This is a genomic window from Streptomyces johnsoniae (assembly GCF_031845565.1).
GTDB classification, from domain to species: domain Bacteria; phylum Actinomycetota; class Actinomycetes; order Streptomycetales; family Streptomycetaceae; genus Streptomyces; species Streptomyces johnsoniae.
Genome location: NZ_JAVREV010000006.1, coordinates 169653 through 282778 on the forward strand (window position 1 = coordinate 169653; position 113126 = coordinate 282778).

Genomic DNA, 113126 nt, shown 5'->3' on the forward strand with positions numbered 1-113126 from the left:
GGTGACGTCCTCGATCGCCGCCAGCATGTTCTCGCCCAGCGTCGGCGGTGCGTCGATCGCGACCACACCGCGCTCGGTCACCACGAACGCGGCGTCGTAGCCGGCGCTGGTGACCCAGTAGAAGCCGTCACGCAGTTCTTCGACGTGGTAGCCGTACTTCTGGAAGTGCTCACTCTGGAAATACGGGGGGTAGTACCCCTCGGGGTCCGCCGGGTCGTCCGCCCCCGCCTTCGGGAACCCGTAGTGGTCGATCCCGTAGAAGCCCGGGGTGTTGTCGACGCTGATGGGTTTCTGGCCGCTCTGGCACATCGGCGAGATGCCTCTCTGTTCTGTGGGAGATGCTGTCGAACGGGGTGGGCTGTTCCGGTCACGGAAAGCGAAGGATCGCCTTGGTGGTGCGGCCCGAGCCCGCGTCCTCGAACGCGGCATTGATATCGGAGAAGTCGTAGAAGGACAGCAGCCGGTCGATCGGGAACCGACCCGCTCGATAGAGCTGGGCGAGATCGTTGATAAACAGCGACGAGACCGCGTCTCCCTGGATGATGCCCTGCAGCGACTGGCCGAGCATGAGCCGGCCGGCGTCGATCACGGCGCCCGTGCCTTCGTGGAACGCCACGAAGCCGAATCGGCCCAGCGGTGCCAGGGCGCCGACCCCGGCGTCGAGGTTCTCCGCGCGGCCGCTCGTGTCGAGGACGTACTCCAGACCGCGCTCCGCTATGGCGCGGAGCGCGCCGGTCAGATCCTCGACCCGGCCGGGGTCGACGAGGTGCGTCGCCCCGAGATCCCGGGCGAGCTGGAGCCGGCCGGCGTCGACATCGACGGCGACGACCGTGGCAGCACCCGCGACGCGCGCCGCCATGACCGCTGCCAAGCCCACCGCGCCCACGCCGAACACGGCGAAGGACGCCCCCGCGGGAACGGCGAGGGCCTTGAGCACGGCCCCCGCGCCGGTCTGGAGCCCGCACCCCAACGGGGCCATGACGTCGAGGGGCAGGTCACGGGGAACCTTGACCGTGTTCCGTTGGTGGGCCAGCGCGTGGGTGGAGAACGAGGACTGGCCGAAGAAGTGGCCGTGGGGCTCGGCACCGCTGGCGACGTGCAGGCCGTTCGAGCCGTCCAGGCGGGCACCCGCGAAGTTGGCTGCCCAGACGTCGTCACAGTAGGCCGCGTGAGCGGACACGCACGGCTTGCAGCGGCCACACGAGTGGTAGGACAGGACGACGTGGTCACCGGGCTCGACGGTGGTGACGGCGGCCCCCACACGTTCGACGACTCCCGCGCCCTCGTGTCCCAGTACCACCGGTAGCGGCGTCGCCATTCGTCGCGCCCGCACGTGGGCGTCGGTCGCGCATATTCCGGTCGCGACCATGCGGACGAGTACCTCGTCGGGGCGCGGGTCCTCGATCTCGATGTCACGGAACTCGAACGGCCCGTTCTGGCTTTCGAGAACGGCGGCGCGTGCGGACGTGGTCATACGTCGTGAGCCTCCCGCGGAGCGCCGCCGGCGTCGTGGCGACAGAAGACAGAAATCATCACCGACTCCAAGATCGGGGTGGTGGGCCTCGGGGGGCCTTCAGAGTGACCGACACTAGGCCGACTGTCCGCGCTCGCGGATCGGTCGCCGTATCGGTCACGGCCTGGTGCTCTCGACGACTGCCGCGATCGTCCTGGCGTCCGTGACCTCGATCGCGGACACCAGGACCGCCGGGGTGGGTGGGGTGGAGGGCGGCCGTCGGCTGTCCGTGCATCGCCGGCTGTGGTGCGAGGCGGCGAGCAGGGTGTGGTGCGACACCTTCACTGCCGGCGACCGGTGCGCGAGGCCTGTTCGACTCGGGCGACCAGGCGGCTGTTGTGGACGGCGTGGGCGAATCCCGGGGTGTGGTGGGTCCCGTTCGTGATGTCGCGCGCCAGGCCGGCGTACACCTCGCCCACGTTGATGGACGCACCGGTCCATATCTCGGTGGCGGTCGGGCCGGTACCGGTGGCCACGGGGCGGTCGGGCTCGGTGAAGGCCACGCTCGAGGACAGCGCGAGGTCGCCGACCTGAACGCCGGCGGGGTGATCGCCGGTCAGCCTCAGCCAGCCGTCCGATCCGCGGACCTCCAGGCCGAAGTGGGCGTCGGGCGCGGGTACGCCCGCCAGGATCTGCACCCCGACCGGGGCGCCCGACGCGGTCTTGACGATGGCGTCGAGGTGATCCGGCACCTCCCGGACGGAGAGCGTGCCGGTGTCCACCAGCTTCACTCGCGGCCAGAGGAGTTCGGTGCGCGCGTCGATCTCGGTGATGTCACCGAGAACCGCCTCGACCACATCCAGCACGTGGCCCGCGGCGATCGGCAGGAAGCCGGCTCCTACCGCCGCCTTGTCGAAGTACTCGTACGCGCTCACCGACTCCGGGCCGTTGCCGAACGTCGCTCCGTTCATCAGTCTCCGACCGCGGTACGACCATGTCGTACCGCCCATCTGATTGCTTGCTTCGAACGTGGGCCGCGTGCGCCCAGCCCGGCCGGCACTCCCGGCCAGCGCACCGTGGGCGCCTCTCTCATCGGTTCTCATCGGTTCTCATTGGTCGATGGCGGCCATGTCGGGCTCGGCATGACGTTCGCCGGACGCCGGCGGCAGGTCGTTCAGACGGGCGATCTGGTCGGGGGAGAGCCGGATTCCGTCGGCGGCGCAGTTCTCCTGGAGCCGGTCGACCCGCCTGGTCCCCGGAATGGGCGCGATGCCGTCGCCCTGTGCGAGCAGCCAGGCCAGAGCGACCTGCGCGGGCGTGGCCCCCGCCTCGTCGGCGATCTCGCTCACCTCGTCGAGGATGCGCAGGTTGCGCGTGAGGTTGCCGCCGGTGAACCGCGGGTTGGTACGACGCCAGTCGGTGGCGTCCAGGCCGTCCAGGGTGCGGATACCACCGGTGAAAAAGCCGTGCCCCAGCGGCGAGTAGGGAACCAGACCGATGCCGAGCGCCCGCAACGTGGGCAGCACCTCGGCCTCGGGGTCGCGAGTCCACAGCGAGTACTCGGCCTGGACGGCGGCCACGGGATGAACCGCATGAGCCCGACGGATCGTCGTCGCGGCCGCCTCCGACAGCCCGATGTGGCGTACCTTGCCCGCCGCCACCAAGTCGCTCAACGCCCCCACTGTCTCCTCGATGGGAACGCCCGGGTCGACCCGGTGCTGGTAGTACAAGTCGATGCGGTCGGTCCCGAGCCGCCGCAGCGACCCGTCGACAGCAGCGCGAACGTTGGCGGGGGTGCTGTCCGGCCCCGGTCGTCCGGTGTGGGAGACGAGGCCGAACTTGGTGGCGACAACGACCTCGTCCCGGCGGCCCCTGACGGCGCGACCCACCAGTTCCTCGTTGACGTAGGGCCCGTATACCTCGGCGGTGTCCAGGTGCGTGATGCCGAGATCGAGAGCGCGACGAAGGGTGCGGATCGACTCGGCGTCGTCACGACCGGCGCCCGTGTCCGAGCAGCCGGCTCACACGTTGCAGATGAGCGATCTGGCCGCGCGGACATCGGCGTCGCTGTCGAGGCTGTCGCATGTCGTGGGCCGGCTGGAGAAGCGCGGACTGCTCGCCCGAGCCCGCATCCCCGGCTCCGGCAGACGCACCAACGCGACACTGACCGAGGCCGGTTACGAGGAGGTCGTGGCGGCGGCGCCGGGACACGTCGCGGCGGTCCGCGAGTACCTGATCGACGGGCTTGAGCCCCACGAGTTGGCGGCCCTGCGCCGTATCGGCACCGCGGTCGATGCCGCCATCAAGCGCGGGCAACCCGACGCGGGCTCGGCGGCGTCGGCCCCGGCCGGGACGCCGACCTCCTAGCGCGCCGACAACGGGTCTGGTGTGAGGCGCCGCCGCCCCCGCGATGCGGCGGGCGGCTGTGTTGGCGCGAGCGGGGTCTGGTCCGTGGCGTCTGTGGGGTATGTGTGGGGTGGTGGGCGCCAGAAGGTGGGAAGTGCCTGGCCACAGGCTTGTGTTGGGCAGAGTGTCGAACTGCCGGCTCAGCCTTCCCACGTTCGCATCCTGGCGCCGCCGCTCCGACGATTCGGCCTCGGGCCTGCGGAAACGCGGGCCCCGGGTTCTGCCGTTGTGGTTCCGCGGCGAGGGCGAGGGGCGCCGCGGGACCGGGCGTGCGGTCAGGCGTGCTGGCGGTCCGCCGCGTCGGCGAACGCGGCCATGGAGGGGAACTCGGCGTCGTAGTGCCACTCCTCCGCCGGTGGCGGAGTGGCACCCCAGCCGGGCCGGTCGTGGCGCCGGTTGATCCACACCGAGGCGAGTCCGCGGCGGCGGGCCGGGACGTGGTCGTGGAAGAGGCTCTGTGCCACGTGCAGCAGTTGCCCGCGTCCGTGACCGAGGCTTTCGAGTGCCGCGTCCAGCTCCTCGAAGTGCGGGTCCGCCGGCTTGTAGGCACCGACGTCCTCCGCGGTGATGATCCGGGTGAAGTCGCCGCGCAGACGCGCGTTGCTGCCCGCGAACCCGTCGCGGTGCACGTTGCTCACGATCACCAGGTCGTAGTGGCGGCGCAGCCGTGCCAACGCGTCCGCGGAGTCCGGGAAGGCGGGCCAGTCGGGGACCGAGCCGCCCAGGCGCTCGGCCCACTCACGGCCGACCTCGGTACCGAGTGACGAGCCGGTCCGGGTGAACGCTTCCGCCAGCACCTCGGGGTAGCGCCACGTCGGGTACTCGCGCATCACCGCCGCCTCGTGGCCCGCGTATGTCTCCAGCAGCGTCTCCGGGCCTTGGCCGAGGCCCTGCTCGCGGGCCCAGGCCGCCAGAACGGCGCTGATGCCCTGTTCCCAGTCGATGAGCGTGCCGTAGCAGTCGAAGCTGAGTACGCGGAAGGCGGTGAGGTCCAGGGACATGTCACTCCTTGGTCGGTGCGGGGGCGGCGTCGGTGGCCGCGTCGGCGGGGCGTGTCCCGCGGTCGGGCACCGCGAGGCTGACGAGGACCAGCGTGACCAGCGAGACCGGCAGGGAGATCAGCACCGCGTTCAGATCGTAGGGCTGGTCCAGCTGTTCCCAGACGATGGTCACGACGGTGCTCAGCACCATCGCGCTCATCGCGCCCCATTTGCTGGCCCGCTTCCACAGGAAGATCGCCAGGACCGGCGGCGCGATGGCGACGCCATAGACGGTGTAGGAGTACATCTGCAGCTCCAGCACCGCCGGGAAGAACCGGCCGAGAACGTAGGCCACGGTGACGATGCCCAGCACGGACAGGCGGTGGACCGCCAGTCGCTTCCGGTCGCTCAGCTGCACGCCGAACAACCGCTCCGTCACGTCGTAGGTCAGGTTGCCCGCTCCGGAGAGCAGGAACGAGGAGCCGGTGGTGACGATGAAGGCCAGCGCTCCGGCCAGCAGCAGGCCGCCGAGTACGGCCGGCAGGTAGCCCTCGCTGCCCAGTGCCAGGACCGCCGAATCCGGCGCGATGTCGGGCATGAGCAGGAACGCGGCCGAGCCCAGCAGGGCCACGGGCACCGTGACCAGGAAGCTGGAGAGGAAGAAGCCCCCGGTCGACTTGCGCGCCTCGGACTCGTTGCGCGTGGCACCGAGCCGTTGGTAGATGTTCTGGTCCGCCAGGAGGAGCAGGAACAACGGCAGGAAGTATCCCAGTAGCTGCAGCGGCGTGAGACCGCTGCTGAGCGAGGACCGGTCGTCGGGGAGGTCCTGCCAGTACTGGCCCAGACCGCCGAGTTCCACCTGAAGCACCAGGGGCAGCGCGACGAGCAGGCTTCCCACGATGATCAGGGCCGAGATGAAGTCGCTCCAGGCGACGGACTTCAGGCCGCCGCCCACCGCGAGGAAGCCGACCAGCACCGCCACCACGATGGAGCCCTGCTCCGGCGAGAGCGTCGTGATCAGGCTGACGATCTGGCCGCCGCCGGTGAACTGGTAGGCGGTGATGCCGGTGTAGGCCAGCACGGTGATGACGGCCGCGATCATGCGGACGGTCACCCCGTAGCGGCGCTCCAGCAGCTCGGGAACGGTATAGGTCGTCTGCCGGCGGATGCGCCGCGCCAGGAAGTACAGGACCACGATGCCCACCGGCGTGCCCGCGAGGAAGAAGATCGAGGCCAGCGGACCGTAGCTGTAGGCGAAGCTGCCGCCGCCGATGATCGTTCCCGACCCGACCCAGGTGACCAGCAGGGTGCCGATCATCACGGGGCGGGGCAGGCTGCGGCCGGCGAAAAGGTAGTCGTCGCTGGTCGCGACCTTTTTGGAGCGGCTGAACCAGATACCGATGCCCACCATGAGCAGCAGGTACAGCACGAGTGTGAGGACGTGAGTCGTCTGCATGGACGCCTCCGGGAATCGACGGTCGGCCGTGCGGGCGCGTGGGACCCGGCAGGCCACCCGGTAGGCCGGCGGATCACCCGACGGTGCGGGTGTCCCCTATGAGACAGGTTTCGGCCACCGAATCGCAATAGTCATTGCAAATTCTCGGGATCGGGGAAGAGGCCGAAGCGCGACCAGAGCCGCTCGACCCCGTCGCTCCACTCCGCGGCGGCGGCCGGATCGCACGCCACGAGCGAGGCGACGACCGCCTGCACGATCGTGGTCGCGGCCACGAGTGAGGGGAACATGCTGGCCCCCTCGCTGGGCATCGGCACCAGCTCGGCGGCCAGCTCCCTGACCTCCTCCCTGGCCTGGTCGCTGACCAGCACGATCGGCGTGCCGGCCGCGGCAGCCACCTGCATGGCGTGCAGGATCTCGCGCGGGGTGCGCCACACCTGGAAGACCACGAGGCAGTCCTCCGGCCCCAGCAGCCGGACCGCGTTGAACAGGGCGGTGCCGCCCACCCGGTGCAGCCGCACGTCGTGGCCGATGGTCTGCGCCAGGTGCGAGAGCTGAAGGCCGGGGGCGGCGAAGCTGCCGGAGGCCAGAACGAGTGTCGTGCCCGCCCCGTGGATGGTCCGGGCCACCCGTTCCACCTGCGCTTCGTCCAGCAGGCTGGCCAGGTCCTTGAGGTTGTGGAGGTCACGGCGGAGGGTGGCCCACGCGGGCCCCTGACCGGCGTCCTCGTGGTGCTCGCTGAGCACCTCGGAGGCCGAAAGGCCGGACAGGTAGCGGGAGCGGATCTCCGCCCGCAGGGCCGGCCAGCCGCTGAAGCCCAGCTGCTGGGCCGTGCGCACCACGGTCGCGACGTTGACTCCGGCCGTGGCCGCCACCGAGGAGGTGCTGGCGTAGGACATCTGCTGCGGCTGGGCGGCGATCGCCGACAGCACCCGACGTGCGCCGGCGCCCGGCCGCCGGCGCCCCAGCCGGGACCTGATCCACTCCGGCAGCGTCTGCTCGTGGGCCGCCCCGGCCCCTGTCTCGTCTGTCTCGTCGGCGTTCGTGCCGGTGTTCGTGCCGGTGTTCATGCCGGTGTTCATGCCCATCTGAACGCAATGATTGTTGCATCTGCGGTGTCTTGTTGACACCATATGGCGTGCCAGGAGCCTGGCTCTGCTACGGGAAGGGAGCTCATGACCTCGAACACTCTCATCCTCCGTGGCGGCGTGGTATGTGACGCTGCTACCGGCGAAGCGCGGACGGCCGACGTGCTCGTGCACGACGGCCGTATCCAGGAAGTGGGGGCCACCCTACGGGCGCCGGAGTCGGCCGAGGAGATCAACGCCACCGGCCGCCATCTCGTACCCGGCCTCGTCGACGCGCATGTGCACGTCAGCGCCGCGAGCGCCGATCTCGGACATGTCGCCGAGCAGTCGCCCACCTACGTGGCCGCCCACACCAGCAGAATTCTGCGGGACATGCTGCACCGCGGCTTCACCACCGTGCGCGACGTCGGTGGTGCCGATTACGGCGTGGCCGCGGCCGTGGCCGAAGGGCTCTGGCCCGGCCCCCGGGTGGTCTTCGGCGGCAAGGCGCTGTCGCCGACCGGAGGCCACGCCGACTTGCGCGGCGCCGGCCGGCACGTGTTGGACGACCATGCCTGCTGTCCCAGCATCGGCGTGGTCTGCGACGGCGTCGCCGAGGTGCGCCGCAGCGCACGGCACCAGCTGCGCACCGGCGCCCACCACATCAAGCTGATGCTCTCCGGCGGAGTGGCCTCGCCCACCGACCGGGTGGACTCGTTGCAGTTCTCCGACGAGGAGGTCCTGGCGGCCGTGGAGGAGGCACGCAACGCCAATCGCTACGTGACGGGACACGCGTACACCGCCCGCGCGGTGAACCGGGGCCTGGGGCTCGGGGTGCGCTGCATCGAGCACGGCAACCTCATCGACGACTCCAGCGTGCGGCTCTTCGTCGAGCACCAGGCGTTCCTCGTACCGACGCTGGTCACCTATGAGTACCTGCACCGGGAGGGGGCCGCCGCCGGCCTGCCCCCGGCCAGCCAGGCCAAGGTGGCGGACGTCCTCGAAGCCGGTCTGCACGCCCTGCACCTGGCCTACCGGGGAGGCGTCCGGATCGCCTTCGGCACCGACCTGCTCGGCAGCATGCACGTCCACCAGAGCGAGGAGTTCCGCATACGCGGCCGGGTGCAGCCCGCGAACGAGGTACTGCGCGCGGCCACGGTGACCGCCGCCGCGCTGCTCGGCCGCGAGGGCGAGCTGGGCACCCTCGCTCCCGGCGCGGTCGCCGACATCCTGCTCGTCGACGGCGACCCGACCACCGACACCGAGATCCTCGCGCAGCCGGAACAGCACCTGCGTGCCGTGATCCAGGGCGGAACCGTCGTCGCGGGACGGCCCTGATATGGCGCCCGCGCTGATACTCCGCGACGGACGCGTCTGGGACGGCCTGGCCACGGAGCCACGCCCCGCGGATGTCGTCTGCGAGGACGGCGTCGTCCGGGAGGTGACCGCCCCCCGCTCGGCCCGCTCCGGCCCCGAGGACCTGGAGGTCGACCTCGCCGGGTGCACCGTGCTTCCGGGACTCATCGACTGCCACGTCCACCTGGTGTGGGACGGCAGCCCCGACCCCGCCACCCACGTCGACCAGGACGGCGAACAGCTCACCACCGTACGCGCCGCCGAACACGCCCGCGCCTACCTGCCCGCGGGGATCACCACCGTCCGCGATCTCGGCGGTAACTGGGACATCGCCGTCACCCTGGCCAGGGCGGTGGACCGGGGACACCTCGACGGGCCGACGATCGTCGCCGCGGGACAGACCGTGATCATGACCGGCGGCCACGACCCCTTCTGGGGCATCCCCTGCGACGGGCCCGACGAGGTGGTACGCGGCGTCCGCGGACAGGTCGCCAAGGGCGCCGGAGTGATCAAGACCGCGGCCACCGGCGGCGTCTACGGCCAGACCCACGGCGAAGAGGTCGGGGCGAGCGAGCTGACCTACGAGGAACTCGCCGCGCTCGCGCACGAAGCACACCGCCGCGGGCGGCGCGTGGCCGCACACGCGCTCGGTGAGGAGGGCGTACGCAACGCCGTCAGGGCCGGGATCGACACCATCGAGCACGGCGTCTTCCTCGCCGACGACGTCATCGAGGACATGGTGCGGCGGGGGACCGTTCTGTGCCCCACCGCCGAGGTGTACCGGCGGATCGCGGACGGGCAGGCCCCCGAGTACGCGGTGCGAAAGGCCCGCGACGTGGTCGAGGCGCACCGGCGCAGCGTCGCCCGGGCGATCGAGGCGGGCGTCCCGGTCATCGCCGGAACCGACGCCGGCGCCCCGGGTATGGCCCACCCCAGCCTGGTCGACGAGATCACCACGCTCAGGGACTACGGCCTCTCCACGCTCCAGGCGCTCCGGGCGGCGACCTCCACGGCGGCGGACGCCCTCGGCAGACCGGCCGCCGGGCGCGTGCGTCCCGGCGCCCCGGCCGACCTGCTCCTCGTCGACGGCGACCCGTTCACCGACCTCACGTTGCTGCGCCGCCCCTGGGGCGTGGTCCGCCATCAGAGGCTGCGCAGGCCGTAGCGCGCTCGTCCCGCCACCCCCGCTTTGAACGGTGGGACGCGCTCAGACGCGGACCACGATCTTTCCCCGCGTGTGTCCGCGCTCGGCGTATGCGTGCGCTTCCGCGATCCGTTCGATGGGGTAGGTCCGTTCGATGCGCGGTGTGTAGCGGCCCCGCCGGCCGAGTTCGCCCGCTTCGGCGAGGAGCGCGGAGTCGTTCTGCGCGTTGGCCAGATGCACGCCGAGGCGCTCCGCGTTGGTGTGGTCGGCGATGGTCGATACGCGGGCGGGGCCGCCCGCGATCGCGATGAGGTCGGGCAGGGAGCCGGAGGCCGCGGTGTCGAGCACGATGTCGACACCGTTCGGGGCCAGGGTGGCCAGGCGCTCCGCGAGGCCGGTGCCGTAGGTGGTGGGAACGGCTCCGAGGGAGGTGAGGAACGCGTGGTTGCGCTCGCGGGCCGTCCCGATCACGGTGGCGCCCCGCGCCACCGCGACCTCGACCGCGGCACTGCCCACGCCTCCGGCGGCGCCCTCGACGAGCAGGGTGCGCCCGTGCAGGGGACCGAGCGCCTTCAGCCCGCCCAGCGCGGTCACCGATGCCAGGGCGGCGCCGGCGGCCTCCTCGTCGGTCCAGGTGGTGGGCGCGTGCGCCCAGGCCGAGAGCACGGCCAGTTCCGCTGTCGCGCCGGTGACGCCGCCCAGCCCGAAGACGCGGTCGCCGATGCTCACCCCCTGCACGCCCGCGCCGGTCTCGTCGACCACGCCGACGGCTTCGCGCCCGGGGATCGCGGGCAGGTCCACGGGCAGCACCTCGCGCACCGCACCGGAACGCACCTTCCAGTCGACGGGATTGACGCCGGCCGCCGCGACGCGGACGCGGATCTCGCCCGGCCCGGGACGCGGGTCCGGCACCTGCTCGACCACGAGGGTCCCCACACCGCCGTAACGGTGGTAACGGACTGCGCGCATGACGTTCTGCCTTTCCACGCGGCCTGAACCGGCCGTTCGTGAGATCAGTGGGGTGAAGGTTCGGCGAGCGCCGACGCCCACCACGCTAAAACCTGACGTCAGCGTCAGGGGCAAGTCGGACGGACCGAAATGGCGGGAGTGAACGTCCGGGCGGTCGGTGTCATCACCCCGACACCGCTGCCGGCGGCGTACGCCGTATGGCGTTCGACGATGATCGAGAAGCAGGGCGAAGAAGCGTGCGTCACACGCGCTTCAGAACGCGATCGAGTGCCGCCCGGCCCGCGGGCCCCCAGTTCGGCTTGCCGCCGGGCAGGCCCCGGTCCCCGGCCTGGCCCATCGCCATGAGGAAGAGGCCCTTCATCGCGGCCAGCCCGCGGGCGCGCCGGATCGCCGCCTCGTCCGCATGCGCGTACGTGTCGAAGAACCGTGAGGCCATGCCCGGGGGCAGCAGCACCCAGGCGGCGGCCAGGTCCCACGCCGGATCGCCGGCGAACATGTCACCGAAGTCGACGATGCCCGACAGCGTTCCGTCCGAGACGACGACGTTCGCCGGATGCAGGTCGCCGTGCACCCACACCGGCGGGCCCTCCCACCCGCCGGCCGCAACGGCGTCGTCCCAGACGGCCCGGACGTCGGCAGCGATGTCGTCGGGGGCAACGGCCCGGAAGAATTCCTCGAAGCCGTCCGTGCAGTCCCTGGGATGGGCACCGCGACGGTCCGCAGCGATCGGCGCCTCGGCGGGCGCCTCCACATGGAGCGCCCGGAGGAAGCCCGCCAGGGTGTCGGCCGCGTGGGGGCCGCGGCTGATCGAGCCGTGGTCCAGCGGCTCGCCGGGAACCCACGTCATCACGGTCCAGTGTTTGGGGAAGCGCTCGGACGGTTCGCCGAACCGCACCGGGGTCGGCACCGGGAGCGGCAGGCGCGGGGCCAGCACGGGCAGCCACCGCCGCTCCTTGAGCTGAAGCTCCGGGGTGGGGTCCATGCGCTGCATGCGCACGGCCAACTCGTCCCCGAGGCGCCACATCTGGTTGCCCCAGCCACCCGCCACCTCGCGGATGGCCAGTCCCGCGAGGTCTGGATGTTGCTCCCGCAGCAGGTCGCGGACCAGGTCCGCGGTGATCTCGGTCTCGGTCTCGGTCTCGGTCTCGATGTCGGTCTCGATGTCGGTCATGCGAAGTCACAGTACCGAGGGCTCTGGCAGCACCGATTCGGTCGCAGAGAGCCGCAGATCAGCGGCCGCGGAACGGACCGGCCGCAAGGCCCGGGGAAACCTGTCCGCGCATCGTCGAGGTCCGCGGTCACGCTCCGGTCGCATCTCCCGGTCGTTGCCGCCACAACGACCCCAGATCCTCCACGGAAACCACTACTGTGTGCTGATGCAGGCGATCATGTGGTTACATGACTCCGGCGCCACCAATACGCCGGGCTTGCCGGCCCGCCGGATTCGGACGGCCGCGGGCCTGAGTCCCGAGCAGCGGCGGGATGCCGAGACGTTCGCCTATCCTGATGCGCTCATGCCGCCCGGCATATCAGCGGAACAGGCCCGGCAGGCACAGCGGCAGGGCGCGCGGGCCTTCACTCTGTGGCGGGACGCGAAGCGGGGCGAGGCGCTGGCCCATGTGGTCACACTGACTGCCGTCCGCGGGCGCGGCGCCACCTACGAGGTGCTCGACGCGGCCGGCGGCCGGCTGGCCCTGATCACCCGCACCCCGGCAGGATTGTTCCGACGCACCCGGTGGGCCGTCACCACCTCCGCTCAGGCCGGTGAGGCGGTCGGCATGAAGGGGCCCGTGCGGCTGTGGATTCCGTGGTGGATCTGCGCGCTGACTCCCACGGGGGGTGTCCTTCTGCTGTGGGTGCTGGCCATGCTCATGGACACCTCCCTGACCCCGCGCCGCATCCGCTGGCGTATGGGCTCCCGCACCGTTCTGGACTACGCGGACGGACCGGCCCTGTACGAACTGCGGGTCCCGGCGGACGAGCCATGGGATCTGCGGGTGGCAGCCGGTCTCCTCGCACTGCTGGACAGCCACCCCGGCTGGCTCGCCGGCCGCTAGCGGACCAGAGAGCGCGTGACCGACCACCATGCGCTCGGGGCGGGCGGGTCACGGGGGTGGCGTCGGTCGCTGGGTGTCCGGCAGCGTCGTCCACACCGCCGCCGCCGCGACGACGGCCGCCGGGCCCGGGACCAGCAGCAGGACCGACGCGCTCCAGTGCACCGCCGCCCACACCCCCAGGACCGCGAGCGCCGGGCCGGCCAGGAACCGGTGCGGCCACCGCGCCACCAGGTACAGGCCGCACGTCCACAGCCGCCGGCCGCGCAGGTCGCCGCGCGCCGCACCGAGCGGCAGCACCGCCGCCAGGGCCGGCAGCGCGAGCACGCCGACCGCACCGCTCACCGCCAGCGACGGCAGCACCCACGCCCCGCCGCCGTTCCGCCATACCGCGAGCGCGGCCAGGAAGGCGGCCACGGGCACCGCGACCACCAGGCCCTGTACGGTGCCGAAGCGCCACAGCCGGCGCAGCCCGCGCCACCACCCGGTGACGGTGGCCTCCCGCCCGGCCGCCAGCGCGTTGCCCACGTCCGCGAGCGCCGCCGCGCAGGGGGTGACCAACAGCCCTGCCAGCAACGTCGAGACGGGGGTGATTCCGGGCGCCAGCAGCACCGTCAGCACACTGGCGAGACATACCGCCACGCTGCCGAACAGCAGGGCGGGCAGGGCGGGCCAGACGTTCCGCAGGGTGCGCAGCAGGGTCTCGTCCGCCGTCGGCGCGCCGCTCCCGGCCATCGGCTCAACCCCTCAGCCCGGCCGAGGCGATGCTGGCGACGAAGCTGCGCTGGAAGCAGAGGAAGACCACCAGCACCGGCACCACCACCGCGGTGATCGCGGCGAAGACGACCACGGAGGAGCCGCTCTGCCCGCTCTGGAGCGTCACCAGGCCGATCGGCAACGTCATGTTCTCCGGGGTGCTGAGGAAGATCAGCGGCCCGAAGTAGTTGTTCCAGGACAGTTCGAAGGTGAGGATCGTCATCGCCGCCAGGGCCGGTCCTGACAGGGGCACGATCATCCGGAAGAGTATCCACAGGTGGCCGGCGCCGTCGATGCGGGCCGCCTCGTCCAACTCCCGCGGAATGGTGTTGAAGTACTGCCGCAGGAAGAAGATCGAGAAGACGTTGATCAGCGCCGGCAGCCAGAGCGCCGCCAGGGTGTCGACGAGCCCGAGGTTGCGCATCAGCACGAAGACCGGGATCACCGTCATCTGGGTCGGCACCATCAGCGCGCTCAGCATGATCATGAAGATGCCGTCGCGGCCGCGGAAGCTCAGCCGGGAGAACGCGTACGCCGCCAGCACGCTGACCAGCAGCGATCCCGCCGTTGAAAGGACCGCGACCTGGAGGCTGTTGAGCGCCATCCGCCCGAACGGGATGAGCCCCGGGATCGCCTGGAAGTTGTCGAGGGTGAACGGGTCGGGCACCCAGCCCGGCGGCAGCGCGAACGCCGCCTCCTCGGCGGTCAGGCTCTGCACCACGAGCCAGATCAGCGGGGCCACCATCACCAGGCCGACCGCCCAGAGTGCCAGGTCGGCGAGGAGCCTTCCGGTTCTTCTTCTTCCGGTCGTGCCCGCGTTCGGTCGCATGGTCGCTCTCACTGGTGGTGCACCCACTTCCTGGCTCCCCAGAACTGCACCAGCGTGACCACCAGCATCACGGCGAACACCAGGAGCGAGACCGCCGAGGCGTAGCCGGCCTGGAACGTCTGGAAGCCCTTCTGGTACAGGTACATCACGACCGTGAGGGTGGAGTTGTCCGGTCCGCCCTGCGGGGTGATGATCTGCACCGGGTCGAATATCTGGAACGCCCCGATAAAGGTGATCACGACGGCGAAGAAGATCGTCGGTGACATCGCGGGGAGCGTCACGTACCACAGGATCTGCCGCCGGCTCGCCCCGTCACAGCGCGCCGCCTCGATCAACTGCGAGGGGACCGTCTGGAGGCCGGCGAGCATGATGATGAAGGTGAACCCGATGGTGTGCCAGAGGTCGATGCCGATGATCGCCGGCAGCGCCCAGTCGGGGTCGGTGAACCAGTCCGGGGTGGAAAGGCCGACCTCCCCGGCGTAGTGCGTGACGACGCCGAAGGTCGGGTCGAGCACGTATTTCCACAGCAGTGCGACCGCGGCCCAGGAGATCACGAACGGGAAGAACAGCGCGGTGCGCACGAAGTACGAGAGCACCCGGCTCATGGTCCGGTTCACCGCCAGCGCCAGCAGGAGGCCGCCGACCACGTGGGTCACCACGGAGGCGAGGGCGAACAGGAAGGTGTTCGCCAGGGCCTGGTAGAGCAGCGGGTCGCCGACCATCTCGGTGAAGTTCCCGAATCCGTTGAACTCGGCCGGGGTGAGCAGGTCCCAGGAGTAGAAGCTCAGGACCACGGCCGCCGCGAACGGGCCGGCGACGAAGACGAGGAAGAGCAGCACCGCCGGGGTGACGAACAGGTACCCGGCCCGCTGGCCGCGGGACCGGCCGGCGGGGGTGGCGGGCGTGGCGGGGCGGGGGCCGGCGCGTTCCGGGGCGGGTGTGTTCACAGCGGTCACAGCAGCCCTCCCAGTCTTTCGTTGGCCGATTCAAGGGCCTCGCGCACGGGTTTCGTCCCGGTGATGGCGGCCTGCCAGCCCTGGTTGATGGCGTCCTGCACCTCGCTGCCGCGTTCGGGGGAGGGGATGGGGGTGCCGTAGGTGATGGCCTCGGGCAGGGCTTCGGTGCCCGGCGGTGCCTGGTCGAGGAACGGGGCGCCGGTGGCGACCGAGTTGCGGGCGGGGACCGTCGAGCCGCCGTTCCTCGCGTAGAAGACGGACGCCTCCTCCGACATCAGCCAGGTGAGGAAAGTCCAGGCCTTCTCCTTCTTCTGGGAAGCCTTCAGGATGGGCCAGCCGTCCCAGCCGACCGGGGAACCGTGGCCGGCGTTGACCGGCCAGCTCACGATCCGCACCCGGTCGAGCATGTCGAGGCGGCGCACGTCGAGGGTGGGCCACCGGCCGCCGCCGAGGGTGGCCAGCGCGTTGTTGCGGAGCTGCCCCACCGCGTCGAACGTTCCGCCCGGCCGAGGTGAGAGACCGTCGTCGATGAGCCCCTTGACGAAAGCCGCGGCCTCCACGGCTCCCTCGCTGTCGAAAGTGCCCTCGTCCCAAGTGCTGTTGAGAGTGCTCGCGCCATTGGTGAGCAGCCACGGCATGATGTCGATGAACGGGAAGCCGAAGCCGAGCGGGATCAGGAAGGCCCCGGTCCGCTCCTTGATCAGGACACCCGCCCGGCGGAACTCCTCCCAGGTCCACTCCCGGGCCGGAAGGTCCACCCCGGCCGCTTCGAAGACCTCGGTGTTGCAGTAGAGCACCGCGGTGTTGTAGCCGCCGGGTATGTAGTACGTCCTCCCGTCGGTCGAGCTGTACGTTTCGGTCCAGTCCCGCAACCGCGGATCGACGTCCGCGAAGTACGCGTCGACCAGCGCGCGGTCGTTGGCGATGTAGTCGTCCAGCGGTTCCATCAGGCCCTTGGAGGCGAAGAGGCGCTGGCCCTCGGTCGCCACCTGGACCACGTCGGGCACCTTTCCCCCGGCGATCTGGGTGGCGACCGTGTTGGCGAACGTGCCCCAGTTCGGGGCCGCGATGCCGCGGGCCTCCAGCTCGATGTCCGGATGCGCCTCCCTGAAGGCGTCGAAAAGCTGGTTGAACGACTGCTGCTGGGTGGCGTCGCCCAGGTAGAGCACGTCCAGCGGCCCGTGCGGCGAGCCCTCGACGCCCAGATTGAGACAGGAGGTCAGGGCGGAGACCAGCGGAAGGGAGCCGGCGGCCGCGGCCGTGGCGCGCAGCACCCGGCGCCGCGGAAGGTGAGCGGGCCCGTGCGGGTCCATGAGGTCGCTTCCTCTCATGATCAGCCTCTCGTGATCGGCCTCTCCTGGTCAGCCCGGGCGCAGCACCACGGTGAACGGCTCGGGCCCGTCGGCGCCGACGAGGCGCGCGGCCGGTCCGTCCGCCCGCGCGGTCACCTCGACCACGCCGAGCCGCGCCCCGGCGATCACCGGCCAGCGGCCCGGCAGCGGGTCGAGTTCGATGGTCCGGGCGGTCGCGTCGACCACCGTGCGGGACCAGGCGTGGGCCAGACCGAAGGAGGCCATGGAACGGACGTAGTGGTGCCCGCACTCGACCTCGTCGAACGGGTTGCGGGTGCGGCCGGAGTAGCGGGCGCGAACGTCGGCCACCACGTGCTCGGCGCGTTCCCGCTCACCGTGTGCGGCCAGCGCGACGGCCGCGGTGTACTCCACGCCGGTCCACACCTCGTTGCAGTACGGGAAGGGGCGTTCCGGACGACCGCCGTGCGGATAGGTGCAGTTGAGCAGCCCGTGTTCATCACCGAGGGCGTAGGTGCGCAGGTGGTTGAAGTGGCCGTGGAACCCCGCGCGGTGGTTGTGCCGGACGATGCTGTCCAGGGCGGTCGCGGTGTGGGCGCGGTCCAGCCGGTCGTCAAGACCGCAGGAGAGGGCCAGGGCGTGGCCGGCGAGCTGGTCGGCCATGCAGCCGGGGCCGATCTGGAGGTCGGGGTCCATCAGGTCGTCGGAGCCGACGTCCGGATTGTCACCGTCGGCATAGCGGATGCGCAGGCCCTCGGCGATGCGGTCGGCCGAGCCGGCGGGCAGCACCCGGTGTTCGTAGTACTCGCCGTTGAACAGTTCGGCGTCGGTCTTCGCGGCCCCGCTGCGCAGGACCCGCAGGCAGGTGGCGGCGAAGCCGGTGTCGCCCACCGCCTCGGCCATCCGCGCGCAGGCGGCGAGCGCCGCCAGGTACCAGGACTGGTTGACGCCGCTTGGCCCGTAGTACTCCACGTCCGAGGTGCTGTGCTGGCAGCCTTCCATGAGGCCGTCGCGGTCGGCGTCCCAGCCGAGCGGAATCCACGCGAACTCCAGCGCCCGGCGCGCGGCCGGCCAGTGCCGGGCCAGCAGGTCGTTCCGGCCGGTGAGCTGCCAGGTTCGGTACAGCCGGACGAGCGCGCCCATCTGTCCGTCGGCGGCCGCCGTCCGCCAGCCGGTGCCCTCGGTGGCCAGCGGCAGTCCGGCGCGGAAACTCATCATGCCGCGCTCGTCCAGCGAGTGGACGAACTCGACCTCCCGCATCGTCCACGCCAGGTCGGGGAAGAGCTGTTCCAGCGCGTACTGGTAGTTCCACACGTGGGTGCAGCTGCCGTGACAGCTTCCGTGGTTCTCGTTGGTGCCCTCCCAGGCCAGGAACGTGCCGTCGGCGATCCGGAAGCAGGTCGGCGACTTCAGCACGGCGGCGTTCGACAGCACCGCGTCCTGCACGGACACCGGCAGATCGGAGCCGGTGACGGTCTCCACATAGGCGCGGGTGCGGCGTTCGTAGGCGGCCAGCTCCGGGACGGCCCGACGCACCACCTCGGCGGCGTCGGCGAACCGCAGGGCGTAGTGGTTGCCGACCACGGGACCGCCGTGCCCGTGGACCGGGGCGGGGGCGGGGCGATGGGTCCAGGCCCGCCGGTTGGGGAAGTGCCAGGCGATCAGGAAGGTGAACTCCGCCTCGCCGCCCGGCGGCAGGGACGCGCCCACGACCAGCGAACCGGTCGGCACCCGGGCGCCCTCGTCCGGAGCGGCGGGCTCGTCGAGCCGGCCGTCGTCGCCGAAGTCGTCCCAGAACTCCAGCAGCGAGTCGCCCCAGGAACGATCCGCCCAGGTGCGCCGGTGACTGGTGACCGGGGTGCCGACGGCGGCCAGGGCGAGGCTGCCCCACGCCTCGTCATCCTCGGCCACCGCCTCCCCGCAACCGCCGGCGAGCATGGTGACGTCGCCCTCGCGGGACAGTTCGAACCGATTGCCCGCCGGCACTTCGCCGGTGGGGCGGCGGCCGGCGACGTGCTGGAGGCTGCCGCAGAGGCTCACCTCCAGCGGCGCGCCACCGGTGTTGCGCACCCGGACGCGGTAGACGAGCAGCGGCAGGCCGCTGGCGTCCGCGTCCCCGGGGATCAGCGGGTTGTACGCGGACACCACCGCCTCCACGGGCAGCTCCGGGTCGGTCAGGCGGACCTGCCCGAAGGGGTAGGCGGCGGCGAACTCGCCGTGCCGGAAGCGTGGCAGCCCGTGCAGGGCGGACCGGCTGCCGTGCCCACCGGCGTACTCCTCCGCCAGCAGGGCCGCCTCCAGCACCCGGGTGGTGCCGGGTGTGCCGGGGGTGCCGGGTGCGGAGTCGGAGACGTGCAACGCGAAGAAGGTGTCGGGCGTGAAGCCCTTGGCGGGGCGGTTGAACAGTTCCCAGTCGCGGAGCTGTCCACGTCCGCCCAGGCTGATGCAACCGGTGCCGACGCCGCCGACCGGCATGGCGATGTGGGCCAGGTCCCGGCCGCGGTAGCGGCGGACGACCGGCCAGGTCTCGGCGACGGTGCGGGGGTCGTGGGGGTTCGTTCCGGACGCGGGACGCATCTCCATGGGCGAACTCCTAGAAGGACGTGCACGAGGGAAGGACGAGGTCGCGAAAAATCGATTTCACTCATCTCGCTGCGAGTTCTAGGAGGGAAGGATGCACAGGGGTGGAATCGATTTCAATGCCTTGGGACAAAATGCCTCGTCGAACGCCCGGCCCGGGCGCGGGCGCGGGGAGCCGTCGCCGGGGTCACCTCACGCCCCCGTTCACTCGTCAGCCCCTCCCGTGACGCGTGCGCCGCGTGCGGCGCGGGCGTAGCGGGCGGCGAGGTCGGCGAACGCGGTGGCCAGTTGGGGTGGGCCGATGACTTCGACTTCGGTGTCGAAGCGGCCGATGGCGGCGGCGAGTCCGGTCCATGACCAGGAGCCGAGGGTGAGCCGGCAGTGGTGGGGGCCGCGTTCCTCGACGATTCCGTCCTGGACGAAGGGCGCGACGTCGGCGGCCGGCAGGTGGAGGACGACTTCGCCCTGGCAGGGCCAGTCGGTGGTGGTGCCGTCGTTGCCGCGGAATCGGCTGATGACGAAGGCGGAGACGTCGCCGCCGGGGAGTGCGCGTGGGGCGAAGCGGGGACCGGTGGGTGTGCGGGGCCTGATGCGGTCGGCGCGGAAGGTACGCCAGTCCTCGCGGTCGAGGTCCCAGGCCACGAGGTACCAGCGACCGCGCCAGGTGACCAGGGAGTGCGGTTGTACGCGGCGGGGGTTGTCGGCCGCGGTGGCCGGGCCGGGCGCGTAGTCGAAGCGCAGTTCCTCGCGGGCGTGGATGACGCGACCGAGATCCGTCAGGAGCTGCGCGTCGACCCGGGGATCGGCGCCGGCCGCGGGCGGTTGGACGGCGACGGTGGTGAGGCGCAGCAGGTCTATGCGGTGGCGCAGGCGGGGCGGCATGACCTGGCGGAGGGTGACCAGGGCGCGGATGGCGTCTTCGGCGACGGTGGTGCCGGCTGTGCCGGTGGCCGCGGTCTGGAGTGCGACCGCCAGGGCGACGGCCTGGTCGTCGTCGAACAGCATGGGTGGCAGGTGAGCGCCGGCCGCCAGGCGGTAGCCGCCGGCCGGTCCCTTGACGGTCGTGATCAGGTAGCCCAGCTCACGCAGGCGGTCGATGTCACGGCGCACGGTGCGCGAGGTGATGGCGAGCCGCTCGGCCAGGTCCTCGCCGGACCAGTCACGGTGCGTCTGAAGCAGCGAGAGCAGCGCGAGCAGCCGGGAGGACGTCTTGTGCATGGCAGCCATTCTTTCCGCGGTAGCGGACGCAACCTGTCCGCTACCTGCGCCATGGTGGCATACGAGCCGTTCGGGGCGGGAGCGCCCGCGGCGTACGCGTCAGTCATATCGAGCACATCGAGGCAAGGAGCAGGCAATGTCCGTCACGACCACCACTCACCTGAACTTCCGGGGCACCGCACGTGAGGCGCTGGACTTCTACCAGTCCGTCTTCGGCGGACGTACTGTCGTGGTCACCTACAAGGACGCGGGTGCCGTGCGGGACGAGAGCGAGGCGGACTGGGTGACGTGGGGCGAGGTGGCCGGCGACAACGGCTTCCACGTCATGGCCTACGACGTGCCCTCGGAACTGCCATGGCACCAGGGCGAGAACCCGTTCTTCGTCTCCGTGCGCGGTGACGACGCCGAGGAGATCAGTGCCCTGTGGGGCAGGCTCGCCGAGGGCTCGACCGTCGTGCAACCGCTGGAGCCTGCCCAGTGGGCGCCGCTGTACGGCATGCTCACCGACCGGTTCGGCGTCACCTGGGTCCTGGACGTCACCGCCCCGTACAACGGCTGATCCGGCCGGACCTGACAGGCCTGCGCCGTCCGGGCGGCCGCGGCGGCCCGGACGGCACAGGCACCGAGCACGTGAAGCAGGGAAAGGAAGCGCGCCAACGTGCGGATACGGAAACCGGGAAGGACCGGCATCGAAGTCAGCGCTCGCTGCCCGGGAACGCCATGACCGTCCTTGACAGCCGAGCTCTCAACCGCGCCACCCTCGCCCGCCAGCACCTGCTGGAGCGCGGCGGCGCATCCGTACCCGAGGCGGTGGCCCACCTGTGCGGCCTGCAGGCGCAGGAACCACAGGAACCGTTCATCGGGCTGTGGTCCCGCCTGGCCGACTTCGAGCCCGGGCAGCTGGACGACGCGCTGACCGGCCGCACGGTGGTGCGCACGCACCTGATGCGCCGCACCGTCCACCTCGTCACCGCCGACGACGCGCTCGCCTGGCGGGCCCGCCACGACACCATGCTGCGCCAGCGAGTGCTGGGCACCTACCGCCGTGAACTGGCCGGTATCGACGTGGACGAGCTTGCCGCCGCGGGCCGCGCGGTCCTGGCCGACCAGCGGCCCCGCACCATGCGCGAACTCGTCCAAGCCATCGAAGACCGCTGGCCCGGCCCACCGCGCCGCGCCCTGGGCGAACTGCTCGTCTCGGCCCTCATCCCCATGGTCCAGCTCCCGCCCCGCGGCCTGTGGCACCGGACCGCCGGCGTCCGCAACCTGCCGTTGGCCACCTGGCTGGGACGGGACGTCGCCCCCCTGCCCGCCGAGGACAGCGATCCCGTCGGGCAGCAGCTGCTGCGCCGCTATCTCGCCGCCCACGGGCCCGCCGCCAGCGCGGACCTACGCGCCTGGTGCGGCCTCGCCGGCCTGCCCGCCGCCGTCAGAGCCGTCCGGGAAGAACTCGTCGCCTTCCGCGACGAACGCGGCCGCGAACTGCTCGATCTCCCCGACGCGCCCCGCCCCCACCCCGACACCCCGGCCCCCGTCCGGTTCCTGCCGGCCTTCGACAATGCCATCCTCGGCTACCACGACCGCAGCCGCATCATCGACGCCCCCCACCTCGGGCTGTCCGTCGCGGGCCACCGCGCGGTCCTTGTCGACGGACGCGTCGCCGCTACCTGGGCCGTGCGCAACGACCAACTCCACATCAGCCCTCTCCGCCGCCTCACCGACCCGGAACGAGAAGCCGTCCGCGCCGAAGCCCAGGACCTGACCGTTTTCCTGGACGAAGGCATCGAGCACGTCCACCTCGACGGCGAGAACTGACCCCCGCGGCCCGTTCCCGCCGTCGCCGTGCGGCTCAGCGACTGACCACGTGCCGTTCGTCGGGAACGCAGTGCGTCATCGTGAGTCCGGCCACGTCGCGCGGCGGGTTGTCCCCGAGCCGCGCCAGACGCCGCTCGTCCTCCTCCGTGAGGGTCTGCGAGGCCAGCGGCGGCAGCCGACGAACCGCGTCCGCCGGGATACCGAGCCCTTCGCCGACGCGCAGCCCCAGCTCGTTCTCCACCAGCAGGAAGTGCCACACCATCCGCTCCTGGACCGGCCGGTCGCACTGGGAGAGGAGGGTCACCATGTTGTGCACCAGATCGTCCCGCTCCCACTGCTCCATCAGCAGGTAGCGCTGGCCGGCCTGCTGGTAATCGTTCGTCCGGGGGATGCGCTTGCGCGTGACGCGGCCGTGGATCTCCGGGCCCTGGTCGTCGGTCGTACGGTATTCGGCCTCGCGAAGCCCTCCGGTGATGGACGGCTCGTAGTTGACCTCCGGGTTCGCCCCGGAATCGTCGACACCGATCGCCATTTGGCCGTCGCGTTGGTTGGTGCGCACCGCGGCACCCTTCGCGGCGTTCACGGGCAATTGCAGGTAGTTGGCACCGACGCGGTAGCGCTGGGTATCGCTGTAGGAGAAGGTGCGGCCCACGAGCATTTTGTCGTCGGAGAAATCCAGGCCGTCGACCAGGACACCGGTACCGAAGGCGATCTGCTCGTTTTCGGCGAAGTAGTTGTCCACCGTCCGGTCGAGCACCATGCGGCCCACCGGCCTGGGCGGGAACTCCTGCTCCGGCCACGTCTTGGTGTCGTCCAGCGGATCGAAGTGCAGCTCCGGGTGCTCGTGGTCGTCCATCATCTGGACGAGAAGCTCCCACTCGGGGTGGTCGCCGCGGCGAATCGCCTCGTACAGGTCCTTCGTCGCGTGCCCCAGCTCGTTCGCCTGAATGGCCGCCGCGTCCGCCTCGGTCATGGACCGCACACCCTGCTTGGGCATCCAGTGGTACTTGACGAGTTTCGTCTCGCCCTGCTCGTTGACCCATTTGTAGGTGTTGACACCGAAGCCCTGCATATGGCGGTAGTCGGCGGGAATTCCGCGCGGACTGAACAGATTGACCAGCATGTGCATGCTTTCCGGTGTCTGCGACATGAAGTCGAAGATGCGGGCCGGCTTCTGCTCGTGCGATACGGGATCGGGTTTGAGCGCATGGATGACGTCGGGGAACTTGATGGCGTCGCGGATGAAGAAGACACCGAGATTGTTTCCGACGAGATCCCAGTTGCCCTCCTCGGTGTAGAACTTGACCGCGAACCCCCGCGGGTCCCGGGTCGTCTCCGCGGAATCGCGGCCCCCGATGACGGTCGAGAACCGGACGGCGACGTCGGTGCGCTTGCCCCGTTCCTGGAACAGCTTCGCCCGCGTGTGCCGAGCGATGGGCTCCTCGCCCCAGGCGCCGTAGGACTCGAAGTAGCCGTAGGCGGTGACGCCGCGTGCGTGGACCACCCGCTCGGGCACGCGCTCCCTGTCGAAGTGGCTGATCTTCTCCAGGAATTGATAGTTCTCCAGCGTCGCCGGGCCCCGGGCCCCCACCGTGCGCTGATTCTGATTGTCGTAGACCGGATGGCCCTGCCGGTTGGTCAGCACCTTCCGCTCGTCACTCGGCTCAGGTCCCTTGCTGGACACATCGGTCATGCCGCGGCTCCTCGCCTCACCACACTCGCGAACGCCCCCTCCCATGGCTACCGGACCCGCCGCACTCCCGCCACCGGAGCGCCCCCGGCCGTGCGCGGTGCCTTCCACGGCCTCCACGTACGCGCGGGCCACCTCGGCGACGGGAGATCCACCCCGGGCTGATGAGGGCCCCCAGCGACCCGCCGGCTCAGCGGACGACGCGCAGCCAGATGGTCGTCGGGTGCGGCATTTCGCTCTGGGAGAGGCGTTCGAGCGGAACGGGGGCGCCGCCCTGGCGGTCGAAAAGCCGGACTCCGTCGCCGAGCATGACCGGCGCGACGGAGACCAGAACCTCGTCGAGCACATCCGCTTCGACGCACTGCCGGGCGATGTCGGCCCCGAGCACGTTGACGTATTTGTCGCGGGCCGCCTCCCTGGCCAGCGCGACGGCCTCGTCGAAGCCGGTCACGAAGGTGACGCCCGGCACCGGGGTCGCGGGCGGGTTGTGGGTGAGGACGAACTCCGGCCCGCTCCAGCCACCACCGAACGCCTCGCCCTCCCCTTCCATGCCCTCGTACGGATCACTGCCCCGGAAGGTGCGGTTCCCGACGAGCAAGGCGCCCACCTCGCCGATCAGCTCGTCGATCACCGGATTGGGGGCGAGGTGTTCCGCCAGCCATGACATGTCTCCGCCGGGCCCCGCGATGAAGCCGTCCAGCGACATGGCGACCGAATACAGCAGCTTGCCCATGATTGATCCCGCCTATTGAAGTCGTTCCCTCACCTCTCTCCGACTCCGGGCCCCCCGCGAACTCATCGGCGTCCCGCCCCCCGGACCGCGCCGCACGGTACCGACCCGGCCCGTTCGGGCGGGAGGGTCTGAGAGTGCCTCCCACCCGGGTGCCTCGTCGTGGTTCGCTGGAGGACCTGGGGCCGGAGCTGCCCCGTTTCTCTCGCTGCGAGCTCGCGCCGGTGTGCGCCGCTCGGTCAGCGATCACCCGATTACACGATTGGCTGAGTGAAGAATTCTGATGACTGCCGTACGCGCCTTTGCCGCTACCTCCGCGACGGACCCGCTGGCCCCCGGGACGTTTCAGCGGCGCGAGGTGGGCCCGAAGGACGTGCTCATCGAGATCGCCTGGGCCGGGATATGCCATTCCGACATCCACACCGTCCGCGGCGACTGGGGGCAGGTGCAGTACCCGCTCACGGTGGGGCACGAGATCGCCGGAATCGTCGCCCAGGTCGGCCCGGAGGTCACCGGGCACAAGGTCGGGGACCGGGTGGGCGTGGGCTGCATGGTCGACTCCTGCCGTGAGTGCGCGAACTGCGCGGCCGGTCACGAGCAGTACTGCCACAACGGGTTCACCGACACCTACAACGGCGTCGACCGGGACGGCCGTATCACCCAGGGTGGCTATTCGACACACATAGTCGTCGACGAGCACTTCGTGCTCCGCGTCCCCGAGGCGATCCCGTTCGAGAAAGCCGCTCCGCTGCTGTGCGCGGGCATCACCACCTACTCGCCGCTGCGGCACTGGAACGCGGGGCCCGGCAAGAAGGTCGCTGTCGTCGGCCTGGGCGGCCTCGGCCATATGGCCGTCAAGCTCGCCCACGCCCTGGGCGCCGAGGTCACCGTGCTGTCCCAGAGCCTGCGCAAGCGTGACGACGGCCTGCGCCTGGGCGCGGACCACTACTACGCCACCAGCGACCCGGCGACGTTCACGGAGCTGGCGAACACGTTCGACCTGATCGTGAACACGGTCAGTGCCCCGATCGACATGGACGCCTACCTGGGGCTGCTGGCCCTGCACGGCACGATTGTGAGTGTCGGGGCGCCGCCTGAGCCGGTTCCGGTGACGTTGTTCACGCTCTTCGAGAACCGCCGCTCCTTCGCGGGATCGAAGATCGGTGGCATCGCCGAGACCCAGGAGATGCTCGACTTCTGCGCCGAGCACGGCATCGCCCCCGAGGTCGAGGTCATCCGCGCCGACCAGATCAACGCGGCATGGGAGCGCGTGCTCGCCTCCGACGTCCGCTACCGGTTCGTCATCGACATCTCCACGCTTCCCGCATAAGCGGCGCCCCGAGCGGACGCGCCCCGTGTGAGCGGCAGCACCGGCCAGGGCGGTGGGGGGTACCGGAAGGGCCCCCCACCGCACCCTGTGACGGCTCTACCGTTGCAGACATGAGCACGAAGGACGAGGTGCGGGACTTCCTGATCTCCCGCCGCGCGAACGTCACGCCCGAGCAGGCGGGCATTCCCGACTTCGGCGGGGAGCGGCGCGTGCCCGGCCTTCGTCGCGAAGAGGTCGCCATGCTCGCCGGCGTCAGCCTCGACTACTACACCAGGCTGGAGCGCGGCAATGTCCGCGGGGCGTCGGAAAGTGTGCTCAACGCGATCGCCCGGGCACTGCGGCTGAACGATGTTGAGCGCGAGTACCTGTTCGATCTGGCGCGCACCGCCCCGGCCACGGCGTCGGCACGCACCAGGCAACCGGCCGCCCAGTCGGTGCGCACCTCGGTGCAGCGGGTCCTGGACCACATGACCGTGCCGGCGCTCGTCCACACCGCCGACCAGGACATCATCGCGGCCAACCTCATGGGCCGGGCCCTGTACGCGCCGCACTTCGACACCGAGGGAACGCCGAACATCGCCAGGTTCATCTTTCTCGACCCCCGCGCCCGGGACTACTACGTCGACTGGGCCCTGGCGCGCCGCACCACGGCGGCGATCATGCGGCTGGAAGCCGGCCGCGACCCGCTCAACACCCGGCTCACCGCCCTCATCGGCGAGCTTTCCACGCGCAGCCCTCGGTTCCGCGAGGACTGGGCCGGCCACGACGTCCACGAGCACCGCACCGGCGTGAAGTCCTTCTGCCACCCCGAGGTCGGCCTGATCGAGGTCGCGTTCGACGTGTTCGAGATGCCCGGAGAGGCCGGGCGCCAGATCGTGACCTACAGCGTCCCGCCGGGAACGGACTCCGCCGGCAAGCTCGCCCTGCTGGCCAGCTGGGCCGCCACCCGGGACGAGGCCGGCGCGCGGGATGTCACCAGGTGAGCGCGTCGTTCAGGGACGATTGCCAGTACGAGACCTGCGCCGAGTCGTCGACGTAGACGTCGCCGCCGGGCAGCGGAACGTCCGCCATCCCCTCGATGGCCGCGTCCTCGGCGTCGGCGAACTGCACGCCGAGACTCGTCGCGGTGTAGCCGCCCGCCGCCTCCATGGCGGCGGAGGAGGTGAGGACCGCGGCGTAGGCGGTCTGGCCGGGGGCCAGCGTGATGACGGACTGCGGCTTGCTGTCCTCGTTGCGCGGGACGGCGGCCTGGGCGTCGTCGCCCAGGCGCAGGAAGGGGGCGTGGTAGGCGACGCAGGTCGCGTCGCCGGTGTTGGTCGCCGTGAGCAGCATGTGGTTGATCGGCCGTTCGACCGGGGCGGCGGTCAGCTCGGTCGTGTCGGGCGTGCAGGCGCTGGCCTCCTGCCCGGACTCCCCGGCGCCGTCCTCGGGCGTTCCGCCGCCCGTCGCCGGCGGGGCGGTGCCCTCCGCCACGTCCCCGTGCTCCCCGGCCGTTCCGTCGCCGCCCGCCTCCTGGGGCGACTCCGTGCCGGGCGACTGGGACGCGGACCCGCCGGAGGCGTCCGCCTCCTCGTCCTGGCAGGCGGTGAGCGTCAGCGCGAGCGTCGCGCCGAGCGCGGCGGCGGCCAGGAGACGGGTGCGGCGGTGCGGTGCGTTGGTGGTCATCGTGGTCCTGCTCTCTCGTCGTTCTCGTCGTTCTCGTCGGATCGGTGAATCCGCCGGACCCGGTGGCCCGGACGACCGCAGCATGTGACGCCCTTCGTCCCACCTGCCACCGGGCGCCGCGATTTCGGGGGGGTGGGACGGTTCCACCCCGGGTGACCTGCCAGGATGATTCCGGCTTCGAATGCCGGGACGGGACGGGACAGGACGCGAGGAACGGGGGACGGCGGTGGCGGGTGCGGAGACGGCGGACCTCGCCGCGTTGCTCATCGAGTTGAAGAACCGTTCGGGGCTGAGCTACGGCGTGCTGGCGAAGCGGCTGCACATGAGTGCGTCCACGCTGCACCGCTACTGCCGGGGAGAGGCGCTGCCGCCCGAGTTCGCGACCGTGGAACGGTTCGCCCGGCTGTGCCGGGCCACGCCCGAGGAGCACGCCGAGCTGCACCGGCGGTGGATCGCCGCCGACACGGCGCGGCAGCGGGACAGGAAGGGCCCGAGGCCGGCCCCGGAGGGGGCCCCGGGCCCGCCCGAGCCGTCGTCGGCGCCCGCCCCTCGCGGGTCGGGCCCGCGGTTCGCGCTGGCCGCGGCGGGCGTCCTCGCCGCCGCCCTGGCGATCGCCCTGCTCGCCGGCCTCCTCGTCGGTGGTGACGGTGGTGACGGCGGAGACGGCGAGGACGCCGCGACCGGCGCCTCGGAACAGGCCACCGAGCCGGCGCCGCTGGCCGTGGTCACACGCCCGTACTCGCTTGAGGAGTGCGCGGGCCGTTACCTCGTGGACCGGCCGCCGTCCCAGGTGCCGCCGCCCCCGTTCGAGACGGACGCCCCCGGCTGGGTTCGCGCCCTGGGCGCCGTCCCGGCCGGGGAGCAGCTCGTGGAACTCACCATCCAGGGCACGGAGACGGAGACGGTCGTCCTGCGCGAGCTGCGCGTGCGCGTCACGGCCAGTGGCGAGCCGCTGCCCTGGCACCTTTACGGCGGCTATTCCGGATGCGGCGGCGGCCCGGTGCGGACCACGGCGTTCGATGTCGACCTGGACGCCACCGCGCCGCGGCCGACGGCGGTGGCCGGACAGGACGACCTCCCGCTGTGGGTCGACGAGAAGGAACCTCTGGTCTTCTACGTCGACGCGCGCGCCGACGCCAAGGACGTCAGCTGGTACCTCGAACTCGACTGGTCCAGCGGCGACCGCGCCGGCACCCTCCGCGTCGACGACGACGGGGAGCCGTTCCGCACCAGCGCCATCAGCGGCCAGACCGAGTGGGGTTACATGATCGGCGGCACCGAATGGATCGACGCCGCCACCGGTCGGCCCGCCGGCTCCTGACCCGCCGTCGGCCCCACGGCCCCACGGCCCCACGGCCCCACGGCCCCATGGCCCCATGGCCCCATCGGTATCGTTGTCCGCGCCCGTGGCCCGTGCTGATCAAGCCGCCTCGAACACAACAGCCGGGCATCATTCACCATCAGCCGGCCGACGACGGCGGACCGCTCATGTTCCAAGAGCCCAGAAGGGAACGACGATGCCAGCATCGCACCTGTCCGGCAACGATCCGCAGCACACCGACGCACTGGTGCTGTCGATCGTGGACGAGGTGACAGGCCGCGGGCCGCTCCGTCCGACGGACAGCTTCTACGACATCGGCGGCACGTCGCTCGAAGCCATACGGATATGCCTGCGCGTCGGCCGGGAAGCGGGAGTCGAGGTCGGTCCGGAGGACCTGCTCGGCTGCGACGACCTCGCGGCTTTCATCGCGCTCGTCTCCGCGGCCAGGACAGACCGGTGAGCACCGGCGCGGCCGGTTCCCCGCTCATTCACACGGCCGTCGAGTACCACGCCGCGCGAACGCCCGACGCCGTCGCGCTCGTCCGCGGCAGCGTACGCGTCACCTACGCCGAGCTGGACGCGGCGGCCAGCGCCTGCGCCACGGCCCTTGAGGAACGGGGGGCGGGGCCCGGCGGCTTCGTGCCGGTGGTGATGCCCCGTTCACCCGCTCTCGTGGCGGTCCTCCTGGGGGTGCTCAAGTCCGGCGCGGCCTACGCGGTTCTGGACCCCGGATGGCCCCTCCCGCGGTTGCGGGCCCTGCTCGGGCTGCTGCGACCCCGGGTGGCCGTGGCGCCGGGAGCCGCGGACGCGGCGGACGCGCCGGGAGCACTGGGAGCACTGGGAGCACTGGGCGACTGGGCGGGCGCGGTGTGGTCGCCGCCGCCGGAGGGGGAGTTCGGGCGCCTGGCCGAGCGGGCCACCCGGCGGCCGGGACGGCCGGTGGACGGATCGAGCCCCGCCACCGTCTTCTTCACCTCGGGAACCACCGGCCGCCCGAAGGCCGTGGTGTCCGGACACCGGGCCACCACCAGTCTGTTCTGCGGGGGCTTCGCCCCCTTCGCGTCCCGCCCGACGATGATCCAGGCCGCGCCACCGACGTGGGACGGGTTCACGCTGGAGACCTGGGGGCCGCTGCTGAACGGCGGGACCTGCGTGCTCCCGGACGGCGCGTACCTGCTGCCCGGCACTCTGCGCGGCCTCGCCGACGAGCACGGGGTGGACACGGTCTGGCTCACGGCCTCGCTGTTCCACCTCTTCCTCGACGAGGACCCCGGTTGCTTCCAGGGGCTCAGCCAGGTGCTCACCGGCGCGGAACGGCTGTCGGTGCCCAGGGTCGGGGCGTTCCTCGAACGCCATTCCGCCACCGCGCTGACCAACGGCTACGGGCCCGTGGAGACCTGCGTCTTCGCCACCGCCCGCCGGGTGCGGCCGGCGGACTGCGCGACGACCACCGGTATCCCGATCGGGGTTCCGGTGCCGGGACGGCGCGTTCACCTCCTGACGGACGGCCGGGAGGCGGCCGCCCCGGGCACCACCGGCGAGATCTGCGTCTCGGGCGAGGGACTCGCCGTCGGCTACCTCGGCGATCCCCGGCTCACCGCCGAGCGGTTCCCCGTGCTGCCCCTCGGCGGCGTCCCGACGCGCGTGTACCGCACGGGCGATCTGGGCTTCCTGGACGGCGACGGCGTCCTGCACTTCCTGGGGCGCGGCGACCGGCAGGTGAAGATCAGAGGGCACCGCGTGGAGCCGGAGGAGGTGGAGGCCGCCGCGCGCGACGTGTCCGGGGTGCGCGAGTGCGCGGTGGTCCCGGTGCCGGGGGAGGACGAGAGCCACGAAGGGCTCGCCCTCTTCTACACCCAGGAGAAGGACGCCGACGGCTCGGACCGCCTGGACGCGAGGACGCTGCGCCGCACGCTCGCCGCGGCGCTGCCGCGTCACCTGGTGCCCGAACGCGTGTACAGCCGGGAACGCCTCCCGCTCACCGCGAGCGGGAAGCTGGACCGCGTTGCCCTCACCAACTCGCTGAGACGTCCCGACCACCCGGAGGGCGACCTGTGACCGAGCGTCCCGCCACCACCTTTCCCATGTCCTTCGAGCAGGAGTCGATCTGGCTCAACGACCAGCTCAGGTCGGGGCCGAGTCTTTACCGCGAGTCCTGGGTCCACCGCATCCGGGGCGACCTCGACGCCGCGGCCGTCGAGACGGCGCTGACCGCCCTCGTCGCCCGCCACGAACCGCTGCGCACCGCGCTCGTCATGGAAGGCGGCCGGGCGGTCCAGGTCGTGGCGCCGCAGGCCCCGGTGCCGCTCGCGGTCCGGTCCGTCCCCGAGGAGGGGCTGGCCGAGGCGCTTTACGCCGCCGTCTCAGGTCCGCTGCCCCTGGACCGGCCGCCCCTGCTGAGGGCCACGCTGCTGCGCGTGGCCCCGCGGGACGCCGTGCTCGCGGTGGGGGTGCACCATGCGGCCATCGACGGATGGTCCCTGCGGCTGTTCGACCAGGAGTTCAGCCGGCTGTACCGGATGGCCCTCGACAGCCGTGCGCCCGCGCTGCCCGAACTGCCCATGTCGTTCGGCTCGTACGCCAGGGCCCAGCGTGCGGCGGCGGACGGCGCGGTGGACGAGGCCGCGGACGAGGCCGCGGACGGCGCCATGGAGTACTGGCGGCGGACGCTCGCGGGGGCTCCGGAGGAGTCGGCCTTTCCGCTGGACCGTCCGCGGCCGGCGGCGCCGGAACATGGCGGCGGACAACACGAGTTCGTGATCGGCCCGGAGCTGGGTGCCGCGCTGCGGCGGAGCTGCCGCGAGCTGCGCACGACGCCCTTCGTGCTGCTCACGGCGGCGCTGACCGCGTTGCTCGTCAGGCTCGGCGGCCAGGAGGACGTCGTGCTGGGCACGCCCGTCACCCGGCGCGACACGCTGGAACTGGAACCGCTGATCGCCTGCCTGTCCGATGTGATGCCCCTGCGTCAGCGCACCCGCCGGGGGCAGACGTTCCGTGAACTGGTGGCCGATACGCGGAGCGCGGTGCGGGGCGCCATGGCACACACCCGCGTACCGCACAGCAGGCTGGTGCGCGAGCTGGTCCCGGAACGGACCCCGGCCCGGTTCCCGCTCTTCCAGGTCGTGGTGACCGTCGACGACGCCGACGCGCCAGGACTTGACCTGCCCGGCGCGACCGCCGAGCGGCTGTACTGCCACGGCGGCACCGCCAAGTTCGACGTGTTCCTCAACCTGGTGCCGCGGGACGGCGGGTATCTGGGGCTGCTGGAGTACGCGACCGAGATCCTCGATCCCGCGACCGCGCGGCGCATCGGCGAACGCTTCGTCGCCCTGCTGACCGACGCCACGTCCGACGAGGACCTGTGCCTGGACGACTTGCGGGTCATGTCCGAGGACGAGCGGACGTTCGTCGAGGAGACGCTGAGCCGTGGCCCGGCCGCCGCGGCGGCGGGGGACGGGCCACCGGCCGCCCATGAACGCGTCGACAGAGTCGCCAGGTCGCGGCCGGACGCCATCGCCGTCGTCCACGGCGAGCACCGGATGACCTATGGGGAACTGACGGCCTCCGCCGCGGCCCTGGCCGGGGTGCTCACCGCGCGCGGGCTCGCCCGGCAGCGCATCGGCATCATGCTCGACCGGTCGGTCGACGCCCTGGTGGCCGTACTCGGCGTGCTGTACGCCGGCGGGGCATGCGTCCCGCTCGACCCCGCCCTGCCGGCGGACCGCCTCTCCTTCCTCCTGCGCGACAGCGAACCGGCCGCCGTGCTGACCCGGCGGGCCGGCGGTGGTCTGCCCGGGGTGGAGACGCTCTGCGTCGAGGACGTGCCCGCGCCCGCTCCCGGCGGCGCGCCGCGTCCGCCGCTGCCGGCGGTGGGCCGGGACGATCCCGCCTACCTCGTGTACACCTCGGGGTCGACCGGGCGGCCGAAGGGCGTGGTCATGCCCCACCGGTCGCTCGCGGCGCTCGTCGACTGGCAGTGCGGCGAGCCGTCCGCGGAAGCGGGCCCGCCCACCGCGCAGTTCGCGCCGCTCGGGTTCGATGTCGCGTTCCAGGAGATGTTCTGCACCTGGGCCGTCGGCGGCGCCCTCGTCCTCGTGGACGACCACGTGCGGAGTGACCCGCACCGGCTGCTCGACCTCGTCGAGCACCACGCGGTCGACCGGATCTTCCTGCCCTACGTGGCCCTCCAGGTGATCGCCGAGTACGCGGTGAGCGCCGGGCGCCGCCCGGCGAGCCTGCGCGAGGTGATCACCGCGGGGGAGGAGCTGCACGTCACGCCGGCCATCAGGGAGTTGTTCACCACCTGTCCCCTGGCGCGGCTGGAAAACCAGTACGGCCCGTCGGAGACCCACGTGGTCACCAGGCACCGGCTCACAGGTCCGCCCGTTTCCTGGCCTGACCGGCCGCCGATCGGGCGGCCCGTTCCCGGCAGCCGGGTGTACGTCCTGGACGGGCGGCTGCGCCCGCGGCCGGTCGGTGCGGTCGGCGAGATCTGCGTCGCGGGCGACAGCGTGGCCCTGGGCTACCGGTCGGAAGGCGACGCGAACGACCGGCGTTTCGTCACCGATCCGTTCGGGCCGGGCGGCGGACTGCTCTACCGCACCGGCGACCTGGGGGCGTTCCTGCCGGACGGCAGCCTCAGGTTCCTCGGCCGCGGCGACGACCAGACCAAGGTCCGCGGCTACCGTGTCGAACCGGGCGAGGTCGAGGCCGCGCTGAAGACGGTCCCCGGGATCACCGACGCCGTCGTCGTCGCAGAGGGTGGCCACGCCACGGAACGGCGGCTCGTGGCCTACTACACCGCGGCCGAGCCCGACCGGCCCGCGCCGGGGCAGGTGCGTCAGGCGCTGGCCGGGAAGCTGCCCGCCTACCTGGTGCCGTCCGTCGCCACCCGGGTCCCCGGCTTCCCGCGGACCCACAGCGGCAAGACGGACCGGGCGGCCGTTCACCGGCGTTACGCGCCGACCGCGCGGACGCCGCGGCCCGCGGTCGGCGGCGGACCCGGCGGTGGATCTGGCGGCGGGCGCCTCCCCGCCGGGACGCTCGAACGGGAGCTGGCCGCGCTCTGGGCTGAGGTCCTGCGCGTCGAAGCGGTCGAGCCGGACCGGACGTTCTTCTCCTACGGCGGCGACTCCCTGCTCGCCGTGCGGCTGGCCGTCCGGGTCCGTGCGGAGCTGGGGCTGCCCGCCCACCCCTCCGACATCCTCGCGGCGCGGACGCTTTCCGCGCTGGCCCGCACGCTCGGCGAACGCGGCCAGGCTCCCGAGGCGCACGACGAGGCGCACGACGAAGTGCCCGACCTCGGCGAGGAGACCGCGCTCGATCCCGGCATCGTGCCCGCGCCCGGACCGGCCGCCGCGCCCGGTCCGCCAGGCCACGTCCTGCTGACCGGGGCCACCGGATTCCTGGGCGCGTTCCTGCTCCACGACCTCCTGGAGCGCACGCCCGCGACGGTGCACTGCCTCGTTCGCGCGCCCGACCCGGCGGCCGCGTTCCAGCGGCTGCGGCACACCCTCATGCGTTACCACCTGTGGAACCCCGCCCACGCGGGCCGGATCGAGGCCGTGCCGGGCGATCTGGCACGCGGGCGGCTCGGCCTCGGGCAGCGGGCCTTCGACCGGTTGGCGCGCCGCGTCGACGCGGTGTTCCACACCGGCGCCGAGGTCAACCTGACGTATCCGTACGCCCGGTTGAAGGCGGCCAACGTCGACGGCACCGCGGAGATACTCAGACTGGCCGCCGCCCACCGGGCGGTGCCGGTCCACCACGTCTCCACCGTCGGCGTCTTCCCCGCCCACGGCCGCCACCCCGCCGGACGCGTCCTCCCCGACCATCCGCTCGGCGACGGCGCGCTGCTGCGGCACGGCTACGCCAGAACCAAGTGGGTGGCCGAAGCGCTCGTGGCCGAGGCCGGCAAACGGGGCCTCCCGGTGACGGTGTACCGGCCGACCCGGATCAGCGGTCATACCGGCACCGGGGTCTGCCAGACCTCCGACTTCCTCTGGCTGCTGGTCAAGGGCTGCCTCCAGGCCGGTCTCGCGCCCCGCGACTACGCCGGGGACTTCGACCTCGTCCCCGTGGACTACGTCAGCGCCGCCATCGGCGCGCTCGCCGCCGACCCGTCGAACACCGGCGGCATCTTCCACCTGTCCAGTGAACGCCGGCTGCCGTTCACCGAGATCGTGAGCCGGCTGCGGGCCCTCGGCCACCGCATCGGCGAGGTCCCGCTGGAACAGTGGCACCGCCACCTGGAACAGCAGCCGGAAAACGCGGCCTTCCCGCTGCTCGGCCTCCTCCCCGCGCGAGGCGCACGGCCCGGCGAGGAACCCCCGCTCCCCTCCCTCCTCTTCGACTCCTCATCGACCCGCCGCGCCCTGCGGGGGAGCGAGGTGACCTGCCCCCCGATCGACGACGCGCTGTTCGCCCGCTACATCTCCTCCTTCGTCACCGATGGCTTCCTGCCTCCTCCGTAGGCCCCGCCCGGGTCCAGGTCCAGGCCGCCGGCGAACGGCATGGTCCGCCAGCGTTCGATCGACGGTTTCACCGCCTCCACGAGCATCGGCAACTGCGGCGCGAGCGCGAGGCAGGCCACCGTTCTGGACATGCCCACGGCGTTGACGAAGCGCAGGGCGCGCTCGTCCAGCCCGCGCAGGCCGTGGCGCCGCGCGGCGGAGTCGTACGCGGCCTCGCACTCGGGCCACAGGCCCGCCAGGTCCCACTCGACGGGTCCGAGCGCGACCAGCTCGAAGTCGGAGTACAGCTCGCCGTTCGCTGTGGCGAGCACGTTGACCGCCGGGGCGTCTCCGTGGATCGGCTGGAGCCCGACGCCGGGGAACGCCGCCTCGAACGCCGCGCGCGAGCGGACCACCGGTTCGAGGATCTCCCACTCCCGTCGCGCCCGGTCGAGATCGGTCGGCTCGATGAGGTCGGGACGCGCGCGGAGCGCGGCAAGGCTCTCCGTGGTGAACCGCGGCTCGTCCGCCGACAGGAACGGCAGCTCACCCGGGTACGTGCGCAGCGCGGCGTGCAGGCCGGCCACCAGCCCGGAGTTGTGCACGTAGTCGGGCTCGGCACTCCTGTCCTCCTCGACGAACTGCCAGAACGTCATCGAGAAACCGTCGCGCCGCACCGGCTCCCGCGGGACGAGCGGACTCGGCGGGACCACCGGAACGCCCTGTTCCGCGAGCCGGCTCACCAGGTCGAGTTCCCTCTGCTGCTGCGCCGCCTGCGCGTCGGGGTCGGTGGACGGCGGCAGGACGGCGGGCACCCGGACCACCACGGGCGACGGAGCGAGATGCACCACGACGGAGAACACGTCGTGGAGCACGGCCGCTTCGGTCACCGCGAGTCCGAGGGCGCGGCCGGCGGCGACGGCCGCGTCGAGAGCCCGTGCCGTGCGGGCGGCGAGCTGGTCGGGTGTCATGAATCCTGGCATGCGGACGATGCTGCCATGCGGGGCGCCCGGGCCGGCTGCCCGCTCAGGTGGGGTCCGGCGCGGAGGTGCGCGCGCTGTCCGACAGGACCTGGCGGATGCCCGCGAAGTGGTGGTGCATCGCGGCCGTGGCGCGGGGGCCGTCGGTGGATTCCAGGGCCGCGACGATGTCCTGGTGGCGGGAGCAGATGACGCGGGGGTCCTGGGCGTCCTCCTTCAGCTCCTCCCGCACCCGGTGGAACGCGGCCCAGAACGCGTCGAGCACCTCGCTCAGCAGGTGGTTGCCGAGGGAGCGGTAGAGGGCCAGGTGGAACGCCCGGTCGGTGGCCGCGGTGACGCGGCCGGCGGCGGCCTCCCGTTCCATCGTGCGGACCAGGTCCCGCAGCGCGGCCAGGTCGTCCGGCGGGAGTTTGCCCGCGACGCTGCCGATCAGGCCGGCCTCCAGCGCCTCGCGGACTTCCAGCAGTTCGTCCAGGCTGGCCTCGCCCCTGCGGTGGCGCACCGCGGCGCGGAAGACCATGCCCTCGACGAACGAGTCCAGGCTGAGCGAGCCGACGTACGTGCCGAATCCGTGCCTGATGTCGACGATGCTGACCGCCTGGAGGGCCTTGAGCGCTTCCCTGACGGAGTTCCGGCTGACGCCGAACAGGCTCATCATCTCGCTCTCCGTGGGCAGGGGGTCTCCCGGCGCCAGGCGGCGGCTCAGGATCAGCTTCTTGATCTGGCCCTGCACCTCCTCGGACATCATGCGGCGGGCTGCCATGGCTGCCTCTTTCTCCCCGGTGCGGTCTCACGTTCGAACATGACCACCGACTCTTGACCTTGAGTTCACATTCTGCCATCGGAGATAGGACATGGGATGTCCGGTCGGCGTCCAGTGTTCGCACAGGTCTTGACCTCTCTTGCGGCGCACTCCTACGTTCACCTAGGACGTAGAACGTAGGACCTCCTCTCTTTACGCGCTGGAGGCGCCGTGAACAACAGGTTCGACCGCAGGGCCTTCCTCAAGCTGACCGGCGCACTCGGCGCGGCGGGAGCCGTCACCGCGAGCCTCGGCGCCTGCACGGGGCCGCCCTCCACGATCGGGACGGGCGGCGGCGGTGGCGGCGGCACGGGACTTGGCGACCTGACCGTGGTCATCGGCTACGGGAACGACCAGAGCTGGGACCCGACGCAGACCGCGTCCGCGTTCTCGATGGCCGCCATCCAGCACATCTACGAGGGCCTGCTGGACACCGACCCCGTCACGCGCGAGCCCTACCCGTCGCTCGCCCTGGCGCTGCCCGCCGACCGGAACGCCACCACCTGGGAGTTCACCCTCCGCGGCGGCGCGACCTGGCACGACGGCGAGCCGGTGACCGCGGACGACGTCGTCTTCACCTTCGACCGGATACTCGACCCCGAAGTGCGCCCGCTGGCCCGCTCGTTCTTCGTCACCTGGCTGCGCGAGGTGCGCAAGACCGGCGACCTGTCCGTCGAGCTGGACTTCCACTACCCCTTCCCCGACGCCGCCGCCCGGCTCGGCATCGCCAAGATCATGCCGCGGCACGTCTTCGGCCGCGAGGGCGCCTGGGACGAGGCCACCGGCGGGCTCGCCGTCGGCTCCGGGCCGTACACGCTGACCTCCCACCAGCCCAAGTCCAATTCGACCTTCGAGGCGTACGACGGCTACAACGGACCCCGCCCGCCCATGTTCGCGCGCATGAACTGGCTGACGATCGTCGATGCCGCCCCCCGCGTAGCGATGGTCTCCGGGGACAGCGCCGACGCCCAGATCGCCGAGAACATCCCGTACGCCAACGTCGAGCAGCTGCGCGGCGACGGTCTGGAAGTACAGGGCGGCGCCGGCATGAACCACGCGTTCCTGATGTTCAACACGGCCAATCCGCCGTTCGACGACATCCGCGTGCGCCAGGCCCTGCTCTACGCGATCGACACCGAGCAGCTGATCGAGGTCGGACTGAAGGGGTACGGCCGAGCGCCCACCTCGTTCCTCAACGAGGACAACCCGTCGCACGCCCCCGCCGCCACCGTCTACGCCTACGACCCGGAACGCGCCCGCGCGCTGCTGGCGGAAGCCGGGGTGTCCGGGCTCGACGTCAACCTGATGTCGGTCAACGTCAGTTGGTTCGTGGACTGTCTGCCCACCATCAAGGCGTCCTGGGACGCCATCGGCGTCTCGACCACCCTGGAGCCGCAGGAGACCTCCGCCCTGTTCACCAAGATGGACCAGAACCAGGACTACCAGGTCGTCGCCGCCGTCTCCAACCCGAACCAGTTCGGCCTCGACGCCGACCTGATCATGCGCTACAACTACACGGCCGACGGCCTGTGGATGTCCTACGCGCGCTGGCAGGACAGCGAGGACGCGCAGGCCCTGTTCGAGCTGATGGACCGCGCCAGCCGCGAGCCGGACCCGCAGCGCAAGCTGGCGCTGACCCACCAGTACCTCGACGTCATCGCCGAACAGGCCGTCCTCTACCCCGTCGTGCACAACGAGCTGCTCACGGCCTGGGACCCGGACCGCGTCGTCGGCGTGCGCGCGCTGGCCTATCCGGGCGTCAACGTGCTCCAGGCAAGGGCAGCGTCGTCGTGATGATCATCGCCAGGATGCTGCTGCGGCGCGTCCTCCTCCTCGTTCCGCTGATGCTCGGCATCGTGCTGTTCGTCTTCATCGTCATGCGGTTCGCCGACATGGACCCGGCGTCCGCCTACTACCAGGGCGCCAACCCGACGGCGGAGCAACTCCACCAGTTCCGCGAGGAGAACGGCCTGCTCGACCCGCTGGCCGTCCGCTACGCCGACTTCGTCGGTGACCTGATCACCGGCGACATGGGCATCAGCGTGCTCACCCGCGCCCCCGTCATCGACCAGGTGAGCACGGCGCTGCCGCTCACCATGCAGCTGACGTTCCTCGGCCTCGGCGTCGGCGTCGTCCTGTCGCTGATCCTCGGGGTGACCGCGGCCATCTACCGCGACCGGCTGCCCGACCAGATCATCCGCGTCGTCTCCCTCACCGGCGTCGCCGCCCCCAGCTTCTGGCTGGCGCTGCTGATGATCCAGTACGGGGCGGTCGAGCTGGGCTGGTTCCCCACCGGGGGCTACATCAACCCGAACGACTCGTTCACCGGCTGGCTGGAGACCATGACCCTGCCCGCCCTCGCGCTCTCGCTGCCGGTCGCGGCCCAGCTGACGCGCATCGTGCGCACCGCGGTCGTCGAGGAACTCGACCGGGACTACGTGCGCACCGCGGTCGGCAGCGGCCTGCCGCCGGTCGTGGTGGTCGGCAGGAACGTGCTGCGCAACGCGCTCGTCAACCCGCTCACCGTGCTCGGGCTGCGCGTCGGCTACCTGCTCGGGGGCGCGGTTGTCATCGAAACGATCTTCGGCCTGCCGGGCATGGGGAAGCTCATGATCGACGCCGTGCGCAACGGCGATCCCGCCGTCGTCCAAGGCGTCGTCCTCACCACGGCGGCCGGCTTCGTCGTCATCAACCTCGTCATCGACATCCTCTATCTCCTGGTCAACCCGCGGCTGAGGAGCGCAGCGTGAAGTGGTTCACCCGCCTGCCCGTGCTGTCCAGGGCCGCGCTCGCGGTCCTCGCCGTCGTCGTCCTGGCCGCGCTGTTCGCGCCGCTGATCGCACCGCACGACCCGTACGCCCAGGCCGGTACGGCCGAAGGGCCCTCGGGCGAGCACTGGATGGGGCAGGACAGCCTCGGCCGTGACATCCTCAGCCGCCTGATGCACGGCGCCCGCTGGTCGCTGGCCATCGGGCTCGGGGCGACGCTGCTCGCGCTCGCGGCCGGCGCGCTGCTCGGCGCGGTGGCCGCGACCTCGCGCAAGGCGGTCGACGAGACGCTGATGCGCACGCTCGACATCGTCATGGCCTTCCCCGGCGTGGCGCTCGCCGCCGTGCTGATCTCCGTGTTCGGCGGCGGGATTCCCGTGCTGATCTGCGCCATCGCCTTCCTCTACACCCCGCCCATCGCGCGCGTGGTCCGCGCGAACGTGATGGACCAGTACGGCGAGGACTACGTCACCGCGGAACGCGTCATCGGCGCCCGCACCCCGCACATCCTGATCCGGCACGTCGCCGTCAACTGCGCCGCGCCGATCCTGGTGTTCTGCACGGTGATGGTCGCCGACGCGATCGTCTTCGAGGCGTCGCTGTCGTTCATCGGCGCGGGCGTCCGGCCGCCGGAGCCGTCGTGGGGCAGCGTCATCGCCGACGGCAAGAACATGGTGCTCCTGGGCGGCTGGTGGGCCACGGTCTTCCCCGGCCTGCTGATGCTGCTGACCGTCCTGGCGCTCAACGTCCTGTCCGAGGGCGTCTCCGACGCCTGGGCCGCGCCCCGCGCCCGCGGCCCGCGCCGCACCCCCGCGCCGGGCGCCGAGCCCGAACTGACGCCCGGCGTCGGCCCGGCCGTCCCGCCGCAGGCGACGGCGGAACGGCCCGCGGCGGAACGGCCCGCGGCCGAGGCCGACGCCGACGCCGCCGAGAACGCGGCGGCCGGCGGCGGAGGCGTGCTGCCGCTGCCCGGGCTCACGGAGGCGGGCCGCAGACTGCGCGCCAGGGCCAGGCCGCCGGCCGACGGCGAACCGGTGCTGTCCGTCCGCGACCTGGCCATCGGCTTCGACGGGCAGCACGGCGGCAAGGACGTCGTGGACGGCATCGGCTTCGACATCCGCCCCGGCGAAGTCCTGGGCCTCGTCGGCGAGTCCGGCTGCGGCAAGTCGCTGACCGCACTCACCCTCATGGGCCTCCAGCCGCGCGGCGCCCGCGTCTCCGGCAGCGTCACGTTTCGGGGCCGCGAGCTGCTCGGCCTGCCCGCCCGCGCGCGGCGGCCGCTGCTCGGCCACGAGATGGCGATGGTCTACCAGGACGCCCTGTCCTCCCTCAACCCGGCCATGACCATCCGCAGCCAGCTGAAGCAGCTCGTCCGCCGCGGCGGCCGGCGCAGCCCGGCCGAGCTGCTGCGCCTGGTCGGACTCGACCCCGAGCGCACCCTGCGCAGCTACCCGCACGAGATCTCCGGCGGCCAGCGGCAGCGCGTGCTGATCGCGATGGCGCTCTCGCGCGACCCCAGGCTGATCGTGGCCGACGAGCCGACGACCGCCCTGGATGTGACCGTTCAGGCGCAGATCATCGAACTCCTGCTGCGGCTGCGGGCGGAGCTGGGCTTCGCGCTGATCCTCGTCTCGCACGACCTCGCGCTCGTCGCGGACGTCACCGACCGCATCGTCGTCATGTACGGCGGCCAGCTCGTCGAGTCGGGCATCACCGCCGACCTCGTCGGGGCGCCCGCGCACCACTACACGCGCGGGCTGCTCGGCTCGGTGCTCTCGCTCGAGTCCGCGGCCGAGCGCATGACGCAGATCCGCGGCGTCGTCCCGTCCCCCGCGGACTTCCCGCCCGGCTGCCGGTTCGCCGACCGCTGCCCGCTGGCGAGCGAGGTCTGCGCCACCGCCGTGCCCAGCGTTCCGGCGCCAGGACGGCAGCACCTCGTGTCCTGCCACCACCCGGCCACCGGGGACGCGGCGGGCACGGCAGGCGGGGCGGGTGCGGCAGACGGGCCGGACAGCCAAGGACCCACCGGAAGCACGGAGAGCGAGGCCGCACGGTGACCCTCATGACCGTCACGGACGCGCACATGGTCTACTCGGCCCGCACCGGCGGCCTGTTCCGCCCGGACCGGGTGTACGCGCTCACCGGCGCCGACCTGACCGTCGCGCCCGGCGAAACCCTCGGCGTGGTCGGGGAGTCCGGCTGCGGCAAGTCCACGCTCGCCCGGGTCCTGGTGGGCGTGGAACGCCCCACCCGCGGCACCGTCGCCTTCCGCGGCCGCGACCTGTGGGCCATGCGGCCCGCCGAGCGCCGCGAGACCATCGGCACCGGCATCGGGATGATCTTCCAGGACCCGTCGACGGCACTCAACCGCCGCCTGTCCGTGCGCCGCGTGCTGCGCGACCCCCTCGACGTGCACCGCCGGGGCACCCCGGCCGCCAGAGAGGAGCGTGTGCGGGAGCTGATGGCCCTGGTCGGGCTGCCCGCGCAGCTGGCCGGCGCCCTGCCCGGACAGCTGTCCGGCGGCCAGCGGCAGCGCGTCGCCATCGCCCGCGCGCTGGCCCTCGAACCCGATCTCGTCATCGCCGACGAGCCCACCAGCGCGCTGGACGTCTCCGTGCGCGCCCAGATCCTCAACCTGCTCCTCGACCTCAAGGAACGGCTCGGCCTCGCGCTGGTCTTCGTCTCCCACGACATCCAGACCGTGCGCCGGATGAGCGACCGCGTCGTCACCATGTACCTCGGCCGGATCGTCGAGGAGGCGCCCGCGGGGGACATCACCACCCGCGCCAGACACCCGTACACCCGCGCCCTCTTCTCCGCGACGCCCGGCCTGCTCGACCCCATCGACCCGATACCGCTGGCGGGTCCCGTTCCCTCGGCGGTCAGCCCGCCGAGCGGCTGCCCGTTCCGCACCCGGTGCTGGAAGGCCGACGAGGCGTGCGCCGCGTCGATGCCGGACTTCACCGCGAGTGACCGGGAAACTCCCGGCATGCACCGATTCCGCTGCCATCACCCCGTCGGGGAGTCCGAGTCCACCCACGACCTCGTCGTCCAGGCCACGAGCGCCGGGGAGCGTTCATGAGCATGCCCGCACGCCTCACCGGCGTCATCCCGCCCGTCTGCACCCCCCTGACCCCCGAGGGCGAGGTGGACACCCACTCGCTGCTCAAGCTCGTCGACCACCTGGCCGGGGCCGGGGTCGACGCCCTGTTCGTGCTCGGCTCCACCTCGGAGGTCGCGTTCCTGACCGACACCAGGCGGCGCACGGTCGTCGAGACCGTGACCGCCCACCTCGACGGCTCCCTGCCCGTGCTCGCCGGGGCCATCGACACCACCACGCCGCGCGTCCTCGCGCACGCGCGCACCGCGCTCGCGGCCGGCGCGGACGCGGTCGTCGCCACCGTGCCGTTCTACACGCGCACCCATCCGGCCGAGATCGACCGGCACTACCGGCTGCTCGCGGAGCACACCGGGGCGCCGGTCGTCGCCTACGACCTGCCGGTCGCCGTGCAGACCAAGCTCGACCCGGACGTCGTCCTCTCGCTCGCCGCCGACGGCGTGCTCACCGGGCTGAAGGACTCCAGCGGCGACCAGGCCGCGCTGCGCGAGGTGATCACCGCGGCCATCCCCGGCTTCTCGGTCCTCACCGGTTCCGAACTCCTCGTCGACACCGCCCTGCTGATGGGCGCCGACGGCGTCGTCCCCGGCCTCGGCAACGTCGACCCGCACGGCTACGTCCGGCTCTTCCGGCTCTGCGCGGCGGGCGACTGGGACCGCGCCAGGACGGAGCAGGAACGCCTGTGCAACCTGTTCGCCATGGTCGACGTGGGCTCGGCCGACCGGATGGGCCGCGGCTCCTCCGGCATCGGCGCGTTCAAGGCGGCCCTGCGGCTGCGCGGCGTCATCGACCACGCCACGACCGCGGAGCCGCAGATCCCGCTGTCGGACGGCGAGGTCGAACGGGTCGCCAAGTACCTGGCCGCCGCCGGGCTGCTCTGAAGGCACCCGACCCCGGCCCGCCCACCGGCGGCCGGGGTCAGGGCCCGGGGCCGGGTGGCGCGTCAGGGACCGGTCAGGCCGGTCAGGCCGGTCAGGCCGGTCAGGCCGGTCAGGCGGCGGAACTCGATCGTCTCGTACGGCCCGTCCGCACCCGTCTCGTACAGCACCCCCACCGTGTCCCGGTCGACCTGCACCAGGTCGGAGTACGCGGCGGGCAGCTCCGACAGGGTCGTCACGCGGCGGAACGAGCCGCCCGCGTCGTCGCTGCGCCACACGGCGAGCGCCTCGCGGGCCGACGGGTTGGAAGGACCGGCGAACAGCAGCGGCGCGTCGGACCCGCCGTCCACCTGGAGCACGGTGGCCTGGACCACCGGCACGTCGTTCAGCGTGGGCTGCACGGCCCAGGGCCGCTCCAGCGTCGTGCCGCCATCGCCCGAATACGAGTCCAGCCGGTTGCCCGCGGCCGTCCCGTTCTGGTCGCGTGAGGTGAAGTACACGCGTCCGTCCGGCAGCTCGGCGGCCAGTGACTCGTTGGCGTTGAGGGCGCCCTCGTAGGAGTCGTCCACGTACCCGAGCTCCCACGTCTGTCCGCCGTCATCGCTGAACAGCGCGTGCGCCCCGTAGTACTTCGCCTCCTGCCCGGTGTCCGCCGAGCCCTCGGGCGGCGCGGCCGAGTGGTTGGCGGGGACGAGGAGACGGCCCGCGTGCGCGCCGTGCGTGAGCGCGATCGCGTGCCCCGGGCCCGTCGCGTACCAGCGCCAGTGCGGCAGCTTGGCCGTGTCGGTGATCTCGCGCGGCTCGCCGAACGTGCGGCCGTCGTCGTCGCTGGTCTGCACGAAGACGCGGCGGCTCTCCTCGGGGCCGACCTCGCCCCGCATGATCTCCGCCTCGGTCGCCTGCCCGCCGTTGAAGCAGGTGACCAGGACGACCCGGCCGGTGGCCGGATCGACGACGGGCGCCGGGTTCCCCCGGGTGTCGCCGCCGCCCGCCGCGACGACGGACAGCGGCCCCCAGGTGCAGCCGCCGTCGGTCGAACGGCGCACCACCACGTCGATGTTGCCGGTGTCGCCCGCGCCGCCCACCCGGCCCTCGGCGAAGGCGAGGAGGGCACCCTCGGCCGTGGTGACCACGGCCGGGATGCGGTAGGTGTCGTAGCCGCCCTCGCCCGAGGCATACGGCACGGACGAGGTGCATCCGGCGGCCCCGGGGTCCGCGCCAGGACCCGGGGCGGCGAGGGCGCCGGCGGTGGTGGCGAGCACGCCGAGTGCCGCCGTCGTCGTCAGGAAAAGCACGCGCAGGGCAGGAGTCGAGGAATGCATCGCTTCATGGGCTCCTTCGCTCGGGGACGCGGCCGGAGGTGGGACGTCCGATCTCCCGCAAGGACCATACGGCGATGAACGGCCCCCGACAAGAAGGGCGCTGTTCCGCCGAGGGCCGCTCACCCGCGCGGAGCGCGTCGACGAGCGGGACACACGCAGGCGGCCGGGTACTTCTCGCGCCCCGCGCCGGGTACGGCGGCCGGGGTCGTTCCGTCCCCGCGCGCGGCGTGCCACTCCTCGGCGGTCAGGCGCGGCAGGCGGCTCGCAGATCGTAGAACCAGGACAGATAGGTGTCGTGGACCTCTCGTCCCATGATGCGCAGTTGCGAGTCGTCGGAGTTTTCCAGGTGCGTGAAGTTGGCGCTGCCGGTGTAGACCCGCGGGACGATGTCGTCGTCGTAGTGGCCGTCGGTCATCATCACCTTCGCGTGCGGACGCACCTCGTGTCCGGCGGCCACGTCGTGGGTGCACGGGGTGAGCTGGAGCGTTTTGCCGTTGGCCGCGGTGTTGTCCAGCGTGCTCAGCACGGTCGGTTCGATGCCGTTCGTCGCGTAGACGACATCGATCCAGCAGTTCTCGCCGCGCAGCCGGATCAGCTCCTCGGCGATGGCCCTGCGGTGCTGGGTGAAGGCGGAGACGACCAGCCGGATGTCGGTCTGCCGGGCGACGCCCGCCTCATCCCGATAGGAGCACTCGACGTTCCGCAGGACGTTCACCATCGGGTCGCCCGTGCCCTGGGCACGCGGGTAGAAGTGCGCCCGGTACGTCGAGCCGGTCGGGGTGGTCCAGAAGTAGTCGGGGGCAACGTCCCGCTTCCGGCCGGCGTTCAGATCGGCGAAGTGCCTTCGGTAGCCGTCGTAGACGGTGGCGTCGCTCAGTGTGAAGGCTTCGTTGTAGGAGTTGAAGAGGTACCAGTCCGTCAGGTTGGACGAGCTCTGGAAGACGACGTCCCGGTGGGTCGCACCGTTGGCGAGGACCACCCGGGAGAAGAGAGCGAATTTCTCGTGCGAGTAGTTCCGCCCGATGCAGCCGCGGTCGGTGCCGCACTGCACGACCCAGGAACCGGCGGAGTCGCTGTGCCCGAGGGCGCTGTCCAGCCGCTCGTGCACCGGGTCGTTCTTGTCCGTGCTGTCCAGGATGATCCGTACGTCGACGCCTCGGTCGTGCGCGGCGAGCAGGCTGTCCACCACCTGCCGCGGGACGCCGCTCGCCCCGTCGGTGAACTCGAACATGGCGAACTCGATCCGTTCGTTGGCCGGAGTCGCCCGGATCAGGCCGATCAGCTGATCGAAGACGGCCCGCTGGGCCGCGGTCGGTGTGCCGGACGAGGGGCCCGCGGCCGGGTCGTTGAATACCGCCCCGTTCATCACCGGCTCGGCCGCGGCCGGACGGGGTTCGGCCGCGGCGGCGGGCGCCCACGGCAGCAGCAGCACGGCCAGGCAAGCGCCCACCACGCGTAACGGCGAGCGGAGCGAACGAGAGTGTGACGGACGCATGGTTCCTCCCCGGGGCCGACAATGCCGCCGGGAAAGTACTGCGAACACCCACCACGCGCAATGCCGTGCGTCGGCTCCGGACTGTCAGCTGCCGCGTGGGCACCTGGAACGACGACCTCGTGCGCTGGGCGAAGACGCGCCGGCGCGTCGAGCACGACTACCGCGAACTCCAACACGGCCTGGGCCTGGACCACTTCGAAGGCCGCACCTGGCGCGGCTGGCACCACCACGTCACCCTCGTCACCGCCGCCCAGGCCTTCCTCACCCTGCGACGGCTCCACCCAAAAGCACCCACGCTGGCCTGACCCTCGACCAGATCCTGGACACACTCCAAGTCCTGAAGTGCCGGACCGGTACCTGCACCACCTGCGGCCGACCCCTACCCCGCAACAGAACCAGACACAGAACCTAACGAAGCACTACTAGGGCGTTTCCTTCGGATCATCTCGCTGACCAGATGAAGATGGCGGCGAGGTGGAGTCCGGCGAGGTAGACGGTGGCGGTCTTGTCGTAGCGGGTGGCTGGACCGCGCCATTGCTTGAGCTTGTTGATGCACCGCTCGACGCTGGTCAGCCCGCCGCGGGAGCGTCCGAGGGCATGGTCGTCCGGCTCGCCGGCCGGGCCCCTTTTGATGGGCTCCGGCGGCGTGCTGGCGGGCCCGGACGATGGTGGAGTCGACCGCGACGACCCAGTCGAGGTCGCCTTCCGCGTCGGCCTGGGCGAGCAGGGCGGTGAAGACCTTTTCCCACGTGCCGTCGGCGGCCCACTTCCGCAGCCGGTTGTGAGCCCCCTTCCACGACCCGAAGCGCTCGGACAGGTCCACGGCGTCCCGGTACGGTACTTGAACGCGATCGCGTCGATCACCTGCCGATGATCGCGCCACCGCCCTCCCCGCTTCGGAGTTCGGTCCGGCAGCAACGGCTCAATCCGCGCCCACTGGACATCAGTCAACGACACACCCAGACCAACGATCAGATGATCCGAAGAAAACGCCCTGGTGCGGGCCGACTCAACTACAGGCGTTCGGCGGAACGGTGACCCGGGTGGCTTCGGCCGGGATGAAGGTGTTGCCGAGGCTGTCGTCGGCGACGTCCGCGCTGCTGACCTTGATGGGCGAGTTGTCGGTGAAGCCGGCGGGCAGCTCCGGCGCCTGCAAACTCGCCGGCCCGTAACGGCTCACGTACTCCGCCGAACCGACCACAGGCAGAGCCTCGTTCGCCGCCGCCCGGAAACCCGCCACGTCCGAGGAATGCGCGGTGAGCTGCACCAGATAGTCCGCACTCACCACCCCGTTCGTATTCAACAGATGCCCCTCCAGATCCTCCCCCACCGGCTCCTTCGACGACGCGGCGACATGATGGAAACCCGCCAGGTAGTCACCGATATGCACCCCCTTCACCGCCACCGGCTCCCCCTCCGGAGACACCAGGAAATCCTCCGTCGTCAGCCGGTCCGCCCGCTTCAGTACCCGCTCCTCACCAGCCAGCAGAAACAGATGATCACTCGTGACCGCGATCGCGGTATCCGCATACCGCACCAGCACCGTGTACTTCTGACGCGAAACCCCCGTCGTCCCACCACTGAACACCACCGGCCGCGGCCGCCACCGCAAAGCCGTCCCCGCCGCCATCACCGCGTCGCCCCTCACGAACGTCTCGATCGCCTTGAACGAACCCCCGCCCTCCTGCACCATCGTCCCGAACGCCAGACACGAACAGGAGCAATAACAGACGCCGTGCGCATCACGGGTGAGGATGGGGTGATTCACCGGCCACGAGATGTCGATGCACACCTGATAGATCTCTTCGTCGTAGAGCCTGCAATGCGCCTGCTCGCATTCCCGCAACGCCATGCCGATGCCCGCCTCTCCTCAGATTCCGTTGGTGGTGGTGTCCCGGATCAGGAAGCGCCGCCCGCTCGTGCGCGCCTGCGGGCCGGCGTCGTACTCGCTGACGACACCCGTCGCCCGCAGGCCCTCCACGGTCAGGCGCGCGACCGCCTCGAAATCGGCAAGACCGGCCTGTGGCCAGGCGACCCCGGACACCGTGGCGACGAGGATGCCGGAACGGTCGTGAAGGTCGAAACAAAAGGTCGGGGGAAGGAAACTCCGGACGCCGTTGTCCGTCACGCTGACCGGCTGCTCCACCGCCTCGTCGGTCATTCCGCCGCTTCCCATCGGCCGTCCGGACACCGCTCGGCCGGGAGCCACGCCTTGCGGCGGACGTCGCAACCGCACTGCCCGCAGACACTTTTCTCCTGCGCCGATCCGGCAAGCCGATAAATCCCCTTCCTGGGCGGGTAGGACAGGTGGACGCAGCTTCGGCAGGCGGCCGTCCTGGATTGGTAGACCTCCTCGGAGACCCGGCGGAAACCGGAGGCCGCCCAGCGCGCCACGGCGGCACCCGCCCGGGACAGCAGCTCCGGCGTGCCGATGTCCCGGACGACCGGCCGGGCGGAACGGTCGGCGGACGCCAGCAGGACATCCAGCAACTCCGGGTCATCCCGGCAGAGTTCGAGGTGGTGCAGAAAGAGGGGGTCCTCCGCGACGTTCGCCAGCAGCCGGGGCGTGACCCGCTCCGGGGGAATGCCCAGCGTGCTGGCGATGTCCTTCGGGTCCGCCGCGTGCGCCGGCTCCGGTGTCTCGGTCTGGGGTACTGACATGAACGGATTCCTTGGCCGGTGAGAAGTGGTCGAGTAGCGCGGCCGACGAGCGCTGTCGCCCGATCGTGGCGCCCGGCACGGCGCGGTCGGCGGGGGCCGCGGCGACGCCGTGCCGGGGCGGGTTCGCGTCGGTCAGGACGCGCAGGCCGGTTTGCCGGCGAGGCTCACCGCGGCGTGGTAAGTCGCGATGCGGCATGCGCCCTGCGGGTGGGCGCAGCCCGCCGAACCGCCGGGCGCGGTCGGGCTGTTCGGTACGCCGAAGAAAGCCGCCATTTGCGCGATACCCGGCTCGACCATCGTGAAGTAGAAATCACCGAACCAGGCTTGCCGCATGATGTTGCGGACGCCGCGGTAGTCCGCCTGCCCTTCGCAGGACAGACCGCTGGAGCCCGTCGGCTCGCCGCCGTAGTGATGTGCCAACTCGTGGGCGAGGACCACGGCGATGCCCTGGAGTTCCAGGGTGGCGTCCCGCACCAGACCGCCCTTGAGGTCGACGTGCCGGACCCCGTTCTCGACCCAGGCATAGGCGTTGACCTCGTCGCTCGCCCAGTCGAGGTGGTAGGTGACGGCCGGGTAGAACGCCCGGTGATGCTTGATGAGTGCTTCGACCCACTCCCGCGCCATGGGGTCGTTGAACCGCCGCTTCGGGGTGGCCTTCTTGGCTTCCGCCAGGTCGGGCGGCAGGAAACTGCAGGCGTGTTCGGGGATGGTGACCCGGGTGGCTTCGGCCGGGATGAAGGTGTTGCCGAGGCTGTCGTCGGCGACGTCCGCGCTGCTGACCTTGATGGGCGAGTTGTCGGTGAAGCCGGCGGGCAGCTCCGGCGCCTGCAAACTCGCCGGCCCGTAACGGCTCACGTACTCCGCCGAACCGACCACAGGCAGAGCCTCGTTCGCCGCCGCCCGGAAACCCGCCACGTCCGAGGAATGCGCGGTGAGCTGCACCAGATAGTCCGCACTCACCACCCCGTTCGTATTCAACAGATGCCCCTCCAGATCCTCCCCCACCGGCTCCTTCGACGACGCGGCGACATGATGGAAACCCGCCAGGTAGTCACCGATATGCACCCCCTTCACCGCCACCGGCTCCCCCTCCGGAGACACCAGGAAATCCTCCGTCGTCAGCCGGTCCGCCCGCTTCAGTACCCGCTCCTCACCAGCCAGCAGAAACAGATGATCACTCGTGACCGCGATCGCGGTATCCGCATACCGCACCAGCACCGTGTACTTCTGACGCGAAACCCCCGTCGTCCCACCACTGAACACCACCGGCCGCGGCCGCCACCGCAAAGCTGTCCCCGCCGCCATCACCGCGTCGCCCCTCACGAACGTCTCGATCGCCTTGAACGAACCCCCGCCCTCCTGCACCATCGTCCCGAACGCCAGACACGAACACGAGCAATAGCAAGGCCCGGTCGCGTCCCGCGTCAGCACGGGGTGATTGACCTGCCAATCCTCCATCTTGCACAGTTCGTTGATCTCCGCGTCCACCGCGCCGCAGTGGGCGGAATCGCACTGTCTCGCCACTTTCCCTCCATGGGTTTCCCGACGAATGGAACCCGAGTGTGCATCAACCACCGAAACAGGGCGGCTCGATAGGCCGGAGCAGCCGCGCCATATCAGCCCCTTGCTCCGAGAAAATGCCCCGAATGCAGTAACACCGACCGGCCCGGCGCGATCACTCCCGGCGCTCTTTCCGGATCGCCGGAAAAAGAGCGATGCAATAAGCTGATTCCATGGTCGAAAGATGCGAACCGCCGCTGTGCCTGCTCGCGGACCCGGAAGTCCAGGACGCGTGCGAACTGGAGGACTGGCCGCTGATGCTTCCGTTGCTCACACTCGACGAGCACGGTAAGCCCTGCTTCTGCCTCTGTGCGGGGCACACGGGGCTCTACGCCCTGGCCTTCGGGACTCCCGTGGCGGGGAGCGACGGGTCGTATCGACCGATCGAGTCCTGTGCGGAGGGCGAGAGCGTTCTGGGGGCGGATCAGGACCTCCGGTGGTCCCAGGCGCGGGTCGGCTACAGCAGGGGAAGTTCCGACGCGGCCCAGGAACGGCCCGCGGTCGTCATCCGCTATGGGGAAAGATCCATCACCGCCGTGGCGGAGTTCCTGTTCCTGACGTCACGCGACGGCGGGAGCAGGCGCCTGACCTGGGCCACGGAGCTGACGCCCGAGGATCAACTCGTGTCCCCGGACGGAGAAGCGGTCGCCATCGGCGGACTCCACAGCGGTACGTACCGGGGCCGCGTACATCGCATCGCCGCGACCGCCGAAAGCCCGGGGGCCACCGGGACCGGCCCCGGCACCAGGACGCTGCTCGACGTCAACGGCGTGGTCGGAGCGTCCTTCCGACCCCACGCCGCGATGCGCCGCTTCGCGCCCGCGCGCCGGCCCGACGCGCTGATCGTCGGCTCCCCCGAGTACGTCGAGCGCTACGGCCCGGCCTGCCTGCGCGCCCCCGACCTGCCCGCGCCCGCCGCGGACGGGACGCGGGTACGCGTCGCGCCGTTCACCGTCCCCGATATCCCGGCCGGGAACGACGGCGTATTCATTCCCGCCGAAGCCGCCACGACCCGGGTCCCCGACGACTCCTGCGCCTGACCCCGGGCGCCGCCTCGCCGAGCGGGTCTGTCAAACGAGCGGCTCTGTCACGTAATCGGTGGTGACGAGGGGTGGTTGGGATCGTTGACATCGCATGCAGGACGTCAACCCCCTTGTCGAGGCCGTGTTTTCCGGGCTGTCGGCGCTGGTCGTTGAGGACGTGACGGACGGCGGTGAGGTGATCCGTCTGTCGGCGCGGACTCGGGAGGAGCCGGTTCCATGTCCGGGGTGCGGGACGCCGACCGCGAGGGTGCATGGTTTCCACGGGCGCACGGTGGCGGACGTACCGGTGGACGGCCGGCGGGTGGAGGTGTCGGTGCGGGTGCGGCGGCTGGTCTGCCCGCTCCTGGGGTGCCCGCGGCAGACCCTCCGTGAGCAAGTGCCCGGCCTGCTGGAGCGCTATCAGCGCCGTACGACCCGGCTGGCCAGCCAACTTGGGGCTATCGTGAAGGAGCCAGCGGGCCGGGCGGGCGCCCGCCTCTCCTGCGTCCTCGCCCCGGCGATCTCCCGCTCGACCGCCCTGCGGATACTGACGAGGCTGCCGCTGCCCCGACTGCGGGTGCCGCGGGTGCTCGGCGTCGACGACTTCGCCCTGAAGCGGCGGCACCGCTACGCCACCATCCTCATCGATGCCGAGACCGGCGAGCGGATCGACGTCCTGCCCGGCCGCGGTGCCCACGCGCTGGAGCGATGGCTGCGCGAGCATCCCGGCGTCGAGGTCGTGTGCCGCGATGGCTCCACGTCTTACGGTGAGGCCACCCGCCGGGCCTTGCCTGACGCGCCGCAGGTCAGCGACCGCTGGCACATCTGGAAGAACCTCTGCGACAAGACCCTGGCCACCGTCCGTTCCCACAGTTCCTGCTGGGCCACGGTCAACCCCTCCCGCCCCGGCGGAGCGCACGAGCAGACCACCCGCGAACGCTGGCACGCCGTCCACGACCTGCTCGGCAAGGGCGTCGGCCTGCTCGAATGCGCCCGCCGCCTCAACCTGGCCCTCAATACCGTCAAGCGCTACGCCCGTATCCCCGAGCCCGAGGCCCTGCGCCAAGCCCCGTGCTACCGGCCCACCCTGGTCGACCCCTACCGCGACCACCTGCGCGCCCGCCGCGCCGGCGACCCGGCTGTCCCCGTCAAGCAACTGTTCCGCGAGATCAAGGAACTGGGCTACACCGGCAGCCTCAACCTCCTCTACCGCTACATCACCCAGGGCCGGGCCGGGCCGGGGGCGACCGGCCCGTGATCACCCCGCGCCGTCTCGCCCGCCTTCTCCTCACCCGCCCCGGCAACCTGCGTGAAAAGGACGCCACGCTACTGAGAGAGCTCAGCGCCGCCTGCCCGGAGATGACCACGCTCGTCCACCTGGTCCAGGAGTTCGCCAAGCTCCTCAGCCCCGCCGCCGGCAACGACACCAGGCTCACCGAGTGGAGCACAGCCGTCCGAACCGCCGGCCTTTCCCACCTGCGCGCCTTCACGAACGGCCTCGAACCCGACCGCGCCGCCGTCGACGCCGGACTCACCCTTCCCCACCACAACGGCCGCACCGAAGGCGTCAACACACGCACCAGGCGGATCATGAGACAGATGCACGGTCGAGCCGGATTCGCCCTCCTCCGCCACCGCATCCTCCTCCAGTGACCCACACACAGCGCTACCACCGATTACGTGACAGAGCCGCTCGTTTGACAGACCCGGCCGCGGACGAGGACGGCGTGCTCGTCCATCAGCAGGGGTTCCGGGGGGAGCCCGGGCAGGTGGTCCGCATCTCCGCGGACGGGCAGCGGCTCGAACCGCTCTTCAGGACGGAGCAGAACGCCTACGTGACGGCCGACAGCTTCCGGTCCTTCCACGGCGTGCAGCTCGTCCTCAGCCCGAGGGACTACTCCCTTGAGGAGGACATCGCGGCGTACGGCCCGGAGGGCGGCACGCCGGCGGACGCCTCGGAATCCTCCGGCTCCGCCGATTCCCCGGACGCCGAGGACTCGGCATAGGGAAGAGACGACGTGAGCCGGCACGCGGCCCGGCGCCGAGCGCTTCGTCCGCCGATGCCCGGCCGGGGGTTACCGGGTCGCGCGGGGCACCTTCCAGCCCCGGAGGGGCTGGGAGGTGCGACGGGGCAAACCTTGGCGGCCTCGCCCCTGCGGTGGCGCACCGGCGTCAGGCCGCGACGCGGTCGACCGCCGTGCCCACCGGGGTGTCCCCGCCGATCAGGTCCAGCGTCAGCCCGGCCGAGCCCGGCCGGTCGAGCAGCGCGGCCAGCACGGCCGCCACGTCGTCCCGGCTGATCTGCCCGCGCGGTGTCCGCTCGGCCAGGTGCACCAGACCGGTCCCCGGATCGTCGGTGAGACTCCCCGGCCGCAGAATCGTCCAGAACAGGCCCGTGCGGGCCCTGATGTCGGCGTCCGCCGCGGCTTTGGCCCGCAGGTAGGCCGCGAACACCGGGTCGGTGCCGGGCGGCGGCTCCTCGTCCGCGCCGATCGCGGAGACGACGAGGAAGCGGCGCACCCCGACCCGCTGGGCCGCGTCCGCGAAGAGCGTGGCCGCGGCCCGGTCGACCGTCTCCTTGCGGGCGGCCCCGCTGCCCGGGCCGGCGCCCGCCGCGAAGACGGCCGCGTCCGCGCCCGCGAGGTGCCGGCCGACCTCCTCGGCGGTCGCCGACTCCAGATCGCAGACGACCGGCTCGGCCCCCGCGGCGAGCAACGCCCCGGCCTGCGCCGGATTTCTGATCAGCCCGGCCACCTGGTCCCCGCGGCCCGCGAGGAGCCGTTCGAGCCGGCGGGCGATCTTGCCGTGTCCTCCTGCAATGACAGTACGCATGCCCCGACCGTACGCCCCGGCCCCGCCGCGGACGCGTGCGGCGGGGCCGGGGCGAGGGGCTCAGGCGCCGCCCGCGCCGCCCGCGCCGATCTCGTCGAGGGGGAGCCGGGTGACGGCGTTCCCGCCCCCGGGCTCCGCGTTCGACTCCCGGAGCGCGGCCAGTTCCGCGGCGGTCAGCGCCCGGTCGTACACCCGCACCTCGTCCAGCGCGCCGACCAGCCGCAGCCGGTCGTCGGGGCGCTGCCCGAGGTGCACGCCGAACGTCGAGGTCCGGCTCACGGTGCCGGGCGCCTCCGGCACGGACACCGCGGCGCCGCCGTCGACGGACAGGGACAGCCGCCCGCCCGCGCGCGTCAGCGCCAGGTGGTGCCACTCCCCGTCGTTGAACGCGCCGTCCGTCACCACCTCCGCGCCGGCCGGCGCGGCAGCGCCCTCGACCGCGGTCATCAAGGCCCGGACCCGGCCGTTCCCCGGCTCCCCGCGCACCCACACCTGCGGGGCCCGGCCGCCGACGCCGCCCATCCACAGGAACGGGTGCTCGCCCGTGCCTGCGGAGTACCGGAACCACAGGCTGACGGTGAAGTCCCCGGCGCCGAGCCGCAGTTCCTCGCGGAACGGCAGCCGCACCCCGTCGCCGCCGCCGTCGAACGCCGCCCCCGAGCCGAACCGCCCCGCCACCGTTCCCACCGAGCCGGTCACCGCCGCCGGTTCCGCGCCGGGAGCCAGATCGGGCGTCGAGGGGCCGGGGCCTGCCCGCGGGCCGAGCCAGTCCTCGGTGAAGCGGGCGAATCTGATCTCGTCGCGCGCGTCCACGGGCCCCGCCTCGTACATCAGGCCCACCGTGCCGGTGCCGCCCGGGATCAGGACCATGTCGGAGTAGCCGGACCAGTCGGTGGTCACCACGGCGCCGCGGTCCGCGGCGTCGAACGTGACGCCGCCGTCCCACGAGGAGCGGATCATCAGGGTGCGCCGCCGGTCCGGGTCGGCGGGCGCGGCCAGCAGCAGCCGGTCGTCACCGAGGCGCAGCAGCGAACCCTGCACCTGCGGCGTGTAGAGGTCGGGCTGGGTAACGAACGGCGCCGCGAAGCTCTCGCCGCCGTCGTGGCTGACCGCGTAGTTGCGGTGGCCGAGGTCCGTGCCGTCCTGCTCGCGGCTGTTGACGTACACCGTGCCGCCGGGCAGTTCCGCCAGGGCCATCTCGGACGGCTTCTGGCGGAACGTGCCGTCCGCCGCGATCGGCCAGGTGTCCACGGCGCCCAGCTGCCAGTTCTCGCCGCCGTCGTCGCTGTAGGCGAGGGCCCCGTGGTTGTGGGTGACGCGGCCGCCCGCGTAGGTCTCCGCGTTGACCGAGATCACCAGCCGCCCGCGGTGCCGGCCCTCGACCAGCTGAATGCCGTGCAGCGGCCCCGTCGCGTACCAGGAGTTCCAGTCGTCGGGGCGCAGCTGCTCGCGGATGTCCCGCGGCTCTGACCAGGTGGCGCCGTCGTCGTCGCTGTACTGGAGGTGGGGGATGCGTTCGCACGGGGCCGGGCAGTTGCCGCCGCCCTGGCCCGGGTTGCGGGTGGTGGCGAGGAGGATGCGGCCGGTCGTGGCGTCGACGACGGGCGCCGGGTTGCCGTGGGTGTCGCCGCCGCCCTCGGCGACGAGCTGGAGCGGCTCCCAGGAACGGCCGTTGTCGAAGGAGCGCTTGAGCACGACGTCGATGTCGCCGGCGTCGTCGCAGTTGTCCCTGCGGCCCTCGGCGAACGCGAGCAGCGTGCCCTCCGTCGTGCTGACCACCGCGGGGATGCGGAAGCAGGCGTAGCCCTCCTCCAGGTCGGCCCGGAAGATCACCTCCTCCTCGAACGCGGCGGCCCCCTGCGGCGGTCCGGCCGCCGCGGCGGGCTCGTCCGCGGCGGCGGCGCCGTGCGGGAGCAGGGGCACGAGCAGGAACAGCGCACAGGCCGCGGCGGCACCGGCCGCGCGGTGGCGCCACGTTCCGCCCCGGATGCTGCGCCGTCGTCGGGTCCGTTGCTGGCATGGCGGTGGGGCCATCGTCGGCACGCCTTTCGGTGGGGGTGGGACGTCGTACGTCCCATATCCTCGGCAGTGTCCCGGAGATGCGCATTACATGACAAGAACGCGCGCGGCCCGGCGCGCCGGTGACGCCCCGTCGGCCGCCGCCGCGTCAGCCCGTTGCCTGGCGCGGCAGTTCGAGCCCGCCGGCCGGCGCCCCGCAGAACTCGCGCACCGCGCTGGTGCGCGCCACGATCCGGCCGCGGTGGATCACCAGCCGCGTGTACCCCTGCGACAGCACACCGGCCACCGAATCCCCGCGCACCGCGAGCAGTTCGGCGGGAAACCCGGCCTCGATGCGCACCTCGGGCAGCCCGAGTGCCGCCCTCGCCCGGCGGCTGACCGCGCCGTAGGCGTCGTCCGCGCCGCACTCGCGGCGCGCGGCCAGCAGGAACGCGGCCTCCAGCGGATCGCCGCGGCCGACCGGGTTGGCCGCGTCCCGCAGCGCCCCGCCGCCCGCCGCCACGGGCACCCCGGCCGCGGTGAGCAGCGCCACCGGCGTCGCCGCCGCCCCGGCGGGGCGCGCGGTGTGGGCGCAGGCGCCCTGCGGGACGCAGACGACGGCGACCCCCGCGGCGGCCAGCCGCTCGGCGGCCCGCGCCGCGAGCGGCCCGGGCAGGCGGGACAGGCCCGTGCAGGGGCCGATGGTCACGGCGGAACGGCAGGCCGCGGCCGCGGAGGCCAGCCGCGCGAGACGCGCCGGGTCCTCGCCCTCGGTGTGCAGGTCCACCGGGCGCCCGAAGGCGTCGGCCAGGCCGAGCACCGTGTCGAGATGGCCGGCCGGGTCGGGGTCGAGGTCGGGGCAGCCGCCCAGGACGTGCGCGCCCATCTCGGCGGCCTCGCGCAACCGCGCGCGGTTGTCCGCCCCCGCACGCCCGGTGAGCACCCGCGGCACGGCCACGGTGGTGAGGTCCACCAGGCCGCGCAGCGCCCGGCGCGTGCCGAGCGCCGCGTCGAGCGCCGTCAGGCCGCCCGCGCCGTCGACGCGGACGTGCGTGCGCTGCGCCGTCGCGCCGTGCCCGAGCTGGATCAGTGCGGCCTCGGTGATGCGGCGGTGCAGCGGGTGCGGGTCCTGCTCGGGCGGGGCGGTGGCATCGCCGGTGAGGGCGGTGTCGTGGTGGGCGTGCGGTTCGGCGGGCGCGGGGAGCAGCAGGTGGCCGGACAGGTCGACGTGGCCGTCGGCCGCGGACCCGGAGGCGGACCCGGCCGCGGACCCGGAGGCGGAAAGGCTGCCGGGGGTGCCGACGGCCTCGATGCGGCCGTGGCGGAGCCGGACGTCGACGGTCCGCCCGTCCGCGAGCCGCGGTCCGCTGAGTACGAGGCGCTCTGGCATCGGAAGCGAGCGTAAGGGGCGGGTGGGGCGGGGGAGGGGAAGGGTGGAATAGTCGTACCGCTGTGGCCCTGCTCGGGGCGCTCCGGCCGGTTGTCCCTGCCTATTCGGATTTCGCCTTGCGGGCCTGAGCGTGTAATCTCTTGAGCGCTCGCCCCAATAGCTCAGTCGGCAGAGCGTCTCCATGGTAAGGAGAAGGTCAACGGTTCGATTCCGTTTTGGGGCTCTGAGGTGTGTGGTCCCCTGCTGTGACAGGGGGGCGCGCATCTCATGGCGGCGTAGCTCAGTCGGTAGAGCAAACGGCTCATAATCGTTGTGTCACCGGTTCAAGTCCGGTCGCCGCTACGCACAGTAGCCGATTGCGGGGTCGGTCCTCCGATCGGCTACTCTCTCTGTGTTTGACCGTGTTTGACCCGTCCATCCGTCAAGGAGCACTCACGTGGCTGCCACCGACGTCCGCCCGAAGATCACGCTGGCCTGCGTGGAGTGCAAGGAGCGGAACTACATCACCAGGAAGAACCGGCGGAATGACCCGGACCGTCTGGAGATGAAGAAGCACTGCCCGCGCTGCAACGCGCACACCGCACACCGCGAGACCCGCTGACCGCGAGGGACCATCCTGATTGCCGAGTGAGGCCGCTCCCGTGCCGGGGGCGGCCTTCTCGCGTCATGCCGGCCCTCCCACCGCCGTTCCCGAGGAAGTCTGACGATGGCACTCGACCAGTCGTTCGCCGGGCGGAGCTACCCGCCGACCGAGCCCTACGAGGTGGGGCGGGAGAAGATCCGCGAGTTCGCCGAGGCGATCGGCGACGCCAATCCCGCCTACACCGACCCGGCGGCGGCCCGGCGGCTCGGCCACCCGGACGTGATCGCGCCGCCCACGTTCGTCTTCGCGATCACCTACCGGGCGGCCGAGCAGGTCATCCGCGATCCCGGCCTCGGCCTCGACTACAGCCGGGTGGTGCACGGCGACCAGCGTTTCGCCTACACGCGCCCGGTGCACGCCGGTGACCGCCTGGCGGTGACCTCCACCATCGAGTCGGTGCGGTCGATGGCGGGGAACGAGATCGTCGACGTGCGCGGCGAGGTGCACGACGAGAAGGGCGAGCACGTGGTGACGGCGTTCACCAAGCTGGTCGCGCGCAAGCAGGAGCCCGCCACGGGCAGCGAGGGGGACGCACGGTGACCGCGGGAATCGCCTATGCGGACGTCGAGGTGGGCACCGAGTTGCCCGCCGCCTCCTTTCCGGTCACCCGCGCGACGCTGGTGCGGTACGCGGGCGCCTCGGGCGACTTCAACCCGATCCACTGGAACGAGCGGTTCGCCAGGGAGGTCGGCCTGCCGGACGTCATCGCGCACGGCATGTTCACGATGGCCGAGGCGGTCCGGGTGGTCACCGACTGGGCGGGGGACCCGGCCGCGGTGGTGGAGTACGGGGTCAGGTTCACCAAGCCGGTCGTCGTGCCGGACGACGACACCGGCGCGCTGATCGAGGTCACCGGCAAGGTGGCCGCCAGGCTCGACGACGAGGCCCGCACGGTCCGGGTCGACCTCACGGCGCGCAGCGCCGGGCAGAAGGTTCTGGGCATGGCGCGCGCAATCGTCCGGCTGGCCTGAGACCCGGGCTTGACGTTGGTAGTGATTGACCACTAACTTTTACGCGTGGCCAGGGAAAGCAGCCGGATGTCCGCCGACGAGCGGCGCGAGAGCGTCATTCGTGCGGCCATCACCGAGTTCGCCCGCGGCGGGTACGCGGGCACGTCGACGGCCGCTATCGCCCGCCGCGTCGGGGTGTCGCAGCCGTATCTCTTCCGGCTGTTCCCCGACAAGCGGGAGATCTTCCTGGCCGCGGCCCGCCGGGGAACCGACGAGATCCGCCTGACCTTCGAGCGGGTGGCCGAGGGCCTCGACCCCACGGCCGCGCGGCACGAGATGAGCGCCGCCTACACGGAGCTGATCGCCGACCGCGACAAGCTGCTCTTCCAACTCCAGATGTACGTCGCCGTGGAGAACGCGGAGGCCGAGGGCGACACCGAGTTCGGCGAGCGCGTCCGCGCGGCCTGGGTCGACCTGTGGGATTCCGTGCGCCTGCTCCTGGGCGCGGACGACGATGACGCCGGGGAGTTCGTCGGTACCGGCATGCTCATCAACGTCCTGCTGGCCATGGGGTTCCCCTCGGGGCACCGGGTCTGGGCGGCCTGCGACATCTTCGCCAAGGACGACCCCCACGCCAAGGGCGGCGTCTCCGTCGAGGACGCCCTCCACGCCAAGGGCGGCTGAGCGCCGCCGCGTCCGTTCTCCGTGCCCTTCGGGGCATCCGTGTGACCCAAAAAGTTATTGATCAATCACTATCTTCCCGGGAGGGGCCATGCAGGACACCGCATCACCGCCCACCAAGGCCGGGCGCGGGCCCGTCGTCTGGACACTGCTCGTCACCAGCCTCGCCACCTTCATGGCGGCCCTGGACAACCTCGTCGTCACCACCGCACTGCCCGTCATCCGCGACGATCTCGGCGGCGGCCTCGCCGACCTGGAATGGATCGTCAACGGCTACACCCTGCCGTTCGCCTGCCTGCTGCTCCTCGGCGCCGCACTCGGCGACCGCTTCGGCCGCCGCCGCGTCTTCGGCTGGGGCGTGCTGCTGTTCACCCTCGCCTCGGCCGCCGCCGCCGTGGCCGGCAGCACCGGCGCGCTGATCGCCGCCCGGGCTGCCCAGGGCGCGGGCGCCGCCGTCCTGCTGCCGCTCAGCCTCACCCTGATCTCCGCCGCCGTCCCGCCGGAACGGCGCGGCACCGCGTTCGGCATCTGGGGCGCCGTCAACGGCCTTGCCGTCGCCAGCGGCCCGCTCGTCGGCGGCGCCATCACCGAACACATCTCCTGGCAATGGATCTTCTGGCTGAACGTGCCGATCGGCCTCGCGCTGCTGCCGCTGGTCCGCTACCGCCTCGCCGAGAGCCGCGGGGCCAACGACCGCCTCGACCTCGTCGGCACCGCGCTCGCCAGCGCCGGCCTCTTCGGCGTCGTCCTGTCGATCGTCCGCGGCCACGAGCACGGCTGGACCTCGGGCCCGGTACTCGCCGGATTCATCCTCGGCGGCCTGCTGCTCATCGCGTTCGTCCGGTGGGAAATGCACACGGATCACCCCATGCTGCCCATGCGCTTCTTCCGCTCCCGCACCTTCGCCGCCGTCAACGCGGCGAGCCTGCTGATGTACGCGGGCATGTTCGGGTCGATCTTCCTGCTCACCCAGTTCTTCCAGCTCATCCAGGGCTACTCGCCGCTGGACGCGGGCCTGCGGATGCTGCCCTGGACCGCCATGCCCATGCTCGTCGCGCCGATCGCGGGCGCCCTGACCGACCGCATAGGCGGCCGTTCCATCGTCGCCTCAGGACTCGCGCTCATGGCCGCGGGCATCGCCTGGCTCGCGCTCCTCGCCGACCCTGGCGTCGACTACACCAGCCAGATCCCCGCGTTCATCCTGTGCGGCATCGGCATGGCCATGTTCTTCGCGCCGACCGGTGCCATGGTCATGGGCGCCGTGCCGCCCACCGAACAGGGCATCGCCTCCGGCGTCAACAACGCGCTGCGCGAGGTCGGCGGCGCCCTCGGCATCGCCCTGCTCGCCTCCGTCTTCGCCGCCAGGGGCGGCTACGCCTCCCCGCAGGCGTTCACCGACGGGCTCGTCCCCGCGCTGTGGGTGGCCGTCGCCGCCCTGCTCGCCGCGACCGCCGCCGTGCTGTTCGTCCCCACCCGCGCCAGGCCCGCCGCCCCGGCCGCGCCGCCCGCCGCGCCGCGGGACCGCGCGCCCGAGGCGGCGCCGGCCGGGCGGTGAGCCGGACGCCACGCGGAACGCTCCCGGGCGGACGCCACCCGCGCCCGCCCGGGAACGTTCGTGCCCCGGCCGCGCCCCGGCCTATCCTGGCGAGGTGCACGTGATCGAGAACGCCCCGCTCGCCCCGTTGACCACGCTGCGGCTCGGCGGCCCCGCGGAGCGGCTGGTCACCGCGGCCACCGACGAAGAGGTGATCGCGGCCGTCCGCGAGGCGGACGACGCGGGCACCCCGCTGCTGATCGTCGGCGGCGGCAGCAATCTGGTCGTCGCCGACGACGGATTCCCCGGCACCGCGCTGCGCATCGCCACCACCGGCTTCCGCCTGGACGGCCCCCTGCTCGAACTGGCCGCGGGCGAGACCTGGTCGGACGCCGTCACCCGCACCGTCGACGCCGGGCTCGCGGGCATCGAGTGCCTGGCCGGCATCCCCGGCTCCGCGGGCGCCACCCCCATCCAGAACGTCGGCGCCTACGGCCAGGAGGTCTCCTCGGTCCTCACCGAGGTCGTCGCCTGGGACCGCGCCGACCGCACCGTGTGCACCATCCCGGCCGGGGAGTGCGGTTTCGCCTACCGGCACAGCCGGTTCAAGGCCGACCCCGGCCGCTTCGTCGTACTGCGCGTCCGCTTCCGCCTCCAGGACGCCGCCGGCCTCTCCGCCCCCCTCGGATACGCCGAGGTCGCCCGGCTGCTCGGCGCCGAGCCGGGCGGCCGCGTCCCCGTCGCCGCCGCCCGCGACGCCGTCCTGAAGCTGCGCACCGGCAAGGGCATGGTCCTCGACCCGGAGGACCACGACACCTGGTCCGCCGGATCGTTCTTCACCAACCCCGTGCTCGACGACGCCGAGTTCGCCGCCTTCCTGGCAGCCGTCGCCCGTCGGCTCGGCCCCGGGGTCGTGCCGCCCTCCTACCCCGCGGGCGAGGGCCGCACCAAGACCTCCGCCGCCTGGCTCATCGACCGCGCCGGATTCACCAAGGGCTACGGCAGCGGCCCGGCGCGCATCTCCGGCAAGCACACCCTGGCCCTCACCAACCGCGGCCACGCCCGCACCGCCGACCTGCTGACCCTGGCCCGCGAGGTGCGCGACGGCGTGCGCGAGGCGTTCGGCGTGACCCTCGTCAACGAGCCGGTCACCGTGAACGTCACTCTGTAGCGGGACTGGCCGCGGTCACAGCGCCAGCCACGCGTCGATGTCCGCCAGGATCTTTTCCCGCACGTCCCGCGGCGCCGCCGAGGCCAGCACCGACTGGCGCGCGAGCCCGGCCAGCTCCGCGTCGGTGAACCCGTGGTGCTCGCGGGCGATCTCGTACTGCGCCGCCAGCCGCGAGCCGAACAGCAGCGGGTCGTCCGCGCCGAGCGCCATCGGCACCCCCGCCGACCACAGCGCGCGCAGCGGCACATCCGCGAACGAGTCGTAGACGCCGAGCGCCACGTTCGACGCCGGGCACACCTCGCACGTCACCTGCGCCTCGGCCAGCCGCGCCAGCAGCCGCGGGTCCTCGGCGGCCCGCACGCCGTGGCCGATCCTGGCCGCCCGCAGATCGTCCAGGCAGTCCCGCACGCTCGAAGGACCGGACAACTCCCCGCCGTGCGGCACCGCCAGCAGCCCGCCCTCCCGGGCGATCGCGAACGCCCGGTCGAAGTCCCGCGCGAATCCGCGGCGTTCGTCATTGGACAGGCCGAAGCCCACGATGCCGCGGTCCCGGTGGCGGACGGCGAGGCGGGCCAGCGTCCTGGCGTCGAGCGGGTGCCTGATCCGGCTCGCCGCGACCAGCAGCCGCATGCCGAGGCCGGTCTCGCGCGACGTCGTCTCCACGGCGTCCAGGATGATTTCGAGCGCGGGCGTCAACCCGCCGAGCCGCGGCGCGTAGGAGGTCGGGTCCACCTGGATCTCCAACCAGCGGGAGCCGTCCCGCACATCCTCCTCCGCGGCCTCGCGCACCAGCCGCTGAATGTCCTCGGGCGTGCGCAGGCAGGAGCGGGCGATGTCGTACAGCCGCTGGAAGCGGAACCATCCACGTTCGTCCGTCGCCCGCAGCTGCGGCGGCAGCCCGCTGCTCAGCGCCTCCGGCAGGCGGACGCCGTGCCGGTCCGCGAGTTCGAGCAGCGTCGACGGCCGCATCGAGCCGGTGAAGTGCAGGTGGAGATGGGCTTTCGGCAACGCGCGGACGTCACGGACAGGGGCAACACGATCCATTCCAAGATCTTGCCGCAAACCGGCGCGTGGCCGGTAGTCGTGTACCCCGGACGTGCGCCCGCCCGAACAACCGGCGCGGGGGCCGGCCGCCGCGCCGGCCCTCGCGCCCCGGTCAGTCCGCCGCCTCGCCGAGCAGCTTCTGCAGCCGCGAGACGCCCTCCACCAGGTCGTCGTCCCCCAGCGCGTAGGACAGCCGCAGGTAGCCCGGCGTGCCGAACGCCTCGCCCGGCACGACCGCGACCTCGGCCTCCTCCAGCAGCACCCCGGCCAGCTCCAGGCTGTTGGCCGGGCGCCGGCCGCGGATCTCCTTGCCCAGCAGGCCCTTCACCGACGGGTAGGCGTAGAACGCGCCCTCCGGCTCCGGGCACTCGACGCCCTCGATGTCGTTCAGCATGCGCACGATCGTGCGACGCCGCCGGTCGAACGCCTCGCGCATCCGCTCCACGGCCGTCAGGTCCCCCGAAACCGCGGCGAGCGCCGCGGCCTGCGCCACGTTGCTCACGTTGGAGGTGGCGTGCGACTGGAGGTTGGTCGCCGCCTTGATCACGTCCTTGGGGCCGATCAGCCAGCCCACCCGCCAGCCGGTCATCGCGTACGTCTTCGCGACGCCGTTCACGACCACGCACCGGTCGGCCAGCTCCGGCACCGCCACCGGCAGCGACGTCGCGCTCGCCCCGCCGTAGACCAGGTGCTCGTAGATCTCGTCGGTCAGCACCCAAAGACCGTGCTCCGCGGCCCACCGGCCGATCTCCTCGGTCTGCTCCCGCGAGTACACCGCGCCCGTCGGGTTGGACGGCGAGACGAAGAGGAGCACCTTCGTGCGCTCGGTGCGCGCGGCCTCCAACTGGGCCACGGAGGCGCGGTAGCCGGTCGTCTCGTCCGTGACCACCTCGACGGGAACGCCGCCGGCCAGCCGGATCGACTCGGGGTAAGTGGTCCAGTACGGAGCGGGCACGATGACCTCGTCGCCCGGGTCGAGGAGCGCGGCGAACGCCTCGTAGATCGCCTGCTTCCCGCCGTTGGTCACCAGGATCTGCGCCGGGTCCGCCGCGTACCCGGAGTCGCGCAGCGTCTTGGCCGCCAGTGCCTCCTTCAGCTCCGGCAGGCCGCCGGGCGGGGTGTAGCGGTGGAAACGGGGGGTGCGGCAGGCCGCGACGGCCGCCTCGACGATGTACTCGGGAGTGGGGAAGTCGGGCTCGCCCGCGCCGAAGCCGATCACCGGTCGCCCGGCGGCCTTCAGCGCCTTGGCCTTGGCGTCGACCGCCAACGTCGCGGACTCGGAGATGGCGCCGATCCGGGCCGAGACCCGGCGGCCGACGGGGGAGGATGATGCGGCAGTCATAGGGGCATCGTCGCAGACGGCACCCGGACGCGGCACGCGGGTTGCCGCCGGGCCGCCGCGCCGCTTGTCCCCTCCTGTCCCACTCGTCCCACCCCCCGCGGCCCCTTCCCGGCCACCGACCGTTCGACGACTGGCGTTTCAGCACGTACACTCCTCACCGATGGTGCTTGATGCGGTACGTTGTCGGGCACCACGCGGCAAAGGGTCGTAGCTCAATTGGTAGAGCACTGGTCTCCAAAACCAGCGGTTGGGGGTTCAAGTCCCTCCGGCCCTGCTACACAAAATGACAGCCGTCCGGGTGGCCGGGCGGCTTATGACCATGACCGGGATCAGGTGAGGACGAGTGGCTGGGATCACGGACTCCGTGGAGACGCCAGAGCCCCGAGAGCCCCGGGGCGAGGGCACCGGCCGTCGTGGCCGGCGCGCCAAGAGGGGGCCCCTGGGCCGCCTCGCCCTCTTCTACCGGCAGGTGATCGCGGAGCTGCGCAAGGTCGTCTGGCCTTCGCGCCGCCAGCTCACGACCTACACCACGGCGGTGATCGTTTTTGTGGTCGTCGTCATCTGCATCCTGAGCGTGCTTGACTGGGGTTTCAGCCGCGTCGTCGAGTACGTCTTCGGCTGATCTCACCACCCTCGTCCGAAAGTCAGGAAGAAGCAGCTACCGTGTCTGACCCGAATCCGTACGACGCCGCGCCCGACGCCGAGGGCGAGGACACCGCGCGCGACACCGACGGGACGGCCACCGCCGTCGACCGTCCCGAGGCCGAAGAGGCCGAGGCAGAGGCCGCTGCGGAGTCCGTTACGGAGGAGCCGGAGCAGCAGGAGGAGCCGGAGGAGCGGGAGCAGCCGGAGCCGGTCGACCCCGTCGCCCAGCTCCGCGAGGAGCTTCGGGTCCTGCCGGGCGAGTGGTATGTCGTGCACACCTACGCGGGCTACGAGAACCGTGTGAAGACCAACCTTGAGCAGCGCGCCGTCTCGCTCAACGTCGAGGACTACATCTTCCAGGTCGAGGTGCCGCAGGAAGAGGTCGTCCAGATCAAGAACGGCGACCGGCGCACCATCAAGCAGAACAAGCTGCCCAGCTACGTGCTCGTGCGCATGGACCTGACGAACGAGTCCTGGGGCGTCGTGCGCAACACCCCGGGCGTCACCGGCTTCGTGGGCAATGCCTACGACCCGTACCCGCTGACGCTGGACGAGATCGTGAAGATGCTGGCTCCCGAGGCCGAGCAGAAGGCGGCCGACCAGGCCGCGGCCGAGGGCGGCGCCCCCTCGGGCGGGCGGAAGGTCGAGGTCCAGGTCCTGGACTTCGAGGTGGGCGACTCGGTCACGGTCACCGACGGCCCGTTCGCCACGCTCCAGGCCACGATCAATGAGATCAACCCGGACTCCAAGAAGGTCAAGGGCCTGGTGGAGATCTTCGGCCGCGAGACACCGGTCGAGCTGAGCTTCGACCAGATCCAGAAGAACTAGGCGCGGAAGCACGCCGAAGGGGCCCCCGACCAGCAGGTTTCCTGCCGGGCGTGGGTCCCTTGGTGTGCTGTGGGCCGTCCGTGGGCCGGTGTTGTCAGTGGGGGATGGCAGACTCCGTAGGCGTGAGTGACCACGTGTGTTTGAGGGATGTGCAGCCGGCCGACCTGGAGGTCTTCTTCGAGCAGGAGCAGGACCAGGAGGCCGCGCGGCGGGCCAATTTTCCGCCCAGGGAGCGGGGGGCCTTCATGGCCCACTGGACGGCGAGGGTCCTGGGCGACCCCACCGTCTTCGTGCAGGCCGTCACCGTCGACGGGGAGTTGGCGGGCAATCTGGTGGCGTGGTGGGACGAGGGCCGGCGGTTCATCGGCTACTGGCTCGGTCGGCCGTACTGGGGCCGTGGCATAGGCACGCGGGCCCTGACGCTCTTCCTGGAGCGGGAGCAGGCCCGCCCGCTGTACGCCGATCCCTCCGCGGGGAACACCGGCTCGGTGCGGCTGCTGGAGAAGCATGGCTTCCGGCGCACCGGGACGGTCGCGTACGACGAGCACGAGCACATCATGTTCGTGCTCGACGAGGACCGACCCCGGCGCGGCACCCCCGGGTGAGCGCGTCCGTGAAGGCGCCAACGGACCGGGTGGCCGTGCCGTCCGCCACGGCCGGGGGCGTGGCGGACGGCTGACGGGCGTCGGGGCGCGGCGGCCGATCGTGGTGACGCGCAGGCTCAGGGCGTTCCGGCCGGCGGCCCGCCGGACCGGTAGTCGCCGGTGCGGGCGATCTCGCGCAGCGTGGCCCGCAGGTGGGTGAGGTAGCGGGGCACCGTGGTGCGGGCGATCGGGGTGTCCGGGTAGTGGGTCTTGAGGTACACCCGGTCCCAGAGGCGGTTGATCCACAGCGACACGTCGGCGCTTCTGTTGGGACCGACCAGGGCGTTGCAGTCCGCCTCCGCCCAGTCCTTCGAGCCGGGGATGTGCCGGAAGTCCATGTAGGACACCATGGGCAGCACGGCGGAGTCGTCGGCCTGCACGGTCAGACCGGGGGTGAGCTCGACGACGCGCACCGGCGAGACCCCGGCGAGGCTCTGCGCCTCGCCGAAGGCCGCCTGGGCATGGCCGACGACCTGCGAGAAGCTGGCGGCGGACCCGCCGTCCTCCGCGACGGGGAACTCGACGGGTGCCAGGTTGATGAACCAGCCCTGGGAGCGCAGCCAGCGCCGCTCGTTCCTGGTGTGGACGACCGTCAGCCCGCGGTAGGAGGCGTGCCCGCCCAGCTCGTGGCCGGCGAGCCCGATCGCCGCGTGCAGGCCCCCGATGAAACCGGCGCCGTGCTCCTTGCACGCCTGCGCGAACGCCTCGGCCTCGGTCGCGTCGAACAGGTCCATCTCGACCGGCACGCTCGGGTAGGTGCGGCCCGGCTCGATGCCCAGCTCCAGCGGGAACGTGCGGGGCGGCCCGGCGAGGAAGAAGGAGCGCCAGCGGGCGACTTCGGGGGCGTCCGTGTCGAGCAGGGCGGCGCGTTCGCGGTCAAGGGTGCAGTAGTCGACGTAGCTGCCGGTTTCCGGCAGCTTGGCGGGGATGCCGCTCAGCTCCGCCTCGTACAGGGCACGCAGCTCCTGGAAGACCAGGAGCACGGAGTAGCCGTCGGTGTGGCAGTGGTCGATGGCCAGGTGGACGGTGGATCGGGCCTCGGGCCCTTCGCCCAGCACGGCCCCGGCCACGAACGGCGGCCAGGCCAGCGGGTCCGTCGCGCCGTCGAATCGTTCCTGCATCCATTCCCGCAGCGCGGACGAGGTGTGGTGGCCCCGCGACACCGGTTCGACGGCCAGCACCTCGGGGGGTACGGCGTGCCGCCGGATCGTCCGGGTGGCCGGGTCGGCGGAGAACCAGGTCAGCAGCGTCGGGTGGCGCCGCACCCACGTGGCCAGGGCCGCCGCCATGGCCCGGGTGTCGAGCCGGCCGGGGAGGTCGAAGACCACGCCGAGCCAGGGCGACTGCTCCCGGCCCGCGGCGCGGTTCGCCAGCTGTCGCCACAGGTGGTTCTCCTGCACGTAGGACGGCGGCGCGGGATGTTCGGGGGCGGCGGCAGCGGCGCGCAGTGCCGCCTCGGGTATCAGGAACTCCGTGAGCTCGCCCGGCGCGGGGGAGTACTCGGTGATCGGCGTCATCAGCATGGGGTCAGGACCTCTTCCCGGCTGCCGGTGGCGGCAACCTCGTGCATCTGTCGGGCGGCGCAGTCGATGTAGGCGGGGACGGCGCTGCGGCCGCGCGCGGTGTCGGGGTAGCGGAAGCTCACGTACAGGCCGTCGAACGTGCGGTTGATCCACAGGTAGACCTCGTGTGCGTGGTCGCGGCGGCTGCGCACCGCCGCGGCCTTCCACTCGGGCCACCGCCGGGCGCCCGGCACCTGCCGCATGTCGACGTAGGAGACGACGAAGCGCGGCTGTACGGAGACGCCGAGCAGCTCGGTCACGCGGGCGAACGGCACCTCCGCCGCGTGCCGCGCGTGCCGCAGGGCGCCTGCCGCCCGGGCCAGTGCCTCGGGGAAGGCGTCGGACTCCGCCAGCGGGAAGCCGATCGGCGCCAGGCCGACGTACCAGCCGACGGACTGCGTCCACTGCGGCCGGTTGCGGGTGTGGAACGGGGTGAGCACCCGGAAGTCAGCGAGGCCCGCGGCCGTGCGGCCCGCGAGGGCGAGAACGGCGAGCACCCCCGCGGGGACGTGGCCCCCGCCCGCGCGGCAGGCGGCGTCGAAGGCGCGGGTCCCGGCCGCGTCGAGCAGCCGACGGCTCCCGCCCCGCTGCGTGCCGCCCGCGTCGACGCGGCGGGCCTCGGCCTCGTCGGCCGGGCCCACGGGCGAGGGGAAGGCGGGGAGTTGCCCGCCGCACTCGGTGAGGTACTCGCGCCACCTGGCCACGGTGGCGTGCTGGACGTCGACCGAGGCGGCGGCCCGGCGTTCGAGGGCGGCGAAGTCCAGATAGCTGCCGGCCTCGTCGAGCCGTGCCGGGACCCCGTCGCGCGCGGCGGCGTACAGCTCGTGTATTTCGTGCGCGGCCAGGAGTATGGAATAGCCGTCCACATTCGAGTGGTCGAAGCCGAGATACAGCGTGGTGGAATCGGTGTGCCCGACCGTGGCGAAGACGTAGGAGGGCCAGGCGAGCGGATCGGTTTCCGTATCGAACAGTCGCTCTATTCGGTGGGTCAGCTCATTGCCGTCGAGGAAATGGCCGACGACGTTCCGCGCGAAGGACACCGCGCCCGCGCGGAGCGTGGCCCGTCTGACGGGAAGAGCGCACTCCTTCGCTTTTTCTGGCTCCTTCTCCGCATTCGCGGCTTTTCCGGCCCCTGGCGCCTCGCTCGGCTCCTCCGGCCCGTCGGGCAGGAGGGGGGCGAGGCGGCTGCGCAGTGACTCGTGCCGGTCGATCCAGCCGAGCAGGGCCGCCTCCAGGGCCACCGGATCGAGTCTGCCCGGGAGTTCGAAGACGGCGGCGAGCCAGGCCGGGGAGCCGCCCGGGCCTGAGCGGGAGGCGAGCGCGCCGGCGAGGTGGGCCTCCTGGACGTAGGACGGCGGTCGGGTGTCGGGGCTCCAGGGCGCGGTCGCGCCCGGCGTTCTCGGGGCCGGCCGCCACACGGTGAGCCACCCGGGGCGGACGTCGAGGTCGTGTATGTCGGTGAACTTCACGTGCCTGTTTTCAGCTTGCTCTGAATTTTTCGTGGGCAGGGTGCGGACCGCGGTGTCCGTCATATGGCCATGCGGCCGGACAGGAAATGTGGCATTTAGCAGCACGGAAACATTCCCGCTGTCGCTCACGGACGGAGCATAGGCAAAAGGCGTCGGTTCCTGTCAAGGCATGTACTTTCGGGTGCCCAAAAGGAGATTGGCGGGCGTCCGCATCTTTACGCTGTGGGAAATTGGAGGTGCCTGGGGCACATTTTTGTGAAGGTGTCGTCGCCTCGTGCGGACGTCCCGTCGACAGGTGTGGAGCCGCCGTCGCTTCCGGAACCGGGGCCACCGGATGCCGTCCGGCCCAGGCGCCGATTTTGGCCGGGTGGCGCCAGCGGCTACCGTGGTGCGGTATGCCTCCGTGCGGCCGTGGGGAAGTCCGGTCCGCGAGGGCACCCGACAAACCTCAAGACCCGGAGGGCGAGCGCATGCCGCCGAGGAAGAAAGTCACAGGGCTGATCAAGCTCCAGATCCAGGCCGGTGCGGCCAACCCGGCCCCGCCCGTGGGTCCGGCGCTGGGTCAGCACGGTGTCAACATCATGGAGTTCTGCAAGGCCTACAACGCCGCGACCGAGTCGCAGCGGGGCTGGGTCATCCCGGTGGAGATCACGGTCTACGAGGACCGTTCCTTCACCTTCATCACCAAGACCCCGCCGGCCGCGAAGATGATCCTCAAGGCCGCGGGCGTGGAGAAGGGCTCGGGCGAGCCCCACAAGACCAAGGTCGCGAAGATCACGCGGGACCAGGTCCGGGAGATCGCCACCACCAAGATGCCCGACCTCAACGCCAACGACCTGGACGCCGCCGAGAAGATCATCGCCGGCACCGCCCGTTCCATGGGCGTGACCGTCGAGGGCTGAGCCCTCGCCGTTCCGCCCCGTGGCAGGGCCACGCGCTGGCCCGCACCACGACTCCCCGTCAACGACAGACAGCTTGCAGGAGCAGCAGTGAAGCGCAGCAAGAACCTCCGCGGCGCGGACGCCAAGTTCGACAGGACTCGCGTCTACGCGCCGCTCGAGGCCGTCCGGCTCGCCAAGGACACCTCGACCGCCAAGTTCGACGCGACCGTCGAGGTCGCCATGCGCCTGGGCGTCGACCCGCGCAAGGCCGACCAGATGGTCCGCGGCACCGTCAACCTGCCGCACGGCACCGGCAAGACCGCCCGGGTCCTGGTCTTCGCCACCGGTGAACGTGCGGCGGCCGCGGAGGCCGCGGGGGCCGACATCGTCGGCTCCGACGAGCTGATCGAGGAGGTGGCCGGCGGCCGTCTCGACTTCGACGCCGTCGTGGCCACGCCCGACCTCATGGGCAAGGTCGGCCGCCTGGGCCGGGTCCTCGGCCCGCGCGGTCTCATGCCGAACCCCAAGACCGGCACCGTCACCCCGGATGTCGCCAAGGCCGTCACCGACATCAAGGGCGGCAAGATCGAGTTCCGCGTGGACAAGCACGCGAACCTGCACTTCGTGATCGGCAAGGTGTCGTTCGCCGAGGGGCAGCTCGTGGAGAACTACGCCGCCGCGCTTGAGGAGATCCTCCGGCTCAAGCCGTCCGCGGCCAAGGGCCGTTACCTCAAGAAGGCGGTCATCACCACCACGATGGGTCCGGGCGTGCCGGTGGACACCAACCGCACCCGCGACCTCCTGGCGGAGGAAGCAGCCGTCTGACCTGTGGTTCAGGCCCGTCCCCGTTTCGTCACAGAGCGGGGACGGGCATTTTTGTTGCCCGGGGCCTGAGTTAGCGTGACGCTGGTAGGAAGAAAACGTCGGTACCTCACGGAGAACATGGAGGGAACATGCCTTCCACAGGCAAGGTTGCGCTGGGTGTGGCGGCTGCCGCGCTGCTCGCCGGCACGGCCGCATGCGGCAGCTCCGGTTCCGGGGGACCGGCGGACGGCCGCGGCGACGACTCCGGGGAAGCCGCGTTCGACGCGGTCGCCGCGGCGGCCGAGACCACCCGCGAGGTGACCTCGGCCCGGTTCACGGCCGAGATGCGCTCCCCGGAGGCCATGGGCGGGGACGTCGCGATGACGGGTGCCATGACCTGGGAGTCCGAGCTGGCCATGGACCTCACGGTCAGTGGACCGGCGCTGGCGGCGGAGCCGGCCGCCCCCGAGGAGATGCCCGTGGTGTGGGCCGACGACGTGATGTACATAGAGCTGGGCGAGGAGTTCGCGGCCGAGTTCGACGGCCGGTCGTGGATGGCGATGGACCTGATGGCCCTGGCCGAGGAGACCGGGGACGAGACGATCGCCGACACCATGTCGTTCGGCCTCGACTCGGCCAACCAGGACCCCGCCCAGCAGCTCGCGCTGCTCCTGGAATCGCCGGAGATCGAGCTGGTCGGCGAGGAGACCCTGGACGGGGCCGAGGTGAACCACTACCGGGGGACGATCTCCACCGAGGACGCCCTGGAGAGCAACGGCGGCGCCGACTTCCTCACCGAGGAGGAGCGCGGGCAGCTGGTCGACGCCATGGGGGAGCAGGGCATCGACAGCTACCACCTGGACGTCTGGGTCGGCGAGGACGACCTGCCGGTGCAGATCCACCAGTCCTACGACACCGGGGCCGGGCCGGTGGAGTACGAGGTGCGGTACAGCGACTTCGGCACCGACGTGACCGTCGAGACGCCGGCCGCCGACGCCACCGTCGACTTCATGGAGCTGCTCGACGAATTGCAGGCGGGTATGGACCTGGGCTGATTTGCCTGTCCCGGCGTCGCTCGCGTAATCTCGACCGGTAGCCAAAGACCGCTGGTTGTCGCCTCGGGCTCTGTGAGGAGCCCGGGGAGGCCGAAGGTTCCGCTGATGCGGACGGCCCGCGCAGGTGATCGGTGAGTGACGTATTCGTCCGCGCCCTGAGCACCTGTGCCGGGGCGTTTCATTATGTCCGGCCCCTTCCGTGCGGTCCCGATTGACCCGGAAGGAGGGCCGAGGTTATGGCGAGTCACGACAAGGGCGAGGCTGTCGCGGAGATCAAGGAGAAGTTCGAGAACTCCCACGCGGCAGTCGTCACCGCGTACACCGGTCTCACCGTGGCGCAGCTGAAGGAGCTGCGCCGCTCGCTCGGTGGGAGCGCCCAGTACCGCGTGGCGAAGAACACGCTGACCAAGATCGCGGCCAACGAGGCCGGAGTCACCGGGCTCGACGAGTTCTTCAAGGGCTCGACGGCCGTCGCCTTCGTGACCGGTGACCCGGTCGAGGCGGCGAAGGGTCTGCGCGACTTCGCGAAGGACAACCCCGCGCTCGTCATCAAGGGCGGCGTCCTTGACGGCAAGGCGCTCAGCGCCGACGAGATCAACAAGCTTGCGGACCTTGAGTCCCGCGAGGTACTGCTCGCCAAGCTGGCCGGCGGCATGAAGGCGTCCATGGCGAAGGCCGCGGCGACCTTCCAGGCGCCGCTGGTGAAGTTCGCCCGCACCGCGGACGCGCTGCGCAGCAAGGTGGAGCAGGGCGGTGCCGGCGAGCCGGCTCCGGCCGAGTAGGCAATCGCCCGCCCGACATACCCAACCGGCACCAGCCGACTGAAGTGGAAGGACGCCATCATGGCGAAGCTGAGCCAGGACGAGCTGCTCGAGCAGTTCGCTGAAATGACCCTCATGGAGCTGTCGGACTTCCTGAAGAAGTTCGAGGAGAAGTTCGACGTCGAGGCCGCCGCCCCGGTCGCCATCGCCGCCGCGGGTGGCGCGGGTGCCGCCGCCGCCGAGGCCGAGCCGGAGAAGGACGAGTTCGACGTCGTCCTGACCGGTGCCGGCGAGAAGAAGATCCAGGTGATCAAGGTCGTGCGTGAGCTGACCTCCCTCGGCCTGAAGGAGGCCAAGGAGCTGGTCGACAACACGCCGAAGGCGGTTCTCGAGAAGGTCAACAAGGAGGCCGCCGACAAGGCGCGCGAGTCCCTCGAGGCGGCCGGCGCCGGCGTCGAGGTCAAGTGACCCCAAGCGGTCGCGCATGACTCCTACCAGGGGCGATCACCCAGTCGGGTGGTCGCCCCCGGGCGTTGTGGCGGCTGTCTCCTTGCCTCCGTCACGGGGCGGGGTATGGTGATCATCGGTTGCCCACCGGCCCCGCTCCGGGCGGGCGGCGAGGGAGCAGGGGCCTTGACGAACCGCACCGGGCGCGCGATTCTCCTTCTCGCGCCGCCAGATCGATCCACGATTCGAGGCATGAACCCACGGCGGGGCGGGAAGTGATGCGGCAGACGGGTCCGCACCCGGCATTCGAGGCGGTCGGGAGCAGGTCCGGAGGGCGTTGGATGGGCAGTACGTGAAGAACACCGAGGGTGGCTCCTCGTTGCGTGACGAAGCGCTGTCCCCGCGGGTACGCGGGGGTGGTCCACACATTGGACATCAGTGGGTCTTGTGGCTACACTGACCCTTTGCGCTGCCTGGCTGCTCCCTGCCCGTCACCTGGAGGGCCGGTACGCGCGCAGAGAGTCCGAGCCCTCGGAAGGACCCCCTCTTGGCCGCCTCGCGCAACGCCTCGACCGTCAGTACGAATAACGGCACCAGCACTGCACCGCTGCGTGTCTCTTTTGCGAAGATCAAGGAGCCGCTGGAGGTTCCGAATCTCCTTGCGCTGCAGACCGAGAGCTTCGACTGGCTCCTCGGTAATGACGCCTGGAAAGCCCGCGTCGAGGCCGCGTTGGAGAGTGGACAGGACGTCCCGAGGAAGTCGGGTCTGGAGGAGATCTTCGAGGAGATCTCCCCGATCGAGGACTTCTCCGGCTCCATGTCGCTGACCTTCCGCGATCACCGCTTCGAGCCCCCCAAGAACTCGATCGACGAGTGCAAGGAGCGCGACTTCACGTACGCCGCCCCGCTCTTCGTCACCGCGGAGTTCACCAACAACGAGACCGGCGAGATCAAGTCCCAGACGGTCTTCATGGGCGACTTCCCCCTGATGACCAACAAGGGCACCTTCGTGATCAACGGCACCGAGCGTGTCGTGGTCTCGCAGCTGGTCCGCTCGCCGGGCGTCTACTTCGACAGCAGCATCGACAAGACCTCCGACAAGGACCTGTTCTCCGCCAAGATCATCCCGTCCCGGGGTGCCTGGCTGGAAATGGAGATCGACAAGCGCGACATGGTCGGTGTGCGCATCGACCGCAAGCGCAAGCAGTCGGTCACCGTGCTGCTGAAGGCGCTGGGCTGGTCCTCCGAGCAGATCCTGGAGGAGTTCGGCGACTACGAGTCCATGCGCGCCACCCTGGAGAAGGACCACACCCAGGGGCAGGACGACGCGCTGCTCGACATCTACCGCAAGCTCCGCCCGGGCGAGCCGCCGACCCGCGAGGCCGCGCAGACCCTGCTGGAGAACCTGTACTTCAACTCCAAGCGCTACGACCTGGCCAAGGTCGGCCGCTACAAGATCAACAAGAAGCTCGGCGGGGACGAGCCGCTCGACGCGGGCGTGCTGACCGTCGAGGACATCGTCGCCACGATCAAGTACCTGGTCAGGCTGCACGCCGGCGAGACCGAGAGCGCCGTCGAGGGCGGGCGGACGATCGTCGTCGAGACCGACGACATCGACCACTTCGGCAACCGCCGCCTGCGCAACGTCGGCGAGCTGATCCAGAATCAGGTGCGCACCGGGCTCGCCCGCATGGAGCGCGTCGTCCGCGAGCGCATGACCACGCAGGACGTCGAGGCGATCACGCCGCAGACGCTCATCAACATCCGGCCGGTCGTCGCCTCCATCAAGGAGTTCTTCGGCACCAGCCAGCTGTCGCAGTTCATGGACCAGACCAACCCGCTGTCCGGTCTGACCCACAAGCGCCGGCTCTCCGCGCTCGGCCCCGGCGGTCTGAGCCGTGAGCGGGCCGGCCTCGAAGTCCGGGACGTGCACCCCTCGCACTACGGCCGGATGTGCCCGATCGAGACCCCGGAAGGGCCGAACATCGGCCTCATCGGCTCGCTCGCGGCGTTCGGCCGGGTCAACGCGTTCGGCTTCGTCGAGACCCCGTACCGCAAGGTCACCGACGGCGTCGTGACGGACGAGGTGCACTACCTGACCGCCGACGAGGAGGACCGGTACGTCATCGCGCAGGCCAACGCGCGCCTGACCGACGACTACCACTTCGCCGAGACCCGGGTGCTGGTCCGCCGCCGCGGCGGTGAGATCGACTACGTGACCGGCACCGAGGTCCACTACATGGACGTCTCGCCGCGCCAGATGGTGTCGGTCGCGACCGCCATGATCCCGTTCCTGGAGCACGACGACGCCAACCGCGCCCTCATGGGTTCCAACATGATGCGGCAGGCCGTGCCCCTGATCCAGGCCGAGTCGCCGCTGGTCGGCACCGGCATGGAGTACCGTTCCGCGGTCGACGCGGGCGACGTGATCAAGGCCGAGCAGGACGGCGCGATCACCGACGTCTCCGCCGACTACGTCTCCATCGCCAACGACGACGGCACGCACGTCACCCACCGGCTGGCCAAGTTCCACCGCTCCAACCAGGGCACCTCCTACAACCAGAAGGTCATGGTCGAGGAGGGCGACCGGGTGGTCGCGGGGCAGGTCATCGCCGACGGGCCCTCCACCCAGCGCGGTGAGATGGCCCTCGGGAAAAACCTGCTGGTCGCGTTCATGCCCTGGGAGGGCTACAACTACGAGGACGCGATCATCCTCTCCCAGCGCCTGGTGCAGGACGACGTCCTCTCCTCGATCCACATCGAGGAGCACGAGGTCGACGCCCGCGACACCAAGCTCGGGCCCGAGGAGATCACCCGGGACATTCCGAACGTGTCGGAGGAGGTCCTCGCCGACCTCGACGACCGCGGCATCATCCGCATCGGCGCCGAGGTCGAGGCCGGGGACATCCTGGTCGGCAAGGTCACCCCGAAGGGTGAGACCGAGCTGACCCCGGAGGAGCGGCTGCTGCGCGCGATCTTCGGCGAGAAGGCGCGCGAGGTCCGCGACACCTCGCTGAAGGTGCCGCACGGCGAGACCGGCAAGGTCATCGGCGTGCGGGTCTTCGACCGCGAGGAGGGCGACGAGCTGCCCCCCGGCGTCAACCAGCTGGTCCGCGTGTACGTGGCCCAGAAGCGCAAGATCACCGACGGCGACAAGCTCGCCGGCCGGCACGGCAACAAGGGCGTGATCTCGAAGATCCTGCCGGTCGAGGACATGCCGTTCATGGAGGACGGCACCCCGGTCGACATCATCCTCAACCCCCTGGGCGTCCCCTCCCGGATGAACCCGGGGCAGGTGCTGGAGATCCACCTCGGCTGGCTGGCCTCCCAGGGCTGGCACGTCGAGGGCGTCGACGCGGAGTGGAAGGAGCGGCTGGCGTCCATCGGCGCCGACGAGGTCGCCCCCGGCACCAATGTCGCCACCCCCGTCTTCGACGGCGCTCGCGAGGACGAGATGGCCGGCCTCTTCGAGTCCACCATCCCCAACCGCGACGGCGACCGGCTCGTGCAGTCCTCCGGCAAGGCCCGGCTGTACGACGGCCGGTCCGGTGAGCCGTTCCCCGACCCGATCTCCATCGGGTACATGTACATCCTCAAGCTCCACCACCTGGTCGACGACAAGCTGCACGCCCGTTCGACCGGCCCGTACTCGATGATCACTCAGCAGCCGCTCGGTGGTAAGGCGCAGTTCGGCGGTCAGCGTTTCGGCGAGATGGAGGTGTGGGCGCTGGAGGCGTACGGCGCCGCCTACGCCCTCCAGGAGCTGCTGACGATCAAGTCCGACGACGTCACCGGCCGGGTGAAGGTCTACGAGGCGATCGTCAAGGGCGAGAACATCCCGGAGCCCGGTATTCCGGAGTCCTTCAAGGTGCTCATCAAGGAGATGCAATCGCTCTGCCTCAACGTGGAGGTGCTGTCGTCCGACGGCATGTCCATCGAGATGCGTGACACCGACGAGGACGTCTTCCGCGCCGCGGAGGAGCTCGGCATCGACCTGTCCCGGCGCGAGCCGAGCAGCGTCGAAGAGGTCTGACGGGCCGGGCCCGGCGGGGCGCGCGTCCCGCCGGGCCTCCCCACCCGGACCCCGACAGACCATTGACTCACGACCCTGAGAGGGATTGACGAGAGTGCTCGACGTCAACTTCTTCGACGAGCTGCGGATCGGCCTCGCCACCGCTGACGACATCCGTCAGTGGTCACACGGCGAGGTCAAGAAGCCGGAGACCATCAACTACCGCACCCTCAAGCCCGAGAAGGACGGACTCTTCTGCGAGAAGATCTTCGGTCCGACCCGGGACTGGGAGTGCTACTGCGGCAAGTACAAGCGCGTCCGCTTCAAGGGCATCATCTGTGAGCGCTGCGGTGTCGAGGTGACCCGCGCCAAGGTGCGCCGCGAGCGGATGGGCCACATCGAGCTGGCCGCGCCCGTGACCCACATCTGGTACTTCAAGGGCGTGCCCTCACGTCTGGGCTACCTGCTCGACCTGGCCCCGAAGGACCTGGAAAAGGTCATCTACTTCGCCGCGTACATGATCACGTTCGTGGACGAGGAGCGCCGCACGCGCGACCTGCCCTCGCTGGAGGCGCACATCTCCGTCGAGCGCCAGCAGATCGAGCAGCGCCGCGACGCCGACCTGGAGGCCAGGGCCAAGAAGCAGGAGTCCGACCTGGCCGAGCTGGAGGCCGAGGGCGCCAAGGCCGACGCGCGCCGCAAGGTCCGCGAGGGCGCCGAGCGGGAGATGAAGCAGCTCCGCGACCGGGCCCAGCGCGAGCTGGACCGCCTGGACGAGGTGTGGAACCGCTTCAAGAACCTCAAGGTCCAGGACCTGGAGGGCGACGAGTTGCTCTACCGCGAGTTGCGCGACCGCTTCGGCACGTACTTCGACGGTTCGATGGGGGCCGCGGCGCTGCAGAAGCGCCTGGAGACCTTCGACCTGAACGAAGAGGCCGAGCGGCTGCGGGAGATCATCCGCACCGGCAAGGGCCAGAAGAAGACCCGCGCCCTGAAGCGGCTGAAGGTCGTCTCCGCGTTCCTCCAGACGTCCAACAGCCCCAAGGGCATGGTGCTCGACTGCGTCCCGGTGATCCCGCCGGACCTGCGCCCGATGGTGCAGCTGGACGGTGGCCGCTTCGCGACCTCCGACCTGAACGACCTGTACCGCCGCGTCATCAACCGCAACAACCGCCTGAAGCGGCTTCTCGACCTCGGCGCGCCCGAGATCATCGTGAACAACGAGAAGCGCATGCTCCAGGAGGCCGTGGACGCGCTGTTCGACAACGGCCGCCGGGGCCGCCCGGTGACCGGGCCCGGCAACCGGCCGCTGAAGTCGCTGTCCGACATGCTCAAGGGCAAGCAGGGCCGCTTCCGGCAGAACCTGCTGGGCAAGCGCGTCGACTACTCGGCCCGTTCCGTGATCGTCGTCGGCCCGCAGCTGAAGCTCCACCAGTGCGGTCTGCCGAAGGCGATGGCGCTCGAACTGTTCAAGCCGTTTGTGATGAAGCGCCTGGTCGACCTGAATCACGCGCAGAACATCAAGTCGGCCAAGCGCATGGTCGAGCGCCAGCGCACCGTGGTGTACGACGTCCTCGAAGAGGTCATCGCCGAGCACCCGGTCCTGCTGAACCGCGCGCCCACGCTGCACCGGCTCGGCATCCAGGCGTTCGAGCCGCAGCTCGTCGAGGGCAAGGCCATCCAGATCCACCCGCTGGTGTGCACCGCGTTCAACGCGGACTTCGACGGCGACCAGATGGCCGTTCACCTGCCGCTTTCCGCGGAGGCCCAGGCCGAGGCCCGCATCCTGATGCTGTCCTCGAACAACATCCTGAAGCCGGCGGACGGCCGCCCGGTCACCATGCCCACCCAGGACATGGTGCTCGGCCTGTTCTTCCTCACCACCGACGAGGAGGAGCGCGAGGTCAGGGGCGAGGGCCGGTCGTTCGCGTCGAGCGCCGAGGGCCTCATGGCGTTCGACGCCGGTGAGCTGTCGCTCCAGGCGAAGATCGACATCCGCTTCCCCGTCGGCTCGGTGCCGCCCCGCGGCTGGACTCCGCCGGAGCCGGTCGAGGGCGAGCCCGAGTGGCAGCCGGGCGACAGCTTCCGCCTGCGCACGACGCTGGGCCGGGCGCTGTTCAACGAGCTGCTGCCCGAGGACTATCCGTTCGTCGACCAGTCGGTGGGCAAGAAGCAGCTCTCCGGCATCGTGAACGACCTGGCGGAGCGCTACCCCAAGGTCGTCGTCGCCGCCGCCCTGGACAACCTCAAGGCCGCCGGTTACTACTGGGCCACCAGGTCCGGCGTCACCGTCGCCGTGTCCGACATCGTCGTCCCCGACGCGAAGAAGGACATCCTCGCCAACTACGAGGCGCAGGACGAGAAGGTCCAGAAGCAGTACGAGCGCGGCCTGATCACCAAGGACGAGCGGACCCAGGAGCTCATCGCGATCTGGACGAAGGCGACCACCGAGGTCGCCGAGGCCATGAGCGACAACTTCCCGAAGACCAACCCGATCTTCATGATGGTCGACTCGGGTGCCCGCGGAAACATGATGCAGATGCGTCAGATCGCGGGTATGCGCGGCCTGGTGTCCAACGCGAAGAACGAGACGATCCCGCGGCCGATCAAGGCGTCGTTCCGCGAGGGCCTGTCCGTGCTGGAGTACTTCATCTCCACGCACGGCGCCCGCAAGGGTCTGGCCGACACCGCCCTGCGGACCGCCGACTCCGGGTACCTCACCCGGCGTCTGGTGGACGTCTCGCAGGACGTGATCATCCGCGAGGAGGACTGCGGCACCGACCGCGGCCTCAAGCTGGAGATCGCCGCCAAGGGCGCGGACGGCGTGCTGCGCAAGGCGGAGAACGTCGAGTCCAGCGTGTACGCGCGCTGCCTCGCCGAGGACATCGTCGCCGAGGGCAAGGTGCTGGCCCCGGCCGGTACCGACCTGGGCGACGTGCTCATCGACGAGCTGGTCCGGTACGGCGTGGGGACGGTCAAGACCCGTTCGGTCCTCACCTGCGAGTCCGCCGTCGGCACCTGCGCCATGTGCTACGGGCGTTCGCTGGCGACCGGCAAGCTGGTGGACATCGGCGAGGCGGTCGGCATCATCGCCGCCCAGTCGATCGGTGAGCCCGGCACCCAGCTGACCATGCGGACGTTCCACACCGGCGGTGTCGCGGGTGAGGACATCACGCAGGGTCTGCCGCGTGTGGTCGAGCTGTTCGAGGCCCGCACCCCGAAGGGCGTCGCGCCGATCTCCGAGTCGGCCGGCCGGGTGCGGATCGAGGAGACCGAGAAGACCAAGAAGGTCATCGTCACTCCGGACGACGGCTCGGACGAGACCTCCTACGCGGTCTCGAAGCGCGCCAGGCTCCTGGTGGGCGAGGGCGACCACGTCACCGTCGGCCAGCCGCTGACGGTCGGCGCGGCCAACCCGCACGACGTGCTGCGCATCCTCGGGCAGCGGGCCGTGCAGGTCTACCTGGTGGGCGAGGTCCAGAAGGTCTACAACTCGCAGGGTGTGGCCATCCACGACAAGCACATCGAGATCATCGTCCGGCAGATGCTGCGCCGGGTGACGATCATCGAGTCCGGTGACGCGGAGTTGCTGCCGGGCGAGCTGGTCGAGCGCTCGAAGTTCGAGTCCGAGAACCGGCGCGTCGTGGCGGAAGGCGGCCACCCGGCCTCCGGCCGTCCGCAGCTCATGGGCATCACCAAGGCGTCGCTGGCCACCGAGTCGTGGCTGTCGGCGGCCTCCTTCCAGGAGACGACCCGGGTGCTGACCGACGCGGCGATCAACGCCAAGTCGGACTCCCTGATCGGCCTCAAGGAGAACGTGATCATCGGTAAGCTGATCCCGGCCGGCACGGGCCTGTCCCGCTACCGGAACATCCGGGTGGAGCCCACCGAGGAGGCGAAGGCGGCGATGTACTCGGCTGTCGGCTACGACGACATCGACTACTCCCCCTTCGGCAGCGGCTCCGGCCAGGCCGTTCCGCTGGAGGACTACGACTACGGCCCGTACCAGGGCTGAGTCTCCGCCTGATGAGCGGGGTGGCGGGCGCACACGCGCCCGCCACCCCGCTCTGCTGTGGGGGGCAGGTCGGGCGTGCTTGCTTGTTTTGACCGCAGCGCGCGGGGTAGGTAGGCTCTGACCTTGTGCCTGGGGTGTTCCCTGCGCTTTTTCAGCTGCATCAGGAACTCCGGGATTCTGCATCCGCTTCCCCGCCCAGCGAGGAGCTGGATTCTGCAGTCTTCGACACACCCGACCGCGTGGGTCGGTGATGTGGCCCAGGTTAGCTTCATTGAGATCGGCACAGAGAAACCGGAGAAACCGTGCCAACGATCCAGCAGCTGGTCCGTAAGGGCCGGCAGGACAAGGTCGAGAAGAACAAGACGCCGGCGCTCGAGGGCTCCCCTCAGCGGCGCGGCGTCTGCACGCGTGTGTTCACCACCACGCCGAAGAAGCCGAACTCGGCGCTCCGCAAGGTCGCCCGTGTGAGGCTCAGCAATGGGATCGAGGTCACGGCCTACATTCCGGGTGAGAACCACAACCTTCAGGAGCACTCCATCGTGCTGGTGCGCGGTGGCCGTGTGAAGGACCTGCCGGGTGTTCGTTACAAGATCATCCGTGGCTCCCTGGACACCCAGGGCGTCAAGAACCGCAAGCAGGCCCGCAGCCGCTACGGCGCCAAGAAGGAGAAGTAAGCATGCCTCGTAAGGGCCCCGCCCCGAAGCGGCCGGTTCACATCGACCCGGTGTACGGCTCTCCTCTGGTGACCTCTCTCATCAACAAGGTGCTGCTGAACGGCAAGCGCTCCACCGCCGAGCGCATCGTCTACGGCGCCATGGAGGGGCTGCGGGAGAAGTCCGGCAACGACCCGGTCATCACCCTCAAGCGCGCGCTGGAGAACGTGAAGCCGACCCTTGAGGTCCGTTCCCGCCGCGTCGGTGGCGCCACGTACCAGGTGCCGGTCGAGGTGCGCCCCGGGCGTTCCTCCACGCTCGCGCTGCGCTGGCTGGTCGGCTACTCCCGCGCGCGCCGCGAGAAGACCATGACCGAGCGGCTGATGAACGAGCTGCTCGATGCCTCCAACGGGCTCGGTGCCTCCGTGAAGAAGCGCGAGGACACCCACAAGATGGCCGAGTCCAACAAGGCCTTCGCGCACTACCGCTGGTAGTCGCAAACCCCATCGAGACCGAGAGAAGAATGAAGCCAGATGGCTACCACTTCACTTGACCTGGCCAGGGTCCGCAATATCGGGATCATGGCCCACATCGACGCGGGCAAGACGACGACCACCGAGCGGATTCTGTACTACACCGGCGTGAGCTACAAAATCGGTGAGGTTCACGACGGCGCCGCCACCATGGACTGGATGGCGCAGGAGCAGGAACGCGGCATCACGATCACGTCCGCCGCGACCACCTGTCACTGGCCGCTCGACGAGGTCGACCACACCATCAACATCATCGACACCCCCGGGCACGTCGACTTCACGGTCGAGGTGGAGCGCTCGCTGCGCGTCCTGGACGGTGCCGTGACGGTGTTCGACGGCGTCGCCGGTGTCGAGCCGCAGTCCGAGACCGTCTGGCGCCAGGCGGACCGCTACGGTGTGCCGCGTATTTGCTTCGTGAACAAGCTGGACCGGACCGGGGCGGACTTCTTCCGCTGCGTCGACATGATCGTCGACCGGCTGAGTGCCACCCCGCTGGTCATGCAGCTGCCGATCGGCGCCGAGGCCGGCTTCAAGGGCGTGATCGATCTCGTCCGCATGAAGGCCCTGGTGTGGTCCGAGGAGACCAAGCTCGGTGAGATGTACGACGTCGTCGACATCCCCGCGGACCTGCAGGGCCAGGCCGAGGAGTGGCACGGCAAGCTGGTCGAGGCCGTCTCGGAGAACGACGAGGAGATGATGGAGCTGTACCTGGAGGGCGAGGAGCCCTCCGAGGAGCAGCTCTACGCGGCGATCCGCCGCGTCACCCTCGCCTCCACGGGCGCCGAGGGCTCCGCCACCGTCACCCCGGTGTTCTGCGGCACCGCGTTCAAGAACAAGGGCGTGCAGCCCCTGCTCGACGCGGTCGTGCGGTACCTGCCGTCGCCGCTGGACGTCGAGGCCGTCGAGGGCCACTCCCCGCGGAACCCGGAGGAGGTCCTCCTCCGGAAGCCGTCGGAGGAGGAGCCGCTGGCCGCTCTCGCGTTCAAGATCGCGAGTGACCCGCACCTGGGCAAGCTCACCTTCATCCGCGTCTACTCCGGCGTGCTCAACACGGGCATGCAGGTGCAGAACTCCGTGAAGGAGAAGAAGGAGCGGATCGGGAAGATCTACCGCATGCACGCCAACAAGCGTGAGGAGATCGACCGCGTCGGCGCCGGCGACATCGTCGCCGTCATGGGCCTGAAGCAGACCACCACCGGTGAGACGCTGTGCGACCCGGCGAAGCCGGTGATCCTGGAGTCGATGGACTTCCCGGCGCCGGTCATCGAGGTCGCGATCGAGCCCAGGTCGAAGGGTGACCAGGAGAAGCTGGGCATCGCGATCCAGCGGCTGGCCGAGGAGGACCCGTCCTTCCAGGTCAAGGCCGACCAGGAGACCGGTCAGACGATCATCTCGGGCATGGGCGAGCTGCACCTGGACGTGCTGGTCGACCGGATGAAGCGCGAGTTCAAGGTCGAGGCCAACGTCGGCAAGCCGCAGGTCGCCTACCGGGAGACCCTGCGCCGGGCCGTCGACAAGGTCGACTACACCCACAAGAAGCAGACCGGTGGCTCCGGTCAGTTCGCGAAGGTGCAGATCCGTCTGGAGCCGCTGGAAGGCGACGGGTACGAGTTCGAGAACAAGATCACCGGTGGCCGCATCCCCAGGGAGTACATCCCCTCGGTGGACGCGGGCTGCCAGGAGGCGATGGAGTTCGGCGTGCTCGCCGGCTACCCGCTGACCGGCGTGAAGGTGACCCTGCTCGACGGCGCGTACCACGACGTGGACTCTTCCGAGATGGCCTTCAAGATCGCCGGTTCGATGGCGTTCAAGGAGGCGGCGCGGAAGGCCAGTCCCGCGCTTCTCGAGCCGCTGATGGCCGTCGAGGTCACCACGCCCGAGGAGTACATGGGGGACGTGATCGGTGACATCAACTCCCGCCGTGGCCAGATCCAGGCCATGGAGGACCGCAGCGGCGCCAAGGTCGTCAAGGCGCTCGTGCCGCTGTCGGAGATGTTCGGTTACGTCGGTGACCTGCGCAGCAAGACTTCCGGTCGCGCGAGTTACAGCATGCAGTTCGATTCCTACGGCGAGGTTCCGAAGAACGTCGCCGAGGAGATCATCGCGAAGGCCAAGGGCGAGTAACCCCTAAGCTGGAGCAACGGGCATTCGGGGGCATTGCGCCCCCGATGCCCAGCCCTTTAGCGAAGCGGTCAAGGGCGTCCCCTCGGGGTCCTGACCGGTTCGGTCGACCATCTGAAAACCTCCCGCAAGTTGCGGGGGGCGTACAGCACCAGTCCACAGGAGGACCCCAGTGGCGAAGGCGAAGTTCGAGCGGACTAAGCCGCACGTCAACATTGGCACCATCGGTCATATCGACCACGGCAAGACGACGCTTACCGCGGCGATCACCAAGGTGCTGCACGACGCATACCCGGACCTGAACGAGACGTTCGCGTTCGAGAACATCGACAAGGCTCCCGAAGAGCGACAGCGCGGTATCACCATCTCCATCGCGCATGTCGAGTACCAGACGGAGAACCGGCACTACGCTCACGTCGACTGCCCGGGCCACGCGGACTACATCAAGAACATGATCACCGGTGCCGCCCAGATGGACGGCGCCATCCTGGTGGTCGCCGCCACCGACGGCCCGATGCCGCAGACCAAGGAGCACGTGCTCCTGGCCCGCCAGGTGGGTGTGCCGTACATCGTTGTCGCCCTCAACAAGGCCGACATGGTGGACGACGAGGAGATCATGGAGCTCGTCGAGCTCGAGGTCCGTGAGCTGCTCACCGAGTACGAGTTCCCGGGCGATGACGTTCCGGTCGTGAAGGTCTCCGCGCTGAAGGCGCTGGAGGGCGACCCGGAGTGGGCCAAGACCGTGCTTGAGCTGATGAAGGCCGTCGACGAGGCGATCCCGCAGCCGGAGCGCGACATCGACAAGCCCTTCCTGATGCCGATCGAGGACGTTTTCACGATCACCGGCCGCGGCACCGTGGTGACCGGCCGTATCGAGCGTGGTGTCCTCAAGGTCAACGAGACCGTCGACATCATCGGCATCAAGGAAGAGAAGTCCACGACGACCGTCACGGGCATCGAGATGTTCCGCAAGCTGCTGGACGAGGGCCGCGCCGGTGAGAACGTCGGTCTGCTGCTCCGCGGCATCAAGCGCGAGGACGTCGAGCGCGGCCAGGTCATCATCAAGCCCGGTTCGGTCACTCCGCACACCGAGTTCGAGGCGACCGCGTACATCCTGTCGAAGGACGAGGGTGGCCGTCACACCCCCTTCTTCAACAACTACCGCCCGCAGTTCTACTTCAGGACGACGGACGTGACCGGCGTGGTGCACCTCCCCGAGGGCACCGAGATGGTCATGCCCGGCGACAACACCGACATGCGCGTCGAGCTGATCCAGCCCGTCGCCATGGAGGAAGGCCTGAAGTTCGCCATCCGCGAGGGTGGCCGTACGGTGGGCGCCGGCCAGGTCACCAAGATCGTCAAGTGAGCTGACCAGCAGGAACGCACACGGGCCCCGGTCCGCGGATTCTTCCGCGTGCCGGGGCCCGTTGCCGTGCCGGTGCTGCTGGCCGTCCGCTCGGCGCGGATATCGACCGTTCGGCGAGTGAACCCGTCTGCGTGGTGACCGGGGTCTGTGACCCTCCTTACATTTCCCGGAGCACAGCAACCAGACAGGAGCCGGTGATGTCGACGACGCATTCCCGCCCCGGGCCCGAAGGGCCCCCGCCCGACGGCGACTTGGAGAGCCGTTCGGTCACCATGCACGACGATCCGCGCTTCGCCGAGCTGCGGAGGCGGCTGCTGCGGTTCGTGGTGCCGGCCAGCCTCACCTTCCTCGCCTGGTACCTGCTGTACGTGCTGATGTCCGCCTACGCCGACGGCGTGATGTCCACGAAGGTCGTGGGCAGCGCGAACGTGGCGCTGTTCTTCGGCCTCATGCAGTTCGTGACGACCTTCGGCATCGCCGTCCTGTACTCGCGGTACGCCAACCGCCGTTTCGACCCGCTCGCCGACGAGCTGCGTGACGAACTGGAGGGCGGCCCGACCGTTCCCGGCGCGCGGAAGGGTGAGGACTCATGATCACGCTGGCCGAGGAAAGCACCAACCAGGAACGGCTGATCACCGTCATCCTGTTCGCCGCGCTCATCGCGCTGACGCTGGGCGTCACGGTCTGGGCGAGCCGCCAGACCAAGTCGGCCACGGACTTCCACTCCGGCGGCCGCGGCTTCACCGGCATCCAGAACGGGTTCGCGATCGGCGGCGACTACATGTCGGCCGCCTCGTTCCTCGGCATCGCGGGAACGATCGCCCTGTTCGGCTACGACGGCTTCCTGTACTCGATCGGCTTCCTGGTGGCCTGGCTGGTGGCGCTGCTGCTGGTCGCGGAGCTGCTGCGGAACTCCGGCCGCTTCACCATGGCCGACGTCGTGTCCTACCGGATGCGGCAGCGCCCGGTGCGTACCGCGGCCTCGGTCTCGACGCTGACGGTGTCCGTCTTCTACCTGCTGGCGCAGATGGTGGGCGCGGGCGCGCTGGTGGCGCTGCTGCTGGGCATCGAGGAGGGCCAGACCTACCTCGGGATGAGCGCCGACACCGCGAAGATCGTCGGCATCGTGGTGGTCGGCATCCTGATGGTGACGTACGTGTCGTTCGGCGGCATGACCGGCACCACGTGGGTGCAGATCATCAAGGCCGTGATGCTCATGGGCGGCGCCCTGCTCGTCACGCTGCTGGTGCTGTCGATGTACGACTTCAACTTCGGCTCGCTGATGAACGACGCGGCGGCGGCGAGCGGCCGCGGCGACGCGTTCCTCGAACCAGGACAGCGTTACGGCGTCGAAGTCGCGGGCGACGCCTGGCAGACCATGGTCAACAAGCTGGATCTGATCAGCCTCGGCCTGGCGCTGGTGCTCGGCACGGCCGGCCTGCCGCACATCCTGATCCGCTTCTACACCGTGCCGGACTCCAAGACCGCGCGGAAGTCCGTGAACTGGGCCATCGGCATCATCGGCACCTTCTACCTGCTGACCCTGGTGCTGGGCTTCGGTGCCGCCGCCCTGGTCGGGCACGAGGCCATCACGGAACAGAACTCCGCGGGCAACACCGCGGCCCCGCAACTCGCGGAGGCCGTCGGCGACCACTTCGGCGGCGACTTCTGGGGCGCGGTGATGCTCGCCTTCATCGCCGCCGTCGCGTTCGCCACGATCCTGTCCACGGTGGCCGGGCTGACGATCGCCTCCTCGTCCTCGCTCGCGCACGACTTCTACAACAGCGTGCTGCGCAAGGGGAAGGCGAGCGAACGCGAGGAAGTGCGGGTGGCGCGGTTCGCCGCGATCGGCGTCGGCGCGGTGTCGATCGTCCTGGCCGTCTTCGCCCAGGACCTGAACGTGGCCTTCCTGGTCGCGCTGGCCTTCGCGATCGCCGCCTCCGCGAACCTGCCGACGATCCTGCTCAGCCTGTTCTGGCGGCGGTTCAACACCACGGGTGCGGTGGCCGGCATCTACGGCGGGCTGATCACCTCGGTGGGCCTGGTGTTCTTCTCGCCCGTCGTCTCCGGCAAGGGAGTGGACGCCGAGGGGAACAACCTGTCGCTGTTCCCCGAGAGCGTCGACTTCCAGTGGTTCCCGCTGGAGAACCCCGGGCTCGTGTCCATCCCGGTCGGCCTGCTCTGCGCGATCATCGGCACGCTGATGTCGAAGGAGAGCGACGACGAGCGGTTCGCCAGGCTCCAGGTCCGCGCGCTCACCGGCGCCGGCGCGGAGCGCGCCTCCAGCCACTGAGGCGGCTTCCCGTGGGGCCGCCGTCCGCCGGGAATCCCCGCCCGGCTCCCGCCCGGGGCCCCGAGCTTCCCCTCTCGGGGCCCCGGGCACTGCCGTGCCCCGGCCACATCGCTCCCCGCCCCGCGCGGCGCCGCCGCGAAGGCGATGCGCCGGTGGCACCCTGGCGTTGGTCAGCCGGTACCGCAGCGCACAGGGGAGCACCACATGGCCAGGATCGCGATTTTCGGGGCGAACGGCGCCATCGGCCACCGCATCGTCAGCGAGGCGCTCGACCGCGGGCACGACGTGGCCGCCGTGGTCAGGGACCCGGGATCGATCACCAGAACGCATCGCGGGCTGACCGTGCTCACCGGCGACGTGCTCGACCCGGCCTCGGTCAGCGCGGTGGCCGGCGGCCGCGATGTGCTGATCAGCGCGGTCGGTGGCGGCGACGGGCCGGGGCACGAGGCGCTGATCGGTCCTTCCGCCCGGTCGCTGGTGGCCGGGCTGCACGCGCTCGGCGCGGCGGCGCCGCGGCTGATCATGGTCGGCGGCGCGGGCTCGTTGCGCACCCCGGACGGCAGCCGGGTCCTGGACGCGCCGGGACTGCCGGACGAGGTCCGCCAGATCATGCACGCGCACAGCGACGCGCTGGAGTATCTGCGGTGCGAAGCCGGGGAGTTGCGCTGGACGAGCCTCAGCCCCGCGGCCGTGATCGAGCCCGGTCGGCGCACCGGTGCCTACCGCACGGGCCTGGACGAGCTGGTCACCGACGCCGAGGGCGTCAGCCGGATCTCCACGGAGGACTACGCGGCGGCGCTCGTCGACGAGGTGGAGGACGCCCGCCATATCGGCGAGCGCTTCACGGTCGGCTATGAGCGGAGTTGACGCCGGGTGGGCCACGGGCTGCCAGGACCGCTCCGCGGCCGTTCACTCGTTCCGGTGGTGAAAAGGCGCGTGAAACCGTGAACGCGGGGGCAAGTTAGCCCCTCCAAAGAGGGGACTTTGTGTAATCGACTGACCGCGCACCGGTGGTGAGGTCACACTGAGCACATGAAGGATCACCGGAACAGCCCACCGCGCCATCTGACGTTCCGGGTGACCCGTCGGGACGATCCGGTCTCGGAGGTCACCGAGCAGGACACCATCGAGGCCGCCGAGCGGTATCCGCACATCGTCATCAGGGGCCCGGTCTTCGGGTTCGCCGAGCAGCGCCGCGAGGACGGACCCGTCTGGCGGCTGCTGAACGACGTGGCGGACGGATTCGCGCAGCACTCGCGCGACGGGCTGAATTCCCATCTGTGGTTCAAGGCCAAGGACAAGACCCGGCCCGGCGATCCGCTGCGCGAGCAACTGCTCGACGCCGTCGCCGTGCTGGAGACCGAGGCGGTGGACGAGGTGCGGGTGGGCGACACCAGGTACCGGATCGTGCGAGGTGACGAGTTCGCCCGCATCGGGCCGGACGGCATCGAGGGCCCGCGGCCCACCGACCCGGACGAGCCCGGCCGCGACCTCGCCGAGCGCCACCGCCGGGGCGCGGTCAGCCGCACCGAGGGTTTCGTCATCGACCACGCGAGCCCGACCGGCGTCATGGAGAGCATCCAGCGCATGGAGCTGCTGCCGCTGCACTACGAGGCGAAGCGGATTCCCAAGGACGTGCGCGACGACTCGCGCCGGGCGCTGACCACGCATCCGGGACTGGTGCTGCTGCCCGCGACGTTCACGTTCGCCGAGCGGAAGACGCGGTCGTGGGAGCCGATGGCGACGCTCCAGTCCACCCCGCAGGAGGCGCGCGCCACGCTGTACAACTATCTGGCCGAGTTCCTGCCCAAGCTGGAGCAGGGCATCTCCGCGGAGGAGGCCGGGCGCTACGTCCGCGCCGCGGAGCGGTACCGCTGCGGGCCGCCCGCCGACGAGTTGCACGTGCTCGGGCGGCGCTTCCGCATCATCCGCGTCGAACGGCTCATGCGGATCGGCCCGGACGGGCCGGAGCCGCCGCGTCCGAGCGACGAGGACCCCTATGGCCCGATGCAGCTGCACCCGCCGCTCGCGGAGGTGGAGGAGCGCGAACGGGAGCGGGAGCGGTGGCGCGGGCACGAGGCGGGCCGCGCCGCGCCCTGACCCGCGCCGCGCCCTGACCCGCGCCGCGCCCTGACCCGGAGCCGGCCGCCGTCGCCCGGGGCTTACTCGGTCAGGCCTCGCTCGGCTAGGTTCGGGCCATGCTGGACCGGATGCGTCGGGAGCGGCCGGACGAGGCCAATACCGCGAGGGTGCTGACCGTCGTGCAGAAGATCGATGCCGATCTCCAGGACGGGCTCGGCGGCCGCGGCGCCGCCTCTGCCGCCCGGCGGCTGCGGCGCCTGCTCGGGGCGGAGACCGTGGTGCTCGCCGGTCTCGACGGGCCGCCGGTGGCCGTGGCGGGCCCCGGGCCACAGGAGGAGGAGCTGGCCGGGCTGCTGGCCCAGGCCTACGAGCAGGCCACGACCGCGCACCGGCCGCCGTGGACGGCCGTGCCGCTGATCGTCGCGGGCGAGCTGTCCGGCGCGCTCGCGGTGCGCGGGGGCGCGGACGCGGAGCTGAGCGCGGTCGCGGCGCTGGTCGCCCGTTCCCTGGACCACGCGGCGCTGCGCCGGGCCAGGAGCCGCATCGCCCAGGCCGATCTCCGCACGCTCAGGGCGCAGATCTCCCCGCACTTCCTGCACAACGCGCTGGCCGTCATCGGCGCCCGCATCAGGACCGATCCCGACCGGGCCCGTACCTTGCTGAACGACTTCGCCGACTATCTGCGCTACAGCTTCTCCACCCAGGGGGACTACGCCACCGTCGCCGACGAGCTCCAGGCCGTGCAGACCTACCTGGAGCTCCAGCGGGCCCGGTTCGACGACCGGATGGAGCTGACCGTGCGGATGGCGCCCGAGGTGCTGCCCGTCGCCATCCCCTTCCTGGTCATCCAGCCGATCGTGGAGAATGCCGTACGGCACGGCCTCGAACCCAAGCCGGGGCCTGGCTCCATCAGCGTCTCCGGCTTCGGGGAGGGGCCGCTGTGCGTGATCGAGGTGGAGGACGACGGCGTCGGCATGGACCCCGCCCTCGCCCGGGCCGTGCTCGCCGGCGAACGCCCGCGGAAGGCCGGCGCCGCCCCCGACGGCGGGCGGAACGGCGTGGGGATCGCCAACGTCGACCAGCGGCTGCGCACCGTGTACGGCTCCGAATACGGTCTGGTGATCGAGACCGCGCCGGGCAGCGGCACGAAGGTCGTCGTGCGGGTGCCGCGTTTCATGCGAGGAGTGGTCGCGAATTGAAGAGTCAGCTGCGGGCCCTCGTCGTCGAGGACGAGGCATCCACCCGCCACGAACTGGTCGCGATGCTCGGCGCCCTGCCGGAGATCGGCGCGGTCGGCGAGGCGGACGGCGGCGAGGCCGCCGTCCGGCTGCTGGGAACGGAGACCTACGACGCGGTCTTCCTCGACATCTCCATGCCGGGACTCGACGGCATGGAGGTCGCCCGCGTTCTCAGCATGCTCTCGGCGCCGCCCGCCATCGTCTTCGTCACCGCCTCCGAACACCACGCGGTCGAGGCGTTCGGCATCGGCGCGGCCGACTACCTGCTCAAGCCGGTCAGGCCGGAACGGCTGGCCGAGGCGGTCGGCCGCGTCGGAGTCCTGCGCCGGCCCGCGCCGACCGCGGCGCGGGACGAGCCCGCGGACGAACTGTCGGTGGTGCAGATCGAGACCGGGCGGCACACCGTCTTCGTGCACCGCGACGACATCCAGTTCGCCGAGGCGCACGGCGACTACGTGCGGCTGCACACCGCGGAGGGCTCGCACCTGATCCGCCTGTCGCTGACCTACCTGGAGGAGGTCTGGACCGCGGCCGGGTTCGTCCGGGCCCACCGCGGCTACCTGGTCGCCGTCCGCTGGGTCAGGGACCTGCGGGTCAGCAGCTCCTCGGGGCTGCTGGCCTGTACCCCCGCGGGCGACGTCCCGGTCAGCCGCCGCCACTCCCGAGCCCTGAAGGAACGGTTGCTCGCGGCCGTCAAGGACGAGACGAGCCGAAGATGAGCGGGGCCCCGCGCCGGGTGCGGGTGACCAGCCCGCAGACGCGGATCGCGCTGTCGCGCAGGCACCGGCCCGCGCAGCACCTGCTGCCGCTGCCCGTGCCCGGCTCCGAAGGCGACGAGGAACTGGCCGCGGCCCGCGCCCTCTTCCACCGGCAGCGGCGGCTCGCCGCCAGGACGCTGGGCGCGCTCGGACTGCTGCTGTTCGGGCTCAGCGGCCTGCTGGGCGGCCTCACGGTGCTCGGCCGGGTCACGGCCTGGGGCTTCCCCGTGTCCTGGCTGCTGCTGATGGGCGCCAGCTACCCGCTGCTGCTCGTCATCGCCGTGCTGCACGTGCGCGCCGCGGAACGGATCGAGCGCGAATGACCGGACTCATGGCGATCGGGCTGCTGTTCGCCGCGAGCATGGCGATCGGCGTCTACGGCGTGCGGGCCACCCGGCTGACCACACCGGACTTCCTCGTCGCCTCCCGCCGCGTCGCGCCCGGCTGGAACGCCATGGCCATCGCGGGCGAGTACGTGTCCGCGGCCTCGGTGCTCGGCCTCGCCGGGCTGATGCTGAAGAACGGCATCGGCTCGCTGTGGTACGCCGTAGGGTTCACCGCGGGCTACGTCGCCGTCGCCGCCCTGGTCGCCGGGCCGATGCGGCGCTCCGGCGCGTACACCGTGCCGGACTTCGCCGACTACCGGCTGGGCTCGCAGACCATACGCAAGCTCTGCGCGGTCATCGTGCTGGTGATCATGTGGCTGTACCTGGTACCGCAGTTCAAGGGCGCGGGCGTGGTGCTGCACCTCGTCAGCGGCACGCCGTACTGGGTCGGAGTCGTCCTGGCGGGTCTGGTGGTGACCGCGTCGATCGCGGCGGGCGGCATGCGTTCGGCCACCTACGTGCAGGGTTTCCACTACGTGGTGAAGCTGCTGTTCATCGCGGTGCCCGCGATCTTCCTGATCGTGCACGCCGGTGACGACGCGCGCCAGGAGGCCCTGCGGATGGACGTGTCGGAGTGGAGCCGCCCGCTGCTCGACCTGGAGGGCTCGGGCCAGCCGCTGCTCGCGACCTGGTCCGTGCTGCTGGCGACGACGCTGGGCGCGGTGGGCCTGCCGCACGTCATCATGCGCTTCCACACCAGCGCGACGGCCGCGGTGGCGCGCCGGGTCGCGGTCGGCGTGATCGTGCTGCTCGGCGTCTTCTACCTCTTCCCCGCGGTCTACGGGCTGCTTGGCCGGGTGTTCACGCCCGGCCTGGTGCGGGGCGGTGACACGGACACCGTGACGGTGGTGCTGCCGGGCGAGATCGTGCCGGGCGGCTGGGGGTCGGTGCTGACCGCGATCGTGGCCGCGGGGGCGTTCGCCGCGTTCCTCTCCACCTCGTCCGGGCTGCTGATGGCGCTGGCCGGGGGCCTTTCGCACGACCTGTCGCGGGCGAGCGTGCCGCGGCTGCGGCTCGCGGTGGCGGCGGGCGCGCTGGTCGCGGTGCTGCTCTCGCTGCCCGCGCGCAGCGTGGACATCAACGTGGCGGTGGGCTGGGCGTTCGCGGTGGCCGCCTCGACGTTCTGCCCGCTGCTCGTGCTCGGCATCTGGTGGCGCGGGCTGACGCGGGCCGGTGCGGCGGCCGGCCTCGCCGCCGGCGTCCTCTCGGCAACGGGTGCGGCGCTCGCCTCGGTGCTGACCGATCCGGGGCCCGGCTGGCTGGTGGTGCTGCTCGCGCAGCCCGCGGCCTGGACGGTGCCCCTTGCGTTCATGGTGATGATCGTGGTATCGCTGCTCGGCCGTCCACCGGAGTGGGCGGAGCGCGCGGTGCTGCGGCTGCACGCCCCCGGGCCCGCCGCGGCCGAGTAGCCGCAAGGCCGTCGGCCCCGGCCGGGCCCCGGCGTCCGATTGGCATGGGTGGCGGCCCATATGGCACACTGACCAGGTTGCTCGGTTGAGAGCCGATGCCGCGCGCCTCCCGCCGGGAGGACCGGAAGCGAGTCCCACTGTATTCGTCACCCCATATATGCCCTGGTCACAGCGGCAGAGGTGGAAATACCGGGATCTTCCGGGAAGCGTTGGCGGGGTATCGACCAGGCGCCCGGTGGAAGTTCTCCCCCCACTCCTCGCAGAGGAAACCTCCTCCAGCCTGTTGGCTGGGAGGTGCCCCAGCGGCGAACTCTGGGAACGAGTGCGACACACCCGACCGCGTGGGTCGGAGCGAGGGGAGGTGCGGCCCCGGGTTCCAGAGCGTTGACGAGAGACAGGACTACGAAGTAGCCATGGCGGGACAGAAGATCCGCATTCGGCTCAAGGCCTACGACCACGAGGTCATCGACAACTCGGCGAAGAAGATCGTCGAGACGGTGACCCGCACGGGTGCGTCGGTCGCGGGCCCGGTGCCGCTGCCCACTGAGAAGAATGTGTACTGCGTCATCAAGTCGCCGCACAAGTACAAGGACTCGCGCGAGCACTTCGAGATGCGCACGCACAAGCGGCTGATCGACATTCTCGACCCGACCCCCAAGACCGTTGACTCGCTGATGCGCCTGGACCTGCCGGCCGGCGTCGACATCGAGATCAAGCTCTGAGAGGCGCGGAAGAGAGATGACCAAGCAGATCAAGGGCGTCCTGGGCGAAAAGCTCGGCATGACCCAGGTCTGGGACGACAGCAACCGCATCGTTCCCGTGACCGTGGTCAAGGCCGGGCCCTGTGTCGTCACCCAGGTCCGCACCAACGACAGGGACGGCTACGAGTCCGTCCAGATCGCGTTCGGCGAGATCGACCCGCGCAAGGTGAACAAGCCCCTCAAGGGCCACTTCGCCAAGGCCGACGTCACTCCCCGCCGTCACCTGGTGGAGATCCGCACCGGGGACGCCGCCGAATACACCCTCGGCCAGGAAGTCACCGCCGAGGTGTTCGAGTCCGGCGTCCGGGTCGACGTGACCGGCACCAGCAAGGGCAAGGGCACCGCCGGTGTCATGAAGCGCCACGGCTTCCACGGCCTCGGCGCCTCGCACGGCACCCAGCGCAAGCACCGTTCGCCCGGCTCCATCGGCGGCTGCGCCACCCCGGGCCGCGTGTTCAAGGGCGTGCGCATGGCCGGCCGCATGGGCAACGAGCGCGTCACCACCCAGAACCTGACCGTCCACGCCGTTGACGCGGAGAAGGGCCTGCTGCTCATCAAGGGCGCGGTGCCCGGCCCCAACGGCGGCCTCGTCCTGGTCCGCACCGCGGCCAAGGGGGCCTGATCCCATCATGAGCACCGTTGACATCCTTTCGCCGGCCGGCGAGAAGACCGGGACCGTCGAGCTCCCCGCGGAGATCTTCGACGCCCGGGTCAGCATCCCGCTGATCCACCAGGTCGTCGTCGCCCAGCTGGCGGCCGCCCGCCAGGGCACGCACAAGACCAAGACCCGTGGCGAGGTCCGCGGCGGCGGCAAGAAGCCGTACCGCCAGAAGGGCACCGGCCGCGCCCGCCAGGGCTCCGTCCGCGCACCGCAGTTCGCCGGCGGTGGCGTCGTGCACGGCCCCGTGCCGCGCGACTACTCGCAGCGGACCCCGAAGAAGATGAAGGCCGCCGCGCTGCGCGGTGCCCTCACCGACCGGGCCAGGCACAACCGCATCCACGTCGTCACCGGCGTCGTGGACGGGGACATCTCCACCAAGGCCGCCAAGTCCCTGCTGGGCAAGATCAGCGACCGCAAGAAGGTGCTGCTCGTCGCGGAGCGTTCCGACGAGACCGCGTGGCTCTCGGCCCGCAACCTGCCCCGGGTCCACCTGCTCGACCCGGGCCAGCTCAACACCTACGACGTGCTGGACTCAGACGACGTCGTGTTCACCAAGGCCGCCTTCGAGCGCTTCGTGGCCGGCCGCAGTGCCGACAAGGTCGCGTTCGACAAGCAGCCCGAAGGGAGTGACGCCTGATGACTGACGCCACCGTCACCGACATCTCGAGCAAGCACTTCCCGGACCCGCACGACATCCTGATCAAGCCCGTGGTGTCCGAGAAGAGCTACGCGCTCCTCGACGAGAACAAGTACACGTTCATCGTCGACCCGCGCGCCAACAAGACCCAGATCAAGCAGGCCGTCCAGGCGGTCTTCTCGGTCAAGGTCACCTCGGTCCACACCATCAACCGGCAGGGCAAGCGCAAGCGCACCCGGACCGGCTTCGGCAGGCGTGCGAGCACCAAGCGCGCCATCGTGACCCTCGCCGAGGGCGAAAGCATCGACATCTTCGGCGGGCCGGTCGCCTCCTGACGGGAGCACCGGTCCGTCCGATACCGGACGAGGACTAAGAAATGGGAATCCGCAAGTACAAGCCGACGACTCCGGGCCGTCGAGGCGCCAGCGTCGCCGACTTCGTCGAGGTCACGCGGTCCACGCCGGAGAAGTCGCTGGTCCGCCCCCTGCACAGCAAGGGTGGCCGGGACAACGCCGGTCGCGTAGCCGTCCGCCACCAGGGCGGTGGCCACAAGCGCGCCTACCGTGTGATCGACTTCCGTCGGCATGACAAGGACGGTGTGCCCGCCAAGGTCGCGCACATCGAGTACGACCCGAACCGCACGGCCCGCATCGCGCTGCTGCACTACGCGGACGGCGAGAAGCGCTACATCATCGCGCCGGCGCACCTGAAGCAGGGCGACCGCGTGGAGAACGGTGCCGGCGCCGACATCAAGCCCGGCAACAACCTGCCGCTGCGCAACATTCCGGTGGGTACCGTCATCCACGCGATCGAGCTCCAGCCCGGCGGCGGCGCGAAGTTCGCCCGTTCCGCCGGTGCCTCGGTGCAGCTGCTCGCCAAGGAGGGCCGCATGGCCCACCTGCGCATGCCCTCCGGTGAGATCCGGCTGGTCGACGTGCGCTGCCGCGCCACGGTCGGCGAGGTCGGCAACGCCGAGCAGTCGAACATCAACTGGGGCAAGGCCGGCCGGATGCGCTGGAAGGGCGTCCGGCCCAGCGTCCGCGGCGTCGTGATGAACCCTGTCGACCACCCGCACGGTGGTGGCGAGGGCAGGACCTCGGGTGGCCGCCACCCGGTCTCGCCCTGGGGCAAGAAGGAAGGCCGTACGCGCTCGCCCAAGAAGGCAAGCAACAAGTACATCGTCCGCCGCCGCAAGACGAACAAGAAGCGCTAGGAGCAGGCCCGGATGCCGCGCAGTCTCAAGAAGGGACCCTTCGTCGACGACCACCTGATCAAGAAGGTGGACACGCAGAACGAAGCCGGTACCAAAAACGTCATCAAGACCTGGTCGCGCCGCTCGATGATCGTCCCGGCGATGCTGGGCCACACCATCGCGGTGCACGACGGCCGCAAGCACGTCCCGGTGTTCATCAACGAGTCGATGGTCGGCCACAAGCTCGGCGAGTTCGCGCCGACCCGCACCTTCCGCGGCCACGTGAAGGACGACCGCAAGTCGCGGCGGCGCTGAGCGGGGTGTGCAGATCATGACCGACACTGAAGGGACAACCATGGAAGCCAGGGCTATCGCGCGGTACATCCGCGTCACGCCCATGAAGGCCCGCCGTGTGGTGGACCTCATCCGTGGCATGAACGCCACGGAGGCTCAGGCGGTCCTGCGTTTCGCCCCGCAGGCCGCCAGTGTTCCGGTGGGCAAGGTGCTGGACAGCGCCATCGCCAACGCGGCGCACAACTACAACCACACGGACGTCGACGACCTCTACATCAAGGAGGCGTACGTCGACGAGGGCCCGACCCTGAAGCGGTTCCGGCCGCGTGCCCAGGGCCGCGCCTACCGGATCCGTAAGCGGACCAGCCATATCACGGTGGTCGTCAGCAGCAAGGAAGGGACCCGGTAATGGGCCAGAAGGTAAACCCGCACGGGTTCCGTCTCGGCGTCACGACCGACTTCAAGTCGCGCTGGTACGCCGACAAGCTGTACAAGGATTACGTCAAGGAAGACGTCGCGATCCGCCGCATGCTCACCCAGGGCATGGAGCGCGCCGGTATCTCCAAGGTGGAGATCGAGCGCACCCGCGACCGCGTCCGCGTCGACGTCCACACCGCCCGGCCGGGCATCGTCATCGGCCGCCGCGGCGCGGAGGCCGACCGGCTGCGCGGCAACCTGGAGAAGCTGACCGGCAAGCAGATCCAGTTCAACATCCTCGAGGTCAAGAACCCCGAGCTGGACGCCCAGCTGGTGGCCCAGGCGGTCGCCGAGCAGCTGTCCTCCCGCGTCTCGTTCCGGCGTGCCATGCGCAAGTCGATGCAGAGCACGATGAAGGCGGGCGCCAAGGGCATCAAGATCCAGTGCGGCGGCCGTCTCGGCGGCGCCGAGATGTCCCGTTCCGAGTTTTACCGCGAGGGCCGGGTGCCGCTGCACACGCTGCGCGCCAACGTGGACTACGGGTTCTTCGAGGCCCGCACCACCTTCGGCCGCATCGGTGTCAAGGTCTGGATCTACAAGGGCGACGTCAAGAACATCGCCGAGGTCCGTGCCGAGAACGCCGCGGCCCGTGCGGGCAACCGCCCCGCGCGCGGTGGTGGCGCCGGCGGCGACCGCCCGGCCCGTGGTGGCCGTGGCGAGCGCGGCGGCCGCGGACGCAGGCCGCAGCAGGGCGGCGGACAGCCCGCCGAGGCTCAGAAGGCCGAGGCTCCCGCCGCTGCCGCTCCGGCCGCCGAGAGCACGTCGGGAACGGAGAGCTGAGACCATGCTGATCCCTCGCAAGGTCAAGTACCGCAAGCAGCACCACCCCAAGCGCAAGGGTGCTGCCAAGGGCGGCACCGAGGTCGCCTTCGGTGAGTACGGCATCCAGGCCGTCACCGGCGCCTACGTGACGAACCGGCAGATCGAGGCCGCACGTATCTCGATGACCCGGCACATCAAGCGTGGCGGCAAGGTGTGGATCAACATTTACCCGGACCGTCCGCTGACCAAGAAGCCCGCCGAGACCCGCATGGGTTCCGGTAAGGGCTCGCCCGAGTGGTGGGTGGCGAACGTCAAGCCGGGGCGCGTGATGTTCGAGCTGTCCTACCCGAACGAGAAGATCGCTCGTGAGGCGCTGATCCGCGCCGCGCACAAGCTCCCGATGAAGTGCCGGATCGTCCGGCGCGAGGCAGGTGAGGCGTGATGGCTGCCGGTACCAAGCCCGCCGAGCTGCGGGAGCTGAACAACGAGGAGATCGTTGTGAAGCTGCGCGAGGCGAAGGAGGAGCTGTTCAGGCTCCGGTTCCAGGCGGCGACCGGCCAGCTGGAGAACAACAGCCGGCTGAAGGCCGTCCGTAAGGACATCGCCCGGATCTACACCGTCATGCAGGAGCGTGCGCTCGGCATTGAGACGGTGGAGCCCGTCGCCGAGGCGGTGGAGAACGCCTGATGAGTGAGAAGACTGTGACTGAGACGACGACTGAGCGCGGCCGGCGGAAGACCCGCGAGGGTCTGGTCGTCAGCGACAAGATGGACAAGACCGTCGTTGTCGCTGTCGAGGACCGGGTCAAGCACGCCCTGTACGGCAAGATCATCCGCCGCACGAGCAAGCTCAAGGCGCACGACGAGCAGAATGCCGCCGGCGTCGGTGACCGCGTTCTTCTGATGGAGACCCGTCCGCTGTCCGCGACCAAGCGCTGGCGCGTCGTGGAGATTCTGGAGAAGGCGAAGTAACCAATGATCCAGCAGGAGTCGCGACTGCGCGTCGCCGACAACACGGGTGCGAAGGAGATTCTCTGCATCCGCGTGCTCGGCGGATCAGGGCGCCGCTACGCGGGCATCGGTGACGTCATCGTCGCCACCGTCAAGGACGCGATCCCCGGTGGCAACGTGAAGAAGGGCGACGTCGTCAAGGCCGTCGTCGTGCGCGCCGTGAAGGAGCGCAGGCGGCCGGACGGTTCGTACATTCGTTTCGACGAGAACGCCGCAGTCATTCTGCGGAACGACGGCGACCCCCGTGGCACCCGTATCTTCGGCCCGGTGGGCCGTGAGCTGCGCGAGAAGAAGTTCATGAAGATCATCTCCCTCGCGCCGGAGGTGCTGTAAGCATGAAGATCAAGAAGGGTGACCTGGTCCAGGTCATCACCGGCAAGGACAGGGGCAAGCAGGGCAAGGTCATCGTTGCCTACCCGCGCGAGGACCGCGTCCTGGTCGAGGGTGTCAACCGGGTCAAGAAGCACGTCAAGGCCGGCACGACCCAGCGCGGTTCCAAGACCGGTGGCATCATCACGACCGAGGCCCCGATCCATGTGAGCAACGTTGCGCTCGTGGTGGAGAAGGACGGCAAGAAGGTCACCACCAAGGTCGGTTTCCGCTTCGACGACGACGGCAACAAGATCCGCGTCGCCCGCCGGACCGGTGAGGACATCTGATGACCACTGCCACCACCACCCCCACCGCGCCGCGTCTGAAGACGCGCTACCGCGAAGAGATCGCGGGCAAGCTGCGTGACGAGTTCAAGTACGCGAACGTCATGCAGGTGCCCGGTCTGACCAAGATCGTGGTCAACATGGGCGTGGGCGAAGCCGCCCGCGACTCCAAGCTGATCGAGGGCGCCGTGCGCGACCTCGCCACGATCACCGGCCAGAAGGCCACGGTGACCAAGGCCCGCCGGTCCATCGCGCAGTTCAAGCTGCGCGAGGGCCAGCCGATCGGCGCGCACGTGACGCTGCGCGGCGACCGCATGTGGGAGTTCCTGGACCGGCTGCTGTCCCTGGCGCTGCCGCGGATTCGTGACTTCCGCGGTCTGTCGCCGAAGCAGTTCGACGGCCGGGGCAACTACACGTTCGGTCTCACCGAGCAGGTCATGTTCCACGAGATCGACCCCGACCGCATCGACCGCGTTCGCGGTATGGACATCACCGTCGTCACCACGGCGAACACCGACGAGGAGGGCCGTAGCCTGCTGCGTCTCCTCGGTTTCCCCTTCAAGGAGGCGTGAGCTGTGGCGAAGAAGGCTCTGATCGCCAAGGCCGCCCGCAAGCCGAAGTTCGCCGTGCGTGGCTACACGCGCTGCCAGCGCTGCGGCCGGCCCCATTCCGTGTACCGCAAGTTCGGCCTGTGCCGTGTGTGCCTCCGCGAGATGGCGCACCGTGGCGAACTGCCGGGCGTCACCAAGAGCTCCTGGTAAAACCGACTACGCCGTAGGTCCCGCGTGTGTGGATGTACACGGACGAGGAAACCCCGGCGAGAGAGGCCGAAGGCCGTTTTATGACCATGACCGATCCGATCGCAGACATGCTGACCCGTCTGCGGAACGCGAACTCGGCGTACCACGACTCCGTCGTGATGCCGCACAGCAAGATCAAGTCGCACATCGCGGAGATCCTCCAGCAGGAGGGCTACATCACCGGCTGGAAGACCGAGGACGCCCAGGTGGGCAAGCACCTGGTCCTTGAGCTCAAGTACGGTCCGAACCGCGAGCGCTCGATCGCCGGCATCAAGCGGATCTCGAAGCCGGGCCTTCGGGTCTACGCGAAGTCCACCAGCCTGCCGAAGGTGCTCGGCGGCCTGGGCGTGGCGATCATCTCCACGTCCAACGGACTGCTCACCGACAAGCAGGCGCAGAAGAAGGGCGTGGGCGGGGAAGTCCTCGCCTACGTCTGGTGACGAAGGGAACGGAGGAAAAGCCATGTCGCGAATTGGCAAGCAGCCGATCCCGGTTCCCGCCGGCGTGGACATCAACATCGACGGCCGCACGGTCGCGGTGAAGGGCCCCAAGGGTGCCCTGTCCCACACCATCGCGTCACCCATCGAGGTGGCCCGTGGCGAGGACGGGGCCATCCTGGTGTCCCGTCCGAACGACGAGACCCGGAATCGCGCCCTGCACGGCCTGTCCCGCACGCTGGTGGCCAACATGATCACCGGTGTGACGCAGGGATACGTGAAGAAGCTGGAGATCAGCGGCGTCGGTTACCGTGTCCAGGCCAAGGGCTCCAATCTGGAGTTCTCGCTCGGGTACAGCCACCCGATCCTGGTCGAGCCGCCGGAAGGCATCGCGTTCAAGGTCGAGACCCCGACCCGCTTCAGCGTCGAGGGCATCGACAAGCAGAAGGTCGGCGAGGTCGCGGCGAACATCCGCAAGCTGCGGAAGCCCGACCCGTACAAGGCCAAGGGCGTGAAGTACGAGGGCGAAGTCATCCGCCGCAAGGTCGGAAAGGCTGGTAAGTAGCCATGGCATACGGTGTCAAGATCGCCAAGGGTGACGCCCGGAAGCGGGCGGCGGCCAAGCGTCGGCACGTTCGTATCCGCAAGAAGATCTCGGGTACCGCCGAGCGCCCGCGCCTGGTCGTGACGCGGTCCAACCGCCACATGGTGGCGCAGGTCGTGGACGACACGGTCGGGCACACGGTCGCCTCCGCCTCCTCGCTGGACGTGTCCATCCGGGGTAACGAGGGCGACAAGAGCAACAAGGCCAAGCAGGTCGGTGCCCTCGTTGCCGAGCGCGCCAAGGCCGCGGGCGTCGAGGCCGTCGTGTTCGACCGTGGCGGCAGCCGGTACGCCGGCCGCGTCGCCGCGCTGGCCGACGCCGCACGCGAGGCTGGACTCAAGTTCTGAGCCGGTCCCGTCGACAGAATCGAGAGAGGTAATTCCAATGGCTGGACCCCAGCGCCGCGGTGGCGGCGCCGGTGGCGAGCGGCGGGACCGTAAGGGCCGGGACGGCGGCGCTGCCGCCGAGAAGACCGCGTACGTCGAACGCGTCGTCGCGATCAACCGCGTCGCCAAGGTTGTGAAGGGTGGTCGTCGCTTCAGCTTTACCGCGCTGGTCGTGGTGGGCGACGGTGACGGCACCGTGGGTGTCGGTTACGGCAAGGCCAAGGAGGTGCCGGCCGCCATCGCCAAGGGTGTGGAGGAGGCCAAGAAGCACTTCTTCAAGGTCCCCCGGATTCAGGGCACCATCCCGCACCCGTTCCAGGGTGAGGAGGCCGCGGGCGTCGTTCTGCTGAAGCCGGCCTCGCCCGGTACCGGTGTGATCGCGGGTGGCCCGGTGCGTGCCGTGCTGGAGTGCGCGGGCATCCACGACGTGCTGAGCAAGTCACTCGGATCGGCGAACCCGATCAACATCGTGCACGCCACGGTGGCCGCTCTTAAGGGTCTTCAGCGCCCGGAGGAGATCGCCGCCCGCCGTGGGCTGCCGCTTGAGGACGTGGCCCCCGCGGCGCTGCTGCGGGCCCGCGCCGGAGTGGGTGCGTGATGGCACAGCTGAAGATCACCCAGGTGAAGTCCCGTATCGGGAGCAAGCAGAACCACCGGGACACGCTGCGCTCGCTCGGGCTGCGGCGTATCAACGACGTGGTCGTCAAGGAGGACCGCCCGGAGATCCGCGGCATGGCCAACACCGTGCGGCATCTGGTGACGGTCGAGGAGGTGGACTGAGATGGCCGAGCTTTCCAAGAAGGAGAGCACGGAGGGCTCGGGCGGCGCTCCGCTCAAGCTCCATGACCTCAGGCCTGCCCCCGGCGCCAAGAAGGCCAAGGTCCGCGTGGGCCGTGGTGAGGCGTCCAAGGGCAAGACCGCCGGCCGTGGCACCAAGGGCACCAAGGCCAGGTACCAGGTCAGGGCGGGCTTCGAGGGCGGGCAATTGCCGCTGATCCAGCGGCTTCCGAAGCTCAAGGGCTTCAAGAACCCGGCCCACAAGAACTATCAGGTCGTCAACGTGGAGCGGCTCGCCGCGCTCTACCCCGAAGGCGGCGACGTGACGGTCGCCGACCTGGTGGCCAAGGGCGCGGTGCGCAAGAACGAGCTGGTCAAGGTGCTTGGCAGCGGGGACATCTCCGTGGCGCTGACCGTGACGGTGGATGCCGTCTCGGCCTCCGCCAAGGAAAAGATCACCGCGGCGGGTGGCACCGTCACCGAGCGTTCCTGAATCGGCGGGCGATTGGCCGGATCTGTGAGTGACCGGGGGTGCCTGAGGCATAGGCATCCCCGGTCAGTCGTTCCGGCCTGACACTTACGCCGGTAAGGTGGCGTCCGTTGTCGTCACCAGTTCTGTCATGTCCGTTGGAGTTCAAGACCGTCACCTCTCGCGCTCACCGCGGGGGGCGCAGGAGGAGCCGTGCTCACCGCGTTCGCCCGGGCGTTTCAGACGCCCGACCTGCGTAAGAAGCTGCTCTTCACCCTCGGCATCGTCGTGGTGTTCCGTTTCGGCCAGCATGTGCCGGTGCCGGGTGTCAGCTTCCAGAACGTCGAACAGTGTGTGGAGGAGGCCGATGCCGCCGGGGCCGGCTCCGGCCTGTTCGGTCTGGTCAACATGTTCAGCGGCGGGGCGCTGCTGCAACTGACCATCTTCGCACTGGGCATCATGCCCTACATCACCGCGAGCATTATTCTCCAGCTGCTCGTCGTGGTGATTCCGAGGCTGGAGGCGCTGAAGAAGGAGGGGCAGTCCGGCCAGGCGAAGATCACACAGTACACGCGTTATCTGACGATGGCGCTGGCGGTCCTCCAGGCGACGGGGCTGGTGGCGACGGCCCGCAGCGGCACCCTCTTCCCCCAGTGCACCGTCAGGAACGACATCATTCCCGACGACTCCATCTTCGCCACGGTGCTGATGGTCGTCGCGTTGACCTCCGCGACCGCGCTGATCATGTGGATGGGTGAGCTGATCACCGACCGCGGCATCGGCAACGGCATGTCGATGCTGATGTTCGTGTCGATCGCCGCCGGCTTCCCCGGCTCGCTCTGGCAGATCAAGCAGCAGGGCAGCCTCGCGGACGGCTGGATCGAGTTCGGCGTCGTGGTGGCCTGCGGTCTGGCGATGGTCGGCCTCGTGGTCTTCGTGGAGCTGGCGCAGCGCCGCATCCCGGTGCAGTACGCGAAACGGATGATCGGCCGCCGGTCCTACGGCGGTACGTCGACATACATCCCGCTCAAGGTCAACCAGGCCGGTGTGATTCCCGTCATCTTCGCTTCCTCGCTGCTGTACATCCCGCAGCTGCTGGTGCAGTTCGCCGGTACGGACTCGGGCGGCTGGACCGACTGGGTCCAGCGGTACTTCACCGGTGGCGACCACCCGTACTACATCATCACGTACTTCCTGCTCATCGTCTTCTTCGCCTTCTTCTACGTGGCCATCACGTTCAACCCCGAAGACGTGGCCGAGAATATGAAGAAGTATGGTGGATTCATCCCGGGAATCCGGGCAGGCCGTCCCACGGTCGAGTACCTGAGCTACGTGCTCAACCGCATCACGTGGCCCGGATCGCTCTACCTGGGTCTCATCGCTCTGGTGCCCACGGTGGCGCTGGTGATGTTCAACGCGCAGCAGGACTTCCCGTTCGGTGGGACATCCATCCTGATCATCGTGGGTGTCGGTCTCGAAACGGTGCGGCAGATCGAGAGTCAGCTTCACCAGCGCAATTACGAAGGGTTCCTCCGCTGATGCGAATTGTCCTCGTCGGACCACCAGGCGCCGGCAAGGGCACGCAGGCCACGCTGCTTGCCGAGCGCCTTGCCATCCCGCACATTTCGACCGGCGACCTCTTCCGCGCCAACATCCGCCAGGGCACGGATCTTGGCCGGCAGGTGGACGAGATCCTCCGTGAGGGCGGGCTGGTCCCGGACGAGGTCACGGTGGCGATGGCCGCCGACCGGATGGCGCAGCAGGATGCCGTGAGCGGCTTCCTGCTGGACGGTTTCCCGCGCAACATCGCCCAGGCGAAGGCGCTGGACTCCCTCCTCGCCGAGTCGGGGGAGAAGCTGGACGCGGTGCTGGACCTGGAGGTCCCCGAGGACGAGGTGGTCCGGCGCATCGCCGGCCGCCGCACCTGCCGGAACGACAGCAGTCACACGTTCCACGTGCAGAACAAGCCGCCGCGCGCGGAGGGCGTCTGCGACGTGTGCGGCGGGGAGCTGTACCAGCGGGAGGACGACCGCGAGGAGACCGTCAGGAAGCGACTCGCGGTGTACCACGAGGAGACGGAGCCGATCATCGGGTACTACCGCGAGCAGGGCCTGGTCTCGACGATCTCGGCGCTTGCCCCGGTGCCCGAGGTGACGCGGCGCGCGCTGGACGCGCTGCCCGGACGCGGCGAGTAGCGAGGAGTCCGCGGATGGTGGAGATCAAGAGCCCTGAGCAGATCGCGAAGATGCGCGCGGCGGGCCTCGTCGTCGCCGAGATACACCGCAGGTGCGCCGAGGCCGCGGTGCCGGGAGCCAGCACCAAGGACCTGGACGACGTGGCCGCCACCGTGCTCGCCGAGCGCGACGCCAAGCCCAACTTCCTGGGCTACGGCGGCTTCCCCGCGACGATCTGCACCTCGGTGAACGATGTGGTGGTGCACGGCATCCCGGGCCGGGAGACCGTGCTGAAGGCCGGAGACCTCATCTCCATCGACGCCGGCGCGATCGTCGACGGCTGGCACGCCGACGCGGCGCTCACCGTCTTCGTCGGCGACGGGCACCCCGAGCAGCTGCACGAGCTGAGCCGGGTGACCGAGGAGTCCCTGTGGGCCGGGATCGCGGCCATGCGCAAGGGGAACCGGCTGGTCGACATCTCGAAGGCCATCGAGGGCTACATCAGGCGGCAGCCGCTGCCGGCGTCGGGCAAGTACGGGATCATCGAGAGCTACGGCGGGCACGGCATCGGGACCGAGATGCACATGGACCCGCACCTGCTGAACTACGTGGACCGCAGGCGGGGCCGCGGGCCGCGGCTGATCCCCGGGTTCTGCCTGGCGATCGAGCCGATGGTCTCGCTGGGCACCGCCAAGACCCACGTGCTGGCGGACGAGTGGACCGTGAAGACGAACGACGGCACCTGGGCCTCCCACTGGGAGCACTCGGTCGCGCTGACCGAGGAGGGCCCGCTGGTGCTGACCGCGCAGGATGGCGGCCGGGCGAAGCTGGCCGAGCTGGGCGTGACGGCTGCTCCTGATCCGCTGGCTTAATGATCTTCTCTTTGGGGAAAGATCATGGATTCGTCTTTTTGAGTAGGGTGTCGTAGACTGGCTTGTCGGTCCTGGTGTACCCGTCTGCCCAGGGCCATCCAGGTAGCCGATCCCGGAAGGTGAAGCGCTCAAGCATGGCCAAAAAACAAGGGGCCATCGAGATCGAGGGCACCGTTGTCGAGTCCCTGCCGAACGCGATGTTCAAGGTAGAGCTCCAGAACGGACACCAGGTCCTCGCGCACATCAGCGGCAAGATGCGGATGCACTACATCCGTATTCTTCCCGACGACCGGGTCGTGGTGGAGCTGTCTCCCTACGACCTGACCCGCGGGCGGATCGTCTACCGCTACAAGTAGATCAAGCAGATCGTTTCTCACACGACCCGGAGAGCTTCACCCCATGAAGGTCAGGCCGAGCGTCAAGAAGATCTGCGACAAGTGCAAGGTGATCCGCCGCCACGGGCGCGTCATGGTCATCTGCGAGAACCTGCGCCACAAGCAGCGTCAGGGCTGACCGCACTTTCGTAGTTCTTTTTCGCGCGACATATGAATAACGCAGACGCCCGACCCCTCGCGCAGCGCGGGGACGATACCCCCGGTCGGAGGCCGGGGACCCGACGTGGCAGTCGGGAACGGCGCTGCGGCAGACCTCCCGAACATCAGGAGCCACACGCATGGCACGCCTCGCAGGCGTCGATCTCCCGCGCGAAAAGCGCGTCGAGGTCGCTCTCACCTACGTCTTCGGCATCGGTCGCACCCTTGCCAAGGAGACGCTCACCCAGACCGGGGTGCACCCGGACACCCGCGTGCGTGATCTGGCCGAGGAGGACCTCGTCAAGATCCGCGAGTACGTGGACAACAACTTCAGGACCGAGGGTGACCTCCGTCGCGAGATCCAGGCCGACATCCGTCGCAAGGTCGAGATCCAGTGCTACGAGGGGCTGCGCCACCGCCGCGGCCTGCCCGTCCACGGCCAGCGCACCAAGACCAACGCCCGCACCCGCAAGGGTCCGCGTCGCGCGATCGCCGGCAAGAAGAAGCCGGGCAAGAAGTAGTCCGCACGGACGCCGACACCGGTCCGTGCACAAGGACCGACCACCTCCACGGGAGAGACCAAGCACATGCCTCCGAAGGGCCGTACAGCCGGCGCCAAGAAGGTGCGCCGCAAGGAAAAGAAGAACGTTGCTCATGGGCACGCCCACATCAAGAGCACGTTCAACAACACGATCGTCTCGATCACCGACCCCACCGGGAACGTGATCTCCTGGGCCTCCGCCGGCCACGTCGGCTTCAAGGGGTCGCGCAAGTCGACTCCGTTCGCCGCGCAGATGGCCGCGGAGAATGCCGCTCGCCGGGCCCAGGAGCACGGGATGCGCAAGGTCGACGTCTTCGTCAAGGGTCCCGGCTCCGGCCGTGAGACCGCGATCCGGTCCCTCCAGGCGACCGGTCTCGAGGTCGGCTCGATCCAGGACGTGACCCCGACCCCGCACAACGGCTGCCGCCCGCCCAAGCGCCGCCGTGTCTGACCAGGTGAAGTAGGAGACGAGAAAAATCATGGCGCGTTACACCGGGGCCGACTGCAAGCGTTGCCGTCGGGAGAAGCAGAAGCTCTTCCTCAAGGGAGCCAAGTGCGAGAGCGCTAAGTGCCCGATCGAGATCCGTCCTTACCCCCCGGGTGAGCACGGGCGCGGGCGCACCAAGGACAGCGAGTACCTGCTTCAGAAGCGTGAGAAGCAGAAGTGCGCGCGTATCTACGGTGTTCTGGAGAAGCAGTTCCGCGGGTACTACAACGAGGCGAACCGCCAGCAGGGCAAGACTGGTGAAAACCTGCTGCGCATCCTCGAGTCCCGCCTGGACAACGTGGTCTACCGGGCCGGCTTCGCCAAGTCCCGCGACCACGCCCGTCAGCTCGTCCGGCACGGGCACATCCTGCTCAACGGCCGGAAGAACGACATTCCCTCGGCGCGGGTGTCGCCGAACGACATCGTCGAGGTCCGTGAGTCCTCCCGTGCGCTGACCCCCTTCCAGGTCGCCGTCGCGGAGGCCGGGGACAAGACGGTGCCGGCGTGGCTGGAGTCCATCCCGTCGCGGCTGCGCATCCTCGTCCACTCGCTGCCCGAGCGCCAGGTGATCGACACCCAGGTGCAGGAGCAGCTCATCGTCGAGCTCTACTCGAAGTAAGCCCGGCCAGGGGCGCGGGCGGGGTCGCGTGAGGAACGCGGCTCCGCCCGTACCCTTGAAGTACACATCGTCTGGCTCGGCATCAAATAGCGGGTGCCGAAGACTGGAGTCGTAACATGCTGATCGCTCAGCGTCCTTCCCTGACCGAAGAGGTCGTCGACGAGTTCCGTTCCCGGTTCGTGATCGAGCCGCTGGAGCCGGGCTTCGGCTACACCCTCGGCAATTCCCTGCGGCGTACGCTGCTGTCCTCCATTCCCGGTGCGGCTGTCACCAGCATCCGCATCGATGGCGTGCTGCACGAGTTCACCACCGTGCCGGGCGTCAAGGAGGACGTGACCGACCTCATCCTCAACATCAAGCAGCTCGTCGTCTCCTCCGAGCACGACGAGCCGGTCGTGATGTACCTGCGCAAGCAGGGCCCCGGCCTGGTGACCGCCGCGGACATCGCGCCGCCGGCCGGCGTCGAGGTGCACAACCCCGACCTGGTCCTGGCCACGCTGAACAACAAGGGCAAGCTGGAGATGGAGCTGACCGTCGAGCGCGGTCGCGGCTACGTCTCCGCCGTGCAGAACAAGCAGGTCGGCCAGGAGATCGGCCGCATCCCGGTGGACTCCATCTACAGCCCCGTGCTGAAGGTCACCTACAAGGTGGAGGCCACCCGTGTCGAGCAGCGCACCGACTTCGACAAGCTGATCGTCGACGTGGAGACCAAGGAGGCCATGCGTCCGCGCGACGCCATGGCATCCGCGGGCAAGACCCTCGTCGAGCTGTTCGGCCTGGCGCGCGAGCTGAATGTCGACGCCGAGGGCATCGACATGGGCCCGTCCCCGACGGACGCCGCGCTCGCCGCCGACCTTGCGCTGCCGATCGAGGAGCTGGAGCTGACGGTCCGCTCCTACAACTGCCTCAAGCGCGAGGGCATCCACTCGGTGGGCGAGCTGGTGGCCCGTTCCGAGGCGGACCTGCTGGACATCCGCAACTTCGGTGCCAAGTCGATCGACGAGGTCAAGGCGAAGCTGGCCGGCATGGGCCTGGCCCTCAAGGACAGCCCGCCCGGATTCGACCCGACCACCGCGGCCGACGCCTTCGGCGCGGAGGACGACGGCGACACGGGCTTCGTGGAGACCGAGCAGTACTGACCCGCGCCTTCGGCGCCATGCCGACACCGGTACCTGGCACGGCCGGTGCGGCCCGCCTCCGGCGCCCCGCGCGCCGGGGGCGCACGTTCCCGGGACCACCCGGGGGCGTCCGCTGACACCGGTACCTGGTACGGCCGGTGCAGACCCGACAGGAGAGAGACATGCCGACGCCTACCAAGGGCCGCAGGCTGGGCGGCAGCCCCGCCCACGAGCGGATGCTCGTGGCGAACCTCGCGACCGCGCTGTTCGAGCACGGCCGCATCACCACGACCGTCGCGAAGGCCCGGCGGCTGCGCCCGGTGGCCGAGCGCCTGATCACCAAGGCGAAGAAGGGCGACCTGCACAACCGCCGCCAGGTGATGCAGACCATCCGCGACAAGAGCGTCGTGCACACGCTGTTCACGGAGATCGGGCCCAAGTTCGCCAACCGGCCCGGCGGCTACACCCGCATCACGAAGATCGGCCCGCGGCGTGGCGACAACGCGCCCATGGCCGTCATCGAGCTGGTCGAGGCGCTGACCGTGCAGCAGGAGGCGGTCGGCGAGGCCGAGGCCGCGACGCGGCGCTCCGTGAAGGAGCAGGAGCAGGCACCGACCGCGGACCTGGCGAAGCAGGACACCGCGGCCGACGAGTCCCAGGAGACCGCGGAGTCCGCGGACGCCGGGGACGCCGGGGACGAGAAGAAGGACGAGAAGAACGCCTGAGCCGTCCGGCAACTCCTTGTGCCCGAGGGCCCGTTTCCCCTAAGGGGGGCGGGCCCTCAGGTGTCGAGGTGGCCGACGAAAATGCCGATCAGGATGCGCCCGCCCAGCCGGGGCTCCGGCAGGCTGAAATGCACGCGGTTGCGGGCCCGGTGCTGCTTGGCGTGCCACTGGCAGTCGTACGTCTCGCCCTCGTGTTCCACTTGGCGCTGCCGGATGACCGCGGGCTTCGCCCGGGTGTTCGGGCTCTCCGGCGACAGGTCGATGCCGTGGTGGCCCAGTTCGGCCTGGACCTTGGCGGGGAGCCCTGCATGCCGTTGCAGGGCGTCCGTGAAGTGGTCGTTGACGACAGCGAGTACCTGCGTGACCCAGGAACGCAGGGTCCGGTAGTCGCCGTCGGACTTCCCGAACGACAGGGCCGGGGCGAGGACCAGAGCCGGGAAGGCATCG

At 70.6% G+C, this 113126-nt stretch carries 112 protein-coding genes, 3 tRNA genes and 5 pseudogenes (2 of these 120 cut by a window edge); 83 read left to right on the plus strand and 37 right to left on the minus strand.

Features of this window, described 5'->3' with window-relative positions; all coding sequences use genetic code 11:
- From RM779_RS12875 to RM779_RS12895, 5 genes and pseudogenes are all read right to left on the minus strand, one after another.
- On the minus strand, window positions 1-309 hold the 5' portion of the coding sequence (locus tag RM779_RS12875; protein ID WP_311617826.1) for an MBL fold metallo-hydrolase. The gene continues 774 nt to the left of window position 1, outside the view; 309 of the gene's 1083 nt are visible here — the first part of the coding sequence; it begins with the start codon at window positions 307-309; the stop codon falls past the left edge of the window.
- A gap of 58 nt (window positions 310-367) precedes the next feature.
- Entirely contained in the window at window positions 368-1474 is a 1107-nt protein-coding gene (locus RM779_RS12880) for an NAD(P)-dependent alcohol dehydrogenase (RefSeq protein ID WP_311617827.1), read from the minus strand.
- A gap of 156 nt (window positions 1475-1630) precedes the next feature.
- On the minus strand, window positions 1631-1792 hold the full coding sequence (locus RM779_RS12885) for a hypothetical protein (protein ID WP_311617828.1): 162 nt from the start codon (window positions 1790-1792) through the stop codon (window positions 1631-1633).
- A 2-nt stretch (window positions 1793-1794) separates the two neighbouring features.
- Window positions 1795-2424, minus strand: a complete 630-nt coding sequence (locus RM779_RS12890; RefSeq protein ID WP_311617829.1) for a Gfo/Idh/MocA family oxidoreductase — start codon at window positions 2422-2424, stop codon at window positions 1795-1797.
- Window positions 2425-2562: 138 nt separating this feature from the next.
- A pseudogene (locus tag RM779_RS12895) lies at window positions 2563-3459 on the minus strand (aldo/keto reductase); the annotation flags it as partial.
- 28 nt (window positions 3460-3487) lie between these two features.
- On the opposite strand from RM779_RS12895, the gene RM779_RS12900 reads away from it, so the two are divergent.
- Complete coding sequence (locus RM779_RS12900) at window positions 3488-3820, plus strand: MarR family winged helix-turn-helix transcriptional regulator (protein ID WP_394813285.1); 333 nt, start codon at window positions 3488-3490, stop codon at window positions 3818-3820.
- A 314-nt stretch (window positions 3821-4134) separates the two neighbouring features.
- On the opposite strand, the gene RM779_RS12905 is transcribed toward RM779_RS12900, so the two are convergent.
- The 3 genes from RM779_RS12905 to RM779_RS12915 form a co-directional block, all read right to left on the minus strand.
- A complete protein-coding gene (locus RM779_RS12905) occupies window positions 4135-4860 on the minus strand; it encodes an HAD-IA family hydrolase (RefSeq protein ID WP_311617831.1) in 726 nt (241 codons plus the stop codon).
- Between the two features lies 1 nt (window position 4861).
- On the minus strand, window positions 4862-6295 hold the full coding sequence (locus RM779_RS12910; RefSeq protein WP_311617832.1) for a sodium:solute symporter family protein: 1434 nt from the start codon (window positions 6293-6295) through the stop codon (window positions 4862-4864).
- Between the two features lie 131 nt (window positions 6296-6426).
- Window positions 6427-7362 carry a MurR/RpiR family transcriptional regulator gene (locus RM779_RS12915; RefSeq protein ID WP_311617833.1) on the minus strand — a complete coding sequence of 312 codons (936 nt, stop codon included), beginning with the start codon at window positions 7360-7362 and terminating at the stop codon, window positions 6427-6429.
- A 105-nt stretch (window positions 7363-7467) separates the two neighbouring features.
- Between RM779_RS12915 and RM779_RS12920 the strand changes: the two genes are divergently transcribed.
- Both RM779_RS12920 and RM779_RS12925 read left to right on the plus strand, forming a co-directional pair.
- On the plus strand, window positions 7468-8697 hold the full coding sequence (locus tag RM779_RS12920) for a metal-dependent hydrolase family protein (protein ID WP_311617834.1): 1230 nt from the start codon (window positions 7468-7470) through the stop codon (window positions 8695-8697).
- A 1-nt stretch (window position 8698) separates the two neighbouring features.
- Window positions 8699-9880: a metal-dependent hydrolase family protein gene (locus RM779_RS12925; protein WP_311617835.1), complete on the plus strand. Its 1182-nt coding sequence runs from the start codon at window positions 8699-8701 to the stop codon at window positions 9878-9880.
- Window positions 9881-9922: 42 nt separating this feature from the next.
- Here the strand turns inward: RM779_RS12925 and RM779_RS12930 are convergent, their stop codons facing one another.
- Together RM779_RS12930 and RM779_RS12935 are read right to left on the minus strand one after the other, a co-directional pair.
- Entirely contained in the window at window positions 9923-10828 is a 906-nt protein-coding gene (locus RM779_RS12930) for an NADP-dependent oxidoreductase (protein WP_311617836.1), read from the minus strand.
- A 241-nt stretch (window positions 10829-11069) separates the two neighbouring features.
- The gene (locus RM779_RS12935; protein ID WP_311617837.1) at window positions 11070-11999 is read right to left on the minus strand and encodes an aminoglycoside phosphotransferase family protein; all 930 of its coding nucleotides are present in this window, start codon (window positions 11997-11999) and stop codon (window positions 11070-11072) included.
- 205 nt (window positions 12000-12204) lie between these two features.
- On the opposite strand from RM779_RS12935, the gene RM779_RS12940 reads away from it, so the two are divergent.
- Window positions 12205-12885 carry a hypothetical protein gene (locus RM779_RS12940; protein ID WP_311617838.1) on the plus strand — a complete coding sequence of 227 codons (681 nt, stop codon included), beginning with the start codon at window positions 12205-12207 and terminating at the stop codon, window positions 12883-12885.
- Window positions 12886-12933: 48 nt separating this feature from the next.
- On the opposite strand, the gene RM779_RS12945 is transcribed toward RM779_RS12940, so the two are convergent.
- The 6 genes from RM779_RS12945 to RM779_RS12970 form a co-directional block, all read right to left on the minus strand.
- Window positions 12934-13617: a hypothetical protein gene (locus tag RM779_RS12945; RefSeq protein WP_311617839.1), complete on the minus strand. Its 684-nt coding sequence runs from the start codon at window positions 13615-13617 to the stop codon at window positions 12934-12936.
- 4 nt (window positions 13618-13621) lie between these two features.
- Window positions 13622-14467 (minus strand): carbohydrate ABC transporter permease, encoded by an 846-nt coding sequence (locus tag RM779_RS12950; protein WP_311617840.1) that lies wholly within the window; start codon window positions 14465-14467, stop codon window positions 13622-13624.
- A gap of 8 nt (window positions 14468-14475) precedes the next feature.
- Complete coding sequence (locus RM779_RS12955) at window positions 14476-15423, minus strand: carbohydrate ABC transporter permease (protein WP_311617841.1); 948 nt, start codon at window positions 15421-15423, stop codon at window positions 14476-14478.
- On the minus strand, window positions 15420-16754 hold the full coding sequence (locus RM779_RS12960) for an ABC transporter substrate-binding protein (RefSeq protein ID WP_311617842.1): 1335 nt from the start codon (window positions 16752-16754) through the stop codon (window positions 15420-15422). The genes RM779_RS12955 and RM779_RS12960 overlap by 4 nt, the downstream gene beginning before the upstream one ends.
- A 30-nt stretch (window positions 16755-16784) precedes the next feature.
- Window positions 16785-19316, minus strand: a complete 2532-nt coding sequence (locus RM779_RS12965; RefSeq protein ID WP_311617843.1) for a GH116 family glycosyl-hydrolase — start codon at window positions 19314-19316, stop codon at window positions 16785-16787.
- A gap of 201 nt (window positions 19317-19517) precedes the next feature.
- Window positions 19518-20531, minus strand: a complete 1014-nt coding sequence (locus tag RM779_RS12970; RefSeq protein ID WP_311617844.1) for a helix-turn-helix transcriptional regulator — start codon at window positions 20529-20531, stop codon at window positions 19518-19520.
- A gap of 136 nt (window positions 20532-20667) precedes the next feature.
- Here RM779_RS12970 and RM779_RS12975 point away from each other — a divergent pair, with 136 nt between their 5' ends.
- Together RM779_RS12975 and RM779_RS12980 are read left to right on the plus strand one after the other, a co-directional pair.
- Entirely contained in the window at window positions 20668-21090 is a 423-nt protein-coding gene (locus RM779_RS12975) for a VOC family protein (RefSeq protein WP_311617845.1), read from the plus strand.
- A gap of 161 nt (window positions 21091-21251) precedes the next feature.
- Entirely contained in the window at window positions 21252-22346 is a 1095-nt protein-coding gene (locus RM779_RS12980) for a winged helix DNA-binding domain-containing protein (protein WP_311617846.1), read from the plus strand.
- Between the two features lie 34 nt (window positions 22347-22380).
- Here the strand turns inward: RM779_RS12980 and RM779_RS12985 are convergent, their stop codons facing one another.
- Window positions 22381-24039 carry a catalase gene (locus tag RM779_RS12985; protein WP_311617847.1) on the minus strand — a complete coding sequence of 553 codons (1659 nt, stop codon included), beginning with the start codon at window positions 24037-24039 and terminating at the stop codon, window positions 22381-22383.
- 187 nt (window positions 24040-24226) lie between these two features.
- On the minus strand, window positions 24227-24769 hold the full coding sequence (locus RM779_RS12990; protein ID WP_311617848.1) for a dihydrofolate reductase family protein: 543 nt from the start codon (window positions 24767-24769) through the stop codon (window positions 24227-24229).
- A 280-nt stretch (window positions 24770-25049) separates the two neighbouring features.
- Between RM779_RS12990 and RM779_RS12995 the strand changes: the two genes are divergently transcribed.
- Entirely contained in the window at window positions 25050-26096 is a 1047-nt protein-coding gene (locus RM779_RS12995; protein ID WP_311617849.1) for an NAD(P)-dependent alcohol dehydrogenase, read from the plus strand.
- A gap of 110 nt (window positions 26097-26206) precedes the next feature.
- Window positions 26207-27079 (plus strand): helix-turn-helix domain-containing protein, encoded by an 873-nt coding sequence (locus RM779_RS13000; RefSeq protein ID WP_311617850.1) that lies wholly within the window; start codon window positions 26207-26209, stop codon window positions 27077-27079.
- Here RM779_RS13000 and RM779_RS13005 read toward each other — a convergent pair.
- A complete protein-coding gene (locus RM779_RS13005) occupies window positions 27069-27761 on the minus strand; it encodes a DUF4232 domain-containing protein (protein ID WP_311617851.1) in 693 nt (230 codons plus the stop codon). The genes RM779_RS13000 and RM779_RS13005 overlap by 11 nt on opposite strands.
- A 181-nt stretch (window positions 27762-27942) precedes the next feature.
- On the opposite strand from RM779_RS13005, the gene RM779_RS13010 reads away from it, so the two are divergent.
- The 4 genes from RM779_RS13010 (at window position 27943) to RM779_RS13025 (ending at window position 35555) form a co-directional block, all read left to right on the plus strand.
- Window positions 27943-29082 carry a helix-turn-helix domain-containing protein gene (locus RM779_RS13010; protein WP_311617852.1) on the plus strand — a complete coding sequence of 380 codons (1140 nt, stop codon included), beginning with the start codon at window positions 27943-27945 and terminating at the stop codon, window positions 29080-29082.
- 196 nt (window positions 29083-29278) lie between these two features.
- Window positions 29279-29542, plus strand: coding sequence for an acyl carrier protein (locus RM779_RS13015; RefSeq protein WP_311617853.1), 264 nt, complete (start codon window positions 29279-29281; stop codon window positions 29540-29542).
- On the plus strand, window positions 29539-31140 hold the full coding sequence (locus RM779_RS13020) for an amino acid adenylation domain-containing protein (RefSeq protein ID WP_311617854.1): 1602 nt from the start codon (window positions 29539-29541) through the stop codon (window positions 31138-31140). The genes RM779_RS13015 and RM779_RS13020 overlap by 4 nt, the downstream gene beginning before the upstream one ends.
- Entirely contained in the window at window positions 31137-35555 is a 4419-nt protein-coding gene (locus tag RM779_RS13025) for a non-ribosomal peptide synthetase (RefSeq protein ID WP_311617855.1), read from the plus strand. The genes RM779_RS13020 and RM779_RS13025 overlap by 4 nt, the downstream gene beginning before the upstream one ends.
- On the opposite strand, the gene RM779_RS13030 is transcribed toward RM779_RS13025, so the two are convergent.
- Together RM779_RS13030 and RM779_RS13035 are read right to left on the minus strand one after the other, a co-directional pair.
- Window positions 35510-36517 carry a phosphotransferase family protein gene (locus tag RM779_RS13030; RefSeq protein ID WP_311617856.1) on the minus strand — a complete coding sequence of 336 codons (1008 nt, stop codon included), beginning with the start codon at window positions 36515-36517 and terminating at the stop codon, window positions 35510-35512. The genes RM779_RS13025 and RM779_RS13030 overlap by 46 nt on opposite strands.
- 43 nt (window positions 36518-36560) lie before the next feature.
- Entirely contained in the window at window positions 36561-37259 is a 699-nt protein-coding gene (locus RM779_RS13035; protein ID WP_311618011.1) for a FadR/GntR family transcriptional regulator, read from the minus strand.
- Between the two features lie 228 nt (window positions 37260-37487).
- Between RM779_RS13035 and RM779_RS13040 the strand changes: the two genes are divergently transcribed.
- From RM779_RS13040 to RM779_RS13060, 5 genes are read left to right on the plus strand one after another with little or no spacing between them, the layout of a single operon-like run.
- Entirely contained in the window at window positions 37488-39110 is a 1623-nt protein-coding gene (locus tag RM779_RS13040; RefSeq protein WP_311617857.1) for an ABC transporter substrate-binding protein, read from the plus strand.
- On the plus strand, window positions 39110-40066 hold the full coding sequence (locus tag RM779_RS13045) for an ABC transporter permease (RefSeq protein ID WP_394813286.1): 957 nt from the start codon (window positions 39110-39112) through the stop codon (window positions 40064-40066). The genes RM779_RS13040 and RM779_RS13045 overlap by 1 nt, the downstream gene beginning before the upstream one ends.
- On the plus strand, window positions 40063-42141 hold the full coding sequence (locus RM779_RS13050; protein WP_311617859.1) for a dipeptide/oligopeptide/nickel ABC transporter permease/ATP-binding protein: 2079 nt from the start codon (window positions 40063-40065) through the stop codon (window positions 42139-42141). Before RM779_RS13045 ends, RM779_RS13050 begins: the two co-directional genes overlap by 4 nt.
- Before the next feature lie 5 nt (window positions 42142-42146).
- Window positions 42147-43166, plus strand: a complete 1020-nt coding sequence (locus RM779_RS13055) for an ABC transporter ATP-binding protein (protein WP_311617860.1) — start codon at window positions 42147-42149, stop codon at window positions 43164-43166.
- Complete coding sequence (locus tag RM779_RS13060; protein WP_311617861.1) at window positions 43163-44083, plus strand: dihydrodipicolinate synthase family protein; 921 nt, start codon at window positions 43163-43165, stop codon at window positions 44081-44083. The genes RM779_RS13055 and RM779_RS13060 overlap by 4 nt, the downstream gene beginning before the upstream one ends.
- A 62-nt stretch (window positions 44084-44145) precedes the next feature.
- Here RM779_RS13060 and RM779_RS13065 read toward each other — a convergent pair whose 3' ends face one another.
- On the minus strand, window positions 44146-45402 hold the full coding sequence (locus RM779_RS13065; protein WP_311617862.1) for a sialidase family protein: 1257 nt from the start codon (window positions 45400-45402) through the stop codon (window positions 44146-44148).
- A gap of 244 nt (window positions 45403-45646) precedes the next feature.
- Window positions 45647-46855: a phospholipase D-like domain-containing protein gene (locus RM779_RS13070; RefSeq protein WP_311617863.1), complete on the minus strand. Its 1209-nt coding sequence runs from the start codon at window positions 46853-46855 to the stop codon at window positions 45647-45649.
- A gap of 155 nt (window positions 46856-47010) precedes the next feature.
- Between RM779_RS13070 and RM779_RS13075 the strand changes: the two are divergent.
- Window positions 47011-47202 (plus strand): annotated as a pseudogene (locus RM779_RS13075) (IS701 family transposase); the annotation flags it as partial.
- 136 nt (window positions 47203-47338) lie between these two features.
- On the opposite strand, the pseudogene RM779_RS13080 reads toward RM779_RS13075, so the two are convergent.
- The 6 genes and pseudogenes from RM779_RS13080 to RM779_RS13100 all read right to left on the minus strand — a co-directional run.
- Window positions 47339-47464 (minus strand): annotated as a pseudogene (locus tag RM779_RS13080) (IS5/IS1182 family transposase); the annotation flags it as partial.
- 252 nt (window positions 47465-47716) lie between these two features.
- Window positions 47717-47854 (minus strand): annotated as a pseudogene (locus RM779_RS33690) (transposase); the annotation flags it as partial.
- 52 nt (window positions 47855-47906) lie between these two features.
- Window positions 47907-48749, minus strand: a complete 843-nt coding sequence (locus RM779_RS13085; RefSeq protein ID WP_311617864.1) for a Hint domain-containing protein — start codon at window positions 48747-48749, stop codon at window positions 47907-47909.
- 18 nt (window positions 48750-48767) lie between these two features.
- On the minus strand, window positions 48768-49058 hold the full coding sequence (locus RM779_RS13090) for an SAM domain-containing protein (RefSeq protein WP_311617865.1): 291 nt from the start codon (window positions 49056-49058) through the stop codon (window positions 48768-48770).
- Entirely contained in the window at window positions 49055-49558 is a 504-nt protein-coding gene (locus tag RM779_RS13095) for a hypothetical protein (protein ID WP_311617866.1), read from the minus strand. The genes RM779_RS13090 and RM779_RS13095 overlap by 4 nt, the downstream gene beginning before the upstream one ends.
- Window positions 49559-49690: 132 nt before the next feature.
- A complete protein-coding gene (locus RM779_RS13100; protein WP_311617867.1) occupies window positions 49691-51046 on the minus strand; it encodes a hypothetical protein in 1356 nt (451 codons plus the stop codon).
- Window positions 51047-51291: 245 nt separating this feature from the next.
- Here RM779_RS13100 and RM779_RS13105 point away from each other — a divergent pair, with 245 nt between their 5' ends.
- From RM779_RS13105 to RM779_RS13115, 3 genes and pseudogenes are all read left to right on the plus strand, one after another.
- Window positions 51292-52158, plus strand: coding sequence for a hypothetical protein (locus tag RM779_RS13105; RefSeq protein WP_311617868.1), 867 nt, complete (start codon window positions 51292-51294; stop codon window positions 52156-52158).
- 94 nt (window positions 52159-52252) lie between these two features.
- A pseudogene (locus RM779_RS13110) lies at window positions 52253-53793 on the plus strand (ISL3 family transposase).
- Window positions 53794-53837: 44 nt separating this feature from the next.
- Window positions 53838-54146, plus strand: a complete 309-nt coding sequence (locus RM779_RS13115; protein WP_311617869.1) for a hypothetical protein — start codon at window positions 53838-53840, stop codon at window positions 54144-54146.
- Window positions 54147-54312: 166 nt separating this feature from the next.
- Here RM779_RS13115 and RM779_RS13120 read toward each other — a convergent pair whose 3' ends face one another.
- The 3 genes from RM779_RS13120 to RM779_RS13130 all read right to left on the minus strand — a co-directional run bounded on the left by RM779_RS13120 (window position 54313) and on the right by RM779_RS13130 (window position 58360).
- Window positions 54313-54972 (minus strand): NAD(P)H-binding protein, encoded by a 660-nt coding sequence (locus RM779_RS13120; RefSeq protein ID WP_311617870.1) that lies wholly within the window; start codon window positions 54970-54972, stop codon window positions 54313-54315.
- Window positions 54973-55032: 60 nt separating this feature from the next.
- Window positions 55033-57006 carry a sialidase family protein gene (locus RM779_RS13125; RefSeq protein ID WP_311617871.1) on the minus strand — a complete coding sequence of 658 codons (1974 nt, stop codon included), beginning with the start codon at window positions 57004-57006 and terminating at the stop codon, window positions 55033-55035.
- Window positions 57007-57139: 133 nt separating this feature from the next.
- Complete coding sequence (locus RM779_RS13130) at window positions 57140-58360, minus strand: amidohydrolase family protein (RefSeq protein ID WP_311617872.1); 1221 nt, start codon at window positions 58358-58360, stop codon at window positions 57140-57142.
- A gap of 150 nt (window positions 58361-58510) precedes the next feature.
- Here RM779_RS13130 and RM779_RS13135 point away from each other — a divergent pair.
- The 8 genes from RM779_RS13135 (at window position 58511) to RM779_RS13170 (ending at window position 63339) form a co-directional block, all read left to right on the plus strand.
- Window positions 58511-58583 (plus strand) — tRNA-Thr (locus RM779_RS13135).
- A gap of 46 nt (window positions 58584-58629) precedes the next feature.
- A tRNA-Met gene (locus RM779_RS13140) sits at window positions 58630-58702 on the plus strand.
- Window positions 58703-58796: 94 nt separating this feature from the next.
- Window positions 58797-58961, plus strand: a complete 165-nt coding sequence (gene rpmG / locus RM779_RS13145) for a 50S ribosomal protein L33 (protein WP_077059582.1) — start codon at window positions 58797-58799, stop codon at window positions 58959-58961.
- A 105-nt stretch (window positions 58962-59066) separates the two neighbouring features.
- The gene (locus RM779_RS13150) at window positions 59067-59543 is read left to right on the plus strand and encodes a MaoC family dehydratase N-terminal domain-containing protein (protein ID WP_311617873.1); all 477 of its coding nucleotides are present in this window, start codon (window positions 59067-59069) and stop codon (window positions 59541-59543) included.
- Complete coding sequence (locus RM779_RS13155) at window positions 59540-59974, plus strand: MaoC family dehydratase (protein ID WP_311617874.1); 435 nt, start codon at window positions 59540-59542, stop codon at window positions 59972-59974. The genes RM779_RS13150 and RM779_RS13155 overlap by 4 nt, the downstream gene beginning before the upstream one ends.
- 66 nt (window positions 59975-60040) lie before the next feature.
- Window positions 60041-60637, plus strand: coding sequence for a TetR/AcrR family transcriptional regulator (locus RM779_RS13160; protein ID WP_311618012.1), 597 nt, complete (start codon window positions 60041-60043; stop codon window positions 60635-60637).
- Window positions 60638-60725: 88 nt separating this feature from the next.
- Entirely contained in the window at window positions 60726-62189 is a 1464-nt protein-coding gene (locus RM779_RS13165; protein WP_311617875.1) for a DHA2 family efflux MFS transporter permease subunit, read from the plus strand.
- A gap of 94 nt (window positions 62190-62283) precedes the next feature.
- On the plus strand, window positions 62284-63339 hold the full coding sequence (locus RM779_RS13170) for a UDP-N-acetylmuramate dehydrogenase (RefSeq protein WP_311617876.1): 1056 nt from the start codon (window positions 62284-62286) through the stop codon (window positions 63337-63339).
- Window positions 63340-63354: 15 nt separating this feature from the next.
- Here RM779_RS13170 and RM779_RS13175 read toward each other — a convergent pair whose 3' ends face one another.
- Window positions 63355-64383, minus strand: a complete 1029-nt coding sequence (locus RM779_RS13175) for an adenosine deaminase (RefSeq protein ID WP_311617877.1) — start codon at window positions 64381-64383, stop codon at window positions 63355-63357.
- A gap of 112 nt (window positions 64384-64495) precedes the next feature.
- The gene (locus tag RM779_RS13180; RefSeq protein ID WP_077059575.1) at window positions 64496-65725 is read right to left on the minus strand and encodes a pyridoxal phosphate-dependent aminotransferase; all 1230 of its coding nucleotides are present in this window, start codon (window positions 65723-65725) and stop codon (window positions 64496-64498) included.
- A gap of 201 nt (window positions 65726-65926) precedes the next feature.
- Between RM779_RS13180 and RM779_RS13185 the strand changes: the two genes are divergently transcribed.
- The 4 genes from RM779_RS13185 to RM779_RS13200 all read left to right on the plus strand — a co-directional run bounded on the left by RM779_RS13185 (window position 65927) and on the right by RM779_RS13200 (window position 67803).
- Window positions 65927-65999, plus strand: a tRNA-Trp gene (locus RM779_RS13185).
- Window positions 66000-66077: 78 nt separating this feature from the next.
- Window positions 66078-66347, plus strand: coding sequence for a preprotein translocase subunit SecE (gene secE, locus RM779_RS13190; protein WP_311618013.1), 270 nt, complete (start codon window positions 66078-66080; stop codon window positions 66345-66347).
- 41 nt (window positions 66348-66388) lie between these two features.
- On the plus strand, window positions 66389-67198 hold the full coding sequence (nusG, locus tag RM779_RS13195; RefSeq protein WP_311617878.1) for a transcription termination/antitermination protein NusG: 810 nt from the start codon (window positions 66389-66391) through the stop codon (window positions 67196-67198).
- Between the two features lie 104 nt (window positions 67199-67302).
- Window positions 67303-67803: a GNAT family N-acetyltransferase gene (locus RM779_RS13200; RefSeq protein ID WP_311617879.1), complete on the plus strand. Its 501-nt coding sequence runs from the start codon at window positions 67303-67305 to the stop codon at window positions 67801-67803.
- Window positions 67804-67919: 116 nt separating this feature from the next.
- Here RM779_RS13200 and RM779_RS13205 read toward each other — a convergent pair whose 3' ends face one another.
- Window positions 67920-69365: a condensation domain-containing protein gene (locus RM779_RS13205; RefSeq protein ID WP_311617881.1), complete on the minus strand. Its 1446-nt coding sequence runs from the start codon at window positions 69363-69365 to the stop codon at window positions 67920-67922.
- The gene (locus RM779_RS13210; RefSeq protein WP_311617882.1) at window positions 69359-70873 is read right to left on the minus strand and encodes a condensation domain-containing protein; all 1515 of its coding nucleotides are present in this window, start codon (window positions 70871-70873) and stop codon (window positions 69359-69361) included. The genes RM779_RS13205 and RM779_RS13210 overlap by 7 nt, the downstream gene beginning before the upstream one ends.
- A 470-nt stretch (window positions 70874-71343) precedes the next feature.
- Between RM779_RS13210 and rplK the strand changes: the two genes are divergently transcribed.
- The 50 genes from rplK (at window position 71344) to rplQ (ending at window position 112679) form a co-directional block, all read left to right on the plus strand.
- Window positions 71344-71775: a 50S ribosomal protein L11 gene (gene rplK / locus RM779_RS13215; protein WP_077059571.1), complete on the plus strand. Its 432-nt coding sequence runs from the start codon at window positions 71344-71346 to the stop codon at window positions 71773-71775.
- Between the two features lie 87 nt (window positions 71776-71862).
- A complete protein-coding gene (gene rplA, locus RM779_RS13220) occupies window positions 71863-72579 on the plus strand; it encodes a 50S ribosomal protein L1 (protein WP_311617883.1) in 717 nt (238 codons plus the stop codon).
- Between the two features lie 128 nt (window positions 72580-72707).
- Complete coding sequence (locus RM779_RS13225) at window positions 72708-73613, plus strand: hypothetical protein (protein WP_311617884.1); 906 nt, start codon at window positions 72708-72710, stop codon at window positions 73611-73613.
- A gap of 236 nt (window positions 73614-73849) precedes the next feature.
- Complete coding sequence (gene rplJ, locus RM779_RS13230; RefSeq protein ID WP_077059568.1) at window positions 73850-74395, plus strand: 50S ribosomal protein L10; 546 nt, start codon at window positions 73850-73852, stop codon at window positions 74393-74395.
- Between the two features lie 60 nt (window positions 74396-74455).
- Window positions 74456-74842 (plus strand): 50S ribosomal protein L7/L12, encoded by a 387-nt coding sequence (rplL, locus tag RM779_RS13235; protein WP_311617885.1) that lies wholly within the window; start codon window positions 74456-74458, stop codon window positions 74840-74842.
- 526 nt (window positions 74843-75368) lie between these two features.
- The gene (gene rpoB / locus RM779_RS13240; protein WP_311617886.1) at window positions 75369-78854 is read left to right on the plus strand and encodes a DNA-directed RNA polymerase subunit beta; all 3486 of its coding nucleotides are present in this window, start codon (window positions 75369-75371) and stop codon (window positions 78852-78854) included.
- A gap of 94 nt (window positions 78855-78948) precedes the next feature.
- Entirely contained in the window at window positions 78949-82848 is a 3900-nt protein-coding gene (locus tag RM779_RS13245; RefSeq protein ID WP_311617887.1) for a DNA-directed RNA polymerase subunit beta', read from the plus strand.
- A gap of 302 nt (window positions 82849-83150) precedes the next feature.
- Complete coding sequence (rpsL, locus tag RM779_RS13250; protein ID WP_049572471.1) at window positions 83151-83522, plus strand: 30S ribosomal protein S12; 372 nt, start codon at window positions 83151-83153, stop codon at window positions 83520-83522.
- A 2-nt stretch (window positions 83523-83524) separates the two neighbouring features.
- Window positions 83525-83995 (plus strand): 30S ribosomal protein S7, encoded by a 471-nt coding sequence (gene rpsG, locus RM779_RS13255; protein WP_311617888.1) that lies wholly within the window; start codon window positions 83525-83527, stop codon window positions 83993-83995.
- 39 nt (window positions 83996-84034) lie between these two features.
- A complete protein-coding gene (gene fusA, locus RM779_RS13260) occupies window positions 84035-86158 on the plus strand; it encodes an elongation factor G (protein WP_311617889.1) in 2124 nt (707 codons plus the stop codon).
- 169 nt (window positions 86159-86327) lie between these two features.
- Complete coding sequence (gene tuf / locus RM779_RS13265) at window positions 86328-87521, plus strand: elongation factor Tu (RefSeq protein ID WP_311617890.1); 1194 nt, start codon at window positions 86328-86330, stop codon at window positions 87519-87521.
- A gap of 197 nt (window positions 87522-87718) precedes the next feature.
- Window positions 87719-88114, plus strand: coding sequence for a DUF485 domain-containing protein (locus RM779_RS13270; RefSeq protein ID WP_311617891.1), 396 nt, complete (start codon window positions 87719-87721; stop codon window positions 88112-88114).
- The gene (locus tag RM779_RS13275) at window positions 88111-89814 is read left to right on the plus strand and encodes a solute symporter family protein (protein ID WP_311617892.1); all 1704 of its coding nucleotides are present in this window, start codon (window positions 88111-88113) and stop codon (window positions 89812-89814) included. The genes RM779_RS13270 and RM779_RS13275 overlap by 4 nt, the downstream gene beginning before the upstream one ends.
- A gap of 204 nt (window positions 89815-90018) precedes the next feature.
- Window positions 90019-90681 carry an NAD(P)-dependent oxidoreductase gene (locus RM779_RS13280; RefSeq protein ID WP_311617893.1) on the plus strand — a complete coding sequence of 221 codons (663 nt, stop codon included), beginning with the start codon at window positions 90019-90021 and terminating at the stop codon, window positions 90679-90681.
- 165 nt (window positions 90682-90846) lie between these two features.
- On the plus strand, window positions 90847-91914 hold the full coding sequence (locus RM779_RS13285) for a DUF5954 family protein (protein WP_311617894.1): 1068 nt from the start codon (window positions 90847-90849) through the stop codon (window positions 91912-91914).
- Window positions 91915-92012: 98 nt separating this feature from the next.
- Window positions 92013-93095: a sensor histidine kinase gene (locus RM779_RS13290; RefSeq protein WP_311617895.1), complete on the plus strand. Its 1083-nt coding sequence runs from the start codon at window positions 92013-92015 to the stop codon at window positions 93093-93095.
- Window positions 93092-93853: a LytR/AlgR family response regulator transcription factor gene (locus tag RM779_RS13295; RefSeq protein WP_311617896.1), complete on the plus strand. Its 762-nt coding sequence runs from the start codon at window positions 93092-93094 to the stop codon at window positions 93851-93853. The genes RM779_RS13290 and RM779_RS13295 overlap by 4 nt, the downstream gene beginning before the upstream one ends.
- Entirely contained in the window at window positions 93850-94215 is a 366-nt protein-coding gene (locus RM779_RS13300) for a hypothetical protein (protein WP_143659477.1), read from the plus strand. Before RM779_RS13295 ends, RM779_RS13300 begins: the two co-directional genes overlap by 4 nt.
- Window positions 94212-95687: a sodium/solute symporter gene (locus RM779_RS13305; protein ID WP_311617897.1), complete on the plus strand. Its 1476-nt coding sequence runs from the start codon at window positions 94212-94214 to the stop codon at window positions 95685-95687. Before RM779_RS13300 ends, RM779_RS13305 begins: the two co-directional genes overlap by 4 nt.
- Before the next feature lie 413 nt (window positions 95688-96100).
- Entirely contained in the window at window positions 96101-96409 is a 309-nt protein-coding gene (gene rpsJ / locus RM779_RS13310; RefSeq protein WP_016473429.1) for a 30S ribosomal protein S10, read from the plus strand.
- 16 nt (window positions 96410-96425) lie between these two features.
- The gene (gene rplC / locus RM779_RS13315) at window positions 96426-97070 is read left to right on the plus strand and encodes a 50S ribosomal protein L3 (RefSeq protein ID WP_077059554.1); all 645 of its coding nucleotides are present in this window, start codon (window positions 96426-96428) and stop codon (window positions 97068-97070) included.
- Between the two features lie 7 nt (window positions 97071-97077).
- Window positions 97078-97746, plus strand: coding sequence for a 50S ribosomal protein L4 (gene rplD / locus RM779_RS13320; RefSeq protein WP_077059553.1), 669 nt, complete (start codon window positions 97078-97080; stop codon window positions 97744-97746).
- Window positions 97746-98081 (plus strand): 50S ribosomal protein L23, encoded by a 336-nt coding sequence (gene rplW / locus RM779_RS13325; RefSeq protein WP_077059552.1) that lies wholly within the window; start codon window positions 97746-97748, stop codon window positions 98079-98081. The genes rplD and rplW overlap by 1 nt, the downstream gene beginning before the upstream one ends.
- A gap of 41 nt (window positions 98082-98122) precedes the next feature.
- Window positions 98123-98959 carry a 50S ribosomal protein L2 gene (gene rplB, locus RM779_RS13330; protein ID WP_077059551.1) on the plus strand — a complete coding sequence of 279 codons (837 nt, stop codon included), beginning with the start codon at window positions 98123-98125 and terminating at the stop codon, window positions 98957-98959.
- A 12-nt stretch (window positions 98960-98971) separates the two neighbouring features.
- On the plus strand, window positions 98972-99253 hold the full coding sequence (gene rpsS / locus RM779_RS13335) for a 30S ribosomal protein S19 (protein ID WP_077059550.1): 282 nt from the start codon (window positions 98972-98974) through the stop codon (window positions 99251-99253).
- A gap of 40 nt (window positions 99254-99293) precedes the next feature.
- Entirely contained in the window at window positions 99294-99641 is a 348-nt protein-coding gene (gene rplV / locus RM779_RS13340) for a 50S ribosomal protein L22 (protein ID WP_077059549.1), read from the plus strand.
- Window positions 99641-100489, plus strand: coding sequence for a 30S ribosomal protein S3 (gene rpsC / locus RM779_RS13345; protein ID WP_311617898.1), 849 nt, complete (start codon window positions 99641-99643; stop codon window positions 100487-100489). The genes rplV and rpsC overlap by 1 nt, the downstream gene beginning before the upstream one ends.
- 4 nt (window positions 100490-100493) lie before the next feature.
- Window positions 100494-100913 carry a 50S ribosomal protein L16 gene (rplP, locus tag RM779_RS13350; RefSeq protein WP_077059547.1) on the plus strand — a complete coding sequence of 140 codons (420 nt, stop codon included), beginning with the start codon at window positions 100494-100496 and terminating at the stop codon, window positions 100911-100913.
- Window positions 100913-101158, plus strand: coding sequence for a 50S ribosomal protein L29 (gene rpmC, locus RM779_RS13355; RefSeq protein ID WP_311617899.1), 246 nt, complete (start codon window positions 100913-100915; stop codon window positions 101156-101158). Before rplP ends, rpmC begins: the two co-directional genes overlap by 1 nt.
- Window positions 101158-101442 carry a 30S ribosomal protein S17 gene (gene rpsQ / locus RM779_RS13360; protein WP_086158587.1) on the plus strand — a complete coding sequence of 95 codons (285 nt, stop codon included), beginning with the start codon at window positions 101158-101160 and terminating at the stop codon, window positions 101440-101442. The genes rpmC and rpsQ overlap by 1 nt, the downstream gene beginning before the upstream one ends.
- Window positions 101443-101445: 3 nt before the next feature.
- The gene (gene rplN / locus RM779_RS13365) at window positions 101446-101814 is read left to right on the plus strand and encodes a 50S ribosomal protein L14 (protein ID WP_107485047.1); all 369 of its coding nucleotides are present in this window, start codon (window positions 101446-101448) and stop codon (window positions 101812-101814) included.
- Window positions 101815-101816: 2 nt separating this feature from the next.
- The gene (gene rplX, locus RM779_RS13370) at window positions 101817-102140 is read left to right on the plus strand and encodes a 50S ribosomal protein L24 (protein ID WP_311617900.1); all 324 of its coding nucleotides are present in this window, start codon (window positions 101817-101819) and stop codon (window positions 102138-102140) included.
- Window positions 102140-102709, plus strand: a complete 570-nt coding sequence (gene rplE, locus RM779_RS13375) for a 50S ribosomal protein L5 (RefSeq protein ID WP_077059544.1) — start codon at window positions 102140-102142, stop codon at window positions 102707-102709. Before rplX ends, rplE begins: the two co-directional genes overlap by 1 nt.
- 3 nt (window positions 102710-102712) lie before the next feature.
- Entirely contained in the window at window positions 102713-102898 is a 186-nt protein-coding gene (locus tag RM779_RS13380) for a type Z 30S ribosomal protein S14 (RefSeq protein WP_049567381.1), read from the plus strand.
- Between the two features lie 80 nt (window positions 102899-102978).
- Window positions 102979-103377 carry a 30S ribosomal protein S8 gene (gene rpsH, locus RM779_RS13385; protein WP_077059543.1) on the plus strand — a complete coding sequence of 133 codons (399 nt, stop codon included), beginning with the start codon at window positions 102979-102981 and terminating at the stop codon, window positions 103375-103377.
- Between the two features lie 22 nt (window positions 103378-103399).
- On the plus strand, window positions 103400-103939 hold the full coding sequence (gene rplF, locus RM779_RS13390; protein WP_311617901.1) for a 50S ribosomal protein L6: 540 nt from the start codon (window positions 103400-103402) through the stop codon (window positions 103937-103939).
- 2 nt (window positions 103940-103941) lie between these two features.
- Complete coding sequence (gene rplR / locus RM779_RS13395; protein WP_077059541.1) at window positions 103942-104325, plus strand: 50S ribosomal protein L18; 384 nt, start codon at window positions 103942-103944, stop codon at window positions 104323-104325.
- A 37-nt stretch (window positions 104326-104362) separates the two neighbouring features.
- Window positions 104363-104962 (plus strand): 30S ribosomal protein S5, encoded by a 600-nt coding sequence (gene rpsE / locus RM779_RS13400; protein ID WP_311617902.1) that lies wholly within the window; start codon window positions 104363-104365, stop codon window positions 104960-104962.
- Window positions 104962-105144: a 50S ribosomal protein L30 gene (gene rpmD / locus RM779_RS13405; RefSeq protein WP_077059539.1), complete on the plus strand. Its 183-nt coding sequence runs from the start codon at window positions 104962-104964 to the stop codon at window positions 105142-105144. The genes rpsE and rpmD overlap by 1 nt, the downstream gene beginning before the upstream one ends.
- Window position 105145: 1 nt before the next feature.
- On the plus strand, window positions 105146-105634 hold the full coding sequence (gene rplO, locus RM779_RS13410) for a 50S ribosomal protein L15 (RefSeq protein WP_077059538.1): 489 nt from the start codon (window positions 105146-105148) through the stop codon (window positions 105632-105634).
- Between the two features lie 189 nt (window positions 105635-105823).
- A complete protein-coding gene (secY, locus tag RM779_RS13415) occupies window positions 105824-107149 on the plus strand; it encodes a preprotein translocase subunit SecY (protein WP_077059537.1) in 1326 nt (441 codons plus the stop codon).
- Window positions 107149-107805 carry an adenylate kinase gene (locus RM779_RS13420; protein WP_311617903.1) on the plus strand — a complete coding sequence of 219 codons (657 nt, stop codon included), beginning with the start codon at window positions 107149-107151 and terminating at the stop codon, window positions 107803-107805. The genes secY and RM779_RS13420 overlap by 1 nt, the downstream gene beginning before the upstream one ends.
- A 14-nt stretch (window positions 107806-107819) precedes the next feature.
- The gene (gene map, locus RM779_RS13425; protein WP_077059535.1) at window positions 107820-108656 is read left to right on the plus strand and encodes a type I methionyl aminopeptidase; all 837 of its coding nucleotides are present in this window, start codon (window positions 107820-107822) and stop codon (window positions 108654-108656) included.
- Window positions 108657-108790: 134 nt separating this feature from the next.
- The gene (gene infA, locus RM779_RS13430; RefSeq protein ID WP_003948620.1) at window positions 108791-109012 is read left to right on the plus strand and encodes a translation initiation factor IF-1; all 222 of its coding nucleotides are present in this window, start codon (window positions 108791-108793) and stop codon (window positions 109010-109012) included.
- Window positions 109013-109055: 43 nt separating this feature from the next.
- Window positions 109056-109169: a 50S ribosomal protein L36 gene (gene rpmJ / locus RM779_RS13435; protein ID WP_049567412.1), complete on the plus strand. Its 114-nt coding sequence runs from the start codon at window positions 109056-109058 to the stop codon at window positions 109167-109169.
- A 160-nt stretch (window positions 109170-109329) separates the two neighbouring features.
- On the plus strand, window positions 109330-109710 hold the full coding sequence (gene rpsM / locus RM779_RS13440; protein WP_077059534.1) for a 30S ribosomal protein S13: 381 nt from the start codon (window positions 109330-109332) through the stop codon (window positions 109708-109710).
- A 66-nt stretch (window positions 109711-109776) separates the two neighbouring features.
- Entirely contained in the window at window positions 109777-110181 is a 405-nt protein-coding gene (gene rpsK / locus RM779_RS13445; RefSeq protein ID WP_016473404.1) for a 30S ribosomal protein S11, read from the plus strand.
- Window positions 110182-110209: 28 nt separating this feature from the next.
- Window positions 110210-110836 (plus strand): 30S ribosomal protein S4, encoded by a 627-nt coding sequence (gene rpsD / locus RM779_RS13450; RefSeq protein ID WP_077059533.1) that lies wholly within the window; start codon window positions 110210-110212, stop codon window positions 110834-110836.
- A gap of 116 nt (window positions 110837-110952) precedes the next feature.
- Window positions 110953-111975: a DNA-directed RNA polymerase subunit alpha gene (locus RM779_RS13455; RefSeq protein ID WP_311617904.1), complete on the plus strand. Its 1023-nt coding sequence runs from the start codon at window positions 110953-110955 to the stop codon at window positions 111973-111975.
- 161 nt (window positions 111976-112136) lie between these two features.
- The gene (rplQ, locus tag RM779_RS13460; protein ID WP_311617905.1) at window positions 112137-112679 is read left to right on the plus strand and encodes a 50S ribosomal protein L17; all 543 of its coding nucleotides are present in this window, start codon (window positions 112137-112139) and stop codon (window positions 112677-112679) included.
- A 56-nt stretch (window positions 112680-112735) separates the two neighbouring features.
- Here the strand turns inward: rplQ and RM779_RS13465 are convergent, their stop codons facing one another.
- A protein-coding gene (locus tag RM779_RS13465) for a hypothetical protein (protein WP_311617906.1) crosses the window boundary here: on the minus strand, window positions 112736-113126 show its end. Its footprint extends 464 nt past the window's final position; only the last 391 of its 855 coding nucleotides appear in the window; its start codon lies beyond the right edge, outside the window; its stop codon occupies window positions 112736-112738.

Coding starts and splice junctions, on each gene's coding strand:
- RM779_RS12880 (WP_311617827.1), bottom strand. CDS start 1,474: ATGACCACGTCCGCACGCGCCGCCGTTCTCGAAAGCCAGAACGGGCCG.
- RM779_RS12890 (WP_311617829.1), bottom strand. CDS start 2,424: ATGAACGGAGCGACGTTCGGCAACGGCCCGGAGTCGGTGAGCGCGTAC.
- RM779_RS12900 (WP_394813285.1), top strand. CDS start 3,488: ATGAGCGATCTGGCCGCGCGGACATCGGCGTCGCTGTCGAGGCTGTCG.
- RM779_RS12905 (WP_311617831.1), bottom strand. CDS start 4,860: ATGTCCCTGGACCTCACCGCCTTCCGCGTACTCAGCTTCGACTGCTAC.
- RM779_RS12910 (WP_311617832.1), bottom strand. CDS start 6,295: ATGCAGACGACTCACGTCCTCACACTCGTGCTGTACCTGCTGCTCATG.
- RM779_RS12915 (WP_311617833.1), bottom strand. CDS start 7,362: ATGAACACCGGCACGAACACCGGCACGAACGCCGACGAGACAGACGAG.
- RM779_RS12920 (WP_311617834.1), top strand. CDS start 7,468: ATGACCTCGAACACTCTCATCCTCCGTGGCGGCGTGGTATGTGACGCT.
- RM779_RS12925 (WP_311617835.1), top strand. CDS start 8,699: ATGGCGCCCGCGCTGATACTCCGCGACGGACGCGTCTGGGACGGCCTG.
- RM779_RS12930 (WP_311617836.1), bottom strand. CDS start 10,828: ATGCGCGCAGTCCGTTACCACCGTTACGGCGGTGTGGGGACCCTCGTG.
- RM779_RS12935 (WP_311617837.1), bottom strand. CDS start 11,999: ATGACCGACATCGAGACCGACATCGAGACCGAGACCGAGACCGAGACC.
- RM779_RS12940 (WP_311617838.1), top strand. CDS start 12,205: ATGCAGGCGATCATGTGGTTACATGACTCCGGCGCCACCAATACGCCG.
- RM779_RS12945 (WP_311617839.1), bottom strand. CDS start 13,617: ATGGCCGGGAGCGGCGCGCCGACGGCGGACGAGACCCTGCTGCGCACC.
- RM779_RS12950 (WP_311617840.1), bottom strand. CDS start 14,467: ATGCGACCGAACGCGGGCACGACCGGAAGAAGAAGAACCGGAAGGCTC.
- RM779_RS12960 (WP_311617842.1), bottom strand. CDS start 16,754: ATGAGAGGAAGCGACCTCATGGACCCGCACGGGCCCGCTCACCTTCCG.
- RM779_RS12965 (WP_311617843.1), bottom strand. CDS start 19,316: ATGGAGATGCGTCCCGCGTCCGGAACGAACCCCCACGACCCCCGCACC.
- RM779_RS12970 (WP_311617844.1), bottom strand. CDS start 20,531: ATGCACAAGACGTCCTCCCGGCTGCTCGCGCTGCTCTCGCTGCTTCAG.
- RM779_RS12975 (WP_311617845.1), top strand. CDS start 20,668: ATGTCCGTCACGACCACCACTCACCTGAACTTCCGGGGCACCGCACGT.
- RM779_RS12980 (WP_311617846.1), top strand. CDS start 21,252: ATGACCGTCCTTGACAGCCGAGCTCTCAACCGCGCCACCCTCGCCCGC.
- RM779_RS12985 (WP_311617847.1), bottom strand. CDS start 24,039: ATGACCGATGTGTCCAGCAAGGGACCTGAGCCGAGTGACGAGCGGAAG.
- RM779_RS12990 (WP_311617848.1), bottom strand. CDS start 24,769: ATGGGCAAGCTGCTGTATTCGGTCGCCATGTCGCTGGACGGCTTCATC.
- RM779_RS12995 (WP_311617849.1), top strand. CDS start 25,050: ATGACTGCCGTACGCGCCTTTGCCGCTACCTCCGCGACGGACCCGCTG.
- RM779_RS13000 (WP_311617850.1), top strand. CDS start 26,207: ATGAGCACGAAGGACGAGGTGCGGGACTTCCTGATCTCCCGCCGCGCG.
- RM779_RS13005 (WP_311617851.1), bottom strand. CDS start 27,761: ATGACCACCAACGCACCGCACCGCCGCACCCGTCTCCTGGCCGCCGCC.
- RM779_RS13010 (WP_311617852.1), top strand. CDS start 27,943: ATGCCGGGACGGGACGGGACAGGACGCGAGGAACGGGGGACGGCGGTG.
- RM779_RS13015 (WP_311617853.1), top strand. CDS start 29,279: ATGCCAGCATCGCACCTGTCCGGCAACGATCCGCAGCACACCGACGCA.
- RM779_RS13030 (WP_311617856.1), bottom strand. CDS start 36,517: ATGCCAGGATTCATGACACCCGACCAGCTCGCCGCCCGCACGGCACGG.
- RM779_RS13035 (WP_311618011.1), bottom strand. CDS start 37,259: ATGTCCGAGGAGGTGCAGGGCCAGATCAAGAAGCTGATCCTGAGCCGC.
- RM779_RS13045 (WP_394813286.1), top strand. CDS start 39,110: ATGATCATCGCCAGGATGCTGCTGCGGCGCGTCCTCCTCCTCGTTCCG.
- RM779_RS13055 (WP_311617860.1), top strand. CDS start 42,147: ATGACCGTCACGGACGCGCACATGGTCTACTCGGCCCGCACCGGCGGC.
- RM779_RS13060 (WP_311617861.1), top strand. CDS start 43,163: ATGAGCATGCCCGCACGCCTCACCGGCGTCATCCCGCCCGTCTGCACC.
- RM779_RS13065 (WP_311617862.1), bottom strand. CDS start 45,402: ATGCATTCCTCGACTCCTGCCCTGCGCGTGCTTTTCCTGACGACGACG.
- RM779_RS13085 (WP_311617864.1), bottom strand. CDS start 48,749: ATGGCGTTGCGGGAATGCGAGCAGGCGCATTGCAGGCTCTACGACGAA.
- RM779_RS13090 (WP_311617865.1), bottom strand. CDS start 49,058: ATGACCGACGAGGCGGTGGAGCAGCCGGTCAGCGTGACGGACAACGGC.
- RM779_RS13095 (WP_311617866.1), bottom strand. CDS start 49,558: ATGTCAGTACCCCAGACCGAGACACCGGAGCCGGCGCACGCGGCGGAC.
- RM779_RS13105 (WP_311617868.1), top strand. CDS start 51,292: ATGGTCGAAAGATGCGAACCGCCGCTGTGCCTGCTCGCGGACCCGGAA.
- RM779_RS13120 (WP_311617870.1), bottom strand. CDS start 54,972: ATGCGTACTGTCATTGCAGGAGGACACGGCAAGATCGCCCGCCGGCTC.
- RM779_RS13125 (WP_311617871.1), bottom strand. CDS start 57,006: ATGGCCCCACCGCCATGCCAGCAACGGACCCGACGACGGCGCAGCATC.
- RM779_RS13130 (WP_311617872.1), bottom strand. CDS start 58,360: ATGCCAGAGCGCCTCGTACTCAGCGGACCGCGGCTCGCGGACGGGCGG.
- RM779_RS13150 (WP_311617873.1), top strand. CDS start 59,067: ATGGCACTCGACCAGTCGTTCGCCGGGCGGAGCTACCCGCCGACCGAG.
- RM779_RS13160 (WP_311618012.1), top strand. CDS start 60,041: ATGTCCGCCGACGAGCGGCGCGAGAGCGTCATTCGTGCGGCCATCACC.
- RM779_RS13165 (WP_311617875.1), top strand. CDS start 60,726: ATGCAGGACACCGCATCACCGCCCACCAAGGCCGGGCGCGGGCCCGTC.
- RM779_RS13175 (WP_311617877.1), bottom strand. CDS start 64,383: ATGGATCGTGTTGCCCCTGTCCGTGACGTCCGCGCGTTGCCGAAAGCC.
- RM779_RS13180 (WP_077059575.1), bottom strand. CDS start 65,725: ATGACTGCCGCATCATCCTCCCCCGTCGGCCGCCGGGTCTCGGCCCGG.
- RM779_RS13200 (WP_311617879.1), top strand. CDS start 67,303: ATGGCAGACTCCGTAGGCGTGAGTGACCACGTGTGTTTGAGGGATGTG.
- RM779_RS13205 (WP_311617881.1), bottom strand. CDS start 69,365: ATGCTGATGACGCCGATCACCGAGTACTCCCCCGCGCCGGGCGAGCTC.
- rplK (WP_077059571.1), top strand. CDS start 71,344: ATGCCGCCGAGGAAGAAAGTCACAGGGCTGATCAAGCTCCAGATCCAG.
- RM779_RS13225 (WP_311617884.1), top strand. CDS start 72,708: ATGCCTTCCACAGGCAAGGTTGCGCTGGGTGTGGCGGCTGCCGCGCTG.
- rplJ (WP_077059568.1), top strand. CDS start 73,850: ATGGCGAGTCACGACAAGGGCGAGGCTGTCGCGGAGATCAAGGAGAAG.
- rplL (WP_311617885.1), top strand. CDS start 74,456: ATGGCGAAGCTGAGCCAGGACGAGCTGCTCGAGCAGTTCGCTGAAATG.
- rpsG (WP_311617888.1), top strand. CDS start 83,525: ATGCCTCGTAAGGGCCCCGCCCCGAAGCGGCCGGTTCACATCGACCCG.
- fusA (WP_311617889.1), top strand. CDS start 84,035: ATGGCTACCACTTCACTTGACCTGGCCAGGGTCCGCAATATCGGGATC.
- RM779_RS13270 (WP_311617891.1), top strand. CDS start 87,719: ATGTCGACGACGCATTCCCGCCCCGGGCCCGAAGGGCCCCCGCCCGAC.
- RM779_RS13275 (WP_311617892.1), top strand. CDS start 88,111: ATGATCACGCTGGCCGAGGAAAGCACCAACCAGGAACGGCTGATCACC.
- RM779_RS13280 (WP_311617893.1), top strand. CDS start 90,019: ATGGCCAGGATCGCGATTTTCGGGGCGAACGGCGCCATCGGCCACCGC.
- RM779_RS13285 (WP_311617894.1), top strand. CDS start 90,847: ATGAAGGATCACCGGAACAGCCCACCGCGCCATCTGACGTTCCGGGTG.
- RM779_RS13290 (WP_311617895.1), top strand. CDS start 92,013: ATGCTGGACCGGATGCGTCGGGAGCGGCCGGACGAGGCCAATACCGCG.
- RM779_RS13300 (WP_143659477.1), top strand. CDS start 93,850: ATGAGCGGGGCCCCGCGCCGGGTGCGGGTGACCAGCCCGCAGACGCGG.
- RM779_RS13305 (WP_311617897.1), top strand. CDS start 94,212: ATGACCGGACTCATGGCGATCGGGCTGCTGTTCGCCGCGAGCATGGCG.
- rpsJ (WP_016473429.1), top strand. CDS start 96,101: ATGGCGGGACAGAAGATCCGCATTCGGCTCAAGGCCTACGACCACGAG.
- rplC (WP_077059554.1), top strand. CDS start 96,426: ATGACCAAGCAGATCAAGGGCGTCCTGGGCGAAAAGCTCGGCATGACC.
- rplD (WP_077059553.1), top strand. CDS start 97,078: ATGAGCACCGTTGACATCCTTTCGCCGGCCGGCGAGAAGACCGGGACC.
- rplW (WP_077059552.1), top strand. CDS start 97,746: ATGACTGACGCCACCGTCACCGACATCTCGAGCAAGCACTTCCCGGAC.
- rplB (WP_077059551.1), top strand. CDS start 98,123: ATGGGAATCCGCAAGTACAAGCCGACGACTCCGGGCCGTCGAGGCGCC.
- rpsS (WP_077059550.1), top strand. CDS start 98,972: ATGCCGCGCAGTCTCAAGAAGGGACCCTTCGTCGACGACCACCTGATC.
- rplV (WP_077059549.1), top strand. CDS start 99,294: ATGGAAGCCAGGGCTATCGCGCGGTACATCCGCGTCACGCCCATGAAG.
- rpsC (WP_311617898.1), top strand. CDS start 99,641: ATGGGCCAGAAGGTAAACCCGCACGGGTTCCGTCTCGGCGTCACGACC.
- rplP (WP_077059547.1), top strand. CDS start 100,494: ATGCTGATCCCTCGCAAGGTCAAGTACCGCAAGCAGCACCACCCCAAG.
- rpmC (WP_311617899.1), top strand. CDS start 100,913: ATGGCTGCCGGTACCAAGCCCGCCGAGCTGCGGGAGCTGAACAACGAG.
- rpsQ (WP_086158587.1), top strand. CDS start 101,158: ATGAGTGAGAAGACTGTGACTGAGACGACGACTGAGCGCGGCCGGCGG.
- rplN (WP_107485047.1), top strand. CDS start 101,446: ATGATCCAGCAGGAGTCGCGACTGCGCGTCGCCGACAACACGGGTGCG.
- rplX (WP_311617900.1), top strand. CDS start 101,817: ATGAAGATCAAGAAGGGTGACCTGGTCCAGGTCATCACCGGCAAGGAC.
- rplE (WP_077059544.1), top strand. CDS start 102,140: ATGACCACTGCCACCACCACCCCCACCGCGCCGCGTCTGAAGACGCGC.
- rpsH (WP_077059543.1), top strand. CDS start 102,979: ATGACCATGACCGATCCGATCGCAGACATGCTGACCCGTCTGCGGAAC.
- rplF (WP_311617901.1), top strand. CDS start 103,400: ATGTCGCGAATTGGCAAGCAGCCGATCCCGGTTCCCGCCGGCGTGGAC.
- rplR (WP_077059541.1), top strand. CDS start 103,942: ATGGCATACGGTGTCAAGATCGCCAAGGGTGACGCCCGGAAGCGGGCG.
- rpsE (WP_311617902.1), top strand. CDS start 104,363: ATGGCTGGACCCCAGCGCCGCGGTGGCGGCGCCGGTGGCGAGCGGCGG.
- rpmD (WP_077059539.1), top strand. CDS start 104,962: ATGGCACAGCTGAAGATCACCCAGGTGAAGTCCCGTATCGGGAGCAAG.
- rplO (WP_077059538.1), top strand. CDS start 105,146: ATGGCCGAGCTTTCCAAGAAGGAGAGCACGGAGGGCTCGGGCGGCGCT.
- RM779_RS13420 (WP_311617903.1), top strand. CDS start 107,149: ATGCGAATTGTCCTCGTCGGACCACCAGGCGCCGGCAAGGGCACGCAG.
- map (WP_077059535.1), top strand. CDS start 107,820: ATGGTGGAGATCAAGAGCCCTGAGCAGATCGCGAAGATGCGCGCGGCG.
- infA (WP_003948620.1), top strand. CDS start 108,791: ATGGCCAAAAAACAAGGGGCCATCGAGATCGAGGGCACCGTTGTCGAG.
- rpmJ (WP_049567412.1), top strand. CDS start 109,056: ATGAAGGTCAGGCCGAGCGTCAAGAAGATCTGCGACAAGTGCAAGGTG.
- rpsM (WP_077059534.1), top strand. CDS start 109,330: ATGGCACGCCTCGCAGGCGTCGATCTCCCGCGCGAAAAGCGCGTCGAG.
- rpsK (WP_016473404.1), top strand. CDS start 109,777: ATGCCTCCGAAGGGCCGTACAGCCGGCGCCAAGAAGGTGCGCCGCAAG.
- rpsD (WP_077059533.1), top strand. CDS start 110,210: ATGGCGCGTTACACCGGGGCCGACTGCAAGCGTTGCCGTCGGGAGAAG.
- RM779_RS13455 (WP_311617904.1), top strand. CDS start 110,953: ATGCTGATCGCTCAGCGTCCTTCCCTGACCGAAGAGGTCGTCGACGAG.
- rplQ (WP_311617905.1), top strand. CDS start 112,137: ATGCCGACGCCTACCAAGGGCCGCAGGCTGGGCGGCAGCCCCGCCCAC.